The sequence below is a fragment of the Staphylococcus sp. McC-251-APC-3A2 genome, assembly GCF_009695665.1.
GTDB classification, from domain to species: Bacteria; Bacillota; Bacilli; order Staphylococcales; family Staphylococcaceae; genus Staphylococcus; species Staphylococcus cohnii.
Genome location: NZ_VUNO01000002.1, coordinates 1 through 115,343, shown reverse-complemented (window position 1 = coordinate 115,343; position 115,343 = coordinate 1). Strand labels below are relative to the sequence as shown.

The window sequence follows — 115,343 nt, the reverse complement described above, 5'->3', positions numbered from 1 at the left end:
CGGTGCAATAACAAATTATATTACAATGGCGTTCTTTATCATGGTGTTAATAGGCATGTTATTTAATAAAGAAACAGTCGTTTCAGTTGTTATTGGTATCGTATTCTTAGGTTGTATGACATTGTTCTATTACCTGAAGGGCTATCATAAATTAAGTGATGATAAGCAAATTTAAATAGTAAAACAAAACGTAAAACAGTAGGTCGTTTTACAATCAACTTTTAAAAAGCCATAAATGATACATTAACTTGTATCATTTATGGCTTATTTTGTTATCGACAATATCGTAAATATGATTACACTAATGTTTTACAAAAAATTAACAATATAAAAATACTCACTCAAAACTCGTGCTTTAGAATAAAGTTGAGGTCATAATACATATCTAAAGGAGTTATTATATGAAAATACTTAATAAACTAGCTACTGCTACAATTGCAGGGACGATTATTGCCGGTTCATCATTAGGGAGTGGACAAGGGATTTATGCAGCTGGGAAAAAAGATGAGACTAAAGATGCAAATCAGAATTCTGATGTAGCTTACATGGGCAATACAAAAAACCCTAAAAACGTCATCTTTTTAGTTGGAGATGGTATGGGTCCTTCGTATAATGCTGCTATCGCTATTTTGCAGACAATCCTGATACTAAAGAAATGGATCAAACTGCTTTTGATAAATATCTAATAGGTAGTCAGCGTACAAATCCAAATGATCCAAAAGAGAATGTTACTGATTCTGCAGCCGGTGCAACCGCATTTAGTTCAGGACAAAAAACATATAATGGTGCTATTGGTGTCGACGCTAATAAAAATAATGTTAAAACGGTTTTAGAACAAGCTAAAGAAAATGGTAAATCAACTGGTTTAGTATCTACTGCTGAAATCACAGATGCTACACCTGCTGCATACGCATCACATGTAGATGATCGTGATAAAAAGAATGAAATTGCTAAACAATTTTACAATGACAAAATTAATGGCAAACATAAAGTAGATGTACTTTTAGGCGGGGGTGCTGAGTATTTCGGTAAAGATAACGGCAACTTAAAAAATAAATTTAAAAAAGATGGTTACGATGTAGTTACTAATAAAAATGAACTACAAAACTCTAAAAATAAACAAGTATTAGGATTATTTGCAGATAATGATATGCCGTTACAGATAGACGCACCAGATAAAAATCCAAAATTAGTGGATATGACAGATAGTGCTGTAAATAAATTAAAACAAAATGACAAAGGGTTCTTTTTAATGGTAGAAGGCGCTTCTATTGATAAATCAGGCCATCCAAATGATGTAACAGGGGTAATGTCTGAAATGTCTGGATTTGAAAAATCATTTGAATATGCTATGAATTATGCAAAAGACAATCCAGATACGCTTGTGGTAGCTACTGCAGATCATTCTACAGGTGGGATGTCTATAGCGAAAGGTAAAGATTATGTTTGGAATCCAGATGCCATTCACCAAATGAAACATTCAGGTAAATACATGACTGAAGAAATCAGCAAGGGTAAAAATGTGGAGAAAGTGATTAAAGATGGTTATGGTTTTGAAGTTTCACAAGATCAAATTGATAAAATAAAAGACGAAGCTAAAAAACTTAAAGATCTTAAAAAAGACGAAAAAGCATATGAAAGTCAATTACAAAAAGTTCAAGATGCTGTACAAAAACCGATAAATGACAAATCTAATACTGGTTGGACTACAAATGGTCATACAGGAGAAGATGTAAATACTTATGCATATGGTCCTGGTAGTGATAAATTTAAAGGAAATATTGATAATACTGATAATGCCAAAAATATTTTCGACTTTTTCCAAAAAGATGTAAAATAATGATGTAATAAACAAATAATGTTAACTTCAGATTAAAAAAAGAGAACGACCTAGAAATCCTTTATAAAAATGCGATTTCTAGGTCGTTCTTGTTTATTATGTTATTTAAAATGTGATGTTAGCATTGTTTTAGTGTTTAAATTGGATTTTAGATAAATGTTTACGGTAATTATCAAGCGCCATTTTTGACTGTGTGATTGAATCCAATGAGCGTTGATAATTTAAAGCGATAAATCGATAATACAGAATATCTACAGTGAAAAGTTGTGCAAACAAAGATGTTGTTGCGGCCATGCGCAGTTCATTTTCATCTGTTTGACCATAAATTAAAGTATAATCAGAAATTTTAGCTACAGGGTTATTGTTCGAACTTGAGATCGTAATGATAGGTATATTATAGTCGGTAGCAACTTTTGCCATAGATTGCATTTCACTATGACTACCTTGGTTGGTCACGAAAATAATACAATCTTGTTCATCATGTGTAGCCATGGTAGTCATTAATAAATGCGTTTCTTGTATTAAGCGCACATTTAAACCTATTCGAGACAATTTTTGATATAAATCTGTGACAATGACGAGTGATGCGCCATAACCAAATAAGAATATAGTACGCGCATGTTTCAATGTATCGCAGATGTCATCGATATGAGGTTGCTCAATTTGTGACGCAACACAACTCATTGTGTCGGTTGCTCTAGCTAACATTTTAGATTTGATAATATCGACTGATTCATTATCAATTAATTCCATATGATTATTGTTAATTGCATCTTCAGGCAAATAACGTGAAATTGTAATTTTAAGTTCTTGAAAGCCTTTTTCTGTGATTTTTTTGCTAAAACGTACAATTGAAGCAGTACTTGTATTAATTTCATTTGAAAGATCTTGGACAGACATATTAATAATACGATGCGGTTCATTTAAAATAAAATCAGCAATTTTCTTTTCACTTTTTGTAAAAGTTTCATAGATATTATCAATTTTATAAAGTACGTTGGTCATAGTTTAACCACCTAAGTTATCAGATTCTCTCATTGATTTTGTTGTACCTAAAAAGAAGGTGAAGAGGAAACCACCGATGTAAGCAGCGATTAATCCTGCAATATATCCTAAGTACATATGATCTGAAATCAAAGGTAACAATGAAATACCACTTGGTCCAATAGCATTGGCACCGATGTGTCCAATACCACCAACTACTGCGCCACCAATACCTCCACCAATACATGCTGTAAAGAATGGTCTACCAAGAGGTAACGTAACCCCATAAATTAAAGGTTCACCAATACCGAGGAAACCAACAGGAAGTGCACCTTTAATTGCATTTCTCAAAGTAGTATTTTTCTTACATCTTACCCAAAGTGCTAATGCGGCGCCAACTTGTCCTGCCCCTGCCATGGCAGCAATAGGTAATAAGTAAGTAGCACCAGATTGATTTATCATCTCAATATGAATAGGCGTAAATATATGATGTAATCCTAACATAACTAATGGTAGGAAGAAAGCACCAATGATAAAGCCACTAAAGACGCCACCGATATCAATAACACCATTGACTACGGATACTAAACCATCAGAAACAAAGCCAGCTAATGGCATGATGATAAAGATTGTTGATAAGCCGATAACGAACAAAGTAATCGTAGGTGTTACGATGATATCTATGGCATTTGGTACAATTTTATGTAATCTCTTTTCTACGAGACTTAATAACCAAACTGCAAAGATAACACCTATTATACCACCTTGTCCTGCTTGTAAAGGTTCACCTGTGAAAATATTAGTAATCATATTTTCTTCCGTTAAACCTGTTAATAACGTTGTCCCTCCAATAACACCACCTAAACCTGGTGTTGCACCAAATTCTTTTGCAGCGTTTATACCCGTGAAGATTGCTAAATAAGCTAACATACCATCTTTAATTACATTAAAAACAGTGACAAGTTGTGTGATCCATGCGCCAGATATGACCTCGGCCGCAAGTAAATTGCTTAAAACTGCACCAATACCACCAATTAAACCTGCACCAATAAATGCTGGAATCAATGGGATAAATATATTTGCGATTGTTTTTAATAGTTTATTGAACTTACCGCGTTTTTGTTTGCTTTGAAAAGCCGCCTTGTTTTCTTTAGCTCTTGCTTCAGTTTCAGCTTTATAATTTTTATCATGGTGTGAAATGGTTTCACCTAAACGCACACCACTCATTTCAGATATATGGTCAGCTACCTTATTAACTGTGCCAGGCCCAACGACAACTTGTACACGGTCGTCTTTGACCACACCTATAACGCCGTAAGTAGATTTTAATTTATCATAGTCAACTTTATTTTCATCGTGCACTTTAATTCTAACGCGCGTCATGCAATTTATAACATTTTCCATGTTCTCTAAACCGCCAACTGCATTTACAATGTTTTCTGCAAGTTTTTGTTCTTTAGTCATCGTAAAACCCTCCTATATACATAAATTATTTTAAGTACTTGGTTTAATCTCTGATTGCTTGCTTAACGATGTGGTTATTGTTGTCTAAACGCTGTTTTGCGTCTGCTTTTGATGTATCACACATATGCATAACGATAGCAACTTTAAGGTTATGATCTGCGGCATTATATAGCTTCTCAGATTGTTGATATGATGTGTCACAGATATCTTGTACGATGCGTATAGAACGGTCAATTAATTTTTGGTTTGTAGCTTTTACATCGACCATGAGATTATCATATACTTTACCGGCACCAACCATTGTGATAGTTGAAATCATATTAAGTATCAATTTTTGTGCTGTTCCTGATTTTAATCTAGTGGAACCTGTTAATACTTCAGGGCCTACATTAACTTCAATTGCTTTTGTAGCTATTTTACTTATTTTAGTATTTGTATTGCATGCAATTGAAACGGTGTGTGCACCAATGCTATTTGCATATTTTAATCCTCCGATAACATAAGGTGTATTACCACTTGCAGCAATACCGATCACAACGTCTTTTTCATTAAGGTGAATATGATGTAAATCTTCTTCTGCCAAAGAAGTGCTATCTTCAGCACCTTCAACAGCAACTGTCATTGCTCTTTGACCACCTGCAATTAATCCAATCACTTCATCTGGGGACGTATTGAAGGTGGGGACACATTCAGCAGCATCAAGCACACCTAATCTTCCACTCGTTCCAGCCCCCATATAAATTATTCGACCACCAGCTCTAAATTGTTTTGTCGTGATTTCTATGACTTTAGTTAATTCTGGTATGATTTTTCTAATTTGTTGAGGAACCTTTTGATCTTCATCATTCATTGTTTTAAGAATTTCTGTAATAGACATTTCATCTAAATGCATTGTAGCTTTATTTCTGGATTCAGTAGTTAAATCACTCATTAATTTCTACTCCCTTGTTTTAATAATAAATTTAAAAGTATCATTTGGTTTCATGCAATGAACCAATCTGCGCTCGGACTCACAAATTTTACCTATAACATTAACATGCGGATGCGCTGGTAAGTCAGCTTTCAAGAGTTGTAATTCTCCTTGATAGCGTCCGTTCAGTTTATTATCAATTGTCACAGTACCTGTATCTCGATTTGTCGTATTAAAAGTATTCATTTCACTTGTACAATAGTGTCTAGCTTCTTGTGATCGAATTACATCTTGTGGGTTGTCTGAGCGTACAGTGTGCGTTTGCTGTAATATCGTAGTCGCTTGAATATCAAATAAATCAACTGTGAATGTGAATGTTCTATGGCATAATACATTCATTAATTGTTCGTCTAGTGGCGTATTAAGTTTAGAATCGCCAATCAAAATTTGTGTTGTCTGATGATCTAATAGTAGTTGTGCACTTTCAATAGGGTGTTGTGTTCTTGTTGATTCTATAGTTGGTAAACCTTTGAATAAAGGTCCACGCTTTGTTGTACCTGAGATAAAACCGTAAATTGTTGCGTTTGGATTATACTTTAAAATTAGTGAGTTTTGATGATGTACAAATTTAGTTGTTAAACCTGTATCTGGCCGTGGGTAATAATTATGGCAGTAACATAAATGCGTAAAGTCTTCGAGTTTTTCATAGAGTTGTTGAAGTAGTGATTCGGAAAGTATGCTTGCATTTAAACAACAGTCAAAACCGTGTTGAATGATGTCATTAATAATTTCTATAGAAGTACTGTGATCAATACGAATCATAAATTGAGCATGATGATATGATTGCAGGAATTCATAAAAAGAATGATTCAGCAATGAAGGATTGATATCAATCATATACGTAAGATGTTTGTCTGATAAATAATTTAAAAGTTCTCCTAAATAGCGATATTTAGATGCTTCATCTTCCTCTGGAATTTGAACAGATGTGAAAATGGTAGTATATCCTAAAGCAATCATTCGTCTAATATACGATTTATCAATGGGTTGTCCTAAATAAATGGAAAAGCCATGCATGTTATCACTCCTATATTGCTGTAATCGATTTCATTTTACAATACATGAAAAAGTATTACAATTTTAAATTTAAAAAAATATCATTTTGAAATATTATTACAAAAATGTTTGTAATAACTTGTGTGTTTCTAATAATTGATTTTGTAAGGTATCAAGATACTTAATTGTATTGCCGATAGTGAGTTCTTCAATAGGGTTCTGATCATGTATTAAAAGGAATTGGTAATAATTATAATGTGGCAAAGAAAAACGTTGTAAGGATATGTCTGAGAATAGGATGAGCTCGTCTTCAATAAATTGTTGGATATCTTGTTTGTATTGTTGTTTCTTTTTATTTTGAGTAACGATGGCAAATTTATATGTTTCAATTAAATTGAGTAGTTTATGAATGTGTTGAGCGAGTTGATGATATTCTAAGTTATACATAAAACGGATCCTTTCATATAAAATTTAAAATGATGAATATGATTTTCTGGAATTGTTAAGAATGGTAGGATATACAATATAAAATTTAAAATGATTTTAAAGGGAGCTGTTGAAAGTGGAAAGAACAAAATATCGTTTTAAAGATATTGTGTGGAAAGACTTTTCTCTGATTGCGATTTTAATTGTAAGTATGATTGCTTTTACATTGGTTGGTATTTTATTTAGTTTCGTTTATGTAGATCATTTAACAGAAAAAATAGTGATAAAGTTAAGTGTTGTTATACAACTACTCTCATACGTTGTCACTGTGTTTAGTTTTTATTTTTTACATATTAAAGACTTTAAAATGCATTTGAAGAAAAATACAGCATTTATAAAGCAACATTATTTATTTCTGATTACAGTAACAATTATAATGATGATTTGTAGTGCAATTTATAACATGACTATGCAAATGTTACCTGATGACATTGGTTTTAATGAAACTCAAAACGAGCTAGAACTAATGAATTTGTTTGATCAACCTTCATTTTTGCCATTTACATTTTTATTGATTGTAATTGGAGCACCATTAGTGGAGGAAATATTTTTTAGACATTTACTGATAGGTGAACTAGGGAAGAAATTTAATGCTATTGTTATGGGGATTATTTCAGCTATTCTATTTTCATTAATGCATGTGATGGGAGCGGAATCTCCATTTGAAATAGGGAGTTATATAATTTTAGCAATTGCTATGGTATATGCATACATCAAATCAGGATTTAAATTAATAGCAAGTGTAAGTATACACATGCTTAATAATTTAATTTCATTTATTTTTACGCTTATTACGTTATATACATAATGTGAACCCTTGAAAAAATCCCATTGAGTTTTTAGGACTCAGTGGGATTTGAAAATTGTTGATAGTTATTGATAGTAATATCTTGTGTTTTTATTTTTTTCTCAAAAGAATATGAAATATCATGGATATCAACAATAGGTATTTCATTTGTTTTACCGAGACCAATTTCAAAAATAACTGCTTTCCATAATCCGTCTGTACATAATAATCCGATAAAAATTACATTTTCAGTAATAATGTCGTTATCTTTATTATACTCCATTGCCATCACATTTCGTTCAGTGCAGTAGATTAAAACCTCTGAAAAGATGGGTGGCAAGTCAACATGCGTTTGTTGATTAAATTTTATATACCGGTCGAGCTTTTTAAGCGCTCGTCTCATTTTCGTATAAGGTAAATTTAAACATTTTTTTATAATTGCGTTTATCTCTTCTTTATATGGAAGTGTTGTATATGATTGACTTTCATTCAATACTAAGAATAAAGCAGTAAGTTGATTGTCAGTTAATTCAAGCTCATAACTATTAGGTGTTTCTTGAAGTTGATAACCGCCTAATTTGCCATGTTTTGCTAGAATTTTTACCCCTTGATCTTCTAAATCTTGTATATCTCTTAAAATCGTACGTTTTGATACATCTAAGTCTATCGCAAGTTCTGAAGCGGTAATTTGCTTATTTTGCTGTATTGCTTGTACCAATTTATTTTGCCTTTCGCGTTTATTCATTAGAAAGTCACCTCCCAAATGATTACATATTACATTCATTATAGCATAAAAGTGACAATGACGACATTTATAAAGTTTTAAAAAAAGTTATAGAAAACGCTTACATTTTCAGATTGTTTATGTTAGTATAATAATTAGTAACAAGGGGGTAGCGAAAAGATAACAAAGGGGTAGGCTATTACATATAGTTTTGTTAATATCTTTTTCGTACGAGTTACTAAGCAAACATCTTCAATATTTATTACTTACTTTCCTTTCTATTTAGAGGCTGGGGCAAATTAATTGTCTCAGCCTCTTATCGTTTTATTGGATTTCATCTTTGTCAAGATGATTGCAATGAAATGATTTTAAAATAAATTCGATTTCAGTCCTATTCCTTTATTTATGGTATTGAGTCTATATAGAACAATAATTAATGGTAAAGGTTTGTTACTGTAATTATATTTATATGATAAAATAAAACAAATTATACATATTAAATAATTAAAATGAAAAAAATTTATTGATTCGTTTAAAGAAGGGGTCTCAAATGAATAAAGAAGCGTTATTAAACATTGATAATTTAGTAAGAGATTGGCTAACAACATTAGATGATATTATTCCACAGTTAATCAAAGAAATGGTTACTTCAACGAAACAAAATCGATTTGATTTAGTGACCAATGTAGATAAATCTATTCAACAAAATTTCGAACAATTTTTACAGCAACATTTTCCAAGCCACCAACTCTTCGCTGAAGAAAAATCAAATGATGACATCTTAGCAAAAAAAGGACATGTATGGGTCATGGATCCGATTGATGGTACTACAAATTTGGTTAAGCAACAAGAAGATTATTGTATTATTTTGGGCTACTTTGTCGATGGGGAACCTGCACTATCATATATCTATGATTATCCACACGGCAAACTTTATAAAGCAATCAAAGGGCAAGGCGCATATATGAATGGTAATTTATTGCAACAGCCTGAAGCTATTCAATTAAAAGATGCAATTATTTCATTTAATACATTGGTGATGAATGATGATACGATTCATGAACTCAATGATGCTTCTTTTGGATATCGTTTCATTGGCTCATGTGGTTTAGATTCCGTGCGTGTGATTTTAGGGCAATTTGGTGCGCATGTAAATACTAATCCCAAACCATGGGATATTGCTGCACAATTTTTATTCGCTGAAGAATTGGGATTAAAAATGACGACATTAAATAATACAACTTTAGATTTTGCGAAAGCAGGACCTTTTATTATTAGTAATAAAGCTTGCCATAAAGAAATGTTGACGATTCTAAATTCAGGATCTGGATATCAAAAATAATTATTTAAAATTATTAATTATTTAACAATAGGTCTTAAGCACCATGTTTATTAAATAAGTTTACTATATAATTTATAATTAATTGAAATAGAAAATCGAATATAGAATGGAGAATGAAAAAGGTGAATCGTTCTAACAAATATAATAAAAAGAAAATGGGTTTGCCCACGAAAGTATTTTTGTGGTTCTTGGGTATATTGCTAATCTTAGCAATTTTAGCTGTTGTTTATTTAGGGTTTAAAATATTTTCTGTTGGTGGGGCAATACATAACCCATTAGATAGAGATAAATCATCTTTGAGAGAAGAAAAAGCTAATCTTAATAATGGAGATCCTTTTACGATTGCTTTATTTGGCGTAGATTCAGATGCTAAAAGGGATGCCGAAGGTGGGGGACAACGTAGTGATACGATTATGGTGTTATCTATCAATCCTGAGAAGAAATCCTCTGAAATTGTGAGTATACCTAGAGACACTCAAGCGGATATTGTAGGTAAAGGTACAACTGAAAAAATTAATCATGCGTATGCTTATGGTGGGCCTGACATGGCTGTGAAGTCAGTAGAAAAACTATTGAATGTGCCAATAGATCACTATGCAACGGTAGATATGGACGGCATGAAAGATATGATAGATACCGTGGGTGGTATTGATGTCACTAGTAACGCTACTTTCTCATATGATGGATTCCAATTTAATGAAGGACAAAAGTCTCATATGGAAGGAAAAGAAGCAATGGCATTTATAAGAAGTCGTAAAGAAGAAGGCGCTGGTGGCGACTTTGGTAGACAAGAGCGTCAGCAATTAGTGATACAAGGTCTAGCCAACAAATTAACGAGTATCAGTTCAGTTACACATTTTAATTCGTTGATGAATCACGTTGAAGACAATGTGAAAACAGATTTGACTTTAGGAGAGTTAAACAAAGTTAGAGGTAATTATAAAGATGCAAACGATAACGTGCACCGTCATCAATTAGAAGGTCAAGGCGGGATACAAGATGATGGGCTTTATTACTTTATACCTAGCCAAAGCTCGTTATCTGAAATAGAAAGCGATATAAAAGATAATTTAGGTATTTAGTTTAATAAATACACGCAATCAATTACATTGGTTGCGTGTATTTTTATTTTTGTCATTAAAATAATCAATACTCAGCGAAAATGTTTAGCACTATAAAATAATATTTATATTAAGCAGGCGAAAAATAGTGGAAAGCCTTAACATTTTATTGATTTACATATACAATATAAATAACATTACCAAAAAGTGTGGGGCTTTTAGGATGGAATGTTATCAAACATCTTTGATTCATAAACATGGGCTTTATAAAATTAATAGGGGTGAATAGTATGCAAGAACATTTAATTATTACATTAGATGGCAAAGATTATCTTGTGGAACCCGGCACAAACTTACTACAATTTATTAAATCACAAGATACGTTTGTACCTTCTATATGTTATAACGAATCGCTTGGTCCTATAGAAACTTGTGATACGTGTACAGTAGAAATAGACGGTGTGATGCAACGTGCTTGTAGTACGACGATAGATAAACCAATGATTGTTAATACACAAAATGATAATGTACAAACAAGTCAAAAAGAAGCTTTAGACCGTATTTTAGAAAAACATATGCTTTATTGTACAGTATGTGATTATAATAATGGTGATTGTGAAATTCATAATACAATGGATCAGTGGGGTCTCGAACATCAAACATATGAATACAAGGAAAAACCATATGAAAAAGATTATGGTCCATTCTATCGTTATGATCCAGACCAATGTATTCTATGTGGGCGCTGTGTTGAAGTTTGTCAAGATGTCCAAGTCAACGAAACTTTAACGATTGATTGGGAACGTCAACAACCGCGTGTCATTTGGGATAATGATACAACAATAAATGATTCATCATGCGTTGGGTGTGGTCAGTGTGCGACGGTATGTCCTTGTAACGCAATGCTAGAAGTCAATATGGAAGGTAACGCTGGCTATATGACAGATTTAGAGCCAGGATCACTTGCTGCGATGATCGATTTAACTAAAAAAGCAGAACCAGGTTATGGACCGCTATTTGCGGTATCTGATTCGGAAGCAGCGATGCGTGAAGAACGCATCGAAAAAACTAAGACTGTATGTACATATTGCGGTGTTGGTTGTTCATTTGACGTTTGGACAAAAGGTAGAGAAGTATTGAAAGTACAACCTCAACATGAATCTCCAGCAAACAAAATTGCAACGTGTGTGAAAGGTAAATTCGGTTGGGATTATATTGATTCAGAAGAAAGATTAACTAAACCATTAGTACGTAAAAATAATCAATTCGAAGAAGTAGAGTGGGATGAAGCACTACAAGTGATTTCTGATAACTTTAACAAGGTAAAAGCTTCTCACGGCTCAGATGGTCTAGCATTCATTTCTTCATCTAAAGCGACAAATGAGGAATCATATTTAATGCAAAAACTTGCGAGACAAGTGATTGGTACAAATAACGTGGATAACTGTTCTCGTTACTGTCAAGCCCCTGCAACCAAGGGATTATTTAGAACGGTAGGACATGGCGGTGACTCTGGTTCAATCGAAGATCTTGAAATCGCTGACATGGTTGTTTTAATAGGGACAAACACTGCAGAAGCGCACCCAGTCATCGCTTCTCGTATTAAACGTGGACATAAATTATATAATAATACTTTAAATGTGTTTGATATACGTAAACATGAAATGGCTGAAAGAGCTGATAACTTCTATCAACCTAAACCAGGTACTGATTTAGTATGGTTATCAGCTGTGACAAAATATATTATAGATAATGACCTACACGATAAAGCTTTTGTTGATGAATGGGTAAATGGCTTCGATGAATATCATAAATCTTTAGCACCATATACGATGACATTTGCCGAAGATACAACAGGTATTTCGCAAGAAGCGCTCATTGATTTTGCGCATCAAATGGTTAATGCTGAAACAGTGTCAATTGCCTGGGCTATGGGTGTAACACAACAAGATATTGGTAGTGACACGTCTACTGCAATATCCAACTTATTATTAGCTACAGGTAACTATAGAAAACCAGGTACTGGTGCATATCCGCTTCGTGGTCACAACAACGTACAAGGATGTAGTGATATGGGGAGTATGCCTGATCAATTCCCTGGTTACCAAAAAGTGGTAGATGATGAAATCCGCGCTAAATTTGAAAGAGAATATGGTGAAACATTACCAAGTGTTCCTGGCAAAGATAACCATCAAATGATGGAAGGCATTCATGCTGGTGAAATTGACGCTTTGTATTTATATGGTGAAGATACAGGTATCGTTGATTCAAATATTAATTATGTACAAGCTGCACTTGAAAAAGTTGGTTTTTTAGTCGTACAAGATGAATTTTTCACTTTCACTGCTTCATATGCAGATGTAGTTCTACCGGCATGTCCATCACTAGAGAAGACGGGTACTTTCACCAATACTGAACGTCGTATCCAACGCTTATATCAAGCACTTGAACCTAAAGGTGAATCAAAACCAGACTGGGTCATTATCCAAGATGTAGCTAGAACATTAGGTTATGATTGGAATTACACACATCCAAGTCAAATCATGGATGAAATTGCTAAATTAACACCATCTTATTCAGGTGTTAATTATGACAGATTAGATGGATACAATAGTTTACAATGGCCTGTTGCTGAAGACGGCACAGACCAACCAACATTGTATTTAGATGGATTTAACTTTGAAGACGGTAAAGCGAATTTCTATCCTTTAACATTTGATAATTTCTTTAAAGTTAATGAAGAATACGATTTACATGTTAACAACGGACGTTTATTAGAGCATTTCCACGAAGGAAATATGACATACAAAGTACCAGGTCTTGCGTATAAAGTTCCTCAACCGTTCGTAGAGGTATCTCCAGAGCTAGCAAAAGAAAGAGATATTCATGAAGGGGCAGAGGTTAAGTTGATTTCAGACAGTGGTGAAGCTGAATTAATCGCACACGTAACAGATCGAGTGAAAGGGAAAGAAATTTATATTCCATTAAATAACAATGCCATGATTAATGGCGATCAAGGCGCTATTAACTTATTGACAAATAGTGATGTGGATAAAGATACAGATACACCTTCTTATAAACGTACAAGTTGTCGAATGGAAGTTAAAACACGCAGAGGAAAATCACCATTGAACCCAACAAACTTCCGAGTAAATAAACAAAGACAACCACAGTATAGTGTACGTGTTGAAGACAAATGGAAACGTGATGATTACACTTTCCCAGGAAGTCAGGTGAATAAATAATGGCTGAGAGAATAACGAAAATTAAACGCATGCAAAAGTCTGAAGAACAAATTAAACAAGAAAGTTTAGCAGAAGTTACCGATGCAATTGCAGCAAATAAAGATAGTATTATGAAAGCTATTAATATTATTAGCACGTTAGACGATGCCAAAATACTAGATGCGCTATCAGGTATCGTCAATAGTCGAGGTGTTATCGCTAATAAATTCGCAGTTGAATTAAATAAAGAACAATACACAGGATTGATTACCAATATGGCATCACTTGTTTTCCTTTTAGGTGATTTGAATGTCAACGATTTGAGCATTATGTTAAATAAAGTAAATAAAGGCTTAAGTGTTGCAAATCAAGCTAGTCCAAACCAAAAAACATCTATTACTGGTTTAATGAGTGTACTTAAAGATGATGAAATGAATCGTAGTTTAACTTATATGTTAAATATGCTCAGAGGTATGTCTAGATAATAAAATGAAGTGCATATATTATATGAAAAAGCTCTTATTGTGAATTTTATTCACATAAGAGCTTTTTGCTATTATAAATGACATATTGAAAATTAAGTAAATATGATACAATTTCAATGAATAGAATGATTGATTTAGAATTTAGTTACAAGGAGTGGAGACTTATTAATCCGAAATTAATTAAAACCATGGCTATTATTTCAAATATATTTTTAGTCATTGGTATTATATTTTTAATTACTTTAAATGTTGTGATGGCAATTACAATGTTTGTTGTTTCTTTGACAATTAGCTTAGTAATTTTCAACACATTATTTAGAAATCGAAAGGGCATGCGTATTGCAATTAACGTTTCCTTTATAATCGTTCTTATTGCGGTTATTTTTGCCTATTTCACATTAACTCAATAAAATGCAATGCAGGGAGATTTTAAAATATGAATGATCGTGTTAAGCAACGTATACCGTTAATATTATTAATATTAATTATCGCTATATTTGTGATTTTATTAATAATAAATGAAACATCTTTATTTGAGAAACAAAAGACCCATACTTTTAATGAAGCGGTAGATAAACAAGTAAGCTCAGATGCATTAAATATGAAAGAACAAGAAGGTAAATTTATTAAAGCTTCTACTGCAGATGTGAAAAAAGCAATGGAAGTTAATAGTGATCAAGACGATTTAAATCATATGGATATTTCTGAAAAAGTATCTATGTCCGAAGACGAGATAAATAAAATTTTAAAAAATAAAGGTATATTAAAAGGGAAAGGTAAAACTTTCCTAAAGGCACAAGATAAGTATGATGTTAATGTTTTATATTTAGTGAGTCATGCCCTAGTTGAAACAGGTAATGGTAAATCAGAATTAGCAAAAGGTATTAAAGATGGAGATGAAAGATATTATAACTTTTTTGGTATAGGTGCATTTGATGAAAATGCAGTACATACTGGTAGTAGCTTTGCAAAAAAACAATCGTGGACATCCCCTGAAAAAGCAATTATGGGTGGTGCTCAATTTGTAAGGAAAAATTACTTTGATAATAAACAAATATCACTTTATCAAATGAGATGGAATCCTAAGACACCTGGTGAGTATCAATATGCAAGTGATGTGGATTGGGATGACAATATCGCTTGGTTTATGAAACATTTTTATAAAAATTTAGGCATTAAAAAAGATGACATCAACAAAGATTATTATTTGTAGTGACATCATAAAAGATTACAACCGCAATTTTTAGAAACTTACATTACATTTTGTTATGTTATTATACAAATGTGAATATAATATTAAAAGATTAGGGAAAGTTGGAGTGAATAAAGATGAAAATAGCCATCGTCGGTGCAGGTATAGGTGGTTTAACTGCAGCAGCTTTATTAATAGAGCAAGGTCATGATGTAAGTGTATTTGAAAAAGAAGATACAGTATCTGAATTAGGTGCTGGTATTGGCATTGGTGGTAATGTCATTGAAAAACTAAATGGTCATGATTTAGCAAAAGGACTGAAAAACATTGGACAAGTTATTGATGTGATGGAAGTTCGGGATGAAAAAGACAAACAATTATCAAAACTTAAGTTGAAAAAAAACACTGTTAATTTAACAATGTCACGCCAAAGTTTATTAGATGTGATTAAATCTTATGTGCCTGATAGCGTAATTTTCACAAATCATAATGTAACAGGAATTGAAAATGGGGACTTGAAAGTGACCTTACAATTTTCTGAACAAACTTCACAATCATTTGATTTATGTATCGGCGCTGATGGTATCCATTCAAATATAAGGCAAGCATTAGTACCAAATAGTAAACCAATTTATCAAGGATACACAGTATTCAGAGGCTTAGTTGAAGATATTGATTTAAAAGATAACCACATTGCTAAGGAATTTTGGTCTACAAAAGGTAGAGTGGGTATTGTGCCATTATTAAATAATCAGGCTTATTGGTTTATTTCAATTTCTGCCAAAGCACATGATACTAAAATACATGCTTTTGCGAAACCACATCTACAGGCAAGATTTAATCATTTTCCTAATGAGGTTAGACAAGTTTTAGATAAACAAAGTGAAACAGACGTATTATTACATGATATGTATGATTTAAACCCATTGAAATCATTTGTTTATCAACGTGTTGTGCTTTTAGGTGATGCTGCTCATGCAATGACACCTAACATGGGGCAAGGTGCTGGTCAAGCAATGGAAGACGCTATTGTTCTCGCGAATTGTGTGCAATCATATGATTTTGATTTAGCTTTGGAACGCTATGATAAATTACGTGTGAAGCATACAAAAAAAATAGTGAAGCGCTCTAGAAAAATAGGGAAAACTGCGCAAAGAACAAATAAATTTGTCGTTAAAGTGAGAAATAAAATTGCTAAAATCCTTCCTGATCGATTACTATCCAATCAGACAAAATTTATTTATAAATCGAAAGAAAAGTAAAACATATATTTAGAACAAAACGCTCAATATCATAAAGGCCGTAAATGTATTTTAGAAAAATACATTTACGGCTTTTTATCTAAATTGACTATTATTTTGTTAACTTTACTAAGGTGATAATCTAGTTTGTCATTTTCAATGCTTAAATTATGTCATATAGAACTATCTGATTAAATTTAATTTGCTCTTAATTTTTATTGCATAAACAACCTTGCAAATAGAAAAACACTTCCGTGCTATTCATTTAAATAAATAGCACGGAAGCGTTTTTATTTTAATCCTATTAATTGCGGGAGTTTATAACTGTTTTCAATAGAAACTGGTATTTAAACATAAGTCAAAAATGAAGATATCTCAGTGTCTATGTTTTGTTAAATAATCAGTGATTAATTAACGACAAATTTAGGTTCTTCACCATTAAGTTTACTTATTGTGTCATTAGCTACAATTTTTGACATCATATCACGAGATTCAAACGTAGCATTACCAATGTGAGGTGTAATAACAACATTATCTAATGATTTCAGTTCATCATTAATTTCAGGTTCAAATTCAAACACATCTAATGCTGCGCCTTCGATATCTTTATTTTTCAATGCTTCTACTAAAGAGGCTTCATTTACGATAGGGCCTCTAGCTGCATTAATGAGATAACTTGTTGGTTTCATTAATTTGAATTGTTCAGTGTCAAATAAATGGTGTAAATCAGGATTATATGCAGCATTAATTGTAATAAAATCTGAGTGCTGTAAGAGTGTATCAAAATCAACATATTTAGCGCCTATTTCACGTTCTTTATCAACTTTTTGATGAGGTCCTGTGTAAAGTACGTTCATATCAAATGCTTTCGCACGTTTTGCCACTGCGCTTCCAATTTCTCCTAAACCAATGATTCCTATTGTTTTACCAGAAACTTCTCTGCCACGGAAGAATAATGGTGCCCATCCGTCAAATCCGGTTGTACGACATAATTTATCGCCTTCAGGAATACGTCTCGCTACAGCTAATACAAGTGCGAAAGTTAATTCTGCTGTAGAGTTTGTTGAAGCTTTTGGTGTATTTGTTACATCAATTTGCTTTTGGCGTGCGTGTTCAACATCTACGTTATTGAAACCAGCGCCATAGTTTGTGATGATTTTTAAGTTTGAGCCTGCATCAATCACATCTTTATCAACATTAGTAGATAGAAGGCTGATTAAAGCGTCGGCATCTTTAACGCCTTGGATCAATGTTTCTTTATCAATAATTCCTTTACCTTCATACATATCGACTTCATAACCTTGTTCTTTTAGCAAGTTATACCCAACTTCTGGTATTGGGCCTGCAATGAAAACTTTTACCATGTATAATCACTTCCTTTACCTAAAGTATAGTAAATTTTATATAAGTAAACAAACTTTTACATTGCTCTCAATTATAACAAAGTACATATTACATATAATTATAGTTCTAAAATAAAGTGATTATTTTATTATCGTAGATATTGCGTTAATTTAAAAAGTTATTTTAGCCAACAATTTTCAAACCAACAATTGCTAAAACAATGATAACAATAAAGAAAATACGTTTGATATTTTTAGATTCATTATAGATGAGCATGCCAGCTAGCGTGCCACCACCTGTACCGATACCGCTCCATACAGCATAAGCAGTCCCCATAGGTATACCCATTGTCATCGCTAGTTTAAGTGTGCTGAAACTACAAATAAAGGCAACTGCTAAAAGCACAACGAATGCTTTCTTTTTAGTACGAGCAATTTCATTTAGAATAATGACACCAATAACTTCTAGTAAACCAGCCATAAATAGTATGATCCATGCCATTATTGTTCAGCCTCCTCTGTAGTTAATTTAAGACCGATAATTCCAATTACAAGTAAGATAACTAATGCTATTTTCGCAATGTTAAAATGGTCTCCGAAAAACATCATATCAACCAGTACCGTTCCAATTGCACCAATACCTACAAATACAGCATAAACAGTTCCAACAGGTAACGATTTACAAGCTGAAATGACTAAATAGAAACTCAATATTAAAATAATAATCGTACCAGCCCAACTCAAGAATGAGTCAGCAGTGTTTAATCCAGTAACCCATAATATTTCTATAATTCCTGCTACGATAACTTTAAGCCACTGCATTTGGTTCAACCTCCTTTTTGCATGAAACGCTATTATTTTCTCAAACTTTTAATTAGCCTGCAATATGTAGACATCATTTCAATATAAAAAAGCCTAAGACATTAAAGAATGTCTTAGGCTTTTATAAGTTACTACTTATTTATTGAAAACGAATTGCTATTGGCATTTTTAACATAAACAACCATATTTATCATACGTATAAAGTCGCTATTTAAGCACATGGCTTTATATTACATATGCCTCCCAATAGTGATTATTTAATGGCAATATTAGTTAAGGTGGATATAATTATATGAACTAGCTTCGCCAGCTGAAATTGTACGTTCACTTACTGAGTATGGTCCACCATTATAGTTCATTTCAGAAACATTTACAGAACCATCACTGTTTACATTTTCAACGTATGCTACGTGGCCCATGCTACCTTCACTAGATTGTAAGATAGAACCTGCCTCTGGAGAATTGTTAACTGTATATCCTGCTGAAGATGCTGCAGAAGCCCAATTATTTGCATTTCCCCATGTAGAACCGATTTCGCCACCTGTTTTATCAAATACGTACCAAGTACATTGTCCAGCAGTGTATAAGTTTGCACTTGAACCTGATGTAGCTTGTGTTGTGTTTTGATTAGCTTGTGTAGTTTGTTCAGCTGCATTTGCTTCATTTCCGTGATCTAAACCTACAATTGCTGCGCCGATACCTGCTGTCAATGTTGTTGCTGTTACTATTTTTTTCATAATAAAAAAGTCCTCCCAAATTTAATTCATCTATTATTTTAATAAAATTTATTTTTATAATTACTGCGTTAGTTTCAACGACAATTTATACAATAACAGAAGATCATCACTTTGTGTGGATTGTTACGTATTTGTAAAACAATTAAAAAGACCTCACATATTGTTGTAATAAACAACACGTGAGGTTACAAAAGCGAATATTGTTGTAATATGGTAAAAAATGCGCAAGTATAAGGTTTAAATACATAATATACACATCTGCTGGATTTGTATATTACAATGAGTGTAAAGAATCACAAAATTTTGATTAAAATTATTTGAAAAATCTAATAGATAGCGGTGGTAAATAATCTTCACCATTATACGCTTTTACTGCTGCTACAATTGTAAAAATAAAGTTTAAAATTGCGATGATAGGAAATAGAATAAATCCTATGAGAATGAACATCAAAATAGTTGAAACGGTTAACCAAATAACATATGAAATTAGGAAATTAAAATAATTTTTACCTGCTCTATCAACGAATGCTGAGTCTTCACGTTTAATAAGCCAAATGATTAGTGGTGCTAAAAATGTAGTGAAAAAACTAAGTACATAAATTAATGTTGCCATCAATCTTGAATCACTATTAGGTTCCTGATTTAATACTTCACGATTTGAGTAAGCTTCGGTCATTATTATTCCTCCTTTTAACTTACTATTACTATAACAAAACCAAAAATGAGTTGTACATTATTTGAAAAATTTTATAAAAAAGACTGTTTACAATGTTGCGATATTGTTAAAATATAGAAATGCACATAAGCAAGTATTTAATTGAAAAAATTAAATAGGTTGTATGCCAGTGTTTATCATTTTTCTTAATAGGTTATACATGAGAGTAATGTTTAACACGAAAAATTTGATGTTTAAAGAAAGAAGGGTGTTTATGAAGATAGCAATCGTAGGATCAGGTAATGGTGCTGTTACTGCAGCACTAGATATGGTTAGCAAAGGACATGAAGTCAAGTTATATTGTAGAAATCAATCTTTAGATAAATTTGATAAAGCCATTGAACAAGGTGGTTTTACATTTAATAATGAAGGTGAAGAAACCTTCGTAAAATTTACTGACATAAGTGACGATATGGAATACGTACTTGAAGGTGCTGATGTTGTACAAGTTGTTATACCATCATCATTCATTGAACATTATGCACATACTATGGCACCATTTATCAAAGCACATCAATTAATATTCTTTAATATTGCTGCTGCAATGGGATCAATACGTTTTATGAATGTACTAGAAGATATGCACATTGATGTAATGCCTAAGTTTGCTGAAGTAAATACATTAACTTATGGTACACGTGTCGATTTTGAGGCAGCGCGTGTCGATTTATCTTTAAATGTTAGAAAAGTACATTTTTCAACATATGATAAAGAAGAGTTAAGTGATAGCTTCGATACAATAGAAAAATTGTATCCTTATATTGTAAAAGAAGAAAGCTTGTGGAAAACAAATTTAGAAAATGGTAACCCTGAAGTTCACCCTGGGCCAACGTTATTAAATGTAGGAAGAATTGATTATGCTGACACGTTCGCTCTGTACGAAGAAGGGATTACGAAACATACTGTGCGCTTATTACATGCAGTAGAGTTAGAAAGACTAACATTAGGACGTAAATTAGGATTTGAGTTATCATCTGCAAAAGAAGCTCGAATTGAACGTGGTTATTTAGAAAGACAAGATGAGGATGAACCACTTAACCGTTTGTTTAATACGAGTCCCGTATTTTCTCAAATTAAGGGACCTAATCATGTGAAGAATCGTTATTTAACAGAAGATATTGCATATGGTTTAGTACTTTGGTCAAGTTTAGGACGGGAAATTGATGTACCAACGCCTAACATTGATGCGATTATTATTATTGCATCTACAATATTAGAACGTGACTTCTTTGAAGAGGGATTAACGATAGATGAGTTAGGAAAAGATAAGTTAGGATTGTACTAATTATAATATTCATTCATATAAATAAGGGGAAATGTGTATGAAAAGACAACCAACTTTTTTAGAATCAATTTCAACGATCATAGTGATGATTATTATTGTAATTACTGGTTTTGTTGTGTTTGATATTCCAATTCAAGCATTACTTATTCTTTCTTCAGCTTATGCTGCAATTATTGCGAGACGAGTAGGTTTAAAATGGAAAGATTTAGAAGAAGGCATTACCAATCGCTTAGCAACAGCAATGCCAGCGATATTTATTATATTATCTGTAGGTATTATCGTAGGTACTTGGATGTATTCTGGAACAGTACCTGCACTGATTTATTATGGTTTAGAGTTTTTAAACCCTAATTTGTTTTTAGTATCAGCATTTATTATTTGTGCAATTACCTCAGTTGCTACTGGAACGGCATGGGGGTCAGCATCTACGGCAGGCATAGCACTGATGGCGATAAGTGCACAACTAAATATTCCAGCTGGGATGGCTGCAGGTGCAATCATTGCAGGTGCAGTATTTGGTGATAAAATGTCACCACTATCAGATACGACCAATTTAGCAGCGTTGGTAACTAAAGTAAATATCTTCTCACATATAAGAGCGATGATATGGACAACGGTGCCAGCATCTATAATTGGATTAATTGTATGGTATTTTGCTGGTTTACAATTTAAAGGTAGCGCGAATACTTCGCAAGTTAATGCGATGCTTAAGGAGCTATCAACGATTTATAACATCAACTTTTTTGTATGGTTACCCTTAATCATTATCATTGTATGTTTATTGCTTAAAATTTCCACGGTGCCGTCGATGTTAATCTCCAGTGTAAGTGCGATTGTTATTGGCGCATTTAATAATGGATTTAATATGACAGATGGCTTTAAAGCCACTTTTGATGGATTTAATAAAAGTATGGTACCCAATTTACATGGCTCATTATCTGATAAAGTTGTTAATTTAATAGAACAGGGCGGTATGATGAGTATGACTGAAATTGTAGTTACTATTTTTTGTGGTTATGCCTTTGCTGGTATAGTGGAAAAGGCAGGATGTTTAGATGTGATATTGAAGAAAATATCTAGTAATATCAATTCAGTGGGTACTTTAATTCTTGCCACAGTTTTAGGTGGATTAATGATGGTGTTAGCTGCAGGTGTTGCTTCTGTGGTAATAATTATGGTTGGTGTATTAATGATGGATATGTACAATAAAATGGGCTTGGATCGGTCAAATTTATCCAGAACATTAGAAGATTCAGGTACAATGATTATACCATTGATACCATGGGGCACTTCTGGTATTTATTATACTCAACAATTAGGTGTTTCTGTTGATCAGTTCTTTATTTGGGCTGTACCTTGTTATTTATGTGTCCTATTTGCGATATTTTATGGCTTTAGTGGTATTGGCATAAAAAAAGCTAAAGCTAGCGAAGGATAAAAATTATATATTAGCAACATGCTAAAATAAAATAAAGCGTAGTAATATATTCAAACTTTAAACTTGTTTATATTACTACGCTTTAGATAGATTTAAGTGAAATTAATAATAATATGTTTATGGGATGATAATTCGGCTAAACAAAACTATGGATGAGGTGGTTCCGTATTAAATATAGTGTTTATTGTAGCGATAATACTTTATTTTAAGGAATACATCAATATTTCAATATAGGTAAAGATTTTAAATATCCTTCTATTATCTATTTTATAGTCGGTTTTATATTGTATATTGTAGCGATGGTACAGTATAAAACCGATTTATCTGGAAAATACAATAATGATATATGTATCGTTACATGTCAATAAGTAAAGTATTAATTGAAAATTTTTATGACTATACTTCAGTTTAATCTATAATGATAGTAATGTTATATTTACAAAAATATAGGTATGAATGAAATTGCTAAATTGAGATACTATTCGATGAATAAATGTTTTATTGCTTTTAAAGTGTCTGGGACGAATCAATGATGTCCTAGACTTTTTTTATTTTATTGCTTATATTGTAGAATGCTTCAATGTCAAAATAGTTTCATTTTATAAAACACCTGAGTCGTCAGCAATTTTAAAACCGTTTTAAATGAAGACATTGTTCAAATATATATCACGAATGCCATTATGTTATCGAAACAATATCTAAAAGTGAAATAAGAAAGCGCCAATTTCTATATTATTACAATAGAAATTGACGCTTATTTTTAGCCAGTGATTTTGTATCCTACCCGCTTATATATTTACGATTATTAGTGAATGTAGTTATAGCTTGAAGCTTGGCTAGCTGAAATTGTACGTGAAGTAACAACACCAGGACCTTGGCCATAGTTCATTTCAGATACACGGATTGAACCGTCACTGTTTACACTTTCAACATATGCTACATGTCCCATAGCACCAGTTGAAGATTGTAAGATTGAACCTTGTGAAGGTGAGTTATTTACTGTGTAACCTGAAGCAGCTGCAGCGCTTGCCCAGTTGTTAGCGTTACCCCAAGTTGAACCAATTTTACCGCCAACTTTATCAAATACATAATAAGTACATTGTCCAGAAGTATAAAGGTTGCTAGAAGAACCTGAAGTACTTGAAATAGAACTTGATGAACTTGATGGTGCGCTAGTTGTAGTTACTTTGATGTTGCGGTCTGAAGTTGAGTTTGAAGCAGCTCCACCGCCACCTGTTGTATTGTTAGCTGTATATGATTGAGTTGAATTACCATATGTAGAACCGTAATTACTGTTTTGACCATTATTTGTAGCACCATTATTATTTGAATGAGCTTGGTCAGCTTGACTTGGATTCCAATTACCTTGCCAAGTATAGTGGTAATTACCTTGTTGATCTATAGTATATGAATAACTATAAGAAGTTGGATCATTAGGGTTATAACCATTATTGTTTTCAGCAGCATCTGCTTCGTTTTGTGCAAATGCAAAAGTAGCGATTCCTGCAGTAGCGATTGTAGCTGTAGCGATTTTTTTCATTGTAAAATATCCTCCTAATAATTATAAAGCATTTAATTTATTATCTCAGTCTCTAAATGACAATAGTTTAATATAGTTTTTTTCGTTGTTTTAACGACAAGCAATACTTTATCAGATAATGGTCGATTTGTGTGCAATGTTATCATTTTGTAATTTAACTCTAATAATTAATCATTAGATGTAACAAAAAACATTAACTTTTTATAGGCCTAAATGCCCATTATAATCGTATTTTAAGGTCACTTACGTGTAATATTGCACTCTAATTTATTACAAATCTGTAAAATAACAGAAAATTACAAATGCTAATAAATGCTAAAATTTAGTTATTTAAATAATATATTATTTTCTAAAGAGAAAGATTATTTATTTTTGAAAGAATTGAGAATAATTGATACAAATGTTTGCATGATATTAATGAGCAATGATATTGACAGTTTATTTGAAAGGTTTTAAGATAATGAGTATAAAAAATATACTTGATAAGCGAGGTGAATGAATGAAAATTGAGATTGGCTTAACATCTTTTGCTGATAATAGTGAAATTTTCACCGATAAAGGTAAAGAACCTGCAGTTAGTAATGCTCAGAGGATAAGGAATATAATAGAAGAAATTGAAATTGCAGATCGTTATGGTCTTGATGTTTATGGATTAGGAGAACACCATCGACCTGATTATGCTGTTTCTGATCCAGTTACAGTATTAGCTGCAGCTTCTAGAAATACAAAGCAAATTAAATTGAGTAGTGCTGTTACTGTATTATCCTCAGATGATCCTGTAAGAGTTTATGAAAGGTTCTCAACATTAAATGCAATTTCAAATGGTCGTGCTGAAATAATGGTAGGAAGAGGTTCATTTATAGAATCATTTCCATTATTTGGATATAACTTAAATGACTATGAACAGCTATTTAATGAAAAGATTGAATTATTGATGCAAATTAATCAAAATGAAATTGTAAATTGGACTGGTCAACTGAGAGCGAACATACAAAATTTAGGTGTGTATCCTAGAGTTGAGCAAGGTGTTTTACCTATTGCTATAGCCACAGGTGGAACGCCAGAATCTTCATTGAAAGCAGGAGCATTAGGATTACCTATCACTTATGCTATAATTGGCGGTGACCCTAAAAGATTCCGTAGAAATATTGATATGTATAAATCGATAGCTGAATCTTATGGTCACGATGTGAGTAAATTACCGATTGCTACACATTCTTGGGGTTACATTGCTGAAACGGACGAACAAGCTTTTCGTGAATTTTTCCCTTCAGTAAAAGCAAGCCATGATGTATTAGCTAAGGAACGTGGGTGGCCACTATATGATGAAAATAGCTTCATACGTGAAGCAGGACCGCATGGGGCATTATATGTTGGTAGTCCAGAAACTGTAGCTAATAAAATTATTGAAACTGTTGAAACATTAGGTTTATCTCGCTTTATGTTGCATACCCCTGTGGGCTCAATGCCTCATGAAAATACAATTAACACCATTAAATTATTAGGTGAGCGGGTAAAACCTATTGTAGATAAATATTTTGAAAACAAATAGAAGGAGAGTAAAAATGATATTACGTTATTTAACAAATTTAAAATTAGCAAAAGAATTATATGGTGCGGCAAAACCTAAATTAAAAGGTGACAAATCTATGAAAGATACCTTTACTGAAGTGTTTAATTTGCCAGCAAATGCAGTACCTTTAGCTGGTGCTTTAGAAGGATTAAGTGCAGTATTTTTCGTATTAAGCTTTGCAAGTAAAAGACTATCACGCATTGCTTCACTATTAACTATTACAGTGCTAGGTGTAGCAGCGTATAAACACTTTGAAGCTGGTCATGGTAAAGCAGGTGCAAAACATGCACTTGATTTAACAGGATTAGCAGCACTTAGCTTATTAGATACTTTAGATTGTAAAAAGAAATAATTAATCATTAAAATATCAGCTGGGTATGGATATAATACAGCGTTTCGTTTTAAATGAAAAAGTAAAAATGATAGTTAACACAACTTGGGACTTTAATAAATGTCTCAAGTTGTTTTTTATTTATCGGCAGACGCCTAGTGAGAAAACGCTTGTACATAGTGATAGTAGAAATAGTAAAAAGCGAATCGTTCAATTTGAGAATGCTTATTTGATAGTTATGCGTTTAAAATGAGTATATGCTACATATAGATGCATTACGTTAGACCTGTTGATTTAAATTTAGTTGGTTGTCTTATGTAACCATATTTGTAATTGATATTTCAAAGTATATTTAGTTTGCTTTTGTGGAGTTCAATTTATTAAATTAACGTCAAATACTAATAATTTTAAAAATTTATAAGAGGTATTAATGAATTTTTAGTAACAAAAAGGATATATGTAGCACTAAATTTTAATAATAAAAAGTGGTATTAAAAAAATAGTAGCAATTCCTAATATTTTTCATAGTAAGCCATATTGAATTCAATAGCCTAAATAGGATAAAATTATATTACATAAAGACAGGCACACTTTGAAATATATTAACATCATGAAAAAACATAAGGAGTGGTTTTATGGAAAAATTAAAAGAACTAAATGAACTAATAACTTTGTATCAAAAAGGAAAGCAGTTTTTCAAAGAAACTAAAAAATATCACAAATTAAATTATGAAGAAATATTTATTTTGAATTATATACATGAATGTCAATCTTATGAAGTTACTGCGAAAGAAATTGCACAATATTCAGAGTTAAAACCGTACTATTTAACGAAGGCACTACAAAAATTAATTAAAATGGGCTATTTGAGTAAAAAGAGAAGTGATATTGATGAACGTACAGTTGTTGTATATATAAATGAAGCGCAACATCAAAAAATTGAACATATGATAAAAACATTACAAGATTATCTCAAGTAACTTGTTTTGGAAAATGAGTCGTGTTACATATATAAAAAAACGAATATTCTGAAAAGTGTAATTTTATTTTATTAATTATATATTGAACTAAAATATTATTTGAGTAAAACTTTAAATGTGATATACTAATATTTGTTAAATGAAAGCGCATACAAATATTAGAAGGGTGTTATTATGAATTTACTTTTAGGGGTTATATTTTTAGGTATTGTTTTATGTTTGTTTACACTTTTTACTAGTAAGGCTCCAAATGGTGGAAAAGCAATGGGAGCCCTGGCAAATGCTGCAATAGCTTCTTTTTTAGTGGAAGCATTTCATAAATATGTTGGTGGCGATTTACTAGGGATTCCATTTTTAGGCCAGTTAGGTGAAGCGGCAGGCGGCTTAGGTGGTGTTGCTGCTGCTGGTTTGGTTGCTTTAGCAATGGGTGTATCTCCTGTATACGCATTTGTTATTGCAGTTGCATGCGGTAACATGGATTTACTACCAGGTTTTGTTGCAGGTTACATAGCAAGTTTTGGTATGAAATGGATAGAGCAAAAATTTCCGGATGGTTTGGATTTAATAGGTTCAATTATTATCATTGCACCTATTACACGAATTATTGCAATCGGTGTAGCACCTGTTGTAGATGCAACATTATTGCAAATAGGTAATATCATTAAAGAATCGACAACGTCAAGCCCAGTACTAATGGGGATAGTACTAGGCGGCATTATAACAGTAGTAGCTACTGCACCTTTAAGTTCGATGGCATTAACTGCATTATTAGGACTAACAGGTACACCTATGGCAATTGGAGCATTGGCAGTTTTTGGGTCATCATTTATGAATTTTGTTTTGTTTAAGCGAATGAAGTTTGGTGATCGAAAAACAACGATTTCTGTCGCTATTGAGCCATTATCACAAGCAGATATTGTTACTGCAAATCCTATTCCTGTCTATGCGACTAATTTTATAGGCGGTGCAGTATCAGGCGTAATTATCGCAATGTTTGGACTCGTTAATGAAGCTACAGGTACGGCTACGCCAATTGCAGGTTTAATGGTGATGTTTGGCTTTAATAATGCATTAACTGTGATAGTTGTTGCGTTATTATGCGCGATAGGTAGTGCTATTTGTGGTTACTTAGGATCGATTGTATTCAAAAATTATCCTATTATTACTAAAGATGAATTACAAAACGGTACAATGCCTAAAAAAGTTAAAAATTATTATAAAAGAAAAAGACAGTATGCCGAACGTTTGGCAATGTAGTTGTCTAATGATTTAGGTATGCTAAAATCCAAAAATTTAAATAAGACTGAAATATCAATCTCAGTATCAAGCCCGCTAATACATTATTTTTAAAATGTATTAACGGGCTTTTTTCATGTTCATGTTTTTTATCCTTATAGAGTAGCAACATCTCGACGTTGTTTGGTAGAACAGAACATCGAGCGTCTCTCCTGAAATATTCACTTTACATATGATTAACTTATATATTTACTTATAACAAATAAGACACTTCGTATTACATACGTTAACTTTAAAAGTATAGCTAAGTTAACGTAGTATTGAAAATTGATAAAATGACAAATCTAAATGAGTATACAATTTCGTAATTTATGCTGAAGTTTTTGCATACATATATTGAGTTGAACGGTTTTCTATTTTTGAAAATATCAATTCTAATACAATGGCAAGTAACCAATAAAATATTGCAGCTACACTATATACTGTTATAAATCGGTAGCCTTCATTGGCGATAACATGACTGACTGCCATAATTTCAGTAACTTGTACCGCAAATGCTAAAGAAGTCCCTTTGATAAGCATGATAAATTGATTTTCAATATTGGGAAGTGCATAACTGAATGCTTGTGGTAGTATAATTTCTTTGTACGTTCTTATTGTTGAAAGCCCTACAGTTTGAGCGGCTTCAATTTGGTCAGTGTCGACTGAAAGTAATCCACCTTTAATAGATTCTGACAAATATGCAACAGCATGTAACGAAAAAACAATAAAGGCAATAATTAACGGTGAGAAAATATCAGGATTAATTGTCAATGTGAATTTTTCATTACCCCACATCACTAATTTTGGTAAGCCGTAATACATAATAAATAATTGAACAATAAGCGGTGTGCTCCTAAAAAAAGAATTATATATCACTACAAGTTGAGAGATTAATGGAATATTTTTGGTTTGAATAAAGGCAAATAAAGTGCCGATGATTAAACCTACGATCATTGCTACAATTGAGATGATGATTGTATTAGGTACACCTTTAAGTACTTCTGAAAAAGTATAAAGTATAAATGACAAAATAATGCCTCCTTAGATGCGATATGGTTTTTGGGCGTGTTTATTGATGAGTGCAAATATAGTTTGTATGATAAGGGCGATAATCCAGTAAATAATGGATATAACGATATAAACTTCTAACATACCTAGCCCATAATTATTTCCAATAATTAATTTAACTTGGCCCATCATATCAATAATCCCAATTGTAAAAGCTAAAGATGTGTCTTTGATCAGTTCAATAACTTGTGTCGTCAAGTTTGGGATGCTATTACGCAACGCTTGAGGAATAATAATTTCCTTTAAAATCCGTGGATAAGATAAACCGACAGAAAGTCCTGCTTCAATTTGACTATAATCTACTGATTGGTATCCAGCCCGTATAATCTCTGATAGGTAAGCACCTGTATGTAATGTAAATGCTAAAATTACAAAAAACAGTCTACTGAAATGATTAATATCGATTTGGATGAATAATAATAATTGTGGCAATGCAAAATATGCCAAAAAAAGTTGTAAAATTAAAGGCGTACTTCGAATAAAAGACAGATAAATCCGGACAATAGGTGATAATATTTTCACTTTTTTGATACGAATTGTTGCTAGTAAGCATCCCAGTATTAAAGCGAAAAAGAGTGACAATATAAAGATTAATAATGTTATGGGTAATTGCTGTAAAACTTGTCTAAATAAATCGACCCAATCAACAGAATTTGTCATGATTGCACCTCCAATTTATCTTTTTGCTTGTTTATTTCATCCAAATCATCAAATACATTAACATCAAAGTACTTTTCAGAAAGCTTCTGTAATTTGCCTTCATCTATCAGTTCTTGAGTAGCTTCGTCAATATCGTCATGTAATTTTTGATGTTTTTTATTATAGACGATATGCAATGATTCTTTTTTTATGATGCCACCAATTTTGACATCAGCATTGATTTGTTTTTGAATTGCATTATAAGTGTTCCAGTTTAAAATCATGGCATCACGTCTGGCATTACTAACCATTTTTAAATTATCCCCGTTAGAAGGCTCTTGAATGGTATCAATATCAATTTTTGGAGAATGTGTATTATTATACTGAGATAATATAGAATATAACCCGCCACTCGGTGCCATCGGTGTTAATTTTTTTTCAGGTAGGTCATTAAGTGTATGTATATCAGAATTATTTTGGTGAACAACAATCAAAGGTAAGGCGTAACTATAAGGGACGTCTTGGTAGAGAAACTGTTTTTCGCGTTCAGGTGTTTTAAAAAACCAATTAATTCCCATATCAAACTTTCCGGCGCCAATACCTACAAGATTAGATTCTTCTTCACCAACTTCATATTTAAATTGGTATTGAGGTAACTTTTTTTCTAGTAGTTTTAGATAGTCTATATCTAAACCAGCAAATTCATTTTGTTTATTTGTATACAGATAAGGTGGATTAACTTCTGCAGATATTGCTACTTTGATTTCTTCTTTTTTATTCTGATTTGATGATTTTTGCGCTTGACTACATCCGCTGAATAATACCGTAATCAAAAGTGTAATCATTAAAAAGCGTAACTTATTATTTTTCATAAAAGTCACGCTCCATTTCTACGGTGTTTAAGAAACGGTTAATTCTTTTGGAATCTGAAGACGCTAAAACAGATTGTGGTGTACCTTGTTTTAATATTTTACCTTCATCTATAAATAAAATTTGATCAGCAATCGCTTTAGCAAATTGTATTTCATGAGTGACAATAACCATGGTCATCCCCTCTTGTGCAATAGACTTGATAAGCGACAATACTCCTTGAATTGATTCAGGATCTAATGCAGATGTAGGTTCATCTAATAACAATACATCTGGATTAAGCGCTAAAGCACGGATAATCCCTATACGCTGACTTTGACCTCCAGATAGTTGAGAAGGGTATTTATCCTTTTGATTTAATAAATTAAAACGTTCTAAATAAGAGATGGCTATTTCATTTGCCTGCTTAACGGGCATTTTTTTACCATGTATCAAACCAACTGTAATATTTTCAATTATTGTTTTGTTTTTAAATAAATTATAGTTTTGGAATACCATCGCAGATTTCTTTCGTAACTGTGAGATGTCTTTTTTTGAATGTTTATCGGCGACAAATCTTTGGTTGTCAATTTGAATTGTGCCTGATTTTGGTATGGCTAACGCGTTCAATGTTCTTAGCAGTGTCGTTTTACCTGATCCACTTGGACCTATAATAGCTGTCACAGTACCCTTATTTTGTGAAAAGCTAACGCCATTTAGAACAGTATGGTCTTTATATTTATGTATTAAATGTTCAACTGTAATCATTTTAAACCCCCAGAATATCAATAAATACAAAGTATCACATTAATCCTTATCGGTAAAGTAAGATTTTAGATAGTTTAAAGACTTTTATTCGTTATAAGCGAGTGTTACACTAAGATTAATAGATAAAAGTCTAAAATGAGGTGGACACTGTGAATTATTCTGCATTAATACATACAGAGATACAAAAAAAATGGATAGATAAATTTGATTCAATAAAAGAACAATTTAAAGAAAAAGCTGAGTATAATGATAAACATTCAAGATTTCCATATGAGAATATTGATTGGTTGGTAAAAGAAGGCTATACGCTATTAACGTTGCCTAAAGCTTATGGTGGTGAGGGTGCGACTGTTGAAGATATGGTTGTACTACAGACGTATTTAGGAGCAATAGATGGTGCAACTGCACTTTCAGTTGGTTGGCACCTTAGCGTTGTTGGACAATTATATGAACAACATGCTTGGGAACAAGATATGCTAGAGCGCTTTGCAGTAGCAGTGAAAAAAGGTGCATTAGTTAACAGAGCTGTCAGTGAAGCTGAAACAGGCAGCCCTACACGTGGGGCAAGACCTGCTACACATGCAATAAAAAAAGACAAAGGTTTTGTGATTAATGGGGTCAAAACATTTACTTCAATGAGTAGAAGGTTAAGCCATTTTATTGTAAGTGCCTATTATGAAGAAATAGATACTGTTGGGTTTTTCTTGATATCTGAAGATACGCCTGGTGTTGAGATTGCAGACAATTGGAATATGGTGGGTATGCGTGCAACTGAAAGTCATGATTTGATTTTAAATGATGTTTTCATTCCAGAAGAAAATTTTGTTGAAATAAGAGGCGCTGGTGGTAAAAAACCTAATGGTTGGATATTACATATTCCTAGTACTTATTTAGGTATTGCACAAGCAGCGAGAGACTATGCTGTTGATTTTGCAAAAAATTATAGCCCTGCAAGCATTGATGGTGTGATTGGGGATATATCGACCGTACAGCAAAATGTCGGTAAAATGGAATCCTTACTATTGTCAGCTCGTCACTTTTTATGGAGTACTGCAGCTTTATATAATCAGCAACAAGACATACCAATTTGGAATGAAACTTCAGCAAGTAAAGTGTTGGTGATGAACCAAGGTTTAGAAGTGATAGACATTGCCATGCGTATAGTGGGTGCTAAGAGTTTAGAGATGGAGCGTCCATTACAACGTTACTATAGGGATATGCGAGCTGGACTCCATAATCCACCTATGGAAGACATGGCTTATACTAATATTGCTCATAGTGTATTAGGTCACTTCAAATAAATACAGAAAACATGGCCTGTTTTTAAAGTAAATGAATACTTTGAACAAGCTTTATATTTTGGAATGAGTATAAAAATCAATTATTATAGTTGATTTTATAACTCATTCCTTTTTTTATTTTTTAAAATAATAAAAATTTTAGGTTTTCTTAGGTTTTCTATTGTACAAATTTTATAATCATTATATAATTCAATGGTAATGATAATCATTTTCAACGGAGGGACCTTATGAAAAAATTAATATTTCCAATTATTGTAATGGTTTTAATATTAGCTGCTTGTGGGAAACAATCTGAAAGTGGCTCAGATAGTAAAAAAGAAGATACAAAAGCTTATAAATTAGATAGCGGAAAGAAAATTGATATACCTAAAAATCCAGAACGTATTGCAGTTGTTGCACCTACATATGCAGGTGGAATTAAATATTTAGGAGGCAATATTGTAGCAGTAAATGAGCAAGTCGATAGCAGTAATATTTTAAAAGATAAATTTAAAGATGTTGAAAAAGTTGGAGAAAATGATGTTGAAAAAGTTGCTAAAACAAAACCGGATTTAATCGTAGCTTACTCTACAGATAAAAACATTAAAAAGTATAAAAAGATTGCACCGACAGTAGTTTACGATTATGGTAAGCATAAATATTTAGACCAACAAAGACAATTAGGTAAATTACTTGGAAAAGAAGATAAAGTAAAAAAATGGGAAGAAAAATGGAAATCACAAACTGAAAAAGATGGTGAAGCAATCAAAGCGAAAATTGGTAAAAATACAACAGTATCAATTTTTGATGAATTCGATAAAAAACTTTACACATACGGTTCTAACTGGGGTCGTGGTGGTGAAGTCATTTACCAAGCTTTTGGATTAAAAATGCCTGATAAACTTAACGAATTAGTTAAAAAAGAAGGCTGGGCTGAAATTAAACAAGAAAAAATAGCGGATTATGCTGGTGATTATATTGTTTCTACAAGCGAAGGTAAATCAAAACCAGGTTATAAAAAAACCGATCTTTGGAACAATTTATCTGCAGTTAAAAATGATCATGTCATAGAGGTACAAGCAGAAACTTATTGGTATAACGATCCTTATACATTGGAATTTATGAGAAAAGATTTGAAAGAGAAATTTTTGAAATCTAACTCATAAAGCGTTGATTATAGTAATTTTTTAGAGGTTTAATTAGATATCATCAAAATAAAACATGAGTTTTGGACGAAGTAAAGTTGTCCAGGCTCATGTTTTTGTTTATTAAAAGGGTATAGTTTTATTGTAAACTTTTTGTTTTTAATAGTTTACATTTGTGGTATAATTTTTTTCATTAAAGGAGGTTTGATGATGTCAACGAAATATTTAGTTTATACTGCTTTAATGACTGCAATTATTGCAGTTTTAGGTTTTGTACCTGCAATCCCGTTACCAATAATGCCTGTTCCAATCGTTTTACAAAATATTGGTATATTTCTAGCTGCTATTCTATTAGGTCGTAAATATGGAACATTGAGTATTGTTATTTTATTACTTTTAGTAGTTGCTGGCTTACCGTTGCTATCAGGTGGTCGTGGTGGTATTGGTGTATTTGCAGGGCCATCAGCAGGTTTTTTATTTATGTATCCTGTTGTTACATATCTCATTGGACTTGTAAGAGACTTATATTTGAAAAGAATCAACTTTATTGTATTATTGATAACGACAGTAGTGATAGGGGTCGTTTTATTAGATATTGTTGGTACGATTATAATGGGACTTATAACGAATTTACCGATTTCTAAATCTATTATGCTTTCTTTTGTATTTATGCCTGGTGATATTATTAAAGCTCTGATTGCCAGCTTAATTGGTAATATCATGTTAAATCATAGTCGATTTAAACAATTACTTAAGTAGAATCAGTTTCGATAAAGGGGAGTGAAAATGATGGCAAACATTACTTTAAACAATATTTTCCAACCCGGGAATATTTATGCTGAAGATGAAGATAAAGTAATTTATTTAACTCCTCAAATTCCTTTAGTATTTGATGCAAATAAATGGGTGTACAAACAAATGCCTTCAATTAAACAATGGAAAGCAGATATTGCTACACAAACACATATGCATAAGCAACAGAGCTCTAATCATTTAACCTTTACTTTTCCTGAAAATATAGAATTGGATCAACAATGGATAGCATTAATTAATCAAGAACAATTTGAATTAGGTCTAATGGAGTTATATGCGATTGAACCTCAAAATTTCGAAAAATATGTAGATTCTGAAATCGAAGTTAAAGTGGTGGATGAGAATACCATAGATGATTATATAAGTGTTCATAGCCAGTTCGCAGCACCATATGGTGAGGAATATGTCAGGGAAAGTTCTAATATGATTAAAAACCAATATATTAATGATGCTAAAACACGTCTTATAGCTTATAAGCAAGGTGTTCCGGCTGGTATATTAGATTTGATTATAGATGAGACAACTGTTGAAATTGATGGTTTTGGCGTATTAGCATGTCATCAAAGGCAAGGTGTTGGTAGCGTGATGCAAAGTTTTGTCGCAGAATTAGCCATGCAAAAACCATTGATACTGATTGCCGATGGAGAAGATAGTGCTAAAGAAATGTATGTGAAGCAAGGTTATGTATTTATAAGCTTTTGCTATCATATTGTAAAAGAAGATATTTGAATAAGCTCCAATGTTTTTTACTATAATATAAAAAGTATTTTCACATAGTGAAGATATTAGCGTGTCGACAAAGTCTCCAACTTTGTCGACATTTTTTATGCACGATTTCTGAAGGCATAGCTTCATACTTTCATATTTGACTAATGCTTTTTTGTATGTATCTGCACCAATTCACACTCAATATTTTAATAGTGAATGAGTATACGTGTTTTATAATATTGCATAACTCAATGGATAAAAAACAAACCTTAGGTGACATATCACATAAGATTTGCCTGTAATTTGATATTTTCACATAGTGAGGAATACTTTTTAATCATTATGATGTTATGCGTTCTGGATGGCTATAAACATTAAAATTACCATCCCGAATAAAACCAATTGCTGTAATATTTAAATCATTGGCAAGCGTTACAGCTAATGTAGTTGGTGCGGATTTAGATAAAATAACACCAACGCCAATTTTCGCAGCTTTAATAAGAATCTCAGAAGATATGCGCCCACTAAAAATTAATACTTTATCTCGCACAGGTATATGTCGTTGTATACAATAACCATAAAGTTTATCTAAAGCATTATGTCTACCAATATCTTGTCTGTGTTCAAAAAATGTCTCTCCATCACTAATGGCAGCATTATGTAGGCCACCAGTTTGTTTGAAAATTTTACTTGCGCTTTGTAAACGTGTCATCATATTAAGTACTTGGTGAGGGGTAAGTTTAATTTTAGACATAGATGTTTTCGCTATAGCAGCATCATTGTGGAAATAAAATTCACGACTCTTACCGCAACATGATGCAATCATACGTTTAGTAGAGTATTCAAAACGGTCATTAAGTGATTTAGTTAATTCTACATGGGCAAAACCTTTACTGTCGTCTATTTGGATAGATTTTAAATCATCACTTTTTAAAATAGCACCTTCTGAAGCTAAAAAACCTAAGACTAATTCTTTCATATGATTTGGACTGCAAATGACTGTAGCAAATTCTTCTCCATTGACCATGATTGTCAGTGGGAATTCTGTGACGTAGTGATCTGTTGTTTCAATAAGTTTGCCGTTTTCATATCTAACAATATGTTGATTTGTCAAAACATCTTCATTCATAGTATTTATCCCCCAGTTCCTATTCACTAACTATTTTAGCGTATTTTTTGTTGCAAAAAAAATAAACTGTATTCATAAACATACTTATAACTATAATATATGTTTGATATATATCATGCTTAGAAGTAAACTTATAGTAAACACGAAGTTGAGAGGTGACTCGATGAATGGCTAGTATAAGAGATATTGCGAAAGAAGCAAAGGTCAGTCCAGGTACGGTTTCTCGTGTGTTAAATAACGACCCTACCTTATCTGTCGCTAAAGAAACGAGAAAAAGAATATATGATATAGCAGATAATTTTCAATATAAAAAGTCTGAAAGAAAAAATAAAAGTATACAAATTATTACTTATGCATCACGAGCCAAAGAAATGTCTGATCCGTATTATCGTGAGATTAGACTTGCCATTGAAGCGGAGGTGAAACGTTTAAATCTATCATTAAAAAGAACGCTTCGTATTGATAGTGAACATGATCCTATTGATTTCACTAAAATAACAAAGGCTGGTGCAATTATTGTTGTGGGGAATTTTGCTTCAGAAGCTATTTTAGAATTACAGAGTTACAATCAGAATATTGTGGTTATCAATAACGCTAACACACCTAAATCTGTTGATGCTGTTTATTCAGATTTATATGACGCTATGATTCAATTATTAAACGATATAGATCGTTCAGGTTTAAACGATATTGTTTATGTTGGTGGTACGCATACAATAAAAAATCTTACTGGTATGCCAACATTGAATAGTCCAAATATTCAAGATAAGCGATATAGCGCATTTACTGACTGGTGTGACAAGCATCAAAGAAAAGGTAGATTATTAATGAATGGTTGGAATAAAGAAGATGGTATAAATGCAGTAAACGAATTATTACAAAACCATCATTTACCTCAAGTTTTTATCGCAGGTAACGATATGATTGCTATAGGTATATTGCAACAATTACAACTAAAAAAATACACTTTACCTGATGATATTAAATTGATAAGTTTTAATGATTTAGAAGTCATTCAGTATGCAGTTCCTTCTATCAGTAGTGTACATATACCAATAGAAGATTATGGAAAAATAGCAGTAAGAATGGCTGAAGAGAGAATAAATAAAACAAGACAAATTGCCATACATGTTATAGCAGAAGCACAATTAAAAGAAAGAATGACTTTTAAAGTTAACAAGTAATGTATATTGACAAAACATTTAGTAAACAAGTAAACTTTATTTAAGTTTACTAAGGAGTTCGATTTTGGTTTATATCGTTTTTTAAAGGAGCGGAATATTATGTTAGAAGCTATGCGCGAGAAATTTGAAAGAATATTTGACAAACAGCCTGAAGTGAGTGCATTTGCACCAGGAAGAATTAACTTAATTGGAGAACATACTGATTATAATGGAGGTTATGTTTTTCCAGCTGCAATTGAATTAGGCACGTATGGTTTAGCGGTTAAACGAGAAGATAATTTGGTTCGCCTATATTCTAATAATTTTGAAACGGTCGGTATGATCACCTTCGATTTAGACCATTTAGATTTTGAAAAGGAACATGATTGGGCGAATTATCCTAAAGGTGTTATTAAATATTTAGTAGAAGCTTTTTCAGAAATTAAACAAGGCTTTGATATTTTGATAGAAGGTAATATTCCAAATGGCGCTAGTCTTTCATCTTCAGCATCAATAGAATTATTAACCGGTTGGCTGATAAAACAGTTATTTAACTTGAATTTAGAGAGATTAGAACTCATTAAGATAGGTCAACGTACTGAAAATCAATTTATGGGTGTCAATTCAGGAATTATGGATCAATTTATAATAGGTATGGGGAAAGCAGAACACGCCGTATTACTAGATACTGCAACGTTAAAATATGAATTTGTACCGGCAAAATTTGGAGACTATGTCATATCGATTATGAATACCAATAAACGTCGCTCATTAACTGAAAGTAAATATAATGAACGCAGAAGTGAATGTGAATCTGCGCTGTCATCATTACAACAAAAGTTAAATATTGAATCTTTAGGTGAATTAACGATGGACCAATTTAAAGCACATCAAATGCTTATTGAAGATGACGTAAAACGTAGAAGAGCAAAACATGCCGTTTCAGAAAATGAACGTACGAAACTTGCTTATCAAGCATTATCCGATAATAATTTTGAGAAATTTGGGCAATTATTAAATGATTCACATGCATCTTTAAAAGATGACTATGAAGTAACAGGTATTGAACTTGATACGTTGGCAGAAACAGCTCAACAAGTAGAAGGTGTGCTCGGTGCAAGAATGACAGGCGCAGGTTTTGCAGGTTGTGCAATTGCGTTAGTGCACAAAAATCAAATCCAAGCATTAGAAGATAAAGTTACAAAAAAATATATAGAAAAAATTGGTTATGAACCATCGTTTTATCATGTCGGCATTAGTGATGGCGTAAAAACAATTTAAAATCAAATTAAAAAAGGAAGGGTTTTTTCATGGGTGTACTAGTATTAGGTGGCGCAGGTTATATTGGAAGTCATGCAGTAGATCAATTAATTCATAGAGGTTATGATGTTGTTGTTGTAGATAATTTAGGCACTGGACATAAAGCAGCAATACACGATAAAGCAAAGTTTTACGAAGGTGATATTCGTGATAAGGCATTTTTAGAAAACGTATTTAATAACGAAAATATTGAAGGTGTATTTCATTTTTGTGCATATTCATTAGTTGGTGAATCTGTTGAGAAACCACTAAGCTATTTTAATAATAATGTTAATGGTTTACAGGTATTGTTAGAAGTTATGTATGATCATGAGGTAGCGCATATTGTTTTCTCATCAACTGCAGCTGTATATGGTGAACCAGATTCTGTACCAATTACAGAGGATGATTCTAAAACGCCAACAAGTCCTTATGGTGAAAGTAAATTAATGATGGAAAAAATGATGCATTGGAGTCATGAAGCTTATGGTGTGAATTATGCTGCACTACGCTACTTTAATGTTGCAGGAGCAAAAGAGGATGGCACAATTGGTGAAGACCATAGACCTGAGACGCATTTAATTCCGATTGTATTACAAGTAGCTTTAGGACAAAGAGATGAACTAACTGTTTTTGGCGATGATTATGATACGGAAGATGGCTCTTGCATACGAGATTATTTACATGTCGTTGATTTAATTGATGCGCATATCTTAGCGTTTCAACATTTGAAAAATGGAGGAGAATCAGGTGCATTTAACTTAGGTAGTAGCCAAGGATATTCTGTGTTTGAAATTTTAGAAGCAGCAAGAAAAGTTACAGGTAAAACAATAAATGCAGTTGTCGGTGAAAGAAGAGCCGGAGACCCTAGCAAATTAATTGCATCAAGTAATAAAGCACAGCAAGTATTAGGATGGAAACCTAAACATGATGATATACATGATATTATTAGTTCTGCTTGGCAATGGCATGAAAAGCACCCTAACGGATATCAGGAGGTATAATGCATGTTATTGAATAAATACGCTGTCCAATTATTTGTATCTCACGCTATTGCACATGGGGATTATGAAGCGGAAGACGCCATTTATATTCAAAATAGGTTGCTGAGTATTTTAAATGCTTCAGGCATAGATGATACAACCACTTCCAAATTTAATTCAGAGACAACTGCACTTGAGATAACACAACACTGGATTCAAGAAGCAATCAGTTCCAAATGTATAGATGACGCATTATATAGCAAAGAAATCATTGAAGCACAAATATTAGATTTAATCACACCTCGTCCATCTGTACTGAATCAAAAGTTTTATGAATTATATCAACAGAGTCCGAAGAAAGCGACAGACTATTTTTATAACATAACCAAACGCAATCATTATGTGAAAGAAGATGCAATTGCGCATAATATAAATTTCAACACAGCAAGTGAGTATGGTGATATGGAAATAACAATCAATCTATCCAAGCCAGAAAAAGATGCTAAACAAATTGCCAAAGCGAAAGAAGCGCCTGCAACAGATTATCCTAAATGTGCACTATGCATGGAAAATGAAGGGTTTAAAGGCTCTGTAATACAAGCAGCGAGAACAAATCATCGTATCATCAGATTGGACTTAGGACAAGAACAATGGGGATTTCAATATTCTCCATATGCCTATTTTAAAGAGCATAGCATCGTTTTATCTCAATCACATGTTCCTATGAATATAGATAAGCAAACATTTGTACAACTGTTGGATTTTGTAGATAAATTTCCACATTATTTTATTGGTTCGAATGCAGATATTCCGCTCGTTGGCGGTTCGATTTTGACGCACAATCATTATCAATCGGGTAGACACACATTTCCGATGGACAACGCTAAGGAACTGCACAGCTTTAGTTTAAAACAATTTCCAACAGTAGCAGCTTCGACTTTGTATTGGCCAATGAGCGTCATTCGTTTGAAAAGTGAAGATAAAAACGACTTAGTGGCGGCGGCAGAATTTATTAGAAAAGCATGGAATAATTATTCAGATGAAACTGTAGATATAAGCGCATACAGTAAAAATGGCGAGCGTCATCATACTGTAACGCCTATTGCACGTTATAGGGAACAACAATATGAACTTGATATTGTTTTAAGAGATAATCAAACATCGGAACAATATCCAGATGGTGTCTTTCACCCTCATAAAGACGTCCAACATATTAAGAAAGAAAACATTGGATTAATAGAAGTCATGGGTACTGCAATTTTGCCTGGTAGATTAAAACAAGAATTACAACAGGTTAAGGCATTTTTATTAGGTGATCAACAACAAACGTTAGGTATACATCAACCATGGGCAGAAGACATGACACAACGATATGATATTAATGAAAAGAACGTAGAGGAAATTATTGAAAAAGAACTTGGTTTTAAATTTAAACGCGTACTAGAGGATGCAGGTGTATTCAAAAACACACCACAAGGTCAAAACGCATTTAAAACGTTTATTACATCGCTATAATAAATATTTTGAAAATTGAGCTATACAAAGTCATTTTTACTTTAGTATACGCTCTTTTTTTTTGAAATAAAGAGGCATATAATTATATGAAAAAGGAGGCAATTAAATGAAAAGAACTTGGCATTTTTTAATTATTGCTACTATTATGATTTGTATGTTAATAACTGGGTGCTCTAATAGCGAAAATAATCATAGTGAAAAAGATGCTAACAATAAGGTTGATAATAAGAAAGAAATACATATTTCAGCTGCAGCAAGTTTAACAGATGTCACTAAAGATTTAGAACAAGCATTTAATAAAAAACATAAAAATGCTAAAATCACATTTAATTATGGCGGATCAGGAGCCTTGAGACAACAAATAGAGAAAGGGGCACCTGTAGATGTATTTATGTCTGCAAATACAAAAGATATTGATGCATTAGGTAAACAAGCTCAAAACAAATATGAATACGCACAAAATGATTTAGTGCTTATAGGTGAATCTAATAGTACATATAAGAATGTGTCTGATTTAAAGCAAGGTGAAAAGTTGGCAATAGGCGAGGCTAAATCCGTGCCTGCAGGTAAATATGCTGAGCAATACTTAAAAGATCATCAATTGTATGAGGATGTTAAATCTCATTTAGTTTTTGCAAAGGACGTGCGACAAGTATTAAATTATGTTGAAAAGGGCAATGCCCAATTAGGTTATGTTTATAAAACAGATTTATATCAAAGTCAAAAAAATGGTGATAGTAATGTGAAAGAAATTCAAACAGCTGAGTTAAAACAGCCTATCACATATAAGTCAGCGACGATTTCAGATAAAAAGTTAGCAACAGCATGGGTTGAATTTTTAAAAACAGATGAAGCAAAAGAAATTTTAAAAAAATATAAATTCAAAGTATAGGAGGTAGCAGAAATGCCAGATGTCACGCCATTTTGGATATCATTGAGGGTCGCGGTTATCAGCACGATTATCGTTACGATATTAGGTGTTTTTATATCAAGATGGTTGTATAAGCGTCGTGGCTTTATAACAAGACTTTTAGAAAGTTTCATTGTTTTACCAATCGTGTTACCTCCAACAGTGATGGGTTTTATTTTACTGATTATATTTTCACCTCGTAGTGTGGTTGGTAGTTTTTTTAGCGATTTTTTACATTTGCCAGTTGTATTTACTTTAACTGGTGCCATATTTGCATCTATCATTGTAAGCTTTCCGTTAATGTATCAGCATACTGTACAAGGTTTTCGTAACATAGATCCCAAGATGTTGAATACAGCAAGAACAATGGGCGCAAGTGAAAGTAAAATATTTTTTAAATTGGTTTTACCGTTATCTAAGCGTTCAATACTTGCTGGTGTAATGATGAGTTTTGCACGGGCAATTGGAGAATTTGGTGCTACGTTAATGGTAGCAGGTTATATTCCTAACAAAACCAACACTTTACCTTTAGAAATATACTTTTTAGTAGAGCAAGGGAAAGAAAATCAAGCATGGTTATGGGTGATTGTATTGGTTGCATTTGCGGTTACTGTAATTGGTACAATCAATCTATTGAATAAAGATGGTTATCGGGAGGTTCGTTAATGCTAAATATATCTTTGAATCATCTTTTAAATAGTACGCAATTACATGTAGAAATAGATGATACTACACCTAAAATCTATGCCATTAAAGGACCTTCAGGCATAGGTAAAACAACAATTTTAAATATGCTTGCTGGTTTACAACAACCAGACCAAGCGTTTATAAAGATTAACGACCATATATTGACAGACACTACTTCAAATGTTGATGTGAAGATTCAAAAACGCAATATCGGTTATTTATTTCAAGATTACCAATTATTTCCAAATATGACTGTGTTTCAAAATATCACTTTTATGACACAGAACTCTCAGCACATAGATAATTTAATGAATCAACTAAATATTGTTCATTTAAAAGATAAATTTCCAATTCGCTTATCTGGTGGTGAATCCCAACGTGTTGCATTAGCTAGAACTTTAAGTACTAAACCAGACTTGATGTTACTAGATGAGCCGTTTTCTAGTTTAGATGATGTAACGAAAGAAGAAAGTATTTTGTTAGTAAAACGAATTTTTAAATTATGGAATATACCTATTATCTTTGTTACACATTCGCAATATGAAGCTGAAATACTGGCACACGAAATTATTAATATAGGGTGATAGGTGATATGCAACTATAATTTATGAGAGGTTGAGTAATAAATGTAATCACATTTATAAATAAGTAGGGGTTGATGCAATGATTATCGAATGTTTAGGAACTTCTGGGGGGTATACCAACACTTTATCAATCAGTTTCACAGCATAAAGATGCACAAAAACGAACAGGGCCTGGTATCTTCATTCATGATTTACAATTACTAATCGACACTTCAGAAGATATATTTCAACAACTAAGACAATCAAAAATTTATGATATAAAATATGGCATTTACTCTCATTGGCATCCAGATCACACGATGGGGATTAGAATATGGGAAACACTCAATTTTGATTTTATTCACAAAGTACCTAAGTCCAAAACGTCAACGGTTTATATTACAACTCAAGAAGTGGAAGATTTTAAAGCATATTTTGCGCGTTGGGAATATGTTCAATATTTAGAATCATTAGGCGTAATTAACCTAGTAATTGTTGACAATGATGCAGAAATTAATTTTGATGACACAAAGGTAGAATGGATTCAATTAGCAGAACAATTCGCGTTTGGTTTTTACTTAACTACAAATACCAAACGTATACTTATTATTCCAGATGAAATTAAGGGCTTTCGACCAACGGAGAAATTGAAAAATGTTGATGTTGCTATTTTACCTTTTGGTAGCAATGAAGTTAATCCTATAACTAATGAACGTATTCATCCAGAAGGTATGTTAAATGCTTTAGGAGAGGCTACATTTGATGAATGTGTGACTATTGCTAAAGCTATTAATGCTAAGCATACATATTTTACTCATATTGAAGCTACTGAAAGTTTAACGAAGGCACAAATTAAACAATTAGAAGAGCAATTAGAAGAAGATGGCTTAAAATCAACCATTGCATTTGATGGATTAAAAATTCAAATTTAAATAATGATTAGTGACTTTAATGTCAAAAATCAAAGTATCAGTAATCACCATAAATGTATCATTATATCTTTTGAAACTGTTTTGCGATAAAGAGTAGGAATATGAAATCACTATCTAAATTTGATTTCGTTCTTACTCTTTTATTTTGTTAAGTTTTGCATTGGTAATATGAATAAAAGTGGCATATAGGATTTTTGCATAATGAATTTAAACCGTTGTTACATAGACCTTCAAGATTTATAATGAAAATAATGACGCAAAGTGAGGGGTTTCATAGTGAGTGTAGAACGTTATTCTAGACAAATGTTATTTAAACATATAGGAACATCTGGGCAAGAGAAAATTATGAATGCACATGTGTTAATTATAGGTATGGGAGCTTTAGGGACGCACCTAGCAGAAGGATTAGTAAGAGCTGGTGTAGGTGAACTAACAATTGTAGATAGAGATTATATTGAATATAGTAATTTACAACGCCAAACGATGTTTACAGAAATGGATGCAGCAGATAAATTACCAAAAGTAGTTGCAGCAGAACGTAATTTAATGGCTATACGTCAAAATTTGAGATTGCATTTACACATTGCACATGTCGATCGGTTATTTTTAGAAACATACGCGCAAGATGTACAACTTATTTTAGATGCAACAGATAATTTTGAAACGAGACAATTGATAAATGATTTTGCCTATAAAGCTGCTATACCTTGGATTTATGGTGGTGTGGTACAAAGTACTTATGTGGAAGCGACGTTTATACCTGAACAAACACCTTGTTTTAACTGTTTGATTCCACAGCTACCTGCAATTAATATGACTTGTGATACAGTAGGTGTCATTCAGCCAGCAGTCACTATGACGACTAGTTTACAATTAAAAGATGCATTGAAAATATTAACAGGCGCAACAATTGCACCTAAAGTTACTTACGGTGATATCTGGGAAGGCACACATTTTACATTTGGATTTAAAAAATTGCAAGATAGCGCTTGTAAAACTTGTGGCACACAACCAACATATCCGTATCTCAATACAACACAAAGGCAATTTGCAACTTTATGTGGAAGGGATACTGTTCAATATGAAAACCCTGAAATTTCCCAGGAAATGTTGGAAACATTTTTGCAACGACAAGAGATTCCATATCAACGCAACCCTTACATGTTACATTTTGAATATAAAGCACATAGAATAGTTAGCTTTAAAGGCGGAAGGTTATTGATTCATGGTATGACTAACCCACAACAAGCGATGACGTTAATCAACCAATTATTTGGCTAAGGAGGTTCAATATGCATACAAATGTTAAACTTGATAGAAATATTAAATGTGCAGTATTAACAGTTTCTGATACAAGAGATTATGCAACAGATAAAGGTGGTAAATTAGTTAAAGAGCTAATCTCTACATTAAATGTTACGATTTCTGAATCGCATTATAAGATTGTTAAAGATGAGCAAACAGCAATTACTCAGCAAATTAAGCAATGGTTAGCAGAAGATATTGATGTGATTATCACTACAGGTGGAACTGGTATAGCACAAAGAGATGTAACGATAGAGGCTGTATCCAGTTTGATTACTAAAGAAATCGAAGGGTTTGGAGAATTATTTAGATATTTAAGTTATGCAGAAGATGTTGGAACACGTGCGTTATTATCTCGAGCTATTGCAGGTACCGTAAATGATAAATTGATTTTTAGTATACCTGGCTCTACGGGCGCAGTGAAATTAGCATTGAATAAGCTCATTAAACCAGAACTGAATCATTTAGTTCAAGAGATTACAAAATAATTAGAGCCCAACGTTTATATGTTCGTCGGACTCTATCTCTTACATATTAATATTTAAGACAATTATCTTTTGTAATCACCAGATTTGCCACCTGTTTTTGAGAGTAGGTAAGTTTCGCCAATGACCATGCCTTTATCTAAAGCTTTTGTCATATCATAAACTGTAAGTGCTACAGCTGAAGCGGCAGTAAGTGCTTCCATTTCCACACCAGTTTTTCCAGTTGTAGAGACGGTTGCCTGTATATTTAAAATGAATGATTGTGCTTTTTTTTGCCAATCAAATGTGATATCTATACCAGTTAAAGGTAACGGGTGACACATCGGTATAATATCAGCTGTATTTTTTGCTGCCATAATACCAGCAATTTGAGCAGTATTAAGCACATTTCCTTTTTGGTTAGTGTGATCAACGATTTGTTCATAAATCGCTGGATTTACCGTTATACTTGAATGCGCAGTAGCTGAACGTTTTGTTATGTTTTTATCAGAGACGTCTACCATTTTCGCATTCCCTTGTTTGTTAATATGCGTAAATTCAGTCAAAGTATCCCTCCTAATCGTGTTCTAGTATATCATGAAATTATTAATTATAAGGAGTAGATTTGCGATGTCTGTAGAGAAAAGAAACCCAATTCCAGTGAGTGAAGCAATTCAACGTGTGATAAACCAAGAAATTTTTATGGATAAAATCACTTTACCTTTAGCAGAAAGCTTAAATTACATTTTAGCTGAAGATATTATAGCGACCCATGAAATACCAAGGTTTGATAAATCACCATATGATGGTTTTGCGTTAAGAAGTATTGATACAAAAGGTGCAAGCGGTGACAATCGCATTAAATTTAAAGTTATTGACCACATTGGAGCGGGGTCAGTTTCAACTAAAACAGTTGGAGCATTTGAAGCCGTGAGAATTATGACAGGTGCACAAATACCTGAAGGTGCTGATGCCATCGTTATGCTTGAACAAACTGTCGAAGGAGAACAAGATTTTACAATAAGAAAAACATTTAGCGAAAATGAGAATATTTCGTTAAAAGGTGAAGAGACAAAGGTTGGAGATATTTTATTAGAAAAAGGTCAATGTGTTAATCCAGGGTCTATAGCTGTTTTAGCAACATATGGCTATACAGAAGTTCCGGTTTTTGAAAAACCTAGCGTGGCTGTTATCGCTACAGGAAGTGAATTATTGGATGTTGGAGATGATTTAGAACCAGGAAAAATTCGTAATTCAAATGGCCCTATGATAACTGCTTTAGCTAAAAAGCATCACTTAGAAGTCAATGCTTATAAAATTCAACAAGATGATTTGAATAGTAGTATTCAAGTGATGCGTGAAGCTATGGCTGAGCATGATATTATAATCACTACTGGCGGTGTATCTGTAGGAGATTTCGATTATTTGCCTCAAATTTATGAAGCGGTCAATGCGCAAGTCCTGTTTAACAAAATTGCCATGCGTCCCGGTAGTGTAACTACAGTAGCTGTTGCTAATAATAAATATTTATTTGGATTATCAGGTAATCCATCTGCTTGTTTCACTGGATTTGAACTCTATGTCAAACCTGCAATACAGCACATGATGGGCGCCAAAGCTATATATCCACAAATTGTACAAGCTACACTTATGGAAGACTTTAAAAAGCCAAATCCGTTTACAAGATTTATTCGAGCAACAGTGACTTTTAATGGTAAAGAGATGACAGTGGTACCATCAGGATTTAATAAGTCTGGTGCAGTAGTAGCTATTGCACATAGCAATGCAATGATTGTGTTACCAAGTGGTACAAGAGGATATCAAAAAGGTCACACAGTTGATGTCATTTTAACTGAATCGCAAACATATGAAGTGGACACTACGCTATGATATTACAAATTATAGGTTATAAAAATTCAGGGAAAACAACATTGATGACACATGCAGTGAAATTTTTAAAATTGCATGGTTTTTGCGTAGCAACGATTAAACATCATGGTCAACATGACTTAAACCTATCAGATATTGAACTTCAAACGGATACTGTTGATCACATGAAACATTTTAATGCTGGTGCGGATCAAAGTATCGTTCAAGGGCACCATCTACAACAAACAGTTACACGAATTGAAAATCAAAGACTGGATGAAATCATTGATAAATCTGTTACAATAGACAGTGACATCATTTTAGTAGAAGGATTCAAAGAAGCAAATTATGATAAAGTGCTGATATATCGTGATAATGCTGATTACCAACAGCTAAATAAATTATCAAATATTCAGTACGATATTAATATTGAGCAACCATTAGCACTTCAAAAATTTGAACAATGGTTATTATCTTTCGTTAATGAAAAAGGAATGGATTGAATGAAACAATTTGAGGTTATAAACGAGCCAATAGCAACAGAACAATATCGTCAGTATGTTCTCAATGAACATCAAGGTGCCGTTGTTATTTTCACAGGTCATGTACGTGAGTGGACACAGGGAGTCAAAACAGAATATTTGGAGTATGAAGCTTATATACCTATGGCAGAAAAAAAGTTGGCACAAATAGGTGATGAGATTTCACAAAAGTGGCCGGGGACAAAAACGGCTATTGTTCATAGAATTGGGCCACTAGCGATATCAGATATTGCAGTATTGATAAGTGTTTCTTCGCCACATAGAAAAGATGCTTATCGTGCTAATGAATATGCAATTGAACGTATTAAAGAGGTAGTACCCATTTGGAAAAAAGAAATTTGGGAAGATGGTGCTGAATGGCAAGGTCACCAACATGGTAGCCATGAGGATGCAGTTGGAGGAGAATAGTTATGAAAGTATTATACTTTGCGGAAATCAAAGAAGTTTTGGGTAAAAGTTCAGAAGATATTGACTTAAGTTATGATATTACCGTTGATGAATTTGTAACAGATTTGTTTGAGCGTTACCCTAATATTAATAACAAAAAGTTTCAAATTGCAGTTAATGAAGAATTTGTCAAAGGTGATGATATCGTAACGTCTAATGATACTGTAGCGTTGATACCACCAGTTAGTGGAGGGTAATAGACATATGAAAGCAATTATACTAGCTGGAGGACAATCAGAAAGATTTGGTAAACCAAAAGCGTTTGCAGAGATTAACTATCAAATGTTTTACAAACGTATCATTGAAGTTTTAGAAGCTACTAATATGTTTAATGAAATAATTATTAGTACTAATGAAACGTTAGCACATGAATTTGATCATGATAAGATTGTTATCGATCATGCTAAAAACAAAGGTAAAGGTCCACTGGTTGGTATTTACTCAGTAATGAGACAACATTCAGACGAAACACTTTTCTTTGTCATATCTGTAGATACACCTATGATTACACAAAAAGCAATAAGTAAATTGTATCAATTTATGGTGGAACATTTAATAGAAGATCAACTAGATATCGCCGGTTTCCAAGAAGATGGAATGCCCATTCCAACGATGGCTTTTTACAGCCCGCATACTCTATCTTTTATAGAATCAGCATTGGAATCAGGCGATTACAGCCTTAAGAATGTCTATTCAAAAGTCAAAAGTGATTGGTTAGATGTGCGTGAAATTGGTTCATCTGATTATTGGTACAAAAATATTAACTATCAACAAGACTTAATAGATTTACATCACGACATTATGAATAGATAGGAGGCTGATCAGATGGTAGAACAAATAACTGATAAACTTGGACGTCCAATTCGAGATTTGAGGTTGTCAGTTACAGATCGTTGCAATTTTCGTTGTGACTATTGTATGCCGAAAGAAATATTTGGCGATGACTTTGTTTTCCTACCCAAAGATGAATTACTCACTTTTGATGAAATGGTACGTATCGCTAAAGTTTATACACGTTTAGGAGTCAAAAAAATACGTATTACAGGTGGAGAGCCTTTATTAAGAAGAGATTTATATAAATTAATATATGAGTTGAACCAACTTGATGGTATAGAAGATATTGGTTTAACCACTAATGGTTTATTATTAAAAAAACACGGCCAAAAATTATATGATGCTGGTTTAAGACGTATTAATGTGAGTTTAGATGCGATTGATGACAAAGTGTTCCAAGCTATAAATAATCGAAATATTAAAGCTTCCACGATTTTACAACAAATAGATTATGCGGTCTCAATAGGTTTTCATGTAAAAGTAAATGTAGTTGTTCAAAAAGGTGTGAATGATGATCAAATTTTACCTATGATTCAATATTTTAAAGATAAAGATATTGAAATACGTTTTATTGAATTTATGGACGTCGGTAATGATAATGGTTGGGATTTCAGTAAGGTTGTAACAAAAGATGAAATGTTAAAAATGGTAGAGTCATCATTTGATATTGAACCTGTGGAACCCAAGTATTTTGGTGAAGTTGCAAAATATTATCGACATAAAGATAATGGTGCTAAATTTGGTCTGATTACAAGTGTGTCTGAATCATTCTGTTCTACATGTACACGTGCGAGATTATCATCAGATGGTAAGTTTTATGGTTGTCTATTTAGTACCGTGGACGGGTTTAATGTGAAATCATTTATGCGATCTGGTGTGTCAGATGAGGCACTGTTTGAACAGTTTAAAGCTTTATGGAATATTCGTGATGATAGATATTCAGATGAACGTACAGCGCAAACAGTAGCCAATAGAAAACGTAAAAAAATCAATATGAACTATATTGGTGGCTGATTTATTAGGAGATAGCATTTATGAGAACTGAACATTTGACCATGATAATCAGCTATTAAATATTTAAAAAGTTTAAATAACTAATAACTTTATAATTATAATCACTATTGTGATTATTAAAAAAATATTAGGAGTAGGAAATAATTCAAAGTTTCAATTTGAATTATCTTCTACTCTTTTTTATTATAATTTGAACTCATATCTTATGTGAAATGATTTCAAAAATGTGGAAAGATATTTTTATATGAAAATGTATTATACATAAGTATTTTTTTAACGATTAAAGATAATGAACAATAGAAAAATATTACCATAATCAATTGTAGCTATATAAAAACTTTACAATAGTAAAATTTATTTATCTGTTTCTTTTAAAATAATAGATTTAATGAAGAAAGTGTTATATAATATTTTAAAAGCTTATTCATTATATAAAGCCAATACTAACAATGAAAGTAAATCATGAGGAGGCCAAATTTATGGAAAGTAAAGCATCATTTTATATTACATCTGAGAGGGCTTTAAGTCAGTTGAAACATTGGTTGAAGTCAGTTCACCGTTTATCTATCGAAGAATTTGTAGTGTTGTTTAAAGTTTATGAAGCTAATAAAATTAGTGGAAAAGAATTAAGAGATACCTTACATTTTGAAATGTTATGGGACACTAGTAAAATAGATGTGATTATAAGAAAGATTTATAAAAAAGAGTTGATCTCAAAAGTTCGATCAGAAACAGATGAAAGACAAGTGTTCTATTATTACACTGATGAGCAGTTAAAAGTAATAGATGATATTATAAAAGAAATTGAAAACATAAAAGTTGCTTAATCACTAAAGTTACAATTAGATAATTATCAATGACAATGATATAAATAAGAGATAAGCCAAGTGCTATAATAGCATTTGGTTTTTTTAATAAACTTAAAATATACGATCATTCAAATTGAATAATAACCTTGAAATAACTATTATTCAAATTTAAATATATAAAGTAATACTGGATGGTACATAATTAAAATGAGTACAAAAAAACTGCCAACAAAAATAGTTTTGTTGGCAGCTAAAGCAAATAACTTACAGTAACCTTAACTTATTGTTTTATGAAAAAATTAATAAGCATTCATGTGTTTTACTTTTCTACCGTGAACGAAGTAATAAATAACACCAGTAATTAAAACCAATACGCCCATAATAGCGTATAATTGAGCGAATGACACTGTAGATGTTACAAAGCCTAATACATAAGGTCCAAAACCTAATCCTAAGTCTAAACCGATAAAGTAGGTTGAGGTAGCAATACCATATTTAGCTGGTGGAGATACTTTGATTGCAATGGCTTGCATACAAGATGAAATATTGCCGTAACCAGCGCCAAGGAGTAACCCAGCAAGAATTAATAACCAACTATTATTTGTAATACTTAATGTTAAAAATGTAAGGATTAAAAAGACAAAAGCAGGATAAGCGATGACGTTTTCGTTTTTGAGGTCCATCATTCTACCAGCAATTGGTCTTGTAATGAGTGATGCAATAGCATAAAAAATAAAGAAATAACTAGATACTGTAACTAAATTGATTTCTTGGGCAAAAAATTGTAAAAATGTCAGGATAGACGAATAAGATAATCCTGCAAGGAGCATAATAATTGCCACAGGTAATGCTTCTTTGGCGATGTAATTATTAATATTAAATTTTTTGCTTTCAGTTGTTTGTGTTTTCGGGATATCACTAGTGATATCGATATCTAACTTAATAAAAAATGAAATGATAAAACTGATGATACCGCACATTAAACAAAGCAAAAATAGCAATTGAATTGGGAATGTATTAATAAGTAAAAGGCCAAAAAATGGGCCGATTGCAGCGCCTATAACTAAACTTAAAGAAAACAAGCTAATACCTTCACTTTTTCTCTCTTGTGGTGTTGCATAAGCAGCAATTGTCCCCGTTGCTGTCGTAGTAACCCCAGTAGCAATACCATTAACTAATCTCGTGAACATTAGAACAGCTAAGGCACCTTCTATAAAATAAAACAATTGTGTGATGATTAATAAGATTAAACCAATGATTAAAATACGTTTAGGACCTATTTTATTAACATACTTTCCAGTGATAAATCGTCCAATTAAAGAACCGATAATAAATAATCCAGACACGAGTCCCGCCATACTGTCTGACGCATGATATTCAGTTTTTGTATAACTCGCTATGATGACGATAAGCAAATACATGCATAAGTAAACTAAAAAGTTTGTAATGAAATTGATATTAAAATTTTTCGTCCAAATTGGTGACTTCATCGATGCTGTTTGATTCATGTTAAAATTCCTCCATTTCTAAAATTTGCGCGTGAATAAGTTGAAGTGATTTTGTAATATGTTCAATTTCTGAAACTGATAAACCTGTATTTTTAATAATTTCGTCTTGCACTTTATCTACACGTGAACTGATGTTTTTATAAAGGTTTTCTCCTTTTGGAGAAAGTGAAAGCCATTTTTCTCGTTTATCTGTACCTGTTTCAACAGTTAATAGAGATTTTTCAGAAAGTACTTTTAATATTTTTCTTGTGGTAGGCTTCTCAATAGAGCGTCGTTTTGAAATTTGTACTAAAGTGGTTGGTGCATTGTAGGAAATATCTTTTAAAACGAGCCATTGTGCAGGATATAGATCAAATGATTCAAAGATAGGTTGGAACATTTTTGTATACGGTCTATAAATTGCGATGATGTTATCAAATACAAATTTATTTTGCATGAAAGCATACCTCCGAAAATGGTTAGCAAAGCTAACTTAATTTTGAACAAGTTATATTTTAGCCTATTTGGACAGGGAAAGCAATACCTATTTATTAAGTGATGCTTTTGATATCTGAATAAAGATAAATTTATAATTGCAATTTAAATCATTATAATGGGTTATCAGAAGTAAACATGTATACAATTTGTTAAAATAAATGTAAAGGAAAATTAGGAGGATAAAGGTATGCAAGATTTAAAGTTAGATCATATCGTTCATTATGTACAACAATTAGATAATTTCAAATTCCCAGGTCATTTATTTACACTATATCAAGGTGGTAAACATGAGAAATTAGGCACATACAATCGTTTAGCCTACTTAAATAATGCTTACATTGAATTATTAGATATTTATAAACCAGAGAAATTGCAAAAAATTGTAAAAAGTGAAGAAGGTCGAGTGTCATTTCCTTCGAAAATTGTTCAAGATCATTATAAAGAAGGATTAAAAACAATAGCATTTCAAACGCAAGATATTACCAAATTAAAAGAAACGCTGGAAGCACAAAGTATAGATGTCATAGGTCCTGTTGAAATGCAACGAGAAAACACAAAAGGAGAAAAGACTACATGGCGCTTGTTATATATAGCTGATCCTGATTATAGGGTGAAGCCGCCATTTTTTATTCAATGGAATGAAAATATTGAAGCAAGAGAAGAAAAGTTAAAACCATTACGCCAAAATGCTTTTAGCATAAAAAGTATTGAAATTAATAGCACAGAAAGGGCACATACGGTTGAAAAATGGCAACAGTGGTTTGGAATGGAAATCGTGAACAACACAGAAACATTCACGACATTAAAATTGGGAAACGATGATATTGTATATCATATATATGATGGTGAATATTCGGGTTATAAAGCAGTCACTTTGAAAGATGATAATACAACTTCACCATATACATTAATCATTAGAGGGCTTAAGTACAAAGTTGAAGCAGATTAATAAATGTAAACATACATACTATGTGCAATAACAATGATGTGTATCAAAGAAATTATTAGTGTTAAAATAGTTAAGTAAGTTCCCCATTTATTGTTATTAGATAAAAGTAGTAAATAACCCGTTACTACAAATGTAAAAACAGCGAGAATAATTCTTAAACTTAAATATGAAACATTAAAAGTTGTATTAAATGTTTGGATTACAAAAATTAAATTTATTAAAAAAAGTAATGACAAGATAATGATACGCACAAAAACACCTCATTTCGTATATTATTATATCAAATAATGGGAAATGATGTGAAAGAATGTGTGAAGCAATGTATAATAACAAAGTATGTAATGGTAAAAGGAGATATCAGGTTTATGGAAAAGATGAATATAACGAACCAAGCGCATGATGCCTTTGTTAAAGCGCACCCTCAAGGTGACTTATTGCAATTAACAAAGTGGGCAGAAACAAAGAAATTGACTGGCTGGTACTCAAAACGTATCGCAGTAGGTGAAGATGGTGAAATTTTAGGTGTGGCGCAGTTATTATTTAAAAAGGTTCCTAAATTACCTTATACGCTATGCTATATTTCAAGAGGTTTTGTAACGGATTATAGTAATAAATTAGCATTAGAAACATTGCTAGAATACGCAATTCAAATTGCAAAAGAAGAAAAAGCTTATACAATTAAAATCGATCCCGATGTTGAAGTAGATAAAGGTGCTGATGCACTAACACATATAAGATCATTAGGGTTTAAACACAAAGGTTTTAAAGAAGGACTTTCGAAAGATTATATTCAACCAAGAATGACAATGATAACACCGATTGATAAAAACGATGATGCGTTAATTCAAAGTTTTGAAAGACGTAATCGTTCAAAAGTAAGGTTAGCATTAAAGCGTGGTACGAAAGTAGAACGTTCTGATAGAGAAGGTTTGAAAACATTTGCAGAGTTAATGAAAATCACTGGCGAAAGAGATGGCTTTTTAACTAGAGATATTAGCTATTTCCAAAACATATACGATGCTTTACATCCAGATGGAGATGCGGAATTATTTTTAGTGAAATTGGAACCTAAACCAGTCCTTAAAGATTTACGTCAAGACATCGCACAATTAGAAGCGGAAAAAGTAAAGCTGGCTGACAAAAAACAAGATAAAAAGACATTAAATAAAATAAACGATGCTGACAATAAAATGAAAAAAACACAAGAACTTATTAATGAAATGGAAGCGTTAGAAGCTAAGCACCCAGAGGGATTATATTTATCAGGTGCATTGCTAATGTTTGCTGGAAATAAATCCTACTATCTTTATGGTGCATCATCTAATGACTACCGAGACTTCTTGCCAAATCATCACATGCAATTTGCTATGATGCAATACGCTCGAGAACACGGCGCAAAAACATATGATTTTGGTGGTACAGATAATGATCCAGACAAGGAATCAGACCATTATGGATTATGGGCATTTAAGAAAGTATGGGGAACGTATTTAAGTGAAAAAATAGGTGAATTTGATTATGTGTTAAATAAACCATTATATCAAGTTATTGAAAATGTTAAGCCGAAGTTGACTAAGACTAAAATTAAGCTTTCACGTAAATTAAAACGTAAATAGTTTTGTTTGTAGTTTTGTAAAAAAGTAGACACGTTATAAAGTTTTAATATGCAACTTAAACTTTATAACGTGCATTTTTTATGAGTTTAGAAATACATAGATATGATTATACATAAAGAAAATAAATGCAATATCGAATTAAAATGTTATTTGAGAGGAGAAAAGATATGATTAAAAAACTATTGCAGTTTTCGCTAGGAAATAAATTTGCAATCTTTCTTATGGTATTGCTGGTCATTTTAGGTGGTGTTTATTCAAGTGCGAAAATGAAACTTGAATTATTGCCTGATGTTGAACCTCCAGTGATTACTGTACAAACAACCATGCCTGGTGCTACACCAGAAACGGTAAAGGATGACATTAGTGATAAAATTGATGACCAAATAAGGTCAATGGCAAGTGTGAAAAATGTTAATGCACAATCTATTCAAAATGCTTCTATGGTTTCTGTTGAATATGAAAATGGCACAGATATGGATAAAGCTGAAAACGATTTAAAAAAAGAACTTGATAAAATAAAATTCGAAGAAGGCGTTGAAGAACCAGAGTTAACAAGGAATTCAATGAATGCTTTTCCAATTGTAGCTTATTCTTTTACTACAAATAATAATAATTTAAAAGATACAACCAAAAAAGTTAATAACCAGTTATTACCTAAACTTCAAACAATCAATGGCGTACAAAATGCACAATTGAATGGACAGACATCGAGAGAAGTTTCAATTAAATTTGACCAAGAAAAATTGCAAGATAGAGGATTGACTGTAGATAGTGTGGAACAATTCTTAAAGGGTGCAACTAGTGAAACCCCATTAGGTTTATTTCAGTTTGGTAAAACTGAAAAGTCGGTAGTAATTGATGGCCAATTCACTTCAGTAAATGCATTGGAAAACCTTGAAATTCCATTATCAGCTTCAAGCATGAGTGCTCAAGGTGGCAACGAAGGAAGTGCAAATCAGAGTTCTAGTGCTCAAAGTTCATCACAAGGCGGTAACATGGCAACAGCAATGCCTAGTTCAGATGCTCAAGACGGAGAAAGTAGCATGCCTTCTGTTAAACTCAAAGACATTGCAAATATTTCAGTAGGTGATGAACGACAATCAATTTCTAAAACAAATGGCAAAGATGCAGTCAATGTACAAGTGACGAAAGCACAAGATGCTAACACTGTTAAAGTAGCGAAAGACACGAAAAAAGAAATTGATGAATTTACCAAAGATAATAAAGATATAAAAGCTACAAAAGTTATGGATACTGCGAAACCTATAGAAGACTCACTATATACAATGATTGAAAAAGCAGCACTCGGCACGATTGTTGCCATAATTGTTATATTATTATTTTTAAGAAATATTAGAACAACTGCAATTTCAGTCGTCTCAATACCGATGTCTATATTAATTGCAATGGTTGCATTGAAATTAACAGATGTATCATTAAATATATTAACACTTGGTGCACTAACAGTTGCAATAGGTAGAGTTATTGATGATTCAATTGTTGTAGTTGAAAATATTTATAGACGTTTATCAGATAAAAAAGAACCATTAAGTGGTAATAAGCTCATTATTAGTGCGACGAGTGAAGTATTTAAACCGATAATGTCGTCGACAATCGTTACCATTATAGTCTTTCTACCATTGGCATTTGTCAATGGATCAGTAGGTGAGATGTTTAGACCATTTGCATTAGCGATTGCGTTTAGTTTACTAGCTTCTTTACTTGTTTCGATTACCATCGTACCTTCTTTAAGTGCTACTTTTTTCAAAAAAGGTGTTAAACAACGTAAAGAAGAAACATTAGGTTTGGTAGGAAGAGGATATAAGCGTATATTGCGCTGGTCATTAGCGCACAAATGGATTGTAATGATTTTAAGTACGGTTATTTTAATCGCTAGTATTGGTTTAGGTGCAGCAAAATTAGGCACTAGCTTTATCTCAACTGGGGAAGATAAATTTATGGCATTAACTTATACACCTGAACCGGGTGAAACAGAAAAAGGGGTATTAGCACATGCTGAACAAGTACAAAAGTATTTGAACAATAAAGATAAAGTTAAAACAGTTCAGTATTCCGTTGGTGGATCAACTCCAACAGACCCTACAGGCAGTTCAAATAGCATGGCTATCATGGTTGAATATGATAGTAATACACCTAATTTTGATGAAGAACCTGATAAAGTTTTAAAACATATCAACAAATATCAGCATCCTGGAGATTGGGCAAATCAAGATATGGGCACAGGTGGAACAAATAATGAATTAGCAGTTACAATTACTGGACCATCTCTTGATGCAATAAAAGGAACTGTCAATAAAGTCGAAAAAGAAATGAAAAATATTCATGGTATAGCTAATGTTAAATCTGATTTATCTCAAACATACGAACAATATAATATCAAAGTAGATCAAAATAAAGCCTCTAGTTATGGTTTGTCTGCATCTCAATTAGCTATGACATTAAATCAGAATACACCTGAGCAAAGTGTCACAACCGTAAAGGAAAATGGTAAATCGATAGATGTGAAAATTAAAGAAGATAAAGAAACGGATTGGACAGAAGAAAAACTTGAAAACACTGAAATACAAACAGCTACTGGTCAAGCTATTGAATTAAGTGACATCGCAACATTAGAAAAAACAACGACGCCAAATAAAATAGAAACTAAAGCGGGAGACTATACGTCAAAAGTTTCTGGAAAAGTTACAAATGATGATGTTGGTGGGACTTCACAGAAAGTGTTATCGAAATTAAATACAATAGATAAACCTAATAACGTAGACGTCAACATGGGAGGCGCAAATGAAGATATAGGTAACGCAGTAACCCAATTATCTATGGCGATGTTAGCAGCAATTATAATAGTTTATTTAGTGCTTGTGTTAACATTTAAAGGCGCATTGGCACCTTTCACTATATTATTCTCATTACCATATACAGTTATAGGTGTTGTAGTTGCTTTAGTAGTAACTGGTGAGACAATTTCTGTACCGAGCATGATTGGTATGCTTATGTTAATTGGTATTGTTGTAACCAATGCAATAGTTTTAATTGACAGAGTGATAAATAAACAACAACAAGGTATGGAAATGCAAGCAGCATTGTTAGAAGCAGGTGGAACACGTATCAGACCAATTCTCATGACAGCATTAGCAACTATTGGAGCGTTGATGCCTATGTTATTTGGTGAAGATAGTTCTATCATTATTTCAAAAGGTATGGCAGCAACTGTAGTAGGGGGATTGATTTCTTCAACCTTATTAACTTTAATAGTCGAACCAGTAATATATGAAATATTATTTACTTTTAAGGCGAAAATCTTGAGAAAACGAAAATAGAATAAAATATAATGCGGACGTACGAGATTACCTACCTTTAAAGATTTCGTATGTCCGCACTTATATAATTAGGCGTTTGGAAATATAAATGATGTGAGTTTCTTTCTAAGTTGATTAAGTAATGATTACTGTGAGGTATGAAAGATAATATTTTTTGGAAAGTACAAGACCATGCCCTGTTCGAGGTAAGCGTGGAAAGCATTACGAAGTATAAATATATAAAATTAGCCCCGATAAGTTTCTTATAATTAGAAAGCTTTTCGGGGCTGATTTTATATATGTTACGTTATCGTATCTTTAAAATAATGTTTTTTAATATAAAACTAAAGTCAAAATAACATAAATTACAAATAAAATAACGCTCATAATGTTTAAAATTTGGACGGCTTTTTGATCATTTTTGCTGTTTTTGAAAGCTGTAATTTCTACATTACTTATGATAAGCAGTAGTACAATAAAGACCCACCAATTTATTGCAGGGAATGATAAAGTTGTAATAGCTACTACGAATAATAAAAGTAAAGACATAATAATACGTAAAATACGCGTTATAATGGTGTTCATTTTAAATATACTTATGTAACTTACGATTAAATATAACACTGGCAAAAATATAAGATACAGTTGCATTTATTACATCCTTTCTATGTTCGCCCTTAATCTTAGCATGTAAATTATTGATTTACTAGGATGTTATTTATTTTCTTTTTGTCTAATTTCTGAACGTACTTCTGACATTTCTTGCTCTATCTTTTCAAGTTGTTTAACTAAAGGGTCCACAGATTGATTGACTGATTCTCTTTTTTCGAGGTCGCCTTGTAATCTAACGTAATCATATTTCAGTTCTGCTAATTTGTCATTTAAATCCATTCCATTACCACCTTTTTGTCTAATGTAAGCGTTTCGTATATAAATTAAATTATAACATGGATTCGAAAGCTTCTAAAATGGTTGCTACTTATGTTAAAGTATGAAAATAGAATGAAAACAGATGATTGGATGAAAGAAGGATTAATGTGACCCAACAATTTATCATTATTATTTTACTAATTGCACTAGGTTATACACTTAAACGCATAAATTACTTTAAAGCTAATGATAGTCAAGTTTTTTCAACACTCGTTTTAAACGTAACATTACCTTCTTTAGTGATTGTTAATTTAAATGGTGCAAGTTTAGATTTGTCACTATCAGTACTACCGATATTGATGATTTTGTATGGTGTTATCGCTAAGGTCATCGTAATTTGGTTTTTCTTAAAATATGATAATCATATCCGTGGTACAGTTGGAATGATGACTGCTTCGCTAAATATTGGTTTATTTGCTTATCCACTTGTAGAAGCGATTTGGCCTAAAACAGGAATGATATATTTTGGAATGGCAGATATTGGTGGCGCTGTGATTATGTTTGGTGTTACATACTTTGTTGGAAGTTATTTCAGCAGTGCTGGTGATAACTTTGACTTTAAGTATTTAGGCAAAAATTTACTAAAATCGGTTCCTTTAATGACATATATCATCATGTTTATTTTGAATATGCTTAATATTCATTTTCCAGAACCTGTAATTAAGTTTTTCTCAGTATTATCTGGTGCTAACATGCCATTATCAATGATCTTATTGGGCTTAATGCTCAACTTTAGTATCGATAAGCGTTTCTTACCTATCGCTTTGAAATATTTAGGTTTACATTATGGATTAGGTGTCATCGCAGGATTGTTGGTTTATTTCTTTTTACCTGTTGATAATAATATGATTAAAACAACATTACAAGTTGCTTGGTTATTACCAGTAGGTGTTGCTATTATACCTTATTCAATTCAATTTAAGTATAAGACGTTGCCGCTTGTTGGTATGGTGAGCAACTTAACGATTTTAATCAGCATTATTATTTTATATATATATCAAGCATTATTTGTTTAATTGATTATTTGTAAGGCTTTAAATATAAAAAAGAGCTAATCCGTTACGGATTAGCTCTTTTATTTTGAGCAAAGATATTAATGGCTAAGTTCATTTTTTGAATGGAACGTGAGGAATTTATCCTTTACCCCCCATAAATGCTGGGTAATTAGTCATGCCACCATCAACATAAATAGTTGTTCCATGAATATAACTTGCTAAATCAGAGGCAAGAAATCTTGCTACGTTTGCTACTTCATCTGCTTCACCAATCTCTTTTGCTGGAATCATTTCTAATGTTTCTGCACGAGTTGTTGGATCTGAAAATTTTTCTTTTGTATGTTCAGTTACAATTGCCCCTGGTGAAATATTATTAATGCGGATGCCATATTGAGCATATTCCATAGACATTGTTTCCATCATTAATTTCAAACCGCCTTTACTTGCAGCGTAATTTACATAGTTAGGCCAAGGAATCTTGTCATGTACACTTGAGGTATTAAGAATAACACCCTTCTTATCTTCTTTAAGAAATTGATTAACTGCTGCTTTGGCACCTAAAAATGCGCCAGTTAAGTTAATATCAATTACTTTTTGCCATTCATCTAAAGGCATTTCATGTGTTGGTATTGCTTTTTCAAATCCAGCATTATTAATCATGATATCTAATGTACCAAAATGATTTACAGTAGTTTGGATGAGATGATCAATATCATTCTCTTTAGAGATATCTGCTTGAACTTTTATCGCTTTACCACCAGCGTTTTCAATTAATTTAATTGAGGATTCCATAGCGTCCATATGACGTTCGGATCTGTAATTTAATACAACATTCGCTTTTTCTTCACCAAATTGTTCTGCCATCGCTTTTCCAATACCACTACCAGCACCTGTAATAATAACTACTTTTCCTGCTAAATCTTCAAACATTTAAGATTCCTCCTAGTTATTCGGCATAAATTTAGTTTTTATAAAAGTTTATAAGTCGAATAAAATTTAATAATAATGCTTTATCTAAGCTTTAATGTTACCTAAAACAAAGGCAGCTATAACGATTAAAATGATACCCGTCCAAATGCCTATCATCTGACGTTTATCTTTTCGTTCACCTAAAAGGAATATACCGCCAAGTGTAGAAACAATTACTAATAATTGTGAAAATGAGAAGCTTGTCGCCACACCTACTTTGGGTTGAGAATAGAACATAAACAAGTTACCTATACCCCAAATGACACCTGGTATTAAGTTCCACACGGTACTTTTAATAGTAGTCTCATGTTTAGCAGATAATATTAATCCACCGATTGCCATACCAATAGATTGGAAGAATAGGGCATTCATGCCATCAACACCAAAAATTTGTGCAACCACAACATAGACGACATAACCAACAGTGGAAATTAACAAGATAGGAATTGCTTTACCAAAGTTTTTAGTACTTTCTGAAGCTTCATTTTTTCCTTTAATTGATGTAAGTGCAATACCTCCAACAAGTAAAATCATTGCAACTAGGCCAAGTATAACTTGCGTACCCGTGCTCCATTCACCTAGGAATATAGCACTAAATAAAGTAGTACCTACAAGTTGTAATCCTGTTGAAATTGGCATTGTTTTAGATACACCAATTAAACTGACTGATTTTAATTGATAACCTTGTCCCAATGCCCAAAAAGCACCAGATATTAAACCTACAATAATTACGATGGGGTCATCGAATTTTGTATTGCCAGTAAGTAATAATAAGATACCTATGATAAGTGCACCGAAAGTAGTCCCTCTAATTTGATTGTAAGGGCCACCACCAACTAGCACATTAATTAAAACAACACTCCCCCAAAATAACGCTGGGAGTAGGGCAATTAATAAATCCATAACTAAGCTTCACTCACTCTCTATTTAATTTTACTTTCCTTCTATAAAACAATCACTGAAGATTGCCCTAGATACTCATTTTAAAGTAAAGGCATCGAATAGTAAAAATATTAGATTACAGTTCAGCTTTTTAATTTTTAAAATAGTGTGTGTATATATTAAAAATGTAAAAATGTAGAACGCTTACAATTTAAATGTATGCCGCTACGTATTTGAATTTTTTATATTCATAATTAATGTTAAAACCTAATTCATTGAAACGCTCAACAAGCGTAGTATTTTTACTGCGTATTTTAAAATATATCTTATCAATATCAAATGTTGAAAAAGCAAAATGTAAAGAATATGAGAGTAAATCAAAAGCAATTCCCATTAACCTGTAATCAGAGTGAGAAGAAAAATATTTGATTTCAGCTACATTGTTATTTTCAGCGATTTCAAGATATAAATAGCCTTTTAATAACCCTTCAGACATGAATATAAATAGACGATGGTATTCATCTAATGATTTTACAATTTCGTCAGCAGTCATTACATCATGTTTGAATGTTTGATTGTGTAATTTACTAAAATAACGGTAATACGCAGGTTGGTATTCAATAATATTCTGTTCATTACCAACGTCGCCAATATCTTTCGTAGAAATGAGATAATAATCAGTAAAACTATAGGATGCACCTAAAGATTTCATAAATGGTAAATATGTTTGCTCATGTTCTTCAAATGAAAAATTAAAATTTGCAGTATCAGGTTTACTTTGCGCTAATGCATCGAAAAGTTGTGTCATCTCATCGATAGAAGGCTTGATGCTTTTGTCTATGAATGGTCCTAATACTTTATATTTATTGTCTTCGTATTTTAAAGCCAAAAGCAGCATTGTAATTTCATCTTGATTGTTCACTTGTGCAAATACACCTGGGTCTTGTATTGCATTGGTAATAACGGTCCTAATGTCATTATGCATTTGTGGCAATTTATACAAATAGGAAGCAGATTGATAGTTAGCATTATTCAAAAATTCCAAGATTTGATCGACATCGTTCGGATTTGTTGTTTTCATATAATACCTCCATATGATGAACTATTAAGTTAATTATAAGAACTTTTTCATGTAAATGGAAGTTTTGATGTGCTATATACATGTTACAATAAGAATATCATTGAAATTGAAAGGACGAAATTATGAAATCACTCATTATTGCTGAAAAACCGTCTGTAGGCAGAGATATTGCGCAAGCATTAAATATAAATGATAAACGTAATGGCTACTTCGAAAATAATAAGTATATTGTCACTTGGGCACTGGGGCATTTAGTTACAAATGCTACACCAGAACAATACGATGATAACTATAAAGAATGGAAGCTTAACGATCTCCCTATTATACCTAAACGTATGAAGACCGTTGTCATAAGCAAAACTAAAAAACAATTTTCTATTGTACAATCATTAATTAATAATAAAAATACAAAAGACATTATTATCGCAACAGATGCTGGTAGAGAAGGGGAACTTGTTGCGCGTTTAATTTTAGATAAATCTCATAATAAGAAACCTATCAAAAGATTGTGGATTAGCTCAGTAACTAAAAAGGCAATTAAGGATGGTTTTGCAAAATTACAAGATGGTCGCAAATTTAATAATTTATATTATGCAGCGCTTGCTCGTAGTGAAGCAGATTGGATTGTTGGTATCAATGCAACTCGTGCATTAACAACAAAATACGATGCGCAATTGTCACTTGGTAGGGTTCAAACGCCGACGATACAACTTGTTCAAATGAGACAAAATGAAATTAATCACTTTATACCGCAAACTTATTTTAAGATGAATATCGTTGCCGAAGGCCTCACATTCCAATGTATGACGCCGGAGTCTAGTAATGATAAATCAGTTTTTGAAAAGATAAAAAGTGAAGTTATTGATAAAGAAGGTTTGGTTGAAAGTATTAATAAAAAACATAAAAAATCATATGCACCTAAATTGTTTAATTTAACAGATTTACAACAAGAAGCCTATAAACGCTATCACTTTGGTCCAAAAGAAACATTGAATGTTTTACAGACATTATACGAAAGACACAAACTTGTAACTTACCCACGTACAGATTCTAACTATTTAACTGACGATATGGTAAGTACACTTAAAGATAGAATTCAAGCGATCATGGGAACATCATTGAAAGAAATTGCAAAATCTCAAATAGCACAATCATTTTCAACAAATGAAAAATTTATAAACAATCAAAAAGTATCTGATCATCATGCAATTATACCGACAGAAGTACGTCCTGATATGAATCAGCTCTCACAACGTGAAACAAAAATTTATCTGATGATTGCTCAAAGATTTTTAGAAAATCTTATGCCACCACATGAATACGAAGCTGTATCAATCAATATCGCAGCAGGGAATTATAAATTTGAATTTAAAGATAAAGTTACTAAAAAGTTAGGATTTAAAGCGATTTATGAAACTGAAGCAGCAGTCAACAAACAAATAGATAAAATAACCAAATCATCTAAATTGCACATAACACATCCTAAAATCGAACAACATGAAACAACACCACCATCATATTTTAATGAAGGTACTTTATTAAAAGCGATGGAAAGCCCTCAAAAATTCTTTAAATTAAATAATAAAAAATATAACGAAACATTGAAAGAAACAGGTGGGATTGGAACTGTTGCTACTAGAGCAGATATCATAGAAAAGTTATTTAACATGAATGCAATTGAATCTCGTGATGGTAAGATAAGAGTTACATCTAAAGGAAAGCAAATACTAGAACTTGCACCACAAAAATTAACATCACCATTATTAACTGCTGAGTGGGAAGAAAAACTATCATTAATAGAGCAAGGTAAATATAATGCCACTCAATTTATTTCTGAAATGAAATCTTTCACACATGAAGTCGTTAATGAAATCAAAGAAAGTGAACAAAATTATAAACACGATAATTTAACAACGACGGAATGTCCTACATGCGGCAAATTTATGATTAAAGTTAAAACTAAAAATGGTCAAATGCTCGTTTGTCAGGATCCTAAATGTAAAACTAAAAAGAATATTCAAAGAAAAACCAATGCACGTTGTCCAAATTGTCACAAAAAAATGATGTTGTTTGGAAAAGGCAAAGAAGCAGTTTATCGTTGTGTATGTGGCCATACTGAAACACAAGCACAAATGGATAAACGTCACAAAAACAAAAAATCAGATAAGGTTAACAAAAAAGATTTGAAAAAATATATGAATAACGATGATGGATTAGAGAACAATCCATTCCAAGATGCACTAAAAGGATTAAAATTTTAAATTAATCGAACGAAAAGTATAAATTTTAACAAGAAGTTCGTGTTTGCTATTGTAAAATAATGTAATTGGTATTAGAATGTGTAGGTATTTTAAAAAAAGGAGAACTAAACCGTGAAAAAGTATTTCAAGTTTGAAAAGCATAAAACAAACTATAAGAAAGAGATACTTGGTGGGCTTACAACTTTCTTGTCAATGGCATATATATTAGCTGTCAACCCTCAAGTACTTAGTTTAGCAGGCGTAAAAGGTGTTTCAGAAGATATGAAAATGGACCAAGGCGCTATTTTTGTTGCTACAGCATTAGCGGCTTTTGTCGGTTCTTTATTTATGGGCTTGATAGCTAGATATCCAATTGCCTTAGCACCTGGCATGGGCTTAAACGCATTTTTCGCATTTACAGTGGTATTAACAATGGGTATTCCATGGCAAGTTGGTTTGACCGGCGTGTTATTCTCTGGTGTGGTTTTTGCAATTTTGACTATGACTGGTTTAAGAGAGACCATTATTAACGCAATACCCTATCAAATGAAAATGGCAGTTTCAGCAGGTATTGGTTTATTTATTACTTTTGTTGGATTACAAAGTTCAGGAATCATCACTAATAATGATTCTACATTAGTAACTTTGGGTCATATCACTGATGGCCCTGTATTGTTAACGATATTCGGTATTATAATAACAGTGATATTATATGCTGTTAGAGTACCTGGTGCGATATTTATAGGTATGGTATTAACATCTATTTTAGGAATGCTTACAGGACTAATACATACGCCAAGTGGCATAGTGGGCAAAGTCCCTAGTATTGAGCCTACTTTCGGAGCTGCTTTTGAAGCATTTAAAGATCCTAGTCAATTGTTCACAGTACAATTTTTAATTGTAATTTTAACGTTTTTATTTATAGACTTCTTCGATACTGCAGGTACACTCGTTGCGGTGGCAACACAAGCAGGTATGATGAAGAATAATAAATTACCTAGAGCTGGTCGAGCATTATTTTCTGATTCATTAGCAACAATAGTTGGTTCAATTTTTGGGACGACAACAACAACTTCCTATATTGAGTCAACATCAGGTGTCGCTGTAGGAGCTCGTACAGGATTTGCTAGTGTTGTTACAGGTTTTTGTTTCTTATTAGCGATATTTTTCAGCCCTTTAATGGAAGTAGTAACAAGTGCAGTGACTACACCAGCGCTTGTAGTCGTAGGTGTATTAATGGCTGCTAATTTTGCGGAAATAGACTGGAAAAAATTCGAAGTTGCAGTACCGGCATTTATCACGATTATTATGATGCCGTTATCTTATTCAATCGCAACTGGTATTGCTTGTGGCTTCATCTTTTATCCAATAACAATGTTGATTTCTAAAAGACATAAAGAAGTCCACCCAATCATGTATGCTTTAATGATACTGTTTATATTATATTTTGTATTTGTTCACGGGTAAATAAAAAATCCCTTTGCAGTCGATCCATATCGAAGCAAAGGGATTTTTTATACGTGTTAATTATCTGTATTCAGTTTATAAAAAAGTCGTGTTTCTTCATTATAATATAATAATCATGGCTGTATAACTTTAAAATTTATTATTCTCTTGCTTTTGTTGCGTGTAAACAACTTTTGCATGCTTGTTTGGAACATAAAGCGGCGTAGAGAAAATAATCAAAACAAAGAACAACATCAAGAAAAATAAAACCCAATGGACAATCATCCCAACAAAAGGTATGAATGCTATAAAAGAACCAATAACACCTAACAATGGTATGATTAACATTGGTTTAATAGAATTTTGTTTATCAACTATTAATATAATCACGATTATAAAATAAAGTAATGCATTGATTAATAAAGGCTGCCAACCAAAACTGAAAATGATACTACCACCTAAAAATGGGATGCCATAAATAAACTCGCCAACAATTAATATTAAACTAAGGATTATAAGTGTCGTACGGATACCACTTTTCATTAATATTCACTCCTAACTAATAATAGTATAAACGAAATAAATCAAATGAAAATAAAAAAGGGCAAATAAACATTTAAAATTACAAAAACTAAAAATTTCCTAAAAGTGGTTGAACTGAATAAGTAGTTCAAGTATAATAACAAGGTATGTGTTAGGCAAATAGTAAAAACTTTTGCAGAAAAGCTTGATAAATCACTGCTTTTCATGTAACATATCTAATGTTGGACTTTAAGAACACGCGATGAAGCGAAAGGTTACTGACACACCCGGCCGCTTTGCCATGGCGCTGTGTGAGATAGTTTTCGTGGAGAAGTCTATCACTTAAATGTAGACGAATAAGGAGGGAAAATTATGGCAAAACAAAAAATCAGAATCAGATTAAAAGCTTATGATCACAGAGTTATCGATCAATCTGCAGAAAAAATTGTTGAAACAGCAAAACGTTCTGGTGCAGATGTGTCTGGACCAATTCCGTTACCGACTGAAAGATCAGTTTATACTGTAATTCGTGCCGTGCATAAGTATAAAGATTCACGTGAACAATTCGAACAACGTACACATAAACGCTTAATCGATATTGTTAACCCTACACCTAAAACAGTAGATGCTCTTATGGGCTTAAACTTACCATCTGGTGTAGACATCGAAATCAAATTATAATAGAAAAAATTAGGAGGTGGACTTTCGATGACCAAAGGAATCTTAGGAAGAAAAATCGGGATGACACAAGTTTTCGGAGAAAACGGTGATTTAATCCCTGTAACAGTAGTAGAAGCTAGTGAAAACGTAGTATTACAAAAGAAAACTGAAGAAGTAGATGGCTACAATGCAATCCAAGTAGGCTATGCTGATAAAGCAGCTTACAAAAAAGGAAGCAAGTCAAGCAAATATGCTAACAAGCCAGCTGAAGGCCATGCTAAAAAAGCAAGCTCAGCACCTAAGCGCTTCATTCGTGAATTCAGAAACGTTAATGTTGATGAATACGAAGTAGGTCAAGAAGTCTCAGTTGATACATTTGAAGCTGGTGACATCATTGATGTAACTGGCGTATCTAAAGGTAAAGGATTCCAAGGTGCTATCAAGCGTCATAACCAAGCACGTGGACCAATGTCACATGGTTCTCATTTCCATAGATCACCTGGTTCAGTAGGTATGGCATCTGATGCTTCAAAAGTTTTCAAAGGACAAAAAATGCCAGGACGTATGGGTGGAAACACTGTAACAGTCCAAAACTTAGAAGTAGTTCAAGTTGACACTGAAAACAATGTTATCTTAGTAAAAGGTAATGTACCAGGTCCGAAAAAAGGATACTTAGAAATCTCTTCATCAATTAAAGGTAATAAATAATTATAGAGCGAAAGGAGGAAATGCATAATGGCAAATTATGATGTATTAAAAGTAGATGGAACTAAATCAGGTTCAGTTGAATTAAACGATGCAGTATTTGCAATCGAACCAAACAATAACGTTCTTTTTGAAGCAATTAATTTACAACGTGCTTCATTACGCCAAGGTACACATGCTGTTAAGAACCGTTCAGCAGTACGTGGTGGTGGACGTAAACCATGGAGACAAAAAGGTACAGGACGTGCGCGTCAAGGTACTATTCGTGCGCCACAATGGCGTGGTGGTGGTATCGTATTCGGACCAACACCAAGAAGCTATGCTTACAAAATGCCTAAGAAAATGCGTCGTTTAGCATTACGTTCAGCATTATCTTTCAAAGCACAAGAAAATAGCTTAACAATTTTAGATGCATTAAGTTTTGAAGCTCCAAAAACAAAAGAATTCAAAACTGTACTTTCTAACTTAGAACAACCTACAAAAGTGTTAGTAGTTACTGAATCTGAAGATGTAAATGTTGCACTTTCAGCACGTAACATCCCTGGTGTTCAAGTAACAACTGCACAAGGTTTAAACGTTCTAGATTTAACAAGCGCTGATAGTGTAGTAATCACAGAAGCAGCTGCTAAAAAAGTTGAGGAGGTGCTCGGATAATGGAAGCAAGAGACGTTCTTAAGCGCCCCGTAATCACTGAAAAATCTTCAGTTGCAATGGCTGAAGACAAATATACATTCGATGTTGATACTCGTGCTAACAAGACACAAGTAAAAATCGCTGTAGAAGAAATCTTTGATGTAAAAGTTGATAGTGTAAATATCATTAACTACAAACCAAAGAAAAAACGTATGGGCCGTTACCAAGGCTATACTAACAAACGACGCGTAGCAATCGTTAAATTAAAAGAAGGATCAATCGATCTATTTAACTAAAAAATTACCAATAAGGAGGTAAACGACAATGGCTCTAAAAAAATATAAGCCAATTACTAACGGTCGTCGTAATATGACTAGTTTAGATTTCGCAGAAATTACGAAAACTACTCCTGAAAAGTCATTATTACAACCGCTACCGAAAAGAGCGGGACGAAATCACCAAGGTAAATTGACTGTTCGCCATCATGGCGGTGGACATAAACGTCAATACCGTGTAATTGATTTCAAACGTAACAAAGATGGTATCCAAGCAAAAGTTGATTCAATTCAATACGATCCAAACCGTTCAGCAAATATCGCATTGTTATTTTACGCTGATGGAGAAAAACGTTATATTATTGCACCTAAAAACTTAAAAGTAGGTCAAGTACTTGAAAGTGGTGCTGAAGCAGATATTAAAGTAGGTAATGCCCTACCACTACAAAATATTCCAGTAGGTACTGTTATTCATAACATCGAGTTGAAACCTGGCAGAGGTGGACAAATTGCTCGTTCTGCTGGTGCTAGTGCACAAGTATTAGGTAAAGAAGGAAAATATGTATTAATCAGATTAAGATCTGGCGAAGTTCGTATGATTCTTTCAACTTGTCGCGCTACTATTGGTCAAGTTGGTAATATCCAACACGAACTTGTTAACGTTGGTAAAGCTGGACGTTCAAGATGGAAAGGTATCCGTCCAACAGTTCGTGGTTCTGTAATGAACCCTAACGATCACCCACACGGTGGTGGTGAAGGACGCGCACCAATCGGTATGCCTTCTCCAATGTCACCTTGGGGCAAACCAACACTTGGTAAGAAAACACGTCGCGGTAAAAAATCATCAGATAAACTTATCGTTCGTGGACGTAAGAAAAAATAAAAATAACTTATTTGGGTGTGCGGCTTAAACGCTGCACGCACATAATAAGAAGGGAGGCGCCACTATGGCTCGTAGTATTAAAAAAGGACCTTTCGTTGACGATCACCTAATGAAAAAGGTAGAAGCTCAAAGCGGAAGCGAGAAAAAACAAGTAATCAAAACTTGGTCACGTCGTTCAACTATTTTCCCTGATTTCATCGGACATACATTCGCTGTATATGATGGACGTAAACATGTGCCTGTATTTGTAACAGAAGATATGGTTGGTCATAAACTTGGAGAGTTTGCACCAACACGTACATTTAAAGGTCACGTTGCAGACGATAAAAAAACAAGAAGATAATATCTAACAGGTAGAGGAGGAAATTGGAATGGAAGCAAAAGCGGTTGCTAAAACAATAAGAATCGCACCTCGTAAAGTTAGATTAGTATTAGATCTAATTAGAGGCAAAAGCGCTGGTGAAGCGATAGCGATTTTAAAATTAACAAACAAGGCTTCATCACCAGTAATTGAAAAATTATTAATGTCCGCTTTAGCTAATGCAGAACATAACTATGATATGAACACAGATGAATTAATAGTTAAAGAAGCTTATGCTAATGAAGGACCAACTTTAAAACGTTTCCGTCCACGTGCACAAGGTAGTGCAAGTGCGATCAACAAACGTACAAGCCACATTACAATCGTCGTAAGTGACGGTAAAGAAGAAGCTAAAGAAGCTTAATAAAATCTTAAGGAGGGAACACTGTGGGTCAAAAAATTAATCCAATTGGACTTCGTGTCGGTGTAATCCGTGATTGGGAAGCTAAATGGTATGCAGAAAAAGACTTCGCATCATTATTACACGAAGATTTAAAAATCCGTAAGTTTATTGATAACGCATTAAGTGAAGCATCAGTTTCTCATGTAGAAATTGAACGTGCAGCTAATCGTATCAACATCGCTATTCACACTGGTAAACCAGGTATGGTAATCGGTAAAGGCGGTTCAGAAATCGAAAAACTTCGTAACAAATTAAATTCATTAACAAATAAAAAAGTACACATCAACGTAATTGAAATCAAAAAAGTTGATTTAGATGCTAAATTGGTAGCAGAAAATATTGCGCGTCAATTAGAAAACCGTGCATCATTCCGTCGTGTACAAAAACAAGCTATTACAAGAGCGATGAAACAAGGCGCTAAAGGTATCAAAACACAAGTATCTGGTCGTTTAGCTGGTGCTGATATCGCTCGTGCAGAACAATATTCAGAAGGAACTGTTCCACTTCATACACTACGTGCTGACATAGGCTATGCACACGCAGAAGCAGACACAACTTATGGTAAGTTAGGTGTCAAAGTGTGGATTTATCGTGGAGAAGTTCTTCCTACTAAGAACACTAGTGAAGGAGGAAAATAATAATGTTACTACCAAAACGTGTTAAATATCGTCGTCAACATCGTCCTAAAACAACTGGTCGTTCTAAAGGCGGTAACTATGTAACATTTGGTGAGTATGGTTTACAAGCAACTACAACGTCTTGGATCACATCTCGTCAAATCGAATCAGCTCGTATTGCAATGACTCGTTATATGAAACGTGGCGGGAAAGTTTGGATCAAAATCTTCCCACATACACCTTACACTAAAAAACCTTTAGAAGTTCGTATGGGTGCTGGTAAAGGTGCCGTTGAAGGCTGGATTGCAGTTGCAAAACCAGGTAGAATTTTATTTGAAGTTGCAGGCGTAAACGAAGAAGTTGCGCGTGAAGCATTACGTTTAGCTAGTCACAAACTTCCAGTTAAAACTAAGTTTGTAAAACGTGAAGAATTGGGTGGTGAAACAAATGAAAGCTAAGGAAATTAGAGACTTAACCACTTCTGAAATCGAAGAACAAATCAAATCTTCAAAAGAGGAGCTTTTTAACCTACGCTTTCAGTTAGCTACAGGTCAATTAGAGGAAACTGCACGTATTCGTACAGTAAGAAAAACGATTGCACGTCTAAAAACTGTTGCTCGTGAAAGAGAAATTGAACAAGGTAAGGCTAATCAATAATCAAATTGAAAGAGGAGGTTACTAAAGTGAGCGAAAGAAATGATCGTAAAGTTTATGTAGGTAGAGTCGTTTCCGATAAAATGGATAAAACAGTAACTGTACTTGTTGAAACATACAAAACACACAAACTATATGGCAAACGAGTAAAATACTCTAAAAAATACAAAACACATGATGAAAACAACTCAGCTAAATTAGGGGACATCGTTAAGATTCAAGAAACACGTCCTTTATCAGCAACTAAGCGTTTCCGTTTAGTAGATATTGTTGAAGAATCAGTAATTATTTAATAAACAGTGAAGATAAAGGAGGTTTAACTCATGATCCAACAAGAAACACGATTAAAAGTAGCAGATAACTCTGGTGCACGTGAAGTACTTACAGTCAAAGTATTAGGTGGATCTGGTCGTAAAACAGCGAACATTGGTGACGTTATCGTCGTTACTGTTAAACATGCTACACCAGGCGGCGTTGTCAAAAAAGGTGAAGTAGTTAAAGCTGTTGTTGTACGTACTAAATCAGGTGTACGTCGTAATGACGGTTCATATATCAAATTTGATGAAAATGCATGTGTCATCATTCGTGACGACAAAGGCCCACGTGGTACTCGTATTTTTGGACCAGTTGCGCGTGAATTACGTGAAGGTAATTTCATGAAAATTGTATCATTAGCTCCAGAAGTACTTTAATAAATTATTTATAAATATATAAATTTAAGGAGGTGCCACACATGCATATCAAAAAAGGTGACAACGTAAAAGTTATCGCAGGTAAAGACAAAGGTAAAGAAGGTAAAGTAGTAGCTACAGAACCTAAAAAAGACCGTGTCGTTGTGGAAGGTGTTAACACTATTAAAAAACACCAAAAACCAACTCAATTTAATCCTGAAGGTGGAATCTTAGAAACAGAGGCAGCAATCCATGTTTCTAATGTACAATTATTAGACCCTAAAACGAATGAACCAACTCGCGTAGGTTTCAAATTCGAAGACGGTAAAAAAGTTAGAATCGCTAAAAAATCTGGCGAAGAAATCAAATCTAATAATGAATAACTAATTGAAAGGAGGATCCACTGTGAATCGTTTAAAAGAAAAATTTAATTCTGAAGTTACAACGGACTTAGTCAAAAAATTCAACTATAGTTCAGTAATGGAAGTACCAAAAATAGAAAAAATTGTAGTGAACATGGGTGTTGGTGATGCTGTACAAAACTCTAAAGTATTAGATGATGCTGTAGAAGAATTACAAGCTATCACTGGTCAAAAACCATTAGTAACTAAAGCGAAAAAATCTGTCGCTACATTCCGTTTACGTGAAGGTATGCCAATCGGCGCTAAAGTAACTTTACGTGGTGAAAGAATGTATGACTTTTTAGATAAATTAATTGCGGTATCACTTCCACGTGTTCGTGACTTCCGTGGTGTATCAAAATCAGCATTTGACGGTAGAGGTAACTACACTTTAGGTGTTAAAGAACAATTAATTTTCCCTGAAATCGACTATGACCGAGTAAGTAAAATACGAGGAATGGATATCGTTATCGTAACAACTGCTAACACTGACGAGGAAGCTCGTGAATTGTTAACACAATTCGGTATGCCATTTCAAAAATAATCTCTAAAGGAGGCTAATTAAGTGGCTAAAACTTCAATGGTTGCTAAGCAACAAAAAAAACAAAAGTTCCAAGTACGTGAATATACGCGTTGTGAACGCTGTGGTCGTCCACATTCTGTATATCGTAAATTTAAATTATGCCGTATTTGTTTCCGTGAATTAGCTTATAAAGGCCAAATCCCTGGCGTTCGTAAAGCTAGCTGGTAATAGAAAAAAGTCTGAAAGGAGGCAACATTCAATGACAATCAACGATCCAATTGCAGATATGCTAACTCGTGTAAGAAACGCAAACATGGTGCGCCATGATAAGTTAGAATTGCCTGCATCAAATATCAAAAAAGAAATTGCTGAAATATTAAAAAGTGAAGGTTTCATTAAAAACGTAGAATACGTTGAAGACGATAAACAAGGGGTTATTCGTTTATTCCTTAAATATGGTCAAAACAATGAACGTGTTATCACTGGATTAAAACGTATCTCAAAACCAGGTTTACGTGTTTATGCTAAAGCAAACGAAGTGCCTAAAGTGTTAAATGGTTTAGGTATTGCATTAGTTTCTACTTCTGAAGGTGTAATCACTGATAAAGAAGCAAGAAAACGTAATATTGGTGGAGAAATCTTAGGTTACGTTTGGTAATAATTAATAACAAGGAGGTGCGATAACATGAGTCGTGTTGGTAAAAAAATTATTGACATCCCTAGTGACGTTACAGTAACTATCGAAGGAAATACAGTTTCTGTTAAAGGTCCAAAAGGCGAATTATCACAAACAATGAATGAAAGAATGACATATAAGCAAGATGAAAACACATTAGAAGTTGTAAGACCAACTGATTCTCAAAATGACAGAACAGTTCATGGTACAACTCGTGCTTTGATTAATAATATGATTCTAGGTGTTAAAGATGGCTACAAAAAAACACTTGAACTTGTAGGTGTAGGTTACCGTGCTCAAATGCAAGGTAATGACCTAGTATTAAACGTTGGATACTCACACCCAGTTGAATTTAAAGCTGAAGATGGTATCACTTTCGGTGTTGATAAAAACACTACAGTAACTGTAGAAGGTATTTCAAAAGAACAAGTTGGAGCTATTGCTTCAAACATTCGTTCAGTAAGACCTCCAGAACCTTATAAAGGTAAAGGAATTCGTTACCAAGGTGAATACGTTCGCCGTAAAGAAGGTAAAACTGGTAAATAATAAATAACTTTCAGAAGAAAGGAGTAATAAAATGATCAGCAAAATTGATAAAAACAAAGTGCGTTTGAAAAGACATGCTCGTGTCCGTAACAAATTATCTGGCACTGCTGAAAAACCACGTTTAAATGTTTATCGTTCAAACAAACACATTTATGCACAAGTTATCGATGATGTTAATGGTAAAACATTAGCACAAGCTTCAACACAAGAAAAAGATCTAGCTAATGAAACTGGATCTAAAGTTGATTTATCAGCTAAAGTCGGCGAAACAATTGCTAAAAGAGCGAATGAAAAAGGCGTAAAAACAATTGTATTTGACCGCGGAGGATATTTATATCACGGACGTGTTAAAGCATTAGCAGATGCAGCTCGTGAAAATGGTTTACAATTTTAATTTAAAGGAGGGACATTTATATGGCTCGTAGAGAAGAAGCGAAAGAATTTGAAGAACGCGTTGTTACAATTAATCGTGTTGCAAAAGTTGTAAAAGGTGGTCGTAGTTTCCGTTTCAGCGCTTTAGTAGTAGTTGGAGATAAAAACGGTCGCGTTGGATTCGGTACTGGTAAAGCACAAGAGGTACCTGAAGCAATCAAAAAAGCAGTTGAAGCAGCTAAGAAAAACTTAGTTGAAGTTCCACGTGTCGAAGGTACAACTCCTCACATGATCACTGGACAATTCAGTTCAGGTAGTGTATTAATGAAACCAGCAGCTCCTGGTACTGGTGTTATTGCGGGTGGTCCTGTTCGTGCAGTATTAGAACTAGCAGGTATCACTGATATCTTAAGTAAATCTTTAGGTTCAAACACACCAATCAATATGGTGCGTGCAACAATTAATGGATTACAAAACCTTAAAAATGCTGAACAAGTTGCGAAATTACGTGGCAAGTCAGTAGAAGAATTATATAATTAAGGAGGGAAAATAAGTTATGGCTAAATTACAAATTACCCTCACTCGTAGTGTTATAGGTCGTCCAGAAACACAACGTAAAACTGTTGAAGCTTTAGGTTTGAAAAAAACAAACTCTTCAGTAGTTGTTGAAGATAACCCTGCTATTCGTGGGCAAATCAACAAAGTAAGTCACTTAGTGACAGTAGAAGAAAAATAATTAAGGAGGTGCCGAAATGAAATTACATGAGTTAAAACCAGCAGAAGGTTCTCGTAAAGTTCGTAACCGCGTAGGTCGTGGTGCAGCTACTGGTAACGGTAAAACTAGTGGCCGTGGACAAAAAGGACAAAAAGCGCGTTCAGGTGGTAGTATTAGACCAGGATTTGAAGGTGGACAATTACCTTTATTCCGCCGTTTACCAAAACGAGGTTTTACTAACATTAACCGCAAAGAATATGCTATTGTTAACTTAGACCAACTTAATAAATTTGAGGATGGTACTGAAGTAACTCCTGCTTTATTAGTAGAATCTGGTGTAGTTAAAAGTGAAAAATCTGGTATTAAAGTACTAGGTAGTGGTTCACTTGACAAGAAGTTAACAGTGAAAGCTAACAAATTCTCTGCTTCTGCAGCAGAAGCTATTGATGCTAAAGGCGGAGCACACGAGGTGATCTAATGTTTCAAACGCTTGTGAGCTTCTTTACTACAAAAGAAGTTCGTAACAAGATCTTTTTTACGCTCGCAATGTTAGTTATTTTTAAAATAGGTACTTATATTCCAGCACCTGGCGTAAATCCAGCTGCTTTTGACAGTCAACAAGGTTCTCAAGGTGTCACTGACTTACTTAACACGTTTGGTGGCGGAGCCTTGCAGAACTTTTCTATCTTTGCCATGGGTATAATGCCATATATTACTGCATCAATTGTGATGCAGTTATTACAAATGGATATTGTTCCAAAGTTTTCAGAGTGGGCAAAACAAGGTGATGCAGGTAGAAAAAAACTTAATAACGTAACCCGTTATTTTGCGATTGTACTTGCTTTTATCCAATCAATAGGAATGGCGTTCCAATTTAATAATTATTTGAAAGGTCAACTTATTATGGATCAGTCCGTAATAAGCTACCTAACAATAGCTGTTGTGTTAACAGCTGGTACAGCGTTTTTAATTTGGATAGGTGAACAAATCACTCAATTCGGTGTTGGTAATGGTATTTCCATCATTATCTTTGGAGGTATTTTATCTTCATTACCTTCATCATTAATCCAGTTTTACCAGCAGTCCTTTGTAGGACAAGATGATACAACTTTAGCATGGTTAAAAGTTATTGGATTAATTGTTGGAATGGTATTGCTAACGGTTGGTGCAATATTCGTACTACAAGCTATTAGAAAAATACCAATTCAATATGCGAAAAAACAGTCTGCACAACGATTAGGTTCACAAGCAACATATTTACCTTTGAAAGTTAACTCTGCAGGGGTTATCCCAGTCATCTTTGCAATGGCGTTCTTCTTATTACCAAGAACATTAACTTTGTTCTTCCCTGATGCAAGTTGGGCGCAAAAAATATCTGACGTTGCAAATCCATCAAATAATATAGGGATGATTGTTTATGTGATTCTTATTATTGCATTCACATATTTCTATGCATTTGTACAAGTCAATCCTGAAAAGATGTCTGATAACCTTAAAAAACAAGGCAGTTATGTTCCGGGTATTAGACCTGGCGAACAAACAAAAAAATATATTACTAAAGTTCTCTACAGATTGACCTTTGTAGGATCAATATTCTTAGCTGTCGTTGCTATACTACCAATCATTGCTACTAAGGTGATGGACTTACCACAATCGATACAAGTCGGTGGTACAAGTCTACTTATCGTAATTGGTGTTGCGATTGAAACAATGAAGAGTCTTGAAGCTCAAGTGAGTCAAAAAGATTATAGAGGCTTTGGTGGTAGATAAATTGTAGGAGGGCACTTATGAATATCATTTTAATGGGTTTACCTGGCGCAGGTAAAGGAACTCAAGCGAGTGAAATTGTTAAGAAATTCCCAATTCCACACATATCTACTGGAGACATGTTCAGAAAAGCGATTAAAGATGAAACTGATTTAGGAAAAGAAGCTAAATCGTACATGGATCGTGGAGAATTAGTCCCTGATGAAGTTACTGTGGGCATTGTTAAAGAAAGAATTTCTGAAGACGATGCAAAAAAAGGATTCTTACTTGACGGCTTTCCTCGTACTATTGAACAAGCAAAAGCATTAAGTGAAATCATGCAAGAACTAGATAGAAAAATTGATGCTGTTATCAATATAGAGGTACCTGAAGAAGAATTAATGAACCGCCTTACTGGTCGTAGAATTTGCGAAAAATGCGGGCACACTTATCATCTTGTATTCAATCCTCCAAAAGTTGATGGCATTTGTGATATTGACGGTGGTAAATTATACCAACGTGAAGATGACAACCCAGAAACAGTTGCAAATCGTTTAAATGTCAATGTAAAACAATCTAAGCCAATCCTAGAATACTATGATAATGAAAATGTATTGAAAAACATTGATGGTTCAAAAGATATTAATGAGGTTACTTCAAACGTAATCGATATTCTTGAGAACCTAAAATAGTATCAACTTTGTACGGTCTATGTAATGCCAAGAGTATAAACGAAAAAGAGTGACAATGCGATATAGTAATTCATTTTAATTTTGTTGAACTTATTAACAACACTTATAGACTCGTATGGTTATAGTTGATCTTAGACGATAACCAACTATTGTAAAAAGGGGGAAGTTAATAAATGGCTAAGCAAGATGTTATTGAATTAGAAGGTACAGTATTAGATACTTTACCAAATGCAATGTTTAAAGTAGAATTAGAAAATGGTCATGAGATTTTAGCTCACGTAAGTGGTAAAATCAGAATGAATTATATTCGAATTCTACCTGGCGACAAAGTAACTGTAGAAATGTCTCCGTATGATTTAACACGCGGAAGAATTACGTATCGTTATAAATAATCGTCACTCCATAATATAGGGAGGTATTAAAATGAAAGTAAGACCATCAGTAAAACCAATTTGCGAAAAATGTAAAGTCATTAAACGTAAAGGTAAAGTAATGGTAATTTGTAGCAATCCAAAACACAAACAAAGACAAGGTTAATAAAGAGAGGTGTAAATAATTATGGCACGTATTGCAGGAGTAGATATTCCACGTGAAAAACGTATTGTTATTTCTTTAACTTATGTATATGGTATCGGTACTACTACAGCTCAAAAAATTGTTGAAGAAGCTAATGTATCTACAGATACTCGCGTTAAAGACTTAACTGATGACGAATTAGGTCGTATCCGTGAAGTAGTAGACAATTATAAAGTAGAAGGTGACTTACGTCGTGAGCAAAACTTAAACATTAAACGTTTAATGGAAATCTCATCATACCGTGGTATCCGTCACCGTCGTGGTTTACCAGTACGCGGACAAAAGACAAAAAACAATGCTCGTACTCGTAAAGGCCCAGTTAAAACTGTAGCTAACAAGAAAAAATAATAGGTAAAGGAGGCAAATTTTAAATGGCACGTAAACAAGTATCTCGTAAACGTAGAGTGAAAAAGAATATTGAGAATGGTGTGGCACACATCCGCTCAACATTCAATAATACAATCGTAACTATTACTGATGAATTTGGTAATGCTTTATCATGGTCATCAGCAGGTGCACTTGGATTTAAAGGATCAAAAAAATCAACACCATTTGCAGCACAAATGGCATCAGAAACTGCAGCTAAAGCAGCTATGGAACATGGTTTAAAAACTGTTGAAGTTACTGTTAAAGGTCCTGGCCCAGGTCGTGAATCAGCGATCCGTGCATTACAATCAGCTGGATTAGATGTAACTGCAATCCGTGACGTTACTCCAGTACCACATAATGGTTGTCGTCCACCAAAACGTCGTCGCGTATAATATTATCGTTATTGTCGCAAGTCACTGAGAAACACAGTACAATTCAAGTCGACGTAATCAAGGAGGATATTTGTAAATGATTGAAATCGAAAAACCTAGAATTGAAACAATTGAAATTAGTGAAGATGCTAAATTCGGTAAGTTCGTTGTTGAACCACTAGAACGTGGCTACGGTACTACACTAGGAAACTCCTTACGTCGTATCCTACTATCTTCATTACCAGGTGCAGCCGTTAAGTACATCGAAATCGAAGGTGTATTACATGAATTCTCAGCAATAGATAATGTTGTAGAAGATGTTTCAACAATTATTATGAACATCAAAAAGCTAGCATTGAAAATTTATTCTGAAGAAGATAAAACATTAGAGATTGATGTAAAAGATGAAGGCGAAGTTACTGCAAGCGACATCACGCATGATAGTGATGTAGAGATTTTAAATCCTGAGATTAAAATCGCAACAGTATCTAAAGGTGGACATTTAAAAATCCGTCTTGTTGCTAATAAGGGTAGAGGTTACGCATTAGCAGAACAAAATAACACTAGTGATTTACCAATTGGTGTAATTCCAGTGGATTCACTATATTCACCAGTAGAACGTGTTAACTATACTGTAGAAAACACACGTGTAGGTCAAAGTAGTGATTTTGATAAATTAACTTTGGATGTTTGGACTAATGGTTCAATTACGCCACAAGAGTCTGTTTCTCTAGCGGCAAAAATCCTAACTGAACATTTGAACATCTTCGTTGGATTAACTGATGAAGCACAAAATGCTGAAATCATGATTGAAAAAGAAGAAGATCAAAAAGAAAAAGTACTTGAAATGTCTATAGAAGAATTAGACTTATCTGTCCGTTCATATAACTGTTTGAAACGCGCAGGTATTAATTCTGTTCAAGAATTAGCTGATAAATCTGAAGCAGATATGATGAAAGTGCGCAATTTAGGACGCAAATCATTAGAAGAAGTTAAATATAAACTTGAAGATCTAGGCTTAGGTCTTAGAAAAGAAGATTAATAAAAAGGAGGTTAACTCATGGGTTACAGAAAATTAGGTCGTACTTCTGATCAACGTAAAGCGATGTTACGTGACTTAGCTACTTCACTTATTGTTAGTGAACGTGTTGAAACGACAGAAGCACGTGCAAAAGAATTACGTAGTGTTGTTGAAAAATTAATCACTTTAGGTAAAAAAGGAGATTTAGCATCTCGTCGTCAAGCTGCTAAAACTTTACGTAATGTTGAAGTCTTAAATGAAGATGAAACTACACAAACTGCACTTCAAAAATTATTTGGTGAAATTGCTGAACGTTATACAGAACGTCAAGGTGGTTACACACGTATCCTTAAAGTAGGCCCTCGTCGCGGTGACGGTGCTGAATCAGTAATTATAGAATTAGTTTAATTTAAATACACATACTACTATGTATAAAGCAAATGAGTGCAACGATAATGTTTGCCACATACAAATATTGTCTAGCTCAGAGTACCCCATCAAACTTAATAAATTTTAAAGCGTGAACTCAAATATGATGGGGTGCGCGCTTTTTTTTGTTAGTCCCCCTTAATTCGAAGAATTTAGGGGGACTTATGCAATTGCGAAGCAATAGCGAACTGCTGAGCCTTAATTCGAAGAATTTAGGGGGACTTATGCAATTGCGAAGCAATAGCGAACCGCTGAGCCTTAATTCGAAGAATTTAGGGGGACTTATGCAATTGCGAAGCAATAGCGAACTGCTGAGCCTTAATTCGAAGAATTTAGGGGGACTTATGCAATTGCGAAGCAATAGCGAACTGCTGAGCCTTAATTCGAAGAATTTAGGGGGACTTATGCAATTGCGAAGCAATAGCGAACCGCTGAGCCTTAATTCGAAGAATTTAGGGGGACTTATGCAATTGCGAAGCAATAGCGAACTGCTGAGCCTTAATTCGAAGAATTTAGGGGGACTTATGCAATTGCGAAGCAATAGCGAACTGCTGAGCCTTAATTCGAAGAATTTAGGGGGACTTATGCAATTGCGAAGCAATAGCGAACCGCTGAGCCTTAATTTGGGTAAGGTAAAGGAATACATTCATAGAGCCAATGCATAAGAAGTTCTAACTAGGCAATATTTTGTTCATAAATTTAAAAGTAGATAAATTGCTAAGAAACAATAATTGTTAACTATTTATATTAATGAGAAGTGTATTTTATGCTCAAAATTATCTTTATGCGTGTCTCAATAAATAAAATTTAAAAGAGAAATTAATGAAGATGAAGTGCTTATTTATCGTTTTTCATGTAAAATGATTAAGTATATGATTAATATTTTTGATTTAGGAGATAACTGGTATGATAACGCAAGCAGAAGAAATAATTAAATTTGATCATGTATCTTTTAAATATAATAGCGATGAACCACTTGCGTTAAATGATGTATCATTTAGCATTCCTAGAGGCAAATGGACCTCTATAGTAGGTCATAATGGTTCAGGTAAATCAACGATAGCAAAACTGATGATAGGCATTCAAAAACCTTTTGAGGGCCAAATATATTTAAACGGTGTTAGTATCAATGACGATAACTTAAATAAGTTGAGACAGCATATAGGAATTGTATTTCAAAATCCAGAAAATCAATTTGTTGGGTCTACTGTGGAATTTGATGTAGCATTTGGTTTAGAAAATAATGCTATGACTTACGAGAAAATGCATGAAATTGTGCCTAAAGCATTAGCGGATGTAGATATGCTGGACAGAGCTACATATGAGCCGCAATCACTTTCTGGTGGCCAAAAACAGCGTGTCGCTATCGCAGGTGTTTTAGCATTAAATACAGATATCATCATATTAGATGAAGCGACGTCTATGTTAGATCCAGAAGGTAGAACAGAATTAATTTCACTCATACATCGTTTAAAGGAAGAAAAAGATGTGACAATTATATCCATCACTCATGATTTATCTGAAGCTATAGATGCGGATCATTTAGTTGTTTTAAACCAAGGCTTTCTATATCAATCAGGTTTGCCTCAAGTTATTTTTAATAAAGGAGAGGCATTAACACAAATAGGTTTAGATTTACCGTTTGCAATGAGAATGAGCCAACAACTATTAGGTGTTACTGACTATATTTCTTATGAAGGGTTGGTAAGCAAATTATGACTGTTAAATTCAATCAAGTGTCCTATGTTTATCAAAAAGGAACACCTTATGAACATCTTGCATTGAAAGAGATTGTAACTACTTTTGAACAAGGTAAGTATTATGCAGTGATTGGTCAAACAGGCTCTGGTAAGTCTACATTAATACAGCATATTAATGGATTGCTAAAACCGTCACATGGCGCTTTAGAGGTCAATGAGGTCATGATTACGCACAAGACTAGAGATAAATATTTAAAGCAAGTGCGTAAGCGTGTAGGGGTAGTATTCCAATTTCCAGAATCACAACTTTTTGAAGACTCCGTGGAACGAGAAATTTTATTCGGACCTAAAAATTTTAATATGCCACTTGAAGAAGTAAAAACACGGGCATTTCAATTATTATTAGAGTTCGGTTTTAATAGGGATATACTTGAACAATCACCTTTCCAAATGTCGGGAGGTCAAATGAGAAAAATAGCAATTACTTCTATATTAGCTATGGATCCAGATATTGTTATTTTAGATGAACCTACTGCAGGACTTGACCCTAAAAGTAGAAATCAAATCATGGAAATGTTAAAGAAACTTCAGCTTGAACAAAATAAAACAATCATATTAGTTACGCATGAAATGAATGATGTTGCAAAATATGTTGATGAAGTGAAAATTATTAAACATGGCAAGTTAGTGGAAAGCTGTTCTCCAAGAAAATTGTTTAATGCTGACGACTATGTTAAAGATATGCATTTAGATGTACCAGACATCGTCAAATTACAGAGAGATATTGAAGCAAAGCATCAATTTAAATTTGAGCGCACGGCATTAACCGAATCAGAATTCACTGAGATGTATAAGGAGTGGCAACAACATGAGAGATAAGTTTATTATAGGACGTTATCTTCCATTAGACACTTTTGTACATCGTCGTGATCCACGTGCCAAATTAATATTTGTATTTTTATTTATCATACTAATATTTTTTGCACATTCATTTATCACTTATTTATGGTTATTCTTGATCATTGTAACCATGATGAAAGCAGCGCACATAAAATCTTGGTTTTTAATAAAGGGATTAACACCTATATGGATTTTTCTGATTTTCACCTTTTTAATGCATTTGTTTTTAACTAAAGGTGGTATGCGTATATTTGAGATAGGGTTTATTTCAATTGATACTCAGGGCGTTTTAGAAGGTATTTATATTGTGTTGAGGCTAATGTTTATCATTATGGTATCTACGATCATGACTTTAACGACAAGTCCATTAGATCTTACTGATGCGTTTGAACGATTATTATATCCATTAAAGTTGATAAAAGTTCCTGTACATTTACTGAGTATGATGATGTCAATCGCTTTACGTTTTATTCCAACTTTAATGAATGAGCTAGATAAGATTATCTTAGCACAGAAATCAAGAGGTTCTGAAATCAGTTCTGGGGGGTTAATTAACAGAGTTAAAGCATTTATTCCTTTATTGATACCCTTATTTATCTCAGCTTTCCAAAGAGCAGAAGATTTAGCCATTGCAATGGAAGTCCGTGGTTATGAAACAAACAAACAGCGAACAAGTTATCGTCAATTAGACTGGCAATGGTCTGATAGTTTGTTATTGATTTCAATTATACCAATAGCAATAATATTATTTGTGTTAAAGTATATGGGAGTGTAAAGAATGGTTCGTGTTTTAGTAAATATTTCATATCAGGGTAGTCAATTCTTAGGTTTTCAAATTCAAAATAATGGTAGAACCGTACAACAACAATTTGAAAAAATACTTAAACGCATGCACAAACGACATATTAGAATACATCCTAGTAGTCGAACTGATCGTGGCGTGCATGCATTAGAACAATATTTTCATTTTGATACAGAGCTTAACATTTCACCAGATCAATGGCGATATGCGATGAATCGGGCATTGCCTGATGATGTTTATGTGAAAGATGTTTCATTTGTAGATGAATCATTCCATTGTCGTTATGATTGTGTCGGTAAAACTTATCGCTATAAAGTTTATCAATCACCTAATAAAAATCCATTTGAATGTGGTTTAAAAAATCACGTACCAGAAAGTTTAAACTTTGAAAAAATGTCACAAGCTGCCAATTTGTTTATTGGTACACATGACTTTACTGGATTTTGTTCCCAAAAAACAGAAGTTGAAAGTAAAGTCCGTACGTTATATGAAAGTAAAATAGAAAAAACAGAATATGGTTTTGATTATGTCGTTACTGGTTCGGGATTTTTATATAATATGGTGCGTGTGTTAGTAGCATTTTTAATTGGAGTAGGCAAAGGGAAATTCCAACCTGAGGTAGTTCCACAATTATTAATTGCTAAAGATCGCAATAAAGTTCCGTTCACTGCACCAGCTGATGGATTGTATTTGGAACATATATATTTATCCCCCGAAGCACTGAAAAGAGACTTTGGTGAAGATATAAAAATATATCAAAAAAAATCTACACAAAATAGTTGAATTACATTGACAAAACCCCATAAAAATTATACGATAACTAACGGTATTGTTTTATATCACCCCACGATAAGCCCCGGAATCTTATTGTGTAACAAGATATAGAAGCACGTAGAAATTATAAATTAACAAAATAAATGAATTTAAGTTTAAATATCACTTTAATTAGACAAGAAACATTTATTTATTCTAGGAGGACAATTATATGCGTCAAACATTTATGGCTAATGAAGCAAACATTGAGCGCAAATGGTATGTTATTGATGCTGAAGGTAAAACACTTGGTCGTTTATCATCAGAAGTAGCTGCTATTCTACGCGGTAAAAATAAAGTAACTTATACACCACACGTTGATTCAGGTGATTATGTAATTATCATCAACGCTGCTAAAATTCAATTCACTGGTAATAAAGAACAAGACAAAATGTATTACCGTCATAGTAACCACCCAGGCGGAATCAAATCAATCTCTGCTGGTGAGTTAAAAGCTACAAACCCAGAACGTCTACTTGAAAACTCAATTAAAGGTATGTTACCAAGCACACGTCTAGGTGAAAAACAAGGCAAAAAATTATTTGTATATGGTGGCGCTGAACATCCACACGCTGCACAACAACCAGAAAACTACGAGTTACGTGGTTAATTAAAAGGAGGAAATTACATTGGCACAAGTTGAATATAAAGGCACAGGCCGTCGTAAAAACTCAGTAGCACGTGTACGTTTAGTACCTGGCGAAGGTAACATTACTGTTAACCACACTGATGTACGTAGCTACTTACCATTCGAATCATTAATCTTAGACTTAAACCAACCATTTGATGTTACAGAAACTAAAGGTAACTATGATGTATTAGTTAACGTTCACGGTGGTGGCTTCACTGGACAAGCACAAGCTATCCGTCATGGTATTGCACGTGCTTTATTAGAAGCAGATCCTGAATATAGAGGTTCATTAAAACGCGCTGGATTACTTACACGTGACCCACGTATGAAAGAACGTAAAAAACCAGGTCTTAAAAAAGCTCGTCGTTCACCACAATTCTCAAAACGTTAATTTCCCAAATGTTGTTGCGAATATTTTTCGCTCACAGATTTGGTACATTAATTGCTTAGGTAATTGATGTCAAACAGAAGAAACGTTTCAAACTTCCCATATTAATATGGGAAGTTTTTTGTTTTATAAATAATCAAAAATGTATACAACTTTTGTACTCGTAAAAATAGAAAGAATTTGTTTTATTTTAGTAAGTTCAAATAGTATGAAGTATAATAAAATAAAACAGTATTAGAGGTTATACATATGACATTCAACAAACTAAATCATCACTTAAAAAAATTGAGTATCGTATTAATATTAATTATTTTTTCTAGCATTATTCTTTTGGTCATGAACCAAGTGTTTAACAAAACGTTAATTAAAAACATGTCCAGTGAAACATCAGTACCGACATTTTATTTACATGGTTATTCTGGAACAACTCAATCAGAAAAATACATGGTAAATTCGGCAGTCCAAAATAATATTACAAATGACGTTGTTGAAGCTAAAGTTTCATCAAATGGAAAGGTGACATTTAATAAAAATATATCTAACAATATGAAGCGTCCAATTATAAAAATTATACTTGAAGATAATGAAAATAAAAATTTAGAAAAAAATGCACAATGGATCAAAAATGTTATGATAGCTTTTAATGCAAAATATCATTTTAAAAAATTTAATTTTGTTGCACATTCAATGGGAAATCAATCTTTTAGTTATTATATGTTAAAGTATGGTGATGATAGTGTTTTACCTAAGTTGAATAAGCAAGTTAGTTTAGCTGGAAACTTTAACGGAGAAGTAGATATCAATGGTTTAGACTTAAATATACATTTAGACAAAAATGGCAAACCCAACAAGATGTTAAAAGAATACCGCGATTTATTATCCATGCAAGCACACTATCCTAAAAACGCTGAAGTTCTTAATATTTATGGTGATTTAAAAGACGGGACGCATTCTGATGGTAGAGTAACGAATGTATCATCAGAATCGTTAAGGTACTTATTATCAAATCATGTTAAAACTTATAAAGCATACAAAATTTATGGACCTAAAGCTGAACATAGCGAGCTTCATGATAATGAAAAAGTTACAGATCAAATTAATGCATTTCTTTGGGAATTATAAATAAAAAAGATAACTCTATTATATTAGAATTATCTTTTGAACAGTTATGAAGTCACTATATTTACTCATTATAAAAAACTTAAAATTGATTGTTTTCAATTGCTAATAATTGTAACACGTTTTTGCGGTTTGACTCCCCATAAACATGTGGTTGAATCATTACTTCATCCGCATTGTAGTTATGTGCGATTGCTTGTAATTGTGTGTAAACTTCATTTGGTAAACCACTGATAAAGCGTGGTTCATTTTGCCTCATTTTTTCAAGTTCTCTAGTAGATGGTTGTCTTTGTTGAGCAAATGTAATTGATGGATAGTGACTAGGTTGTTTTAAATAGTTAATACGCAATAACCATAGATGAAAAGCTTGTTCCAATTCTTTAATCTTTTGAATGTCATTTGCAGTGATTACAAAAGTTGAAATAATAACATAAGGTGTTCGGTTTGGATGAAGTTTTGAAAATAGTTTTCGATAATCATCGATGGATTGTTTAACCTTATCTTTATTCTTACCCATTAAAGCAGTGACAAAGGGTAAACCAAGTTGTGCAGCGAGTTCAGCGCTATTTTGGCTTGTGCCCAATAAATGCATATCAGGTTGTGTATTGATTAAAGGTGTAGCGTATAATCCAAGAAATCTTTGTCTTTGAATGTCATCATTAAAATAGTTTGTTAAATCCACAATTTGTGTTTTAAAATCAACGTTGGTTGTTTTGTTTTCATTTAATGCTTGATTTACATTTTTAAAACTCATAGAACGGCCAATGCCTAAATCCACTCTGCCGGGATGACGTCCTTCTAGTATTTTAAATACTTCTGCTACTTTATATGCACTATAGTGAGGAAGCATAACACCACCACTGCCTATGCGAATCGAATTTGTATTTTCTAGCAAAGTCATCATTATCATTTCAGGAGCACTAGAAGCAACTGACAATACTTTGTGATGTTCAGCAACCCAAAATCGATAAAAACCTAGCGATTCTGCAAATTGAGCTAATTCAACAGAATGATTTATCGCTTGAGTAGTATCGCTGCCTTCAAATATTGGAACATAGTCTAGTATACTTAATCGCATATTACACTCTCCTTCATTACAATCATTTAAGTGCTCCATTTTATTTATCATAACACGAGGACAAAATATCAAATAAGCGATTTGATTGATTGCATAACTTCATCACTATAGAATAGAAGAAAATATGAAATGGAGGCAAAATAATGAAAACAGAAAGCATTGTATTAGCAAAACGCCCAGAAGGCATACCTTCTGATGATGTATTTAGATACGAAACTATTGAAATAGATGAGCCTGGTAATGATGAGATTCAAGTTGAAGCGATATATATTTCGGTAGATCCATATATGCGTGGCAGAATGGATGATAGTAAATCTTATATACAACCATTTCAATTAGATGAACCATTGGCAGGACATATTGTTGGAAAAGTAGTGCAATCCAACGCTGACACTTTTGAGCAAGGTGATTATGTATTAGGTATGTTACCTTGGCAAAAATATACAAATGTATCAGCTCAAAAAGTTACGAAAATTACTCAGAGAGACATTCCACTTTATTTATATCTAAGTGTATTAGGTATGACTGGTCAAACGGCATACCATGGTCTGCTAAAAATCGGCCAACCAAAAGAAGGAGAAACTGTTGTTGTATCTGCAGCTTCAGGGGCTGTCGGTTCAGTAGTAGGTCAAATAGCTAAATTAAAAGGTGCGCGTGTGGTTGGTATTGCAGGCGGAACAACCAAAACGAAATATTTAACTGAACAATTAGGATTTGATGCTAGTGTAGATTATAAAGCTGATAACTTCTCAGAACAATTAGCTCAAGCAGTTCCAGATGGTGTAGATGTTTATTTTGAAAATGTTGGTGGACACATTGCAGATGAAGTAATGAAACACTTAAATCAATTTGCTAGAATTCCAGTATGTGGTGCAATTTCTGGCTATAATGATAAAAGTATTGAGCACGGACCACGTATTCAGCCGATTTTGATAAAATCACAAGCACTTATGAAAGGATTTGTTGTTGCAAATTTTGCTGATGACTTTAAACAAGCGAGTCAACAGCTTGCTCAGTGGGTAAATGAAGATAAAATAAAAACAAAAACTTCGATCGTAGAAGGATTTGAAAACGTGCCTAATGCATTTAGAAATTTATTTACTGGAGATAATTTTGGTAAACAAGTGGTCCAAGTTTCAGACAATTTATAAGTAAAGGAGATGCACATATGAAAGCAATTGCTGCAGATAGACCGTTTACATTAGATGAGGATAATCAATTTTATGAAATGGATATAGAGAAGCCAAAGCCTCAGCAATATGAATTATTAGTGCGTTTAACTGCTATTAGTGTGAATCCAGTAGATACGAAAATTAGACAATCGTCTATAAATGAGTCGCCAAGAATTTTAGGATATGATGCTGTAGGTGTTGTAGAAGCTATAGGCGAAGATGTTAAACAATTTAAGATTGGCGATGAAGTTTATTATTCAGGTTCACCTTCGTATCAAGGATCGAATCAGACATATCAACTTGTTGATGAACGATTGGTAGCATTGAAGCCGAGTAATATTAGTGATGTTGAAGCGGCAAGTCTCCCTTTAACTGGTTTAACAGCTTCAGAAACGCTTTTTGATGTTTTTAATATTTCTCATAATCCAGAAGAAAATGAAGGCAAGTCCATATTAATAATTAATGGCGCAGGTGGCGTAGGCAGTATCGCAACACAGATAGCAAAGTATTACGGGCTACACGTCATCACCACTGCATCTCGCAATGAAACGTATAATTGGTCAAAATCATTAGGTGCAGACATCGTGTTGAATCATAAAAATAATCTGACAGATGAATTTAAAAAATATGAAATTAGTGAAGTAGATTATATATTTTGTACTTTTGATACGGACTTGTATTACGAAAAAATGATTGAATTAGTAAAACCACGCGGTAAGATTGCTACAATTGTTGCTTTCAACAATAAGCAAGATTTAAATTTATTGAAGCCTAAAAGTGTAACCTTTACACATGAATATATGTATTCAAGACCGTTAAATAAAACAGAAGATATGTCTATTCATGGTACCTATTTAAAAGATATCACTAACAAAGTAGAATCAGGCGACTATAAACCAACAGCAAATGAAGTGTTAAAAGGATTAACAGCAGATAATATTTATGAAGCGCATAAAAAAATGGAAAACCACAGCATGGTTGGCAAATTAGTTATTTCTATTTAGTAAAAGTGCACGATGTTATAAATATGAACACTGCTATTGAGAAATTCTTATTGTTAAGCAATACTATAAAAGTTTAACAGCTTTCAATAAAATAGCTGCTACAAAGGAGCAAAGACAATCAAAACAGTATATTTGATTGTTATTTTGCTCCTTTATTTTTTCAAAGTAACGGTTTCTCACAATATCAATATCGAAAATTATTACTTTTGAATATACGCACAATTTAAGATATAAAATGTATAAATTAAAGTGTTAAATACAATTAAATTCATAAATTACGCATATTACCACGATGTAAGGGTATATATGACACATAAAGTAAAGGGAGAGTGTCATGTTAATATGCGTCTTAAAAAATTAACAGTAGTTTTTTGGGTAGCGCTAACGATTTGTACGCTATTTGTTATTTATGGCGCAATTGCGCCTAAACAATTAGAATCGGTTACACAAGCGATTACCAATTTTATTGCAGTAAATTTTGGATGGTATTATTTACTATTAGTATTAGCTATTTTAGTTGTATCTATTTATTTATTATTTTCTAGATATTCAACAATAACTTTAGGAGAAGAAGGAGAAGACCCAGAATTTTCACTAAAATCATGGTTTGCAATGTTGTTTAGTGCGGGTATGGGGATTGGTTTAGTATTTTGGACAACAGCTGAACCTATCAGTCATGCATTTACATTAACACCGATACATAAAGCAGGAACACAAACTGCTATAAATGAAGCGATGCAGTTCTCATTTTTCCACTGGGGTATACATGCATGGGCAGTGTACGGAATTGTTGGACTTGTGTTTGCATACTTTAATTTTCATAAAGGTTATCCTGGATTAGTGAGTGCTACATTAAGACCAGTTTTAGGAGAAAAGATGATGCGTGGGCCAATAGGTGGCGCAATCGATGTGCTTGCAATTATCGCCACAGTGACTGGTGTTGCTGCGACACTTGGATTTGGTGCATTACAAATTAATGAAGGTCTAAATTTTTTATTTAAAATACCTTCTAATTTTGGTACACAAGTTGTGATTATTGTTATTGCTACAGTGTTATTTACGTGGTCTGCTTGGTCAGGTATTGATAAAGGCATTAAAAACTTAAGTAATATTAATATGTTTTTAGCTTTTGTAGTATTAATCGCATTATTTTGTGTCGGACCTACGTTAAACATTTTAAATACGTTTACTAACTCATTGGGAGATTATATTGCTAATTTCTTTAACATGAGTTTACGTATTCCACAATCAGGTGGGGAGAAATTCCAATGGTTGCAACAGTGGACAATTTTCTACTGGGCATGGTGGGTCTCTTGGGCACCTTTTGTTGGCATATTCATTGCTCGAGTTTCTCGAGGTAGAACAATTAAAGAATTTATTTTAGGTGTACTTTTTGTACCTGCACTTGTTTGTTTTTTATTCTTTGCAGTGTTCGGGGCGTCAGCGATTTATTTACAGCAAAATGGCATTGCCAACATTGCTAAAGAGGCAACTGAAACTGCAACATTTGCAACACTTGAGCATTTTCCATTAGGATTTTTACTCAGTATTATTACACTCATTGTAATTATGATTTTCTTTGTTACTTCAGCAGACTCTGCAACTTATGTGCTAGGTATGTTGAGTTCTAAAGGGAGTATTAATCCATCTGGCGTAGTAAAAGTAAGTTGGGGTGTTATTTTAGCACTATTTGCTATGATTATGATTTATACAGGTGGTACACAGTCAATACAAAACTTATTAATCATAGCAGCATTACCTTTTTCAATCGTTATTATCTTTATGATTTGGTCGTTATTCAAATCATTATCAATTGAAAAACCACGGCCTAGCAATAAATTACTTGTTTCAGATGAAAAATATTTACAATATCGAAAAGCGAGTCAAGACCATGAAAAAAATAGTCAATCACAAACGCATCACGACAGTAATTAAAATTATTTTACCAAATACATTATAATTTCAATTTAAAATGTTTTTACTTTTATTTAACGGGGTATAAAGATGTATGACATGTACATATAATTTAACTATAGGAGGTGTCATACGAGGTGAAGCGAATTAAAAATTTTATACTAGGTCTATTAATCGTAGTCATCGTTGGTTTTTTACTATTTATGTATATCAAAGATTCTAGAATTAGTGAGTACCAAGACTACTTCAAGCAATTTAATTGGTTTGAACCGACGCTTATTGGCTTAGCAGCCCTACTGATTTTAATAGGTCTAATACTTGTATTTAGCTTGTTTAAACCTACGTACAGAAAACCTGGACTTTATAAAGACTATGAAGATGGACATATTTATGTATCAAGAAAAGCAGTTGAAAAATCTGCATACGATACACTTGTAAAATATGACCAAATTCGTCAACCAAATGTTATAGCGAAACTATATAACAAGAAAAAGAAATCACATATTGCTTTAAAAGCGGATTTCTTTGTTCCAGGTGATGTTCAAGTTGGTTCATTGACAGAAGAAGTAAGAAATGACATTAAACAAAATGTTGAGCATTTCACAGAATTACCAGTTTCAAAATTAGAGGTTAATGTTAGAGATCAAAAAGCCTCAGGCAAACGTGTGTTGTAAGGGAGGGTTATCATGGCTAACAATAATAACCAACAAAGACAAGATTCTACACAAGAAGTTGTTGATTTTTTCAAAACGTTTAAATGGAGAATAATTGGATTTTTAGCATTTCTAATTATCGCTATCTTATTTTTAACGTTAGGTTTCTGGAGTACAATATTAATAATTGTTTTATGTTTAATTGGTATTGGTATTGGGTATACTAAAGACCGTAAGCAGGATTTTTTGAATTTCTTAAATCGATGGAGTTAATTAATTTAAAATAGTAAATTAATCATTTTAAAATCTTATATAAAAAAGGAGAATTAATTATGGCAGTAGATAATAATAAAGCAAAACAAGCATATGATAATCAAACTGGAGTAAAAGAAAAAGAGCAAGAACAGCAACAACAGCAACAACAACAGCAACAAGAACCAGAATTCACTAATAAGTTAACTTTCTCAGACGAAGTTATTGAAAAAATTGCTGGTATTGCTGCACGCGAAGTAAATGGTATTTTAGAAATGAAAGGCGGCTTCGTTGATAACATTTCTAGTTCATTTGGTAGCAGTAACAACGTAACACAAGGTGTTAGCGTTGAAGTAGGCGAAAAACAAGCGGCAGTTGATTTAAAAGTTATTTTAGAATATGGTGAATCTGCACCTAAAATCTTCCGCAAAGTGACAGACTTAGTAAAAGAACAAGTTAAATATATTACTGGTCTTGAAGTTGTAGAAGTGAATATGCGTGTTGAAGACGTGATGACTAGAAAAGAATGGTCACAAAAAAATGAAAAAAGCCAAGATTCAAACAACGAAAATAAAGGCTTACAATAATGCTTAATACAAAACTACCGGTAAAGTAATTACTTTACCGGTAGTTTTTTTGTACGTTCATATAGCGTATTTTTATTCCTGATATAATGGATTGCTAACCTTGATATAAGTATAATAATCCGCTTCATCTGTGAGGCGCATCGTTGTAACACATTTATAATCTATTTTTGGTGCCAATAGAATTGATTTAATATTTTCTACGCGTTGTTGGTCATCTATATCATTTGCAATAACTTTTAATTTAGCAATTAAAATATCATGGATCAATTGCCAAAGTTGAGTTTCAAAATTAGAGTGCTCACTTGATTTTGTAATACTGACAATTAATTCACCGAGATGATTTTGAATACTTGAGTAAAAAACTTTATTGAATACTGTTTGAGGTTGGTCAGATAAAATTAAAGATTTTTCATGAAATTTTGCAGTACTATAGCCCATCTTATTTAAGTGCATTTGATCTATACGTAGCCCTTCAAAATCACGTATATAAAGTGTATCTAAAAGCCCATCTTCGGTAAATGTAGCGATTGAATTTTGTAGATGCGCTTCAAGGGCGATTCCGTATTTCACATATAGAGGAATCGTGATATCTATTAAGGCTTGGCTGTATTGTTGTATCCAAGATAAAGCAGCTATTTCAAAGGTCGGAAGTTTATTTTTTTCTTTATATTTTTTAATTAACGAGACAATTAATGGTTCATCATTATATATAGTTGAAGTAACTAATGCTGAAGGAATGATGGGTGTAGTATCATTTTTGATCAATTGATAAATATTGGTTCTAAATAATGTACCTAGTTGTTCACTTCTTTTTGTTCTGATAGTTGTCTCATCCAATGAGTTATAAAAATGAATACCGGCAAGCTCATCAATTGTATCAGCGTTTATATGCTTAAACAATGAATCATTTTGTTTAATATCATTAAGGATACGTGTTACCTGTGGCCCATTTATTGTAGTTTGTTCAGATAATGTTCTTATCTCACCAGTAATATGAACATTAGTTGATAACTTAATATGAGGTAATTTTTCAGGATATTTGGGCATTAATGTTCTAAATGATAGTCCTGCGTAATATGATTGTTGATAATCAATTGGTATCACTTTCTTGGTATTTAATTCTGCTTTGTACTCCTGTAATAATATATGGTCGTATTGCCATGGATGCACGACCATTACGTAATATTGATTAATTTGATCACGACCAACATGATTCATAACAGCTGCTTCTAACCCTTCAAACATTCTAAAAAGTAAATCATTTTCTTCTTCAATATAAGTTTGAGCTTTTGCTATTGATTTATGTATTAAAATAAATTGTAAGGATATGGCATTACCAAATTCCGCTGAATAATTAATTACAGTTTCTGGTGTCATTCCTTTTCGTAATTTAGCTCCCGGATGAATTGGGTGTCCTTCAATAACAAACTGTTCAGAACTCAAATAACTATCCTCTGAATTTATAATTAAATCATATAAACTTTTTTTATTGTTTTCTAATGTGTATGCTTGATAGCTTAATGCAATTGCCATATTTGTGACACTATTGTTCAAATCTTCATAAAATTGAGTGCTAGCTTCATTATCAAGTTCTGGCGATATTGTTAAAATAATGTTTAATATTTCATTTGGATGTTGTACCCTATTGTAACTGCCATTGTGTTCAATATAAAATGGCCCTTGAACATCTAAGCGATCAAATGCATGTTCTCCTGTTATAGTTGCATATAGTGTCTTATTAAGTTTAGGAAACGCAATGGATAACAATTTACTGTTTGCTGGTAAGTGTTCAATGTTCAAATCTTGATTAGAAATAACCTTACTGTGGCTCCGACTTTCTACTAAATTTTCCCTATGTAATGAAGAAATTAATCTTTGAGATATTTTATCTCGACTTTCTAAAAGCATATTTAGGAACAATTTTGCCCATTGTTCATTGATTGATGATAAATAATCAAATGCATGTTGTTCGTCATTGTTAATATTATTTAAAAAATTGTTGTTAATACTTTTTGAATTCATAAAGCACCTCTAAAAATTATTTTACAAAAGTATAAGATATTTGTATAATCCATAATATCGATAATGATAATTATTATCAATTAAAAAGTCAGGTGAAATTATGGCAAAGTATTTTTTCCCAAGTTCGTTCCTATTATTTTTAGGAAATTGGATTGGACATATCACTTTAAATTGGTATGTGTATACGTTATATCATAACGCAATTCATCTTGGACTCATTAATTTTTTCCGTCTTGTACCTATTTTACTCATAAGTGTATGGGCTGGTGCATTAGCAGATCGATGTAATAGGGGGAAATTATTGAAAATAACTATCTCTTCTTCTTTCTTACTTACCACTTTATTGTGTGTCTTAATCTTTCAAGAATGGGATATACCGATTGTAGTATTTTTATTATATTCATTGGGTAGAGGTATTATGAGTGCAATAGAAACGCCAGTTCGTCAATCTGTACTACCAGATTTGACGAAACGTTTAACAACAACACAGGTTGTTTCGTACCATTCATTTATTATTAATATTTGTAGATCTATAGGTCCTGCTATAGCAGGTTTAGTAATGGCGAGTTATAACGCAGAAATAAGTTTCATTATACAAGCGGTATGTTACTTAATATCTTTAATGCTGTGCTTGCCTCTCAAGATTGAACAACCGAGAGATAATGAAGCACAAACACAAATGAGTATTAAATTTGTGTTTGAATACTTTAAAGATAATAGTGTTGGCACTAGGATATTTGTAACATCTTTATTTATAATGGCTAGTGGTTTTACATATACTTCATTATTACCAGTTTTAACAGATAAGACGTTCCCTGAACAAGTAACGATGTTTGGGACAGCAATGACATGTTGTGCAATAGGTGGTATTATTGCGACGATGATTTTACCTAATTTACTAGAAAACATCTCTATGGTGAAGATGTATTATTATAGTTCGATATTATTTGGCGTTTCTTTATTAGGTAGTATTAGCCAGAATATTGTTGTTTTTTTTATTTCAGTTTTCTTAATTGGTCTGTTCAGTCAATGGATGCGTACCACTAATAGGATTTATTTTCAACATCGTGTTAAATCAGAACATCGAGGGAAAATACTAAGTGTTGTAATGATGGATAGAGGGATGATTCCCCTAGGTGCCATGATCATGAGTTTTTTAACTGAGTACATAGGTATTATAGAAACCTTCATTATTATGGGATTAAGTACCTTAACGATTGCATTAATATTTGGCACGATTAACAGACAAAGAACAAATGGAGGCAATGTTGTATGATGCATCATATATGGAAATTAGCAGATTTAAATATTCAACACCGCATGTTTAATGCAATTCTTAAAGAACATATTTTTCCTGAGCAAATGTTCTTTAAGTCTTTTGATAAATGCCTAGAACTTCAATACAAAGGACAAGCATTAAATGTTAACTATATAAGAAAGAGTCCTTTAATGCGTTATGTCTTTGAAGGTGAGATACGTTATATTAAAGGTGACGCAAGTTTTAATATTGAATCTTTGGAACAATTGCTTGAATTATTAACAAATCAATTTGATATCCCTATTAGTACTAGACTAACAGCAGAGTTACAATCAAGCCGAGAAGGACTAGCGATGAGTTATGAACATTTTAATAATAGACAATCTAACATTCGTGATAGTTTGAATTTTTCAAGAATGCCAATTACGATCAACTTTTTTACATGGCTCCAACATATGAAAGAAGATAATGACGTTAATGATTTAATTTATTCTGAAAGTCTTGTAGTGGAGGGGCATCCAACGCACCCTTTAACTAAAACAAAGTTACCCTTAACGAATGAAGAAGTTAAATTATATGCGCCTGAATTTGAAAAAATTATTCCATTGAAAATCATGCTTATCCATAAACAATTTTGTATAGCAACTGCGATGGAAGACGATGAACAATATATCATCAATCAAGTCATTCCTGAATATAAAGTTAAAATAAAAGCATTTCTAGATTCACATGATTTAGATTTAGCAGATTATCGAATTATATTTGTACATCCATGGCAATATGAAAATGTTATTCCACAACAATTTGGACATTGGATAGAAACACAACGTCTTGTAGCGACACCGTTTGACTTAGAATCCAAAGCAACACTGTCTTTTAGAACAATGGAGCTACTCAATAAACCATTTCATGTCAAATTACCAATAAATGTTCAGGCGACAAGTGCAGTGAGAACCGTTTCAGCAGTAACAACCGTTGACGGTCCTAAATTAAGTTATGAGCTGCAAGATATGATGGATGTGTATCCTCAATTAAAGGTCGCGTTGGAGCCCTATGGTATATATGCTGATACAGATGAAGATATCGCACGCCAATTAGCTTGTATTGTGCGCTATCAGCCACAAATTTCAAACACTGGTCTCACGATAGTAACTGGAAGTTTGGTCAATAGAAATCCTGTAGATAATCAAATCATTGTCGATAGTTATATAGAATGGCTTGGTCTAAAGTTAACCAAAGAGACAATTAAAAAATTTATTAGTAATTATGCATTAACACTTATAAAACCATTAATAGCCTATATCCAAGATTACGGTGTTGCATTAGAAGCGCACATGCAAAACACAATTGTTAATTTGAACCACGATTTTAAAATGAAGTTTATGATCAGAGATTTAGGAGGTTCAAGAATTGACTTAGATACGTTAAAAGCTCAATTACCTAACATTAATGTTACTAATAAAAGTTTAATCGTCGAGAATATTGAAGCGGTCATAGCAAAATTTCAACATGCTGTCATTCAAAATCAAATTTCAGAACTAATACATCATTTTACGCAATATGATGGTATTGAAGCAGACGAACTATTTGACCTTGTACGCGAAGCAGTTGAACAATCCATTGATTCTAAAAAAGCACATGCACACATACTACGACAAACCTTATTTGGAGCTAAAATAAATGTGAAAGCATTGCTACGTATGCGAATGGAAGGTAAGGTTAAAAATTATTTAACTGTAGATTTAGATAATCCTTTAAGTAATGAGGTGTAATTATGGCAAAAATCAACATAAATCTTTCTAAAATTAAATACAACGCCATGACATTAAACACACTTTTAAAACAACATCACATTGCTTTTACACCTGTGATTAAATGTGTAGCGGGTGATAAAACAATCGTTGAAACGTTGAAAAGTATTGGCATTACACATGTTGCAGACGCAAGGATCAGCAATATTCTAAAAAGTACAGATGAAGCCATATCTTATACATTAATTAGAAATAGTAACCATGATGAATTAGAAAATGTAGTACGCCACGTTGACATGAGCATCCAAACTGAATTAAAAACAATACGACAAATCAATGAAATCGCAAGTAATTATAATGTGAAACATAAAATATTATTAATGGTTGATTGGAAAGATGCTAGAGAAGGTGTGCTGACTTACGATGTAATTGCTTATATTAGAGAAATTATTAACATGCATCATATTTCCCTCAAAGGATTGGCTTTTAATTTTATGTGTTTTAATGCTATTGCTCCAACCGAAGAGGACGTTGAGATGATCAATCAGTTTATAACTTCAATCGAGAAAGAAACACATATGAAATTTGAAATAATCTCAGGTGGCAATTCTAGTATGCTATTACAAATGCTTTATAACGATTTAGGAAAAATTAATGAATTAAGAGTTGGAGAAACTTTGTTTAGAGGAATTGAAACGACTACAAATAATTCATTTGCTACTTTATATCAAAATGCCATCATTTTAGAAACAGAAATTGTTGAAATCAAACCACGTATTAACATGAATGATGGAGAACACTATTTACAAGCAATTGTAGATATAGGAAATTTAGACACAGACGTTAATGACATTAAACCATTACATCATCAAGTGAAAGTTTTGGGTGCGACGAGTGACCACCTTATGATAAATTTATTAAATAATGATCATTACCGTATCGGAGATAAAATACAGTTCAGTTTAGGTTACAAAGCTTTAGCACAAAGTATGTTTGTACCTAATTTAGCTAAAGATTATCAGAGTGATGATGTTATTGAAAAAATGTGTTATATCAAAAATATGAGAATATTGAATAAAATTTGATTTTTATCAAATTTTAATAAAAAAATTATTGACATTGAGAATCGTTATCAATAAAATTAGATGTGTAATGATACATATCTAAGGAGTGAAAACGATGAAGCAGAGATCTAAATGGATGGGTCTATTATTAATCACATTAACGCTTATCCTGTTAGCGGCTTGTGGTAAAGTTAGTGATAATGGTTCTGACCAATCTAAAAAGGACGACAAAAGTAAAAACGGCACAACGATTAAGCATGATGGAGGAACAACTAACATTGATAAAAAACCTAAACGTGTAGTTGCACTTGAGTTTTCATTTGTTGATGCATTAGCGGCATTGGATATTAAACCGGTTGGTGTCGCTGATGATGGTAAAAAAGATAGAATTTTAGCACCGATTCGTGAAAAAATAGGTGATTATCAATCAGTGGGTGCACGTAAACAACCAAACCTGGAAGAAATTAGTAATCAGAAACCAGATTTAATTATCGCAGATAGTAATAGACATAAAGGCATACAAAAAGATTTAGAAAAAATTGCCCCTACGATAATGTTACCAAGCTTTGATAGTGATTATAAAGACAACTTAGAGGCATTTAAAACAATTGCTAAAGCTACAGGTGAAGAAGATAAAGGAAAAGAAAGATTAAAAGAACATAATGAGTTAATGGATAAATATAAGAAAGAAATAACAATGGACAAATCTCAACCAGTATTAGCTACAGTAATTGCCAAATCTGGTTTGCTTGCACACCCAGAAAATACATATGTAGGTGAATTATTAAAAGAATTAGGTTTTAACAACGCGCTTAATAAAACTGAAACAGATAATCTATCTAAGTATTTAAAAGGACCATACTTACAACTAAATTCAGAAGTGCTTTCAGACATTAATCCAGGACGCATGTTTATCATGGTGGACAAAGGAAAAGCTGATCCAAACTTGAAAAAGCAAGAAGAAGAGCCAGTTTGGCAAAGTTTAGATGCTGTTAAAAATGATAGAATTGCTATTGTAGATAGAAATACTTGGGCTCGTGCAAGAGGTATCATTTCTTCTGAAGAGATTGCTAAACAGTTAGTAGAGATTTCAAAAGATGAAAAAAATGATAAACAACAAAAGTAAGGTGAACGGTAAATGACTAAGTCTAATAGCATTAACCAAACCAAAACTGAAGACAAGAAAAATAACAAACGCACAGCACTCACATTTATTGTGAGTGTGTGTGCGCTTTTTGTCATTATTTATTTTAATTTAAGTATAGGCGCATCTCATATTACTTTCAATGACTTTAATGATTATTTTTTTTGCGCATTCACAAACGAAACAAACTTTTTTAATACATAATGTACGAATACCAAGAATGTTAGCTGGTTTATTCATAGGTGCAGCGCTAGGGTTAGCAGGATTGTTAATGCAAGCGATGACTAGAAATCCTTTAGCTTCTCCTCAAATATTTGGCGTGAATTCAGGTGCATCTTTCGTGATTGTATTGATTACTATGATTGTGCCATCGTTGTCATCTTATGCAACGATATTAGCTTTTATAGGTGCCTTTATAGGTGGTCTAACTGTCTACGCTTTATCTGGCTCAACTAGAGGGATGACTCCAATTAAGTTAGCGCTTGCCGGAATGGCAATCCATTTATTTTTTTCAAGTATGACACAGGGTATTATCTTATTAAATGAAGATGCAACATCAACAGTGATGTTTTGGTTAGTAGGATCTTTATCTTCGATTACATGGACACAAGTATTAGGTATCTTGCCATGGTTGATACTTGCATTTATCTGTACAGTTATCATAGCTAAACAATTGACAATCATGGAATTAGGTGAAGATTTGGCCACCTCATTAGGCCAAAATGTTAAATTGATAAGAATGATCATTGGTATCTTAGTCATTGTGTTGGCAGGTACTTCTGTTTCAATCGCAGGTCCAATTGGTTTTGTAGGACTGATAGTGCCACATATTGTTAAACACTATATTAAAACAGATTATAGATTAATGGTGCCTTTAACGATGATTATCGGTGCAAACTTATTATTATTATCTGACGTTTTAAGTAGATTGATTGCCTTTCCTTTTGAATCACCTGTAGGTATAGTAACGTCATTTATAGGTGCTTTTTATTTCTTAGCATTTACAATAAAAGGGGTGAGAAGGCTATGAGGCGTCCATTCATATTTCGCTATTTGTTAGTTACAGTATTGTTATTGATTGCGTCAATTGCGTCCCTTTCAATAGGTGCTGTTTTAATCAATCCGTTTGAAGCGGTAAATAGCCTTTTTACGCAAAATAATTTTATAATTAACGAGTATAGAGCGCCAAGAATGTTTTTGGCATTAATTGTAGGTAGTAGCCTTGCTATTTCCGGTGCATTGATACAGGGCGTAGTAAGAAATGCTCTGGCTTCTCCTGATGTGATAGGTATTACCAAAGGTGCAAGTTTATCTGCCGTTACAATCATCATGTTATTTCCATCAGCGCCTTTATTCATATTGCAATTTGGATCATTTGCAGGCGCATTAATCATAAGTTTAATTTTAACTATATTAATATCAAGATTTAATGTAAAGGGCTCTAAGTTAGCATTAATTGGTTTAGCGATAGGTGCAATATGTACAGCAATTGTACAATATATGCTCATACGTAACCCGCTTGACGCTAACACGGCATTAGTCTGGCTAACAGGTAGCTTATATGGTCATAGTATGTCAAATGTGTGGGTGATATTACCTTGGTTTATTGTTGCGTTACCGGTGATATTTTATTATTGTCATCAACTAGATATTTTGACATTAGGAGATGAGATAGCGATTGCACTCGGGGCAAAAGTGAAAAAGGTAAAAGCAATTCTTTTATTTTTAGCTGTCATCCTAGCAGGTGCTTCAATATCAGTAGTTGGTGGACTGAGCTTTTTAGGTCTCATTGCACCTCACATAGCTAGACAATTAGTTGGTCATAAACATAAGCATATTACGCTTATGTCTGGCTTATTAGGTGCTTTAATTTTAATGATAAGCGACAGTCTAGCAAGAGGCATCCATCCGCCAATTGATATTCCTGTTGGTGTCATTGTCGCAATTGTTGGTGTACCATATTTTCTATTTTTATTGAGAAAATTATAAATTTAATATATAAAAGATTGAAAACGAAAGCGCTTTCATTTAAAGTAGAGGCTGAGACAACATGCATTTGTACCAACCTCACTTCATATTGACAGAAAATGACTGAACTGAAAACGCGCTTTAGATTAAGTTTTTCAATTCTAGTCAACCTTATCGGGGTGGGACGACGAAATCTATTTAATAAAATTAGATTTCTGTCCCACTCCTTTTATTAGCTATAAAAAGAAATGACATTAAAAAGACATTAAAATTTGATTTACATATTTATACAAAATAGGTTATAATTATTGCTGTTGCTTTTTAAAGTGTTTATGAAAATATATACACACCTAAGGGGTGAACGAAATGGACGATTATAGTAAAGCACAAATTATCAAAGGAAGATTAAAATTCATTTTGATGTCAGTTTTGGGGATTATTCTATTTTTGATTCCTATAACCGTGACTGAAGATGGTGAAAAGCAAACGACTTTACCAGTGGCATTTTTAGCAGGTCTATTAAAAGATTTATTAGGTGATGCGATGCCAGTGATTATTGTAATAATAATTACTATTTCAGGTGTTTTATCTATCATCTGTTCGACGGTATTGAAAAATAAATTGAAACCTGATGGATTAATGAATAACGCATTTAATGTAAAATTTGTATGGCTTATTTTAAGGGTTTTAGCCGTTATTTTTGTCTGGATGACATATTTGAAAATGGGCTCAAAAGCAATTTATTCAACTGATACTGGTGGTTTAGTGTTCGAAAGTTTATTACCAACGCTTGTATCTGTGTTTTTCTTTGCGGCACTTTTTTTACCTTTATTAATGGAATATGGCTTATTAGAATTATTAGGACCGATTTTCAGACCAATCATGAGACCACTATTTACGCTGCCAGGACGTTCGACAGTAGATAATTTAGCATCATTTATTGGCGATGGGACAGTTGGAGTTTTAATAACAAGTAGGCAGTATGAAGGTGGATTTTATTCTAGACGTGAAGCGACAGTGATAGCTACAACTTTCAGTGTAGTATCATTAACATTTGCAATTGTTGTTGCAGAAACAGTACATATGCAAAATCATTTCTTTTATTTTTATTTATCAGTAATCGTATCATGTATTGTATGTGCCTTGATTTTACCTAGAATATGGCCATTGAGTAAGATTAAAGATGAATATTCCAAAGAAGTATCTGAGGAAATGAGAACTGAGAAGTTACCTGAAAATAAAACTGCGTTGAAACATGGATTTGATATGGCTACAGAAACAGGAATTAGAGCACCAGGATTCAAATCGTTCTTTAAATCTGGATTTAAAACTGTTATAGATATGTGGTTCGTTATATTACCAGTTGTAATGAGTGTTGGGACTTTAGCTACAGTCATTGCGACTTATACTCCAATATTTGCAATCATTGGTAAACCTTTTGTACCTTATTTAGATTTATTGCAAATTCCAGAAGCTACACAGGCTTCAGAAACAGTTTTAATAGGTTTTGCTGACATGTTCTTGCCTTCTATTTTAATTGAAGGTGTGGGCAATGACATAACATTGTTTGTCATTGGTGCTTTGAGTATTACGCAGTTGATCTATTTATCTGAAGTGGGTGGCGTCATATTAGGATCTAAAATACCAGTTAGTATTTTTAAATTGTTTGTTATTTTCTTGATTAGAACAATCATCGCTTTACCAATTATTGCTTTAATGGCACATCTTTATTTTAATTAAATAAAATAAAACACACATGAACTCATATTTGAAATTTTTAGAGGTAACCTACCTTTAAGTCATTTCTCATATTTGTAAATGTGTGTTTTTTAATTAGATTAGTGAAGTTCTGTTAAAACAGTAGCTTTGACAATTTTATTTCCTAAAATAGGAGATGGCTCATCTTGTTGGGAATTATTGTTTTGACTATGCGCTTCTTTAAAAGCGTCACTTTTTAGCCAACCGTTGAAAGCTGCCTCATTTTCCCACCAAGTATTAACATACATTTGGTCGTAATCTGCTTCGTCATCTATTAACCATACTTCAATATGATGAAAGCCATATAAATCTTGAATTTTTCCGCCTTGTGTAAATTTTGGTGCTAGTTTTTCAGCAAACCCTTTCTTAACATCTATTCTATTAGTAACAACATACATATTATTCACCTACTTTCTAATTGATATTTTTAGTATAGCATTTAACTAAACCTTTATATGATTGAAAGCCATTGTTCAATATTCACTTACTCTGTATATTGAAAAAGAAGTGAAATTCTATTTATCAGAATTTCACTTCTTTTTATAATCAATTAGATTTATTAAATTAAACTTTTAGTGATTATTATTTTGTAATTTCATTATAAACTTTTTGATCATTTTGCGTGTATATAATGTATTCATGATTATCAGTATCAATGATAACACGATTTGTTTTTCCAAATGTAGAACCAATACGTGAAACTTTTTCTCTATCTAATTTTGGAACTGCATGGATATTTTGATCTTGAGAAACATTTTTAATTTCACTTGTTGGAATCTTAATATCAGCGACTCTCCATTGAATTCTTACTTCATTGTTATCTTTTTTTACTGTCATTGCCATATCGCGAACACATCCTTTAAATTATTTATAGCTATAGCATACAATAAAAAGTAATCGTTTTCAAGTGATTGTGTGATACTTTTAATCATTATGTCATACTATTTTATTTTACGAAAGTATGTTCGCATTTTCTATAATTTTATGGTAAAATTTAGCCGAGAAAAGGGGCAATGCACATGACAGGTAAAACACACACATCATGCGGTTTATTAGTAGGCGCATTAACTATAGAATATTACCAAACAGATTTATTTACATCGATTACAATTATGACGCTTGCAGTTATATCAAGCTTATTACCTGATATTTGTCACACGCAAAGCAAGGTTGGAAGACGTTTCAAAGTATTGAGTTTTTTAGTTCGTATACTGTTTGGTCATAGGACATTTACACACTCGTTATTATTCCTTTCTATAATTAGTATCCTTTTATATTTTATTCAAACACCAGAGTATTATTTGGTTTCAATTTTCCTTGGTTTGCTTTCACATGTTATACTAGATATGTTAACACCTAGAGGTGTAAAATTATTATATCCAATACCGTTAACGATTAAATTCCCCTTAGTTTTTAAAACAGGTGGCTTAGTAGACTTATCGTTAGCAGGCGCGCTTTCAATAGGTGCGCTTTACGTATTATTCAAATCATTTTTTAATAATCTCTTTTTAAATTTTTAGTGATTATGGTTGTGATTATAATTGTAATAATATAAAGTGCATATAGTGAAATTATATATTCCTATTAGATATAAGATATTATTTTTATCTATTTTGAATATAAAGGAGAGAGAACATGTTAGATAAGAAAGAGTTAGCAAAGTTTAACCAAGAACATCTAATAGAATTTGAAAAATTAATGAGTAATAATGAAAAAGAACAATTAGCTAGTCAAGTTGATCAATTAGATTTAGCTTACATTCAAGATTTATATCGTGATTTGTATTTAAATAAACAAATGATAGATGATATATCTTCAGTAAATGAAGTGAAATACGATATAAAAGAAAATTTTTCAGATGAAGAAATTAAACAATTTGAAGATGTTGGCATAGAAGCAATTAAAAAAGGTAGATTTGCAGTAGTTTTAATGGCAGGTGGACAAGGCACACGTTTAGGATACAAAGGACCTAAGGGTGCATTTGAGATTGAAGGTGTGAGCTTATTTGAACTACAAGCACGTCAATTATTAGAATTGAAAGAAAAAACGGGTGTTTATGTAGATTGGTATATCATGACAAGTAAAATAAATGATAGTCAAACCCAGTTGTTTTTTGAAGAAAAAAATTATTTTGGATATGACAAAGAACATGTACACTTTTTTATTCAAGATAATATCGTCGCATTATCTGAAGAAGGCAAACTTATTTTAGATGTTGATAGTTCTATTTTGGAAACTCCAAATGGTAATGGTGGCGTATTTAAATCACTCAAAAAAGCAGGATATCTTGAAGATATGACAGAAAATGGTGTTGAATATATCTTTTTAAATAACATTGATAATGTTTTGGTAAAAGTGCTAGATTTATTTTTTGCAGGTTATACTTTCCAAAATAGTATGGATATTACAACGAAATCGATTCAGCCCAAGCATGGGGAAAGCGTCGGAAGGTTAGTTACAAACGAGGATAAAGATACAGTGCTTGAATACTCAGAATTGGAAGCAGAAACTGCAAATCAATTAAATAATGCAAACATTGGTATACATATGTTTAAGCTACAATTTATTAACACTGCTGTAGATAATCATTTGCCATATCATTTAGCAGTAAAACAGCTTAAACAATTGGACGATGATTTTGGCGTTATTGAAAATCCTGCTTTAAAATTTGAATTATTTTATTTTGATATCTTCCAATATGCTCATAGTTTTATAACATTACAAGTACCGAGGGACGAAGAGTTCTCACCATTAAAAAACAAAGAGGGCAAAGATAGTGTGGAAACCGCTACAGCTGATTTAAAACGTTTAAATAGGATCTAAGAAAAGGTGATTACACTAATGACTAAACCATTAGAGATTAAAAGCAATAAAGTCACTAAATCATTTAAAAACATCATACCATTAACTTTTGGAGAAGAAATTGGTAATGCAGTATCACATGGCGTAGCTGCCTTTGTTACTTTATGCGCATTGCCATATGCAGCATTACAAAGTTATTTTGCACATGGTGTTTTAGGCTCTTTTAGTGTTTCTGTCTATGTAATAAGTATTTTTTTAATGTTTCTATCTTCAACGGTCTATCATACAATGCCTAATTATTCTTCACATAAATTTATACTTAGAATCATTGATCATAGTATGATTTATATTGCCATTGCTGGAACCTATACACCAGTGTGTCTAGTACTAGTAGGTGGTTGGATAGGCTGGACAGCAATGATTGTTTTATGGGGTATAACGCTTTGGGGCATACTCTATAAATCTTTAGCTAAACATGTCAATCATAAGCTTAGCTTAACGATGTACTTAGTGATGGGATGGATTGGCATAATATTTTTACCCACAATTATTTTCGATACTAGCTTGAAGTTTATGTTATTTATACTATTGGGCGGTATAGCCTATACAATAGGTGCGTGGTTCTATGCGCAAAAAGATAGACCTTATTTTCATATGATTTGGCATTTGTTTATTTTAATAGCTTCTGTTTTTCACTTTATAGCTATTTTATATTTTATGTAATCATTGAATAGATGGACCATTTAAATGTAAAGTATGATTATTTTACAAAATGAATAGGATTAAAAAAGCACTCAAATAAGGGAGCGAGAAGTAAATCAAAAAAGGTTCATTTGATTATAATTCTCGCTTTCTTTTTAATCCCTTTTTATAGGGCAAAAGAAGTAATTTGCAGCAAACCTATTGAACTTAGGCACAATTAGTGATTTAGTAATGATTGATAATGAAAGTATCGTGTTAGGAGATTAATTATGAATATAAAAACATTTGGTGTTGTTGTTGCATTAATATTAATTATGTTTATGTCTGCAATTGAAACATCAATCGTTTCATTAGCATTGCCTACTATAAAAGAAGATTTAAATGTGACTGGTTCAATATCACTCATATTTTCAGTCTATTTTATAGCAATTGTAATTGCTAATCCAATTGTAGGTGAGTTGTTGGACCGCACTAAAATCATATACATAACACTATTAGGATTAGTCTTTTTTACGATTGGAAGCTTTTTTTCAGGTATAAGTAGTACATTTGGTATATTAATTATCTCGCGCTTTATTCAAGGATTAGGTGCAGGAATAATGATGGCTTTGAGTCAAATAGTTCCAAAGCTTGCTTTTGCAATTCCATTAAGATATAAAATCATGGGGATTGTGGGCAGTGTGTGGGGTATATCAAGTATCATAGGTCCCGTCCTAGGCGGTGGGATTTTAGAATTTGCTACATGGCATTGGTTATTCTTTGTCAATATACCTATCGCTATCGTTGCGATGTTATTGGTAGTGTTTACATTTCATTTTGAACATGAACAAACGACAACTTCACATAAATTAGATATTAAAGGGCTTATGTTATTTTATCTGTTTGTTTTCTTTTTAATGTTTACAGTAATGAATAGCAGCCATTGGTATTTAAATTGTATTTCGTTTATTGTAGCGATAGCTATGGGTATGATCTTAATTAAAAATGAAAAGGGCGTAGCGGCTCCATTTTTCCCTGTTAAAGAATTTAACAAAACAATTATACTTGTTTTCATCACAGATTTTTTATATGCAATGATATTGATGGGATATAATTTATATATGCCGATATATCTTCAAGAAGAACTCGGACTATCACCATTACAAAGTGGGTTTGTTATTTTTCCAATTTCCTTTGCTTGGTTAGTGTTAAATTTCAACTTAAATAGGTTAGAAGCAAAAATGTCTAGAAAAGGCTTGTATATATTTGCTTTTACATTATTAACAATATGTGGCATTTTTATATTTGCAGGTACAAAAACACCAATATTTATAGCGTTTAGTTTATTGCTGGCTGGTATTAGTTTTGGAACAGTTTATACGAAAGATAGTGTAATAACTCAAGAAGAAACTTCCCCACAGAATATGAAGCGTATGATGTCATTATATACATTAACAAAAAGTTTAGGTAATTCTATCGGCTCTACAATTATGGGTACGGTTTATGGTTTAACAATCGCATTTATTCATTTACCAATACACAATGTGATTTTACTCAGTTTTATCATCTTAATCGTACTGTTTGTACTTTGGAATACACTGTATAAACAAGATGATCGCAAATTCAATTCTTAGAATAAAAACAAAAAGTTATATGTATTTTAATTATTAAGCAAGTATTGAAGTTTAGTGAATTTTAATACTTGCTTATTTGTATTTGGGTGTATGTTGTTATAATGGTAAAATAAGAAACAGTTTTTAATTAAGGATTAATGTGAAATAAGCAGAAAATAAATTAGGTGAAGGGGAGGACAGTAAGCAATGAAATATATAAAGTATTTATTTACGACGCTTATTGTGCTTTCGGTATTTATCATTTCTGGCGCTATATTTTTAGCATTCTTAGGATTTGGCTTATATGGATTAAGCCGTATCCTTATATTTTTTCATCTAGCATACTTTGGTTATAATAAAAGCTTTTATGATAACTTAATTTATTACGGCAGTTATATCGTATTAGGTTATTTTACTTTATTTATTATTGAGAACTTAATGGATTATTTCAGAAAAAAATTACCAGATAATCCCTATTTTCAAGGAATAACTTATCATTTAATAACATTTGTTGTTACAACGTTATTATTCTATTTTATTGTTCACATTCATTATGCATATATAGATATTGATTTTTGGGTGATTGTTGTAATTATGGGTATTCTATTTATATGTAAAGAAGTCTTTTATCCTGATAGCAAAAATCTTAATCAGAATAAATAGTTAATGATATAAGTGCTAAGAGGTGGTTAAGTGACCGTTGAGCTAACTGCTTTTGTATTACCAAGATTATATTTATACTAAGTGTAAACTACTTAAGCAAAATTAAGTTATGTTTGTTAGAATATTAGTGGATATATTTATATAATAGAGGGGGACGCTTTGTGTTAACGATAGAGCAAGTTAAAGAACTTGTTGGAGAACTTAAGGATCCAATTATTAATGTTCCTTTAAAGGAAACTGATGGAATCGTAGAGGTAACAACAAAAGATGAGATAGAACATGTAAGTGTTAAAGTGGCTATGGCTCAATTAGGAGGACAGCCACAGTTAGATTTACAAATGGCTATTGTGGAAGTGCTTAAAGAAAATGGCGCGAATACTGTTGGAATAAGATTTGAGGAATTACCGTCTGATGTTGTTGAACAGTATAGAGGTAACAGTGATGACCAACCGCAAACAATAGAAGGTTTACTATCAAAGGATAATCCTGTTGAATTTATAGCAATCGCATCTGGTAAAGGGGGCGTTGGTAAATCCACTGTAGCTGTAAACTTAGCCGTTTCATTAGCAAGGGAAGGTAAAAAAGTTGGACTCGTCGATGCTGATATATATGGTTTCAGTGTTCCAGATATGATGGGTATAGACAAAAAGCCAGAAGTGGATGGCAAAGAGATTATACCAGTTGAGAGACATGGAGTTAAAGTCATTTCGATGGCATTTTTTGTAGAAGAAAATGCGCCAGTTATATGGAGAGGACCTATGTTAGGTAAAATGTTAACTAACTTTTTTGTTGAGGTACGTTGGGGAGATTTAGATTATCTTCTTTTAGACTTACCTCCAGGTACAGGTGATGTCGCTTTAGATGTTCATACAATGCTACCATCTAGTAAAGAAATTATTGTTTCTACGCCGCATCCGACTGCAGCTTTTGTTGCAGCAAGAGCAGGTGCAATGGCTAAACATACAGAACATTCTATTTTAGGTGTTATAGAAAACATGTCATACTTTGAAAGTAAAGAAACTGGTAATAAAGAATACGTGTTTGGTAAAGGTGGCGGTGAAAAGTTAGCTGATGAGTTGCAAACAGAACTTTTAGGTCAATTACCATTAGAACAGCCATCATGGAATCCAAAAGATTTCGCACCTTCTATTTATCAAGCGGATGATCGACTAGGTAAAATATATCAATCAATGGCAAAACAAATCATCGACAAAACAAAAAAATAGATTATTTATAGAACTGGGTAGAAATTTTTAATTCTGCTCAGTTTTTCTCTTGCAATTTTTTGAATTGCTGTTAGAATAATTTCTTGTGACCAATGAAAGCACGATTAAGTAGCTTGAAAAGTTTGTTGCAAAAATATATTTAAACTATTGACTTTTTATTATGAAGTTGATAATATATAAAAGTCGTCAAAACGGCAAAACATTATTTTAAATAAATTTTTAAAAGTGTAAAAAATATACTTGAAAAAAAGATATTAATAATTTAATATTGTTAAAGTAATGTTAAATGATTGTTAAGCAAATGAAATCTTTGTTGACAAAGTGTAAACAAAGATGATATAGTAGTAAAGCAATTATTTATTTAAATGAACATTGAAAACTGAATTGCAATATGTCAACGTTAATTCCGATTTCAACATTAAATGTTGAATCAAAACAACGTGTTATTAATAACACAAATTAGTATTTTATGAGCTAATCAAACATCATATTTTTATGGAGAGTTTGATCCTGGCTCAGGATGAACGCTGGCGGCGTGCCTAATACATGCAAGTCGAGCGAACAGATAAGGAGCTT

The 115,343-nt window shown here is 32.7% G+C and carries 127 protein-coding genes, 1 rRNA gene and 2 pseudogenes (1 of these 130 running past the window's edge); 100 read left to right on the top strand and 30 right to left on the bottom strand.

From position 1 onward, the window contains the following. Both FYJ81_RS05500 and FYJ81_RS05495 read left to right on the top strand, forming a co-directional pair. A protein-coding gene (locus FYJ81_RS05500; protein WP_107385091.1) for an amino acid permease crosses the window boundary here: on the top strand, window positions 1-175 show its final stretch. 1,214 nt of this gene lie to the left of the window's left edge; 175 of the gene's 1,389 nt are visible here — the last part of the coding sequence; its start codon lies off the left edge, out of view; the stop codon is at window positions 173-175. A gap of 226 nt (window positions 176-401) precedes the next feature. After that, window positions 402-1,840, top strand: a pseudogene (locus tag FYJ81_RS05495) (alkaline phosphatase). Window positions 1,841-1,969: 129 nt separating this feature from the next. Here the strand turns inward: FYJ81_RS05495 and FYJ81_RS05490 are convergent. The 5 genes from FYJ81_RS05490 to FYJ81_RS05470 form a co-directional block, all read right to left on the bottom strand. Continuing rightward, entirely contained in the window at window positions 1,970-2,845 is an 876-nt protein-coding gene (locus tag FYJ81_RS05490; protein ID WP_107385089.1) for a MurR/RpiR family transcriptional regulator, read from the bottom strand. A gap of 3 nt (window positions 2,846-2,848) precedes the next feature. After that, window positions 2,849-4,288: a PTS transporter subunit EIIC gene (locus FYJ81_RS05485; protein ID WP_107385088.1), complete on the bottom strand. Its 1,440-nt coding sequence runs from the start codon at window positions 4,286-4,288 to the stop codon at window positions 2,849-2,851. Window positions 4,289-4,331: 43 nt separating this feature from the next. Next, on the bottom strand, window positions 4,332-5,219 hold the full coding sequence (gene murQ, locus FYJ81_RS05480) for an N-acetylmuramic acid 6-phosphate etherase (RefSeq protein WP_107385087.1): 888 nt from the start codon (window positions 5,217-5,219) through the stop codon (window positions 4,332-4,334). 6 nt (window positions 5,220-5,225) lie between these two features. Continuing rightward, complete coding sequence (locus FYJ81_RS05475; RefSeq protein WP_107505307.1) at window positions 5,226-6,275, bottom strand: MupG family TIM beta-alpha barrel fold protein; 1,050 nt, start codon at window positions 6,273-6,275, stop codon at window positions 5,226-5,228. A 96-nt stretch (window positions 6,276-6,371) separates the two neighbouring features. Beyond that, a complete protein-coding gene (locus FYJ81_RS05470) occupies window positions 6,372-6,701 on the bottom strand; it encodes a hypothetical protein (RefSeq protein ID WP_019468335.1) in 330 nt (109 codons plus the stop codon). A 115-nt stretch (window positions 6,702-6,816) separates the two neighbouring features. On the opposite strand from FYJ81_RS05470, the gene FYJ81_RS05465 reads away from it, so the two are divergent. Continuing rightward, on the top strand, window positions 6,817-7,548 hold the full coding sequence (locus FYJ81_RS05465; RefSeq protein WP_192942960.1) for a CPBP family intramembrane glutamic endopeptidase: 732 nt from the start codon (window positions 6,817-6,819) through the stop codon (window positions 7,546-7,548). Between the two features lie 31 nt (window positions 7,549-7,579). Here FYJ81_RS05465 and FYJ81_RS05460 read toward each other — a convergent pair whose 3' ends face one another. Continuing rightward, window positions 7,580-8,272, bottom strand: coding sequence for a helix-turn-helix transcriptional regulator (locus FYJ81_RS05460; RefSeq protein WP_019468333.1), 693 nt, complete (start codon window positions 8,270-8,272; stop codon window positions 7,580-7,582). Between the two features lie 529 nt (window positions 8,273-8,801). On the opposite strand from FYJ81_RS05460, the gene FYJ81_RS05455 reads away from it, so the two are divergent. The 7 genes from FYJ81_RS05455 (at window position 8,802) to FYJ81_RS05425 (ending at window position 16,817) form a co-directional block, all read left to right on the top strand. Then, window positions 8,802-9,593: an inositol monophosphatase family protein gene (locus FYJ81_RS05455; RefSeq protein WP_107385139.1), complete on the top strand. Its 792-nt coding sequence runs from the start codon at window positions 8,802-8,804 to the stop codon at window positions 9,591-9,593. Window positions 9,594-9,715: 122 nt separating this feature from the next. Continuing rightward, complete coding sequence (locus tag FYJ81_RS05450; protein WP_107385140.1) at window positions 9,716-10,675, top strand: LCP family glycopolymer transferase; 960 nt, start codon at window positions 9,716-9,718, stop codon at window positions 10,673-10,675. Between the two features lie 269 nt (window positions 10,676-10,944). Continuing rightward, window positions 10,945-13,899, top strand: a complete 2,955-nt coding sequence (gene fdhF / locus FYJ81_RS05445; protein ID WP_107505041.1) for a formate dehydrogenase subunit alpha — start codon at window positions 10,945-10,947, stop codon at window positions 13,897-13,899. Then, the gene (locus FYJ81_RS05440) at window positions 13,899-14,363 is read left to right on the top strand and encodes a DUF1641 domain-containing protein (protein ID WP_107505042.1); all 465 of its coding nucleotides are present in this window, start codon (window positions 13,899-13,901) and stop codon (window positions 14,361-14,363) included. The genes fdhF and FYJ81_RS05440 overlap by 1 nt, the downstream gene beginning before the upstream one ends. A 125-nt stretch (window positions 14,364-14,488) precedes the next feature. Continuing rightward, on the top strand, window positions 14,489-14,773 hold the full coding sequence (locus tag FYJ81_RS05435) for a hypothetical protein (RefSeq protein WP_181187396.1): 285 nt from the start codon (window positions 14,489-14,491) through the stop codon (window positions 14,771-14,773). Between the two features lie 26 nt (window positions 14,774-14,799). Continuing rightward, on the top strand, window positions 14,800-15,576 hold the full coding sequence (locus FYJ81_RS05430; RefSeq protein ID WP_154409424.1) for an N-acetylglucosaminidase: 777 nt from the start codon (window positions 14,800-14,802) through the stop codon (window positions 15,574-15,576). A 116-nt stretch (window positions 15,577-15,692) separates the two neighbouring features. Continuing rightward, entirely contained in the window at window positions 15,693-16,817 is a 1,125-nt protein-coding gene (locus FYJ81_RS05425) for an FAD-dependent monooxygenase (protein ID WP_107384155.1), read from the top strand. A 386-nt stretch (window positions 16,818-17,203) separates the two neighbouring features. Here FYJ81_RS05425 and FYJ81_RS05420 read toward each other — a convergent pair whose 3' ends face one another. The 5 genes from FYJ81_RS05420 to FYJ81_RS05400 form a co-directional block, all read right to left on the bottom strand. Next, window positions 17,204-18,160 (bottom strand): 2-hydroxyacid dehydrogenase family protein, encoded by a 957-nt coding sequence (locus FYJ81_RS05420; RefSeq protein ID WP_154409423.1) that lies wholly within the window; start codon window positions 18,158-18,160, stop codon window positions 17,204-17,206. Window positions 18,161-18,323: 163 nt separating this feature from the next. Next, window positions 18,324-18,641 carry a DMT family transporter gene (locus FYJ81_RS05415; protein WP_107384153.1) on the bottom strand — a complete coding sequence of 106 codons (318 nt, stop codon included), beginning with the start codon at window positions 18,639-18,641 and terminating at the stop codon, window positions 18,324-18,326. After that, window positions 18,641-18,961, bottom strand: a complete 321-nt coding sequence (locus tag FYJ81_RS05410) for a DMT family transporter (RefSeq protein ID WP_107384152.1) — start codon at window positions 18,959-18,961, stop codon at window positions 18,641-18,643. Before FYJ81_RS05410 ends, FYJ81_RS05415 begins: the two co-directional genes overlap by 1 nt. A gap of 269 nt (window positions 18,962-19,230) precedes the next feature. Further along, window positions 19,231-19,698, bottom strand: a complete 468-nt coding sequence (locus tag FYJ81_RS05405; protein ID WP_107384151.1) for a CHAP domain-containing protein — start codon at window positions 19,696-19,698, stop codon at window positions 19,231-19,233. A 313-nt stretch (window positions 19,699-20,011) separates the two neighbouring features. Next, window positions 20,012-20,374, bottom strand: a complete 363-nt coding sequence (locus FYJ81_RS05400; protein ID WP_107384150.1) for a DUF4870 domain-containing protein — start codon at window positions 20,372-20,374, stop codon at window positions 20,012-20,014. A gap of 253 nt (window positions 20,375-20,627) precedes the next feature. Between FYJ81_RS05400 and FYJ81_RS05395 the strand changes: the two genes are divergently transcribed. Together FYJ81_RS05395 and nhaC are read left to right on the top strand one after the other, a co-directional pair. Continuing rightward, window positions 20,628-21,698, top strand: a complete 1,071-nt coding sequence (locus FYJ81_RS05395; protein WP_154409422.1) for an NAD/NADP-dependent octopine/nopaline dehydrogenase family protein — start codon at window positions 20,628-20,630, stop codon at window positions 21,696-21,698. Window positions 21,699-21,735: 37 nt separating this feature from the next. Continuing rightward, window positions 21,736-23,136 carry a Na+/H+ antiporter NhaC gene (nhaC, locus tag FYJ81_RS05390; protein ID WP_154409421.1) on the top strand — a complete coding sequence of 467 codons (1,401 nt, stop codon included), beginning with the start codon at window positions 21,736-21,738 and terminating at the stop codon, window positions 23,134-23,136. Between the two features lie 805 nt (window positions 23,137-23,941). Here the strand turns inward: nhaC and FYJ81_RS05385 are convergent. Further along, entirely contained in the window at window positions 23,942-24,676 is a 735-nt protein-coding gene (locus tag FYJ81_RS05385; protein WP_107384147.1) for a CHAP domain-containing protein, read from the bottom strand. Between the two features lie 499 nt (window positions 24,677-25,175). Here FYJ81_RS05385 and FYJ81_RS05380 point away from each other — a divergent pair, with 499 nt between their 5' ends. The 4 genes from FYJ81_RS05380 (at window position 25,176) to FYJ81_RS05365 (ending at window position 28,817) form a co-directional block, all read left to right on the top strand. Continuing rightward, window positions 25,176-26,228, top strand: coding sequence for an LLM class flavin-dependent oxidoreductase (locus FYJ81_RS05380; protein ID WP_154409420.1), 1,053 nt, complete (start codon window positions 25,176-25,178; stop codon window positions 26,226-26,228). Window positions 26,229-26,241: 13 nt separating this feature from the next. After that, on the top strand, window positions 26,242-26,601 hold the full coding sequence (locus tag FYJ81_RS05375) for a DoxX family protein (RefSeq protein WP_107384145.1): 360 nt from the start codon (window positions 26,242-26,244) through the stop codon (window positions 26,599-26,601). Between the two features lie 614 nt (window positions 26,602-27,215). Further along, a complete protein-coding gene (locus tag FYJ81_RS05370) occupies window positions 27,216-27,560 on the top strand; it encodes a transcriptional regulator, SarA/Rot family (RefSeq protein ID WP_107384144.1) in 345 nt (114 codons plus the stop codon). 174 nt (window positions 27,561-27,734) lie between these two features. After that, window positions 27,735-28,817: a PTS sugar transporter subunit IIC gene (locus FYJ81_RS05365; RefSeq protein WP_107386200.1), complete on the top strand. Its 1,083-nt coding sequence runs from the start codon at window positions 27,735-27,737 to the stop codon at window positions 28,815-28,817. Between the two features lie 348 nt (window positions 28,818-29,165). Here FYJ81_RS05365 and FYJ81_RS05360 read toward each other — a convergent pair whose 3' ends face one another. Genes FYJ81_RS05360 through FYJ81_RS05345 form a run of 4 tightly spaced genes read right to left on the bottom strand, consistent with a single transcriptional unit; the run spans window position 29,166 to window position 32,162 of the window. Next, window positions 29,166-29,867, bottom strand: a complete 702-nt coding sequence (locus FYJ81_RS05360; protein ID WP_107384142.1) for an amino acid ABC transporter permease — start codon at window positions 29,865-29,867, stop codon at window positions 29,166-29,168. Between the two features lie 12 nt (window positions 29,868-29,879). Next, window positions 29,880-30,566, bottom strand: coding sequence for an amino acid ABC transporter permease (locus tag FYJ81_RS05355; RefSeq protein ID WP_107384141.1), 687 nt, complete (start codon window positions 30,564-30,566; stop codon window positions 29,880-29,882). After that, window positions 30,563-31,417, bottom strand: a complete 855-nt coding sequence (locus FYJ81_RS05350; RefSeq protein WP_107384140.1) for an amino acid ABC transporter substrate-binding protein — start codon at window positions 31,415-31,417, stop codon at window positions 30,563-30,565. The genes FYJ81_RS05355 and FYJ81_RS05350 overlap by 4 nt, the downstream gene beginning before the upstream one ends. Beyond that, on the bottom strand, window positions 31,407-32,162 hold the full coding sequence (locus FYJ81_RS05345; protein WP_154409419.1) for an amino acid ABC transporter ATP-binding protein: 756 nt from the start codon (window positions 32,160-32,162) through the stop codon (window positions 31,407-31,409). The genes FYJ81_RS05350 and FYJ81_RS05345 overlap by 11 nt, the downstream gene beginning before the upstream one ends. Window positions 32,163-32,311: 149 nt before the next feature. Between FYJ81_RS05345 and FYJ81_RS05340 the strand changes: the two genes are divergently transcribed. The 4 genes from FYJ81_RS05340 (at window position 32,312) to FYJ81_RS05325 (ending at window position 36,129) form a co-directional block, all read left to right on the top strand. After that, window positions 32,312-33,463, top strand: a complete 1,152-nt coding sequence (locus FYJ81_RS05340; RefSeq protein WP_107384138.1) for an acyl-CoA dehydrogenase family protein — start codon at window positions 32,312-32,314, stop codon at window positions 33,461-33,463. Window positions 33,464-33,690: 227 nt separating this feature from the next. Continuing rightward, window positions 33,691-34,608: an ABC transporter substrate-binding protein gene (locus FYJ81_RS05335; RefSeq protein WP_154409418.1), complete on the top strand. Its 918-nt coding sequence runs from the start codon at window positions 33,691-33,693 to the stop codon at window positions 34,606-34,608. Between the two features lie 189 nt (window positions 34,609-34,797). Next, a complete protein-coding gene (locus tag FYJ81_RS05330; protein ID WP_154409417.1) occupies window positions 34,798-35,346 on the top strand; it encodes a biotin transporter BioY in 549 nt (182 codons plus the stop codon). Between the two features lie 30 nt (window positions 35,347-35,376). Continuing rightward, complete coding sequence (locus FYJ81_RS05325) at window positions 35,377-36,129, top strand: GNAT family N-acetyltransferase (protein WP_107386204.1); 753 nt, start codon at window positions 35,377-35,379, stop codon at window positions 36,127-36,129. Window positions 36,130-36,448: 319 nt separating this feature from the next. Here the strand turns inward: FYJ81_RS05325 and fdhD are convergent, their stop codons facing one another. Further along, window positions 36,449-37,237: a formate dehydrogenase accessory sulfurtransferase FdhD gene (fdhD, locus tag FYJ81_RS05320; RefSeq protein WP_107384134.1), complete on the bottom strand. Its 789-nt coding sequence runs from the start codon at window positions 37,235-37,237 to the stop codon at window positions 36,449-36,451. Window positions 37,238-37,404: 167 nt separating this feature from the next. Between fdhD and FYJ81_RS05315 the strand changes: the two genes are divergently transcribed. The 10 genes from FYJ81_RS05315 to FYJ81_RS05270 all read left to right on the top strand — a co-directional run bounded on the left by FYJ81_RS05315 (window position 37,405) and on the right by FYJ81_RS05270 (window position 47,082). Then, complete coding sequence (locus FYJ81_RS05315; RefSeq protein WP_107384133.1) at window positions 37,405-38,421, top strand: LacI family DNA-binding transcriptional regulator; 1,017 nt, start codon at window positions 37,405-37,407, stop codon at window positions 38,419-38,421. Between the two features lie 99 nt (window positions 38,422-38,520). Then, the gene (locus tag FYJ81_RS05310; protein ID WP_107386205.1) at window positions 38,521-39,681 is read left to right on the top strand and encodes a galactokinase; all 1,161 of its coding nucleotides are present in this window, start codon (window positions 38,521-38,523) and stop codon (window positions 39,679-39,681) included. A 29-nt stretch (window positions 39,682-39,710) separates the two neighbouring features. Beyond that, window positions 39,711-40,703: a UDP-glucose 4-epimerase GalE gene (galE, locus tag FYJ81_RS05305; protein WP_107384131.1), complete on the top strand. Its 993-nt coding sequence runs from the start codon at window positions 39,711-39,713 to the stop codon at window positions 40,701-40,703. 3 nt (window positions 40,704-40,706) lie between these two features. Continuing rightward, entirely contained in the window at window positions 40,707-42,197 is a 1,491-nt protein-coding gene (gene galT, locus FYJ81_RS05300; protein WP_154409416.1) for a UDP-glucose--hexose-1-phosphate uridylyltransferase, read from the top strand. Window positions 42,198-42,303: 106 nt separating this feature from the next. Then, window positions 42,304-43,089: a molybdate ABC transporter substrate-binding protein gene (modA, locus tag FYJ81_RS05295; protein WP_107504795.1), complete on the top strand. Its 786-nt coding sequence runs from the start codon at window positions 42,304-42,306 to the stop codon at window positions 43,087-43,089. Between the two features lie 12 nt (window positions 43,090-43,101). Beyond that, window positions 43,102-43,773 (top strand): molybdate ABC transporter permease subunit, encoded by a 672-nt coding sequence (gene modB / locus FYJ81_RS05290; RefSeq protein WP_107384128.1) that lies wholly within the window; start codon window positions 43,102-43,104, stop codon window positions 43,771-43,773. Beyond that, on the top strand, window positions 43,773-44,378 hold the full coding sequence (locus FYJ81_RS05285) for an ATP-binding cassette domain-containing protein (RefSeq protein ID WP_107384127.1): 606 nt from the start codon (window positions 43,773-43,775) through the stop codon (window positions 44,376-44,378). Before modB ends, FYJ81_RS05285 begins: the two co-directional genes overlap by 1 nt. Before the next feature lie 104 nt (window positions 44,379-44,482). Further along, entirely contained in the window at window positions 44,483-45,289 is an 807-nt protein-coding gene (locus tag FYJ81_RS05280; protein ID WP_226956207.1) for an MBL fold metallo-hydrolase, read from the top strand. A gap of 276 nt (window positions 45,290-45,565) precedes the next feature. Beyond that, window positions 45,566-46,570, top strand: coding sequence for a ThiF family adenylyltransferase (locus tag FYJ81_RS05275; RefSeq protein ID WP_107384125.1), 1,005 nt, complete (start codon window positions 45,566-45,568; stop codon window positions 46,568-46,570). A gap of 11 nt (window positions 46,571-46,581) precedes the next feature. Then, the gene (locus FYJ81_RS05270; RefSeq protein WP_154409415.1) at window positions 46,582-47,082 is read left to right on the top strand and encodes a MogA/MoaB family molybdenum cofactor biosynthesis protein; all 501 of its coding nucleotides are present in this window, start codon (window positions 46,582-46,584) and stop codon (window positions 47,080-47,082) included. Between the two features lie 62 nt (window positions 47,083-47,144). Here the strand turns inward: FYJ81_RS05270 and moaC are convergent, their stop codons facing one another. Beyond that, the gene (gene moaC / locus FYJ81_RS05265) at window positions 47,145-47,624 is read right to left on the bottom strand and encodes a cyclic pyranopterin monophosphate synthase MoaC (protein WP_107384123.1); all 480 of its coding nucleotides are present in this window, start codon (window positions 47,622-47,624) and stop codon (window positions 47,145-47,147) included. A 64-nt stretch (window positions 47,625-47,688) separates the two neighbouring features. Between moaC and FYJ81_RS05260 the strand changes: the two genes are divergently transcribed. The 7 genes from FYJ81_RS05260 to FYJ81_RS05230 all read left to right on the top strand — a co-directional run bounded on the left by FYJ81_RS05260 (window position 47,689) and on the right by FYJ81_RS05230 (window position 52,591). Beyond that, entirely contained in the window at window positions 47,689-48,948 is a 1,260-nt protein-coding gene (locus FYJ81_RS05260; RefSeq protein WP_107384122.1) for a molybdopterin molybdotransferase MoeA, read from the top strand. Continuing rightward, the gene (gene mobB, locus FYJ81_RS05255; protein WP_119535710.1) at window positions 48,945-49,430 is read left to right on the top strand and encodes a molybdopterin-guanine dinucleotide biosynthesis protein B; all 486 of its coding nucleotides are present in this window, start codon (window positions 48,945-48,947) and stop codon (window positions 49,428-49,430) included. The genes FYJ81_RS05260 and mobB overlap by 4 nt, the downstream gene beginning before the upstream one ends. Beyond that, window positions 49,431-49,877 carry a molybdenum cofactor biosynthesis protein MoaE gene (locus FYJ81_RS05250; RefSeq protein ID WP_107384120.1) on the top strand — a complete coding sequence of 149 codons (447 nt, stop codon included), beginning with the start codon at window positions 49,431-49,433 and terminating at the stop codon, window positions 49,875-49,877. Between the two features lie 2 nt (window positions 49,878-49,879). After that, complete coding sequence (gene moaD / locus FYJ81_RS05245; RefSeq protein ID WP_019468087.1) at window positions 49,880-50,113, top strand: molybdopterin converting factor subunit 1; 234 nt, start codon at window positions 49,880-49,882, stop codon at window positions 50,111-50,113. Between the two features lie 7 nt (window positions 50,114-50,120). Continuing rightward, the gene (gene mobA / locus FYJ81_RS05240; RefSeq protein ID WP_107504799.1) at window positions 50,121-50,729 is read left to right on the top strand and encodes a molybdenum cofactor guanylyltransferase MobA; all 609 of its coding nucleotides are present in this window, start codon (window positions 50,121-50,123) and stop codon (window positions 50,727-50,729) included. A gap of 12 nt (window positions 50,730-50,741) precedes the next feature. Then, window positions 50,742-51,764 carry a GTP 3',8-cyclase MoaA gene (gene moaA, locus FYJ81_RS05235; RefSeq protein ID WP_107504800.1) on the top strand — a complete coding sequence of 341 codons (1,023 nt, stop codon included), beginning with the start codon at window positions 50,742-50,744 and terminating at the stop codon, window positions 51,762-51,764. A 479-nt stretch (window positions 51,765-52,243) separates the two neighbouring features. After that, on the top strand, window positions 52,244-52,591 hold the full coding sequence (locus tag FYJ81_RS05230) for a transcriptional regulator, SarA/Rot family (protein ID WP_019468084.1): 348 nt from the start codon (window positions 52,244-52,246) through the stop codon (window positions 52,589-52,591). Between the two features lie 281 nt (window positions 52,592-52,872). Here FYJ81_RS05230 and FYJ81_RS05225 read toward each other — a convergent pair whose 3' ends face one another. Next, on the bottom strand, window positions 52,873-54,081 hold the full coding sequence (locus tag FYJ81_RS05225) for an MFS transporter (RefSeq protein WP_107386333.1): 1,209 nt from the start codon (window positions 54,079-54,081) through the stop codon (window positions 52,873-52,875). A gap of 1 nt (window position 54,082) precedes the next feature. Further along, window positions 54,083-54,517, bottom strand: a complete 435-nt coding sequence (locus FYJ81_RS05220; protein ID WP_107386332.1) for a MarR family winged helix-turn-helix transcriptional regulator — start codon at window positions 54,515-54,517, stop codon at window positions 54,083-54,085. A 228-nt stretch (window positions 54,518-54,745) separates the two neighbouring features. Between FYJ81_RS05220 and FYJ81_RS05215 the strand changes: the two genes are divergently transcribed. The 3 genes from FYJ81_RS05215 to FYJ81_RS05205 all read left to right on the top strand — a co-directional run bounded on the left by FYJ81_RS05215 (window position 54,746) and on the right by FYJ81_RS05205 (window position 60,461). After that, entirely contained in the window at window positions 54,746-55,507 is a 762-nt protein-coding gene (locus FYJ81_RS05215; RefSeq protein WP_107504803.1) for a VOC family protein, read from the top strand. A gap of 365 nt (window positions 55,508-55,872) precedes the next feature. Next, window positions 55,873-57,123, top strand: a complete 1,251-nt coding sequence (locus tag FYJ81_RS05210; protein WP_154409414.1) for a lipid II:glycine glycyltransferase FemX — start codon at window positions 55,873-55,875, stop codon at window positions 57,121-57,123. Between the two features lie 167 nt (window positions 57,124-57,290). Continuing rightward, the gene (locus tag FYJ81_RS05205; protein ID WP_154409413.1) at window positions 57,291-60,461 is read left to right on the top strand and encodes an efflux RND transporter permease subunit; all 3,171 of its coding nucleotides are present in this window, start codon (window positions 57,291-57,293) and stop codon (window positions 60,459-60,461) included. A gap of 312 nt (window positions 60,462-60,773) precedes the next feature. Here the strand turns inward: FYJ81_RS05205 and mspA are convergent, their stop codons facing one another. Next, window positions 60,774-61,091, bottom strand: coding sequence for a membrane stabilizing protein MspA (gene mspA, locus FYJ81_RS05200; protein ID WP_107386330.1), 318 nt, complete (start codon window positions 61,089-61,091; stop codon window positions 60,774-60,776). Between the two features lie 63 nt (window positions 61,092-61,154). Then, a complete protein-coding gene (locus FYJ81_RS13000; protein ID WP_195837321.1) occupies window positions 61,155-61,331 on the bottom strand; it encodes an SE1832 family protein in 177 nt (58 codons plus the stop codon). A gap of 146 nt (window positions 61,332-61,477) precedes the next feature. On the opposite strand from FYJ81_RS13000, the gene FYJ81_RS05195 reads away from it, so the two are divergent. Then, complete coding sequence (locus FYJ81_RS05195; RefSeq protein ID WP_107383911.1) at window positions 61,478-62,386, top strand: AEC family transporter; 909 nt, start codon at window positions 61,478-61,480, stop codon at window positions 62,384-62,386. A 117-nt stretch (window positions 62,387-62,503) separates the two neighbouring features. Here FYJ81_RS05195 and FYJ81_RS05190 read toward each other — a convergent pair whose 3' ends face one another. The 3 genes from FYJ81_RS05190 to FYJ81_RS05180 all read right to left on the bottom strand — a co-directional run bounded on the left by FYJ81_RS05190 (window position 62,504) and on the right by FYJ81_RS05180 (window position 65,297). After that, complete coding sequence (locus tag FYJ81_RS05190) at window positions 62,504-63,295, bottom strand: glucose 1-dehydrogenase (RefSeq protein WP_107383910.1); 792 nt, start codon at window positions 63,293-63,295, stop codon at window positions 62,504-62,506. Window positions 63,296-63,379: 84 nt separating this feature from the next. After that, window positions 63,380-64,237, bottom strand: a complete 858-nt coding sequence (locus tag FYJ81_RS05185) for a RhaT/GlcU family sugar-proton symporter (RefSeq protein ID WP_019468635.1) — start codon at window positions 64,235-64,237, stop codon at window positions 63,380-63,382. Between the two features lie 190 nt (window positions 64,238-64,427). Continuing rightward, entirely contained in the window at window positions 64,428-65,297 is an 870-nt protein-coding gene (locus FYJ81_RS05180; RefSeq protein ID WP_107383909.1) for a GNAT family N-acetyltransferase, read from the bottom strand. Window positions 65,298-65,419: 122 nt separating this feature from the next. Between FYJ81_RS05180 and FYJ81_RS05175 the strand changes: the two genes are divergently transcribed. Together FYJ81_RS05175 and FYJ81_RS05170 are read left to right on the top strand one after the other, a co-directional pair. Then, window positions 65,420-67,558: a DNA topoisomerase III gene (locus tag FYJ81_RS05175; RefSeq protein WP_107383908.1), complete on the top strand. Its 2,139-nt coding sequence runs from the start codon at window positions 65,420-65,422 to the stop codon at window positions 67,556-67,558. Between the two features lie 111 nt (window positions 67,559-67,669). Then, window positions 67,670-69,004 (top strand): NCS2 family permease, encoded by a 1,335-nt coding sequence (locus tag FYJ81_RS05170; RefSeq protein WP_040029981.1) that lies wholly within the window; start codon window positions 67,670-67,672, stop codon window positions 69,002-69,004. A 129-nt stretch (window positions 69,005-69,133) separates the two neighbouring features. Here the strand turns inward: FYJ81_RS05170 and FYJ81_RS05165 are convergent, their stop codons facing one another. Then, window positions 69,134-69,526 (bottom strand): hypothetical protein, encoded by a 393-nt coding sequence (locus FYJ81_RS05165; RefSeq protein ID WP_107383907.1) that lies wholly within the window; start codon window positions 69,524-69,526, stop codon window positions 69,134-69,136. A 351-nt stretch (window positions 69,527-69,877) separates the two neighbouring features. On the opposite strand from FYJ81_RS05165, the gene rpsJ reads away from it, so the two are divergent. The 37 genes from rpsJ (at window position 69,878) to FYJ81_RS04980 (ending at window position 90,160) form a co-directional block, all read left to right on the top strand. Continuing rightward, the gene (gene rpsJ, locus FYJ81_RS05160) at window positions 69,878-70,186 is read left to right on the top strand and encodes a 30S ribosomal protein S10 (RefSeq protein ID WP_002482611.1); all 309 of its coding nucleotides are present in this window, start codon (window positions 69,878-69,880) and stop codon (window positions 70,184-70,186) included. 27 nt (window positions 70,187-70,213) lie between these two features. Beyond that, the gene (gene rplC / locus FYJ81_RS05155) at window positions 70,214-70,873 is read left to right on the top strand and encodes a 50S ribosomal protein L3 (RefSeq protein ID WP_019468640.1); all 660 of its coding nucleotides are present in this window, start codon (window positions 70,214-70,216) and stop codon (window positions 70,871-70,873) included. A gap of 27 nt (window positions 70,874-70,900) precedes the next feature. Then, window positions 70,901-71,524, top strand: coding sequence for a 50S ribosomal protein L4 (gene rplD, locus FYJ81_RS05150; protein WP_154409411.1), 624 nt, complete (start codon window positions 70,901-70,903; stop codon window positions 71,522-71,524). Then, complete coding sequence (gene rplW / locus FYJ81_RS05145; RefSeq protein ID WP_019468642.1) at window positions 71,524-71,799, top strand: 50S ribosomal protein L23; 276 nt, start codon at window positions 71,524-71,526, stop codon at window positions 71,797-71,799. The genes rplD and rplW overlap by 1 nt, the downstream gene beginning before the upstream one ends. A gap of 28 nt (window positions 71,800-71,827) precedes the next feature. Continuing rightward, window positions 71,828-72,661: a 50S ribosomal protein L2 gene (gene rplB / locus FYJ81_RS05140; protein ID WP_107383906.1), complete on the top strand. Its 834-nt coding sequence runs from the start codon at window positions 71,828-71,830 to the stop codon at window positions 72,659-72,661. Window positions 72,662-72,725: 64 nt separating this feature from the next. Beyond that, on the top strand, window positions 72,726-73,004 hold the full coding sequence (gene rpsS, locus FYJ81_RS05135) for a 30S ribosomal protein S19 (protein ID WP_019468644.1): 279 nt from the start codon (window positions 72,726-72,728) through the stop codon (window positions 73,002-73,004). Between the two features lie 28 nt (window positions 73,005-73,032). Continuing rightward, window positions 73,033-73,386, top strand: a complete 354-nt coding sequence (gene rplV, locus FYJ81_RS05130) for a 50S ribosomal protein L22 (protein ID WP_019468645.1) — start codon at window positions 73,033-73,035, stop codon at window positions 73,384-73,386. Window positions 73,387-73,409: 23 nt separating this feature from the next. Continuing rightward, window positions 73,410-74,063 (top strand): 30S ribosomal protein S3, encoded by a 654-nt coding sequence (gene rpsC / locus FYJ81_RS05125; RefSeq protein WP_019468646.1) that lies wholly within the window; start codon window positions 73,410-73,412, stop codon window positions 74,061-74,063. Between the two features lie 2 nt (window positions 74,064-74,065). Further along, a complete protein-coding gene (gene rplP, locus FYJ81_RS05120; protein ID WP_019468647.1) occupies window positions 74,066-74,500 on the top strand; it encodes a 50S ribosomal protein L16 in 435 nt (144 codons plus the stop codon). Continuing rightward, a complete protein-coding gene (rpmC, locus tag FYJ81_RS05115; RefSeq protein WP_002482620.1) occupies window positions 74,490-74,699 on the top strand; it encodes a 50S ribosomal protein L29 in 210 nt (69 codons plus the stop codon). Before rplP ends, rpmC begins: the two co-directional genes overlap by 11 nt. Window positions 74,700-74,725: 26 nt before the next feature. Further along, window positions 74,726-74,989, top strand: a complete 264-nt coding sequence (rpsQ, locus tag FYJ81_RS05110; protein WP_019468648.1) for a 30S ribosomal protein S17 — start codon at window positions 74,726-74,728, stop codon at window positions 74,987-74,989. A gap of 30 nt (window positions 74,990-75,019) precedes the next feature. Next, the gene (gene rplN, locus FYJ81_RS05105; RefSeq protein WP_019468649.1) at window positions 75,020-75,388 is read left to right on the top strand and encodes a 50S ribosomal protein L14; all 369 of its coding nucleotides are present in this window, start codon (window positions 75,020-75,022) and stop codon (window positions 75,386-75,388) included. 41 nt (window positions 75,389-75,429) lie between these two features. After that, window positions 75,430-75,750 (top strand): 50S ribosomal protein L24, encoded by a 321-nt coding sequence (rplX, locus tag FYJ81_RS05100; protein ID WP_107383905.1) that lies wholly within the window; start codon window positions 75,430-75,432, stop codon window positions 75,748-75,750. 22 nt (window positions 75,751-75,772) lie between these two features. Next, window positions 75,773-76,312: a 50S ribosomal protein L5 gene (gene rplE, locus FYJ81_RS05095; protein ID WP_026034769.1), complete on the top strand. Its 540-nt coding sequence runs from the start codon at window positions 75,773-75,775 to the stop codon at window positions 76,310-76,312. Between the two features lie 21 nt (window positions 76,313-76,333). Further along, window positions 76,334-76,519, top strand: a complete 186-nt coding sequence (locus FYJ81_RS05090; protein ID WP_002482625.1) for a type Z 30S ribosomal protein S14 — start codon at window positions 76,334-76,336, stop codon at window positions 76,517-76,519. 31 nt (window positions 76,520-76,550) lie between these two features. Then, on the top strand, window positions 76,551-76,949 hold the full coding sequence (gene rpsH / locus FYJ81_RS05085; protein ID WP_019468652.1) for a 30S ribosomal protein S8: 399 nt from the start codon (window positions 76,551-76,553) through the stop codon (window positions 76,947-76,949). A gap of 27 nt (window positions 76,950-76,976) precedes the next feature. Then, on the top strand, window positions 76,977-77,513 hold the full coding sequence (gene rplF, locus FYJ81_RS05080; protein WP_019468653.1) for a 50S ribosomal protein L6: 537 nt from the start codon (window positions 76,977-76,979) through the stop codon (window positions 77,511-77,513). 31 nt (window positions 77,514-77,544) lie between these two features. Beyond that, on the top strand, window positions 77,545-77,907 hold the full coding sequence (gene rplR, locus FYJ81_RS05075) for a 50S ribosomal protein L18 (protein WP_107383904.1): 363 nt from the start codon (window positions 77,545-77,547) through the stop codon (window positions 77,905-77,907). A 20-nt stretch (window positions 77,908-77,927) separates the two neighbouring features. After that, window positions 77,928-78,425, top strand: coding sequence for a 30S ribosomal protein S5 (rpsE, locus tag FYJ81_RS05070; RefSeq protein ID WP_019468655.1), 498 nt, complete (start codon window positions 77,928-77,930; stop codon window positions 78,423-78,425). A gap of 16 nt (window positions 78,426-78,441) precedes the next feature. Further along, the gene (gene rpmD / locus FYJ81_RS05065) at window positions 78,442-78,621 is read left to right on the top strand and encodes a 50S ribosomal protein L30 (protein WP_002482630.1); all 180 of its coding nucleotides are present in this window, start codon (window positions 78,442-78,444) and stop codon (window positions 78,619-78,621) included. A gap of 16 nt (window positions 78,622-78,637) precedes the next feature. After that, window positions 78,638-79,078 (top strand): 50S ribosomal protein L15, encoded by a 441-nt coding sequence (rplO, locus tag FYJ81_RS05060; RefSeq protein ID WP_019468656.1) that lies wholly within the window; start codon window positions 78,638-78,640, stop codon window positions 79,076-79,078. Next, complete coding sequence (secY, locus tag FYJ81_RS05055; protein WP_107383903.1) at window positions 79,078-80,370, top strand: preprotein translocase subunit SecY; 1,293 nt, start codon at window positions 79,078-79,080, stop codon at window positions 80,368-80,370. The genes rplO and secY overlap by 1 nt, the downstream gene beginning before the upstream one ends. Window positions 80,371-80,387: 17 nt before the next feature. Beyond that, a complete protein-coding gene (locus FYJ81_RS05050) occupies window positions 80,388-81,038 on the top strand; it encodes an adenylate kinase (RefSeq protein WP_019468658.1) in 651 nt (216 codons plus the stop codon). Between the two features lie 173 nt (window positions 81,039-81,211). Beyond that, entirely contained in the window at window positions 81,212-81,430 is a 219-nt protein-coding gene (gene infA, locus FYJ81_RS05045) for a translation initiation factor IF-1 (protein ID WP_001118443.1), read from the top strand. A 31-nt stretch (window positions 81,431-81,461) separates the two neighbouring features. Then, window positions 81,462-81,575 (top strand): 50S ribosomal protein L36, encoded by a 114-nt coding sequence (rpmJ, locus tag FYJ81_RS05040; protein WP_002482634.1) that lies wholly within the window; start codon window positions 81,462-81,464, stop codon window positions 81,573-81,575. Between the two features lie 21 nt (window positions 81,576-81,596). Continuing rightward, a complete protein-coding gene (gene rpsM, locus FYJ81_RS05035; protein WP_107383902.1) occupies window positions 81,597-81,962 on the top strand; it encodes a 30S ribosomal protein S13 in 366 nt (121 codons plus the stop codon). Window positions 81,963-81,985: 23 nt separating this feature from the next. Further along, a complete protein-coding gene (gene rpsK / locus FYJ81_RS05030) occupies window positions 81,986-82,375 on the top strand; it encodes a 30S ribosomal protein S11 (protein ID WP_019468660.1) in 390 nt (129 codons plus the stop codon). Between the two features lie 76 nt (window positions 82,376-82,451). After that, the gene (locus tag FYJ81_RS05025; protein ID WP_019468661.1) at window positions 82,452-83,396 is read left to right on the top strand and encodes a DNA-directed RNA polymerase subunit alpha; all 945 of its coding nucleotides are present in this window, start codon (window positions 82,452-82,454) and stop codon (window positions 83,394-83,396) included. An 18-nt stretch (window positions 83,397-83,414) separates the two neighbouring features. Then, window positions 83,415-83,783, top strand: coding sequence for a 50S ribosomal protein L17 (gene rplQ / locus FYJ81_RS05020; protein WP_019468662.1), 369 nt, complete (start codon window positions 83,415-83,417; stop codon window positions 83,781-83,783). A 185-nt stretch (window positions 83,784-83,968) separates the two neighbouring features. Further along, entirely contained in the window at window positions 83,969-84,469 is a 501-nt protein-coding gene (locus FYJ81_RS05015; RefSeq protein WP_154409409.1) for a hypothetical protein, read from the top strand. Window positions 84,470-84,710: 241 nt separating this feature from the next. Then, the gene (locus tag FYJ81_RS05010) at window positions 84,711-85,523 is read left to right on the top strand and encodes an energy-coupling factor transporter ATPase (RefSeq protein WP_019468663.1); all 813 of its coding nucleotides are present in this window, start codon (window positions 84,711-84,713) and stop codon (window positions 85,521-85,523) included. Beyond that, window positions 85,520-86,383 (top strand): energy-coupling factor transporter ATPase, encoded by an 864-nt coding sequence (locus FYJ81_RS05005; RefSeq protein WP_107383901.1) that lies wholly within the window; start codon window positions 85,520-85,522, stop codon window positions 86,381-86,383. Before FYJ81_RS05010 ends, FYJ81_RS05005 begins: the two co-directional genes overlap by 4 nt. Then, window positions 86,373-87,179 (top strand): energy-coupling factor transporter transmembrane component T family protein, encoded by an 807-nt coding sequence (locus FYJ81_RS05000; RefSeq protein WP_107383900.1) that lies wholly within the window; start codon window positions 86,373-86,375, stop codon window positions 87,177-87,179. Before FYJ81_RS05005 ends, FYJ81_RS05000 begins: the two co-directional genes overlap by 11 nt. Window positions 87,180-87,182: 3 nt before the next feature. Next, on the top strand, window positions 87,183-87,989 hold the full coding sequence (truA, locus tag FYJ81_RS04995) for a tRNA pseudouridine(38-40) synthase TruA (RefSeq protein WP_107386077.1): 807 nt from the start codon (window positions 87,183-87,185) through the stop codon (window positions 87,987-87,989). Window positions 87,990-88,191: 202 nt separating this feature from the next. Then, window positions 88,192-88,629 carry a 50S ribosomal protein L13 gene (gene rplM / locus FYJ81_RS04990; protein ID WP_107383898.1) on the top strand — a complete coding sequence of 146 codons (438 nt, stop codon included), beginning with the start codon at window positions 88,192-88,194 and terminating at the stop codon, window positions 88,627-88,629. Between the two features lie 19 nt (window positions 88,630-88,648). After that, entirely contained in the window at window positions 88,649-89,041 is a 393-nt protein-coding gene (rpsI, locus tag FYJ81_RS04985; protein WP_019468668.1) for a 30S ribosomal protein S9, read from the top strand. 246 nt (window positions 89,042-89,287) lie between these two features. Continuing rightward, window positions 89,288-90,160 (top strand): alpha/beta hydrolase, encoded by an 873-nt coding sequence (locus FYJ81_RS04980; protein WP_154409408.1) that lies wholly within the window; start codon window positions 89,288-89,290, stop codon window positions 90,158-90,160. 79 nt (window positions 90,161-90,239) lie between these two features. Here FYJ81_RS04980 and FYJ81_RS04975 read toward each other — a convergent pair whose 3' ends face one another. Beyond that, window positions 90,240-91,235 carry an LLM class flavin-dependent oxidoreductase gene (locus FYJ81_RS04975; protein WP_107383896.1) on the bottom strand — a complete coding sequence of 332 codons (996 nt, stop codon included), beginning with the start codon at window positions 91,233-91,235 and terminating at the stop codon, window positions 90,240-90,242. A gap of 143 nt (window positions 91,236-91,378) precedes the next feature. On the opposite strand from FYJ81_RS04975, the gene FYJ81_RS04970 reads away from it, so the two are divergent. The 6 genes from FYJ81_RS04970 to FYJ81_RS04945 all read left to right on the top strand — a co-directional run bounded on the left by FYJ81_RS04970 (window position 91,379) and on the right by FYJ81_RS04945 (window position 96,817). Further along, entirely contained in the window at window positions 91,379-92,386 is a 1,008-nt protein-coding gene (locus FYJ81_RS04970) for an NADP-dependent oxidoreductase (protein WP_107383895.1), read from the top strand. Between the two features lie 17 nt (window positions 92,387-92,403). Continuing rightward, entirely contained in the window at window positions 92,404-93,411 is a 1,008-nt protein-coding gene (locus FYJ81_RS04965; RefSeq protein WP_154409407.1) for a zinc-binding alcohol dehydrogenase family protein, read from the top strand. A 342-nt stretch (window positions 93,412-93,753) separates the two neighbouring features. Further along, window positions 93,754-95,346, top strand: coding sequence for a BCCT family transporter (locus tag FYJ81_RS04960; protein WP_107383893.1), 1,593 nt, complete (start codon window positions 93,754-93,756; stop codon window positions 95,344-95,346). Window positions 95,347-95,462: 116 nt separating this feature from the next. Continuing rightward, window positions 95,463-95,999, top strand: coding sequence for an alkaline shock response membrane anchor protein AmaP (gene amaP / locus FYJ81_RS04955; RefSeq protein ID WP_107383892.1), 537 nt, complete (start codon window positions 95,463-95,465; stop codon window positions 95,997-95,999). 12 nt (window positions 96,000-96,011) lie between these two features. After that, window positions 96,012-96,251 carry a DUF2273 domain-containing protein gene (locus FYJ81_RS04950; RefSeq protein WP_019468675.1) on the top strand — a complete coding sequence of 80 codons (240 nt, stop codon included), beginning with the start codon at window positions 96,012-96,014 and terminating at the stop codon, window positions 96,249-96,251. Between the two features lie 59 nt (window positions 96,252-96,310). Beyond that, window positions 96,311-96,817, top strand: coding sequence for an Asp23/Gls24 family envelope stress response protein (locus tag FYJ81_RS04945; protein WP_107383891.1), 507 nt, complete (start codon window positions 96,311-96,313; stop codon window positions 96,815-96,817). Window positions 96,818-96,889: 72 nt separating this feature from the next. On the opposite strand, the gene FYJ81_RS04940 is transcribed toward FYJ81_RS04945, so the two are convergent. After that, window positions 96,890-98,839 carry an IucA/IucC family protein gene (locus FYJ81_RS04940; protein WP_107517845.1) on the bottom strand — a complete coding sequence of 650 codons (1,950 nt, stop codon included), beginning with the start codon at window positions 98,837-98,839 and terminating at the stop codon, window positions 96,890-96,892. Window positions 98,840-98,939: 100 nt separating this feature from the next. Between FYJ81_RS04940 and FYJ81_RS04935 the strand changes: the two genes are divergently transcribed. The 7 genes and pseudogenes from FYJ81_RS04935 to FYJ81_RS04905 all read left to right on the top strand — a co-directional run bounded on the left by FYJ81_RS04935 (window position 98,940) and on the right by FYJ81_RS04905 (window position 107,764). Further along, window positions 98,940-100,115 carry an MFS transporter gene (locus FYJ81_RS04935; protein ID WP_107383889.1) on the top strand — a complete coding sequence of 392 codons (1,176 nt, stop codon included), beginning with the start codon at window positions 98,940-98,942 and terminating at the stop codon, window positions 100,113-100,115. Then, window positions 100,112-101,869 carry an IucA/IucC family protein gene (locus FYJ81_RS04930; protein WP_107383888.1) on the top strand — a complete coding sequence of 586 codons (1,758 nt, stop codon included), beginning with the start codon at window positions 100,112-100,114 and terminating at the stop codon, window positions 101,867-101,869. Before FYJ81_RS04935 ends, FYJ81_RS04930 begins: the two co-directional genes overlap by 4 nt. A 2-nt stretch (window positions 101,870-101,871) precedes the next feature. Beyond that, window positions 101,872-102,933, top strand: a complete 1,062-nt coding sequence (locus FYJ81_RS04925; RefSeq protein WP_107383887.1) for an alanine racemase — start codon at window positions 101,872-101,874, stop codon at window positions 102,931-102,933. Window positions 102,934-103,027: 94 nt separating this feature from the next. After that, window positions 103,028-104,038 carry an ABC transporter substrate-binding protein gene (locus FYJ81_RS04920; RefSeq protein ID WP_107383886.1) on the top strand — a complete coding sequence of 337 codons (1,011 nt, stop codon included), beginning with the start codon at window positions 103,028-103,030 and terminating at the stop codon, window positions 104,036-104,038. A 12-nt stretch (window positions 104,039-104,050) separates the two neighbouring features. After that, a pseudogene (locus FYJ81_RS04915) lies at window positions 104,051-105,086 on the top strand (FecCD family ABC transporter permease). Next, entirely contained in the window at window positions 105,083-106,045 is a 963-nt protein-coding gene (locus FYJ81_RS04910) for a FecCD family ABC transporter permease (protein ID WP_154409406.1), read from the top strand. Before FYJ81_RS04915 ends, FYJ81_RS04910 begins: the two are co-directional and overlap by 4 nt. Window positions 106,046-106,390: 345 nt before the next feature. Next, the gene (locus tag FYJ81_RS04905; RefSeq protein ID WP_107385332.1) at window positions 106,391-107,764 is read left to right on the top strand and encodes a YjiH family protein; all 1,374 of its coding nucleotides are present in this window, start codon (window positions 106,391-106,393) and stop codon (window positions 107,762-107,764) included. Between the two features lie 98 nt (window positions 107,765-107,862). Here FYJ81_RS04905 and FYJ81_RS04900 read toward each other — a convergent pair whose 3' ends face one another. Further along, the gene (locus tag FYJ81_RS04900; protein ID WP_154409405.1) at window positions 107,863-108,180 is read right to left on the bottom strand and encodes a heme oxygenase; all 318 of its coding nucleotides are present in this window, start codon (window positions 108,178-108,180) and stop codon (window positions 107,863-107,865) included. Between the two features lie 184 nt (window positions 108,181-108,364). Then, on the bottom strand, window positions 108,365-108,625 hold the full coding sequence (locus FYJ81_RS04895; protein WP_107385334.1) for a SunI/YnzG family protein: 261 nt from the start codon (window positions 108,623-108,625) through the stop codon (window positions 108,365-108,367). A gap of 176 nt (window positions 108,626-108,801) precedes the next feature. Between FYJ81_RS04895 and FYJ81_RS04890 the strand changes: the two genes are divergently transcribed. The 7 genes from FYJ81_RS04890 to FYJ81_RS04860 all read left to right on the top strand — a co-directional run. Next, on the top strand, window positions 108,802-109,302 hold the full coding sequence (locus FYJ81_RS04890; RefSeq protein ID WP_154409404.1) for a metal-dependent hydrolase: 501 nt from the start codon (window positions 108,802-108,804) through the stop codon (window positions 109,300-109,302). Between the two features lie 115 nt (window positions 109,303-109,417). Further along, window positions 109,418-110,605 carry a UTP--glucose-1-phosphate uridylyltransferase gene (locus tag FYJ81_RS04885; protein WP_107385228.1) on the top strand — a complete coding sequence of 396 codons (1,188 nt, stop codon included), beginning with the start codon at window positions 109,418-109,420 and terminating at the stop codon, window positions 110,603-110,605. An 18-nt stretch (window positions 110,606-110,623) separates the two neighbouring features. Then, on the top strand, window positions 110,624-111,307 hold the full coding sequence (gene trhA, locus FYJ81_RS04880; RefSeq protein ID WP_107385227.1) for a PAQR family membrane homeostasis protein TrhA: 684 nt from the start codon (window positions 110,624-110,626) through the stop codon (window positions 111,305-111,307). Between the two features lie 248 nt (window positions 111,308-111,555). Further along, complete coding sequence (gene sdrM / locus FYJ81_RS04875; protein WP_107385226.1) at window positions 111,556-112,899, top strand: multidrug efflux MFS transporter SdrM; 1,344 nt, start codon at window positions 111,556-111,558, stop codon at window positions 112,897-112,899. A gap of 186 nt (window positions 112,900-113,085) precedes the next feature. Beyond that, window positions 113,086-113,541: a SepA family multidrug efflux transporter gene (locus FYJ81_RS04870; protein ID WP_107385225.1), complete on the top strand. Its 456-nt coding sequence runs from the start codon at window positions 113,086-113,088 to the stop codon at window positions 113,539-113,541. A gap of 161 nt (window positions 113,542-113,702) precedes the next feature. Beyond that, window positions 113,703-114,767, top strand: coding sequence for an Mrp/NBP35 family ATP-binding protein (locus FYJ81_RS04865; RefSeq protein WP_107385224.1), 1,065 nt, complete (start codon window positions 113,703-113,705; stop codon window positions 114,765-114,767). 492 nt (window positions 114,768-115,259) lie between these two features. Then, window positions 115,260-115,343, top strand: a 16S ribosomal RNA gene (locus FYJ81_RS04860); the annotation flags it as partial.

Coding starts and splice junctions, on each gene's coding strand:
- FYJ81_RS05490 (WP_107385089.1), bottom strand. CDS start 2,845: ATGACCAACGTACTTTATAAAATTGATAATATCTATGAAACTTTTACA.
- FYJ81_RS05485 (WP_107385088.1), bottom strand. CDS start 4,288: ATGACTAAAGAACAAAAACTTGCAGAAAACATTGTAAATGCAGTTGGC.
- murQ (WP_107385087.1), bottom strand. CDS start 5,219: ATGAGTGATTTAACTACTGAATCCAGAAATAAAGCTACAATGCATTTA.
- FYJ81_RS05475 (WP_107505307.1), bottom strand. CDS start 6,275: ATGCATGGCTTTTCCATTTATTTAGGACAACCCATTGATAAATCGTAT.
- FYJ81_RS05470 (WP_019468335.1), bottom strand. CDS start 6,701: ATGTATAACTTAGAATATCATCAACTCGCTCAACACATTCATAAACTA.
- FYJ81_RS05460 (WP_019468333.1), bottom strand. CDS start 8,272: ATGAATAAACGCGAAAGGCAAAATAAATTGGTACAAGCAATACAGCAA.
- FYJ81_RS05455 (WP_107385139.1), top strand. CDS start 8,802: ATGAATAAAGAAGCGTTATTAAACATTGATAATTTAGTAAGAGATTGG.
- fdhF (WP_107505041.1), top strand. CDS start 10,945: ATGCAAGAACATTTAATTATTACATTAGATGGCAAAGATTATCTTGTG.
- FYJ81_RS05440 (WP_107505042.1), top strand. CDS start 13,899: ATGGCTGAGAGAATAACGAAAATTAAACGCATGCAAAAGTCTGAAGAA.
- FYJ81_RS05435 (WP_181187396.1), top strand. CDS start 14,489: ATGATTGATTTAGAATTTAGTTACAAGGAGTGGAGACTTATTAATCCG.
- FYJ81_RS05430 (WP_154409424.1), top strand. CDS start 14,800: ATGAATGATCGTGTTAAGCAACGTATACCGTTAATATTATTAATATTA.
- FYJ81_RS05425 (WP_107384155.1), top strand. CDS start 15,693: ATGAAAATAGCCATCGTCGGTGCAGGTATAGGTGGTTTAACTGCAGCA.
- FYJ81_RS05420 (WP_154409423.1), bottom strand. CDS start 18,160: ATGGTAAAAGTTTTCATTGCAGGCCCAATACCAGAAGTTGGGTATAAC.
- FYJ81_RS05415 (WP_107384153.1), bottom strand. CDS start 18,641: ATGGCATGGATCATACTATTTATGGCTGGTTTACTAGAAGTTATTGGT.
- FYJ81_RS05410 (WP_107384152.1), bottom strand. CDS start 18,961: ATGCAGTGGCTTAAAGTTATCGTAGCAGGAATTATAGAAATATTATGG.
- FYJ81_RS05405 (WP_107384151.1), bottom strand. CDS start 19,698: ATGAAAAAAATAGTAACAGCAACAACATTGACAGCAGGTATCGGCGCA.
- FYJ81_RS05400 (WP_107384150.1), bottom strand. CDS start 20,374: ATGACCGAAGCTTACTCAAATCGTGAAGTATTAAATCAGGAACCTAAT.
- FYJ81_RS05395 (WP_154409422.1), top strand. CDS start 20,628: ATGAAGATAGCAATCGTAGGATCAGGTAATGGTGCTGTTACTGCAGCA.
- nhaC (WP_154409421.1), top strand. CDS start 21,736: ATGAAAAGACAACCAACTTTTTTAGAATCAATTTCAACGATCATAGTG.
- FYJ81_RS05385 (WP_107384147.1), bottom strand. CDS start 24,676: ATGAAAAAAATCGCTACAGCTACAATCGCTACTGCAGGAATCGCTACT.
- FYJ81_RS05380 (WP_154409420.1), top strand. CDS start 25,176: ATGAAAATTGAGATTGGCTTAACATCTTTTGCTGATAATAGTGAAATT.
- FYJ81_RS05375 (WP_107384145.1), top strand. CDS start 26,242: ATGATATTACGTTATTTAACAAATTTAAAATTAGCAAAAGAATTATAT.
- FYJ81_RS05370 (WP_107384144.1), top strand. CDS start 27,216: ATGGAAAAATTAAAAGAACTAAATGAACTAATAACTTTGTATCAAAAA.
- FYJ81_RS05365 (WP_107386200.1), top strand. CDS start 27,735: ATGAATTTACTTTTAGGGGTTATATTTTTAGGTATTGTTTTATGTTTG.
- FYJ81_RS05355 (WP_107384141.1), bottom strand. CDS start 30,566: ATGACAAATTCTGTTGATTGGGTCGATTTATTTAGACAAGTTTTACAG.
- FYJ81_RS05350 (WP_107384140.1), bottom strand. CDS start 31,417: ATGAAAAATAATAAGTTACGCTTTTTAATGATTACACTTTTGATTACG.
- FYJ81_RS05345 (WP_154409419.1), bottom strand. CDS start 32,162: ATGATTACAGTTGAACATTTAATACATAAATATAAAGACCATACTGTT.
- FYJ81_RS05335 (WP_154409418.1), top strand. CDS start 33,691: ATGAAAAAATTAATATTTCCAATTATTGTAATGGTTTTAATATTAGCT.
- FYJ81_RS05330 (WP_154409417.1), top strand. CDS start 34,798: ATGTCAACGAAATATTTAGTTTATACTGCTTTAATGACTGCAATTATT.
- FYJ81_RS05325 (WP_107386204.1), top strand. CDS start 35,377: ATGGCAAACATTACTTTAAACAATATTTTCCAACCCGGGAATATTTAT.
- fdhD (WP_107384134.1), bottom strand. CDS start 37,237: ATGAATGAAGATGTTTTGACAAATCAACATATTGTTAGATATGAAAAC.
- FYJ81_RS05315 (WP_107384133.1), top strand. CDS start 37,405: ATGGCTAGTATAAGAGATATTGCGAAAGAAGCAAAGGTCAGTCCAGGT.
- FYJ81_RS05310 (WP_107386205.1), top strand. CDS start 38,521: ATGTTAGAAGCTATGCGCGAGAAATTTGAAAGAATATTTGACAAACAG.
- galE (WP_107384131.1), top strand. CDS start 39,711: ATGGGTGTACTAGTATTAGGTGGCGCAGGTTATATTGGAAGTCATGCA.
- galT (WP_154409416.1), top strand. CDS start 40,707: ATGTTATTGAATAAATACGCTGTCCAATTATTTGTATCTCACGCTATT.
- modA (WP_107504795.1), top strand. CDS start 42,304: ATGAAAAGAACTTGGCATTTTTTAATTATTGCTACTATTATGATTTGT.
- modB (WP_107384128.1), top strand. CDS start 43,102: ATGCCAGATGTCACGCCATTTTGGATATCATTGAGGGTCGCGGTTATC.
- FYJ81_RS05285 (WP_107384127.1), top strand. CDS start 43,773: ATGCTAAATATATCTTTGAATCATCTTTTAAATAGTACGCAATTACAT.
- FYJ81_RS05270 (WP_154409415.1), top strand. CDS start 46,582: ATGCATACAAATGTTAAACTTGATAGAAATATTAAATGTGCAGTATTA.
- FYJ81_RS05260 (WP_107384122.1), top strand. CDS start 47,689: ATGTCTGTAGAGAAAAGAAACCCAATTCCAGTGAGTGAAGCAATTCAA.
- mobB (WP_119535710.1), top strand. CDS start 48,945: ATGATATTACAAATTATAGGTTATAAAAATTCAGGGAAAACAACATTG.
- FYJ81_RS05250 (WP_107384120.1), top strand. CDS start 49,431: ATGAAACAATTTGAGGTTATAAACGAGCCAATAGCAACAGAACAATAT.
- moaD (WP_019468087.1), top strand. CDS start 49,880: ATGAAAGTATTATACTTTGCGGAAATCAAAGAAGTTTTGGGTAAAAGT.
- mobA (WP_107504799.1), top strand. CDS start 50,121: ATGAAAGCAATTATACTAGCTGGAGGACAATCAGAAAGATTTGGTAAA.
- moaA (WP_107504800.1), top strand. CDS start 50,742: ATGGTAGAACAAATAACTGATAAACTTGGACGTCCAATTCGAGATTTG.
- FYJ81_RS05230 (WP_019468084.1), top strand. CDS start 52,244: ATGGAAAGTAAAGCATCATTTTATATTACATCTGAGAGGGCTTTAAGT.
- FYJ81_RS05225 (WP_107386333.1), bottom strand. CDS start 54,081: ATGAATCAAACAGCATCGATGAAGTCACCAATTTGGACGAAAAATTTT.
- FYJ81_RS05220 (WP_107386332.1), bottom strand. CDS start 54,517: ATGCAAAATAAATTTGTATTTGATAACATCATCGCAATTTATAGACCG.
- FYJ81_RS05215 (WP_107504803.1), top strand. CDS start 54,746: ATGCAAGATTTAAAGTTAGATCATATCGTTCATTATGTACAACAATTA.
- FYJ81_RS05210 (WP_154409414.1), top strand. CDS start 55,873: ATGGAAAAGATGAATATAACGAACCAAGCGCATGATGCCTTTGTTAAA.
- FYJ81_RS05205 (WP_154409413.1), top strand. CDS start 57,291: ATGATTAAAAAACTATTGCAGTTTTCGCTAGGAAATAAATTTGCAATC.
- mspA (WP_107386330.1), bottom strand. CDS start 61,091: ATGCAACTGTATCTTATATTTTTGCCAGTGTTATATTTAATCGTAAGT.
- FYJ81_RS13000 (WP_195837321.1), bottom strand. CDS start 61,331: ATGGATTTAAATGACAAATTAGCAGAACTGAAATATGATTACGTTAGA.
- FYJ81_RS05190 (WP_107383910.1), bottom strand. CDS start 63,295: ATGTTTGAAGATTTAGCAGGAAAAGTAGTTATTATTACAGGTGCTGGT.
- FYJ81_RS05185 (WP_019468635.1), bottom strand. CDS start 64,237: ATGGATTTATTAATTGCCCTACTCCCAGCGTTATTTTGGGGGAGTGTT.
- FYJ81_RS05180 (WP_107383909.1), bottom strand. CDS start 65,297: ATGAAAACAACAAATCCGAACGATGTCGATCAAATCTTGGAATTTTTG.
- FYJ81_RS05175 (WP_107383908.1), top strand. CDS start 65,420: ATGAAATCACTCATTATTGCTGAAAAACCGTCTGTAGGCAGAGATATT.
- FYJ81_RS05165 (WP_107383907.1), bottom strand. CDS start 69,526: ATGAAAAGTGGTATCCGTACGACACTTATAATCCTTAGTTTAATATTA.
- rpsJ (WP_002482611.1), top strand. CDS start 69,878: ATGGCAAAACAAAAAATCAGAATCAGATTAAAAGCTTATGATCACAGA.
- rplC (WP_019468640.1), top strand. CDS start 70,214: ATGACCAAAGGAATCTTAGGAAGAAAAATCGGGATGACACAAGTTTTC.
- rplD (WP_154409411.1), top strand. CDS start 70,901: ATGGCAAATTATGATGTATTAAAAGTAGATGGAACTAAATCAGGTTCA.
- rplW (WP_019468642.1), top strand. CDS start 71,524: ATGGAAGCAAGAGACGTTCTTAAGCGCCCCGTAATCACTGAAAAATCT.
- rplB (WP_107383906.1), top strand. CDS start 71,828: ATGGCTCTAAAAAAATATAAGCCAATTACTAACGGTCGTCGTAATATG.
- rpsS (WP_019468644.1), top strand. CDS start 72,726: ATGGCTCGTAGTATTAAAAAAGGACCTTTCGTTGACGATCACCTAATG.
- rplV (WP_019468645.1), top strand. CDS start 73,033: ATGGAAGCAAAAGCGGTTGCTAAAACAATAAGAATCGCACCTCGTAAA.
- rplP (WP_019468647.1), top strand. CDS start 74,066: ATGTTACTACCAAAACGTGTTAAATATCGTCGTCAACATCGTCCTAAA.
- rpmC (WP_002482620.1), top strand. CDS start 74,490: ATGAAAGCTAAGGAAATTAGAGACTTAACCACTTCTGAAATCGAAGAA.
- rplN (WP_019468649.1), top strand. CDS start 75,020: ATGATCCAACAAGAAACACGATTAAAAGTAGCAGATAACTCTGGTGCA.
- rplX (WP_107383905.1), top strand. CDS start 75,430: ATGCATATCAAAAAAGGTGACAACGTAAAAGTTATCGCAGGTAAAGAC.
- rpsH (WP_019468652.1), top strand. CDS start 76,551: ATGACAATCAACGATCCAATTGCAGATATGCTAACTCGTGTAAGAAAC.
- rplF (WP_019468653.1), top strand. CDS start 76,977: ATGAGTCGTGTTGGTAAAAAAATTATTGACATCCCTAGTGACGTTACA.
- rplR (WP_107383904.1), top strand. CDS start 77,545: ATGATCAGCAAAATTGATAAAAACAAAGTGCGTTTGAAAAGACATGCT.
- rpsE (WP_019468655.1), top strand. CDS start 77,928: ATGGCTCGTAGAGAAGAAGCGAAAGAATTTGAAGAACGCGTTGTTACA.
- rpmD (WP_002482630.1), top strand. CDS start 78,442: ATGGCTAAATTACAAATTACCCTCACTCGTAGTGTTATAGGTCGTCCA.
- rplO (WP_019468656.1), top strand. CDS start 78,638: ATGAAATTACATGAGTTAAAACCAGCAGAAGGTTCTCGTAAAGTTCGT.
- secY (WP_107383903.1), top strand. CDS start 79,078: ATGTTTCAAACGCTTGTGAGCTTCTTTACTACAAAAGAAGTTCGTAAC.
- FYJ81_RS05050 (WP_019468658.1), top strand. CDS start 80,388: ATGAATATCATTTTAATGGGTTTACCTGGCGCAGGTAAAGGAACTCAA.
- infA (WP_001118443.1), top strand. CDS start 81,212: ATGGCTAAGCAAGATGTTATTGAATTAGAAGGTACAGTATTAGATACT.
- rpmJ (WP_002482634.1), top strand. CDS start 81,462: ATGAAAGTAAGACCATCAGTAAAACCAATTTGCGAAAAATGTAAAGTC.
- rpsM (WP_107383902.1), top strand. CDS start 81,597: ATGGCACGTATTGCAGGAGTAGATATTCCACGTGAAAAACGTATTGTT.
- rpsK (WP_019468660.1), top strand. CDS start 81,986: ATGGCACGTAAACAAGTATCTCGTAAACGTAGAGTGAAAAAGAATATT.
- FYJ81_RS05025 (WP_019468661.1), top strand. CDS start 82,452: ATGATTGAAATCGAAAAACCTAGAATTGAAACAATTGAAATTAGTGAA.
- rplQ (WP_019468662.1), top strand. CDS start 83,415: ATGGGTTACAGAAAATTAGGTCGTACTTCTGATCAACGTAAAGCGATG.
- FYJ81_RS05015 (WP_154409409.1), top strand. CDS start 83,969: ATGCAATTGCGAAGCAATAGCGAACTGCTGAGCCTTAATTCGAAGAAT.
- FYJ81_RS05010 (WP_019468663.1), top strand. CDS start 84,711: ATGATAACGCAAGCAGAAGAAATAATTAAATTTGATCATGTATCTTTT.
- FYJ81_RS05005 (WP_107383901.1), top strand. CDS start 85,520: ATGACTGTTAAATTCAATCAAGTGTCCTATGTTTATCAAAAAGGAACA.
- FYJ81_RS05000 (WP_107383900.1), top strand. CDS start 86,373: ATGAGAGATAAGTTTATTATAGGACGTTATCTTCCATTAGACACTTTT.
- truA (WP_107386077.1), top strand. CDS start 87,183: ATGGTTCGTGTTTTAGTAAATATTTCATATCAGGGTAGTCAATTCTTA.
- rplM (WP_107383898.1), top strand. CDS start 88,192: ATGCGTCAAACATTTATGGCTAATGAAGCAAACATTGAGCGCAAATGG.
- FYJ81_RS04980 (WP_154409408.1), top strand. CDS start 89,288: ATGACATTCAACAAACTAAATCATCACTTAAAAAAATTGAGTATCGTA.
- FYJ81_RS04975 (WP_107383896.1), bottom strand. CDS start 91,235: ATGCGATTAAGTATACTAGACTATGTTCCAATATTTGAAGGCAGCGAT.
- FYJ81_RS04970 (WP_107383895.1), top strand. CDS start 91,379: ATGAAAACAGAAAGCATTGTATTAGCAAAACGCCCAGAAGGCATACCT.
- FYJ81_RS04965 (WP_154409407.1), top strand. CDS start 92,404: ATGAAAGCAATTGCTGCAGATAGACCGTTTACATTAGATGAGGATAAT.
- FYJ81_RS04960 (WP_107383893.1), top strand. CDS start 93,754: ATGCGTCTTAAAAAATTAACAGTAGTTTTTTGGGTAGCGCTAACGATT.
- FYJ81_RS04950 (WP_019468675.1), top strand. CDS start 96,012: ATGGCTAACAATAATAACCAACAAAGACAAGATTCTACACAAGAAGTT.
- FYJ81_RS04945 (WP_107383891.1), top strand. CDS start 96,311: ATGGCAGTAGATAATAATAAAGCAAAACAAGCATATGATAATCAAACT.
- FYJ81_RS04940 (WP_107517845.1), bottom strand. CDS start 98,839: ATGAATTCAAAAAGTATTAACAACAATTTTTTAAATAATATTAACAAT.
- FYJ81_RS04935 (WP_107383889.1), top strand. CDS start 98,940: ATGGCAAAGTATTTTTTCCCAAGTTCGTTCCTATTATTTTTAGGAAAT.
- FYJ81_RS04930 (WP_107383888.1), top strand. CDS start 100,112: ATGATGCATCATATATGGAAATTAGCAGATTTAAATATTCAACACCGC.
- FYJ81_RS04925 (WP_107383887.1), top strand. CDS start 101,872: ATGGCAAAAATCAACATAAATCTTTCTAAAATTAAATACAACGCCATG.
- FYJ81_RS04920 (WP_107383886.1), top strand. CDS start 103,028: ATGAAGCAGAGATCTAAATGGATGGGTCTATTATTAATCACATTAACG.
- FYJ81_RS04910 (WP_154409406.1), top strand. CDS start 105,083: ATGAGGCGTCCATTCATATTTCGCTATTTGTTAGTTACAGTATTGTTA.
- FYJ81_RS04905 (WP_107385332.1), top strand. CDS start 106,391: ATGGACGATTATAGTAAAGCACAAATTATCAAAGGAAGATTAAAATTC.
- FYJ81_RS04900 (WP_154409405.1), bottom strand. CDS start 108,180: ATGTATGTTGTTACTAATAGAATAGATGTTAAGAAAGGGTTTGCTGAA.
- FYJ81_RS04895 (WP_107385334.1), bottom strand. CDS start 108,625: ATGGCAATGACAGTAAAAAAAGATAACAATGAAGTAAGAATTCAATGG.
- FYJ81_RS04890 (WP_154409404.1), top strand. CDS start 108,802: ATGACAGGTAAAACACACACATCATGCGGTTTATTAGTAGGCGCATTA.
- FYJ81_RS04885 (WP_107385228.1), top strand. CDS start 109,418: ATGTTAGATAAGAAAGAGTTAGCAAAGTTTAACCAAGAACATCTAATA.
- trhA (WP_107385227.1), top strand. CDS start 110,624: ATGACTAAACCATTAGAGATTAAAAGCAATAAAGTCACTAAATCATTT.
- sdrM (WP_107385226.1), top strand. CDS start 111,556: ATGAATATAAAAACATTTGGTGTTGTTGTTGCATTAATATTAATTATG.
- FYJ81_RS04870 (WP_107385225.1), top strand. CDS start 113,086: ATGAAATATATAAAGTATTTATTTACGACGCTTATTGTGCTTTCGGTA.